Annotated in this window: 106 protein-coding genes, 4 tRNA genes, 2 other RNA genes and 1 pseudogene (2 of these 113 running past the window's edge); 56 read left to right on the top strand and 57 right to left on the bottom strand. The window is 68.1% G+C overall.

What is annotated here, in order from left to right:
- The 7 genes and pseudogenes from ACRAQ3_RS13000 to ACRAQ3_RS12970 form a co-directional block, all read left to right on the top strand.
- Positions 1-416, top strand: partial view of a flavin reductase family protein gene (locus ACRAQ3_RS13000; protein ID WP_085896086.1) — the 3' portion only. 94 nt of this gene lie to the left of the window's left edge; only the last 416 of its 510 coding nucleotides appear in the window; the start codon falls outside the window, past its left edge; the stop codon is at positions 414-416.
- 53 nt (positions 417-469) lie between these two features.
- A complete protein-coding gene (locus tag ACRAQ3_RS12995; RefSeq protein ID WP_432254913.1) occupies positions 470-1,060 on the top strand; it encodes a TRAP transporter small permease in 591 nt (196 codons plus the stop codon).
- Positions 1,060-2,349 carry a TRAP transporter large permease gene (locus ACRAQ3_RS12990; RefSeq protein ID WP_432254912.1) on the top strand — a complete coding sequence of 430 codons (1,290 nt, stop codon included), beginning with the start codon at positions 1,060-1,062 and terminating at the stop codon, positions 2,347-2,349. The genes ACRAQ3_RS12995 and ACRAQ3_RS12990 overlap by 1 nt, the downstream gene beginning before the upstream one ends.
- A 29-nt stretch (positions 2,350-2,378) precedes the next feature.
- Positions 2,379-3,437: a TRAP transporter substrate-binding protein DctP gene (gene dctP / locus ACRAQ3_RS12985; RefSeq protein ID WP_269395795.1), complete on the top strand. Its 1,059-nt coding sequence runs from the start codon at positions 2,379-2,381 to the stop codon at positions 3,435-3,437.
- 166 nt (positions 3,438-3,603) lie between these two features.
- Complete coding sequence (locus ACRAQ3_RS12980; RefSeq protein ID WP_432254911.1) at positions 3,604-4,596, top strand: YeiH family protein; 993 nt, start codon at positions 3,604-3,606, stop codon at positions 4,594-4,596.
- Between the two features lie 91 nt (positions 4,597-4,687).
- A pseudogene (locus tag ACRAQ3_RS12975) lies at positions 4,688-5,938 on the top strand (PQQ-dependent sugar dehydrogenase); the annotation flags it as partial.
- Positions 5,939-6,195: 257 nt separating this feature from the next.
- Complete coding sequence (locus ACRAQ3_RS12970; RefSeq protein WP_432254910.1) at positions 6,196-6,528, top strand: c-type cytochrome; 333 nt, start codon at positions 6,196-6,198, stop codon at positions 6,526-6,528.
- A 3-nt stretch (positions 6,529-6,531) separates the two neighbouring features.
- Here ACRAQ3_RS12970 and ACRAQ3_RS12965 read toward each other — a convergent pair whose 3' ends face one another.
- The 3 genes from ACRAQ3_RS12965 to ACRAQ3_RS12955 are packed head-to-tail and all read right to left on the bottom strand — an operon-like array spanning position 6,532 to position 9,618.
- Positions 6,532-7,599 (bottom strand): ABC transporter substrate-binding protein, encoded by a 1,068-nt coding sequence (locus tag ACRAQ3_RS12965; RefSeq protein ID WP_432254909.1) that lies wholly within the window; start codon positions 7,597-7,599, stop codon positions 6,532-6,534.
- The gene (locus ACRAQ3_RS12960; RefSeq protein ID WP_432254908.1) at positions 7,596-8,954 is read right to left on the bottom strand and encodes a sensor histidine kinase N-terminal domain-containing protein; all 1,359 of its coding nucleotides are present in this window, start codon (positions 8,952-8,954) and stop codon (positions 7,596-7,598) included. The genes ACRAQ3_RS12965 and ACRAQ3_RS12960 overlap by 4 nt, the downstream gene beginning before the upstream one ends.
- Positions 8,947-9,618 (bottom strand): response regulator, encoded by a 672-nt coding sequence (locus ACRAQ3_RS12955; protein WP_432254907.1) that lies wholly within the window; start codon positions 9,616-9,618, stop codon positions 8,947-8,949. Before ACRAQ3_RS12955 ends, ACRAQ3_RS12960 begins: the two co-directional genes overlap by 8 nt.
- Positions 9,619-9,772: 154 nt before the next feature.
- Here ACRAQ3_RS12955 and ACRAQ3_RS12950 point away from each other — a divergent pair, with 154 nt between their 5' ends.
- The 3 genes from ACRAQ3_RS12950 to ACRAQ3_RS12940 all read left to right on the top strand — a co-directional run bounded on the left by ACRAQ3_RS12950 (position 9,773) and on the right by ACRAQ3_RS12940 (position 12,817).
- Entirely contained in the window at positions 9,773-10,762 is a 990-nt protein-coding gene (locus ACRAQ3_RS12950) for a Bug family tripartite tricarboxylate transporter substrate binding protein (RefSeq protein WP_432254906.1), read from the top strand.
- Positions 10,763-10,833: 71 nt separating this feature from the next.
- Complete coding sequence (locus tag ACRAQ3_RS12945; protein ID WP_269395803.1) at positions 10,834-11,265, top strand: tripartite tricarboxylate transporter TctB family protein; 432 nt, start codon at positions 10,834-10,836, stop codon at positions 11,263-11,265.
- A 10-nt stretch (positions 11,266-11,275) separates the two neighbouring features.
- The gene (locus ACRAQ3_RS12940) at positions 11,276-12,817 is read left to right on the top strand and encodes a tripartite tricarboxylate transporter permease (RefSeq protein WP_432254905.1); all 1,542 of its coding nucleotides are present in this window, start codon (positions 11,276-11,278) and stop codon (positions 12,815-12,817) included.
- A gap of 87 nt (positions 12,818-12,904) precedes the next feature.
- On the opposite strand, the gene ACRAQ3_RS12935 is transcribed toward ACRAQ3_RS12940, so the two are convergent.
- Positions 12,905-15,826, bottom strand: coding sequence for a PAS domain-containing protein (locus tag ACRAQ3_RS12935; RefSeq protein ID WP_432254904.1), 2,922 nt, complete (start codon positions 15,824-15,826; stop codon positions 12,905-12,907).
- 226 nt (positions 15,827-16,052) lie between these two features.
- Here ACRAQ3_RS12935 and ACRAQ3_RS12930 point away from each other — a divergent pair, with 226 nt between their 5' ends.
- From ACRAQ3_RS12930 to ACRAQ3_RS12910, 5 genes are all read left to right on the top strand, one after another.
- Positions 16,053-17,189, top strand: a complete 1,137-nt coding sequence (locus tag ACRAQ3_RS12930) for a TRAP transporter substrate-binding protein (protein ID WP_269395806.1) — start codon at positions 16,053-16,055, stop codon at positions 17,187-17,189.
- 62 nt (positions 17,190-17,251) lie between these two features.
- Positions 17,252-17,839 (top strand): TRAP transporter small permease subunit, encoded by a 588-nt coding sequence (locus tag ACRAQ3_RS12925; protein WP_269395807.1) that lies wholly within the window; start codon positions 17,252-17,254, stop codon positions 17,837-17,839.
- Positions 17,840-17,879: 40 nt separating this feature from the next.
- Complete coding sequence (locus tag ACRAQ3_RS12920; RefSeq protein ID WP_269395808.1) at positions 17,880-19,301, top strand: TRAP transporter large permease; 1,422 nt, start codon at positions 17,880-17,882, stop codon at positions 19,299-19,301.
- 16 nt (positions 19,302-19,317) lie between these two features.
- The gene (locus ACRAQ3_RS12915) at positions 19,318-20,673 is read left to right on the top strand and encodes an amidase (RefSeq protein ID WP_432254903.1); all 1,356 of its coding nucleotides are present in this window, start codon (positions 19,318-19,320) and stop codon (positions 20,671-20,673) included.
- A complete protein-coding gene (locus ACRAQ3_RS12910; protein WP_269395810.1) occupies positions 20,667-20,825 on the top strand; it encodes a hypothetical protein in 159 nt (52 codons plus the stop codon). The genes ACRAQ3_RS12915 and ACRAQ3_RS12910 overlap by 7 nt, the downstream gene beginning before the upstream one ends.
- Before the next feature lie 81 nt (positions 20,826-20,906).
- Here ACRAQ3_RS12910 and gndA read toward each other — a convergent pair whose 3' ends face one another.
- The 7 genes from gndA to ACRAQ3_RS12875 all read right to left on the bottom strand — a co-directional run bounded on the left by gndA (position 20,907) and on the right by ACRAQ3_RS12875 (position 27,585).
- Positions 20,907-22,325 carry an NADP-dependent phosphogluconate dehydrogenase gene (gndA, locus tag ACRAQ3_RS12905; protein WP_432254902.1) on the bottom strand — a complete coding sequence of 473 codons (1,419 nt, stop codon included), beginning with the start codon at positions 22,323-22,325 and terminating at the stop codon, positions 20,907-20,909.
- Positions 22,326-22,459: 134 nt separating this feature from the next.
- Positions 22,460-22,534, bottom strand: a tRNA-Glu gene (locus ACRAQ3_RS12900).
- Between the two features lie 51 nt (positions 22,535-22,585).
- Positions 22,586-22,660: transfer RNA gene (locus ACRAQ3_RS12895), tRNA-Glu, on the bottom strand.
- Between the two features lie 99 nt (positions 22,661-22,759).
- Positions 22,760-24,505 carry a single-stranded-DNA-specific exonuclease RecJ gene (gene recJ / locus ACRAQ3_RS12890; protein WP_432254901.1) on the bottom strand — a complete coding sequence of 582 codons (1,746 nt, stop codon included), beginning with the start codon at positions 24,503-24,505 and terminating at the stop codon, positions 22,760-22,762.
- A 198-nt stretch (positions 24,506-24,703) separates the two neighbouring features.
- On the bottom strand, positions 24,704-25,687 hold the full coding sequence (gene glpX, locus ACRAQ3_RS12885; protein WP_432254900.1) for a class II fructose-bisphosphatase: 984 nt from the start codon (positions 25,685-25,687) through the stop codon (positions 24,704-24,706).
- 176 nt (positions 25,688-25,863) lie between these two features.
- Positions 25,864-27,150, bottom strand: coding sequence for a homoserine dehydrogenase (locus ACRAQ3_RS12880; RefSeq protein ID WP_085896070.1), 1,287 nt, complete (start codon positions 27,148-27,150; stop codon positions 25,864-25,866).
- 51 nt (positions 27,151-27,201) lie between these two features.
- The gene (locus ACRAQ3_RS12875; protein ID WP_432254899.1) at positions 27,202-27,585 is read right to left on the bottom strand and encodes a hypothetical protein; all 384 of its coding nucleotides are present in this window, start codon (positions 27,583-27,585) and stop codon (positions 27,202-27,204) included.
- A 138-nt stretch (positions 27,586-27,723) separates the two neighbouring features.
- On the opposite strand from ACRAQ3_RS12875, the gene ACRAQ3_RS12870 reads away from it, so the two are divergent.
- Positions 27,724-28,194: a hypothetical protein gene (locus tag ACRAQ3_RS12870; protein ID WP_269398349.1), complete on the top strand. Its 471-nt coding sequence runs from the start codon at positions 27,724-27,726 to the stop codon at positions 28,192-28,194.
- Here the strand turns inward: ACRAQ3_RS12870 and ACRAQ3_RS12865 are convergent.
- From ACRAQ3_RS12865 to ACRAQ3_RS12855, 3 genes are read right to left on the bottom strand one after another with little or no spacing between them, the layout of a single operon-like run.
- A complete protein-coding gene (locus tag ACRAQ3_RS12865; RefSeq protein WP_432254898.1) occupies positions 28,191-28,778 on the bottom strand; it encodes a TadE/TadG family type IV pilus assembly protein in 588 nt (195 codons plus the stop codon). The two genes, ACRAQ3_RS12870 and ACRAQ3_RS12865, sit on opposite strands and share 4 nt — an antisense overlap.
- A complete protein-coding gene (locus tag ACRAQ3_RS12860; protein WP_432254897.1) occupies positions 28,775-29,305 on the bottom strand; it encodes a TadE/TadG family type IV pilus assembly protein in 531 nt (176 codons plus the stop codon). The genes ACRAQ3_RS12865 and ACRAQ3_RS12860 overlap by 4 nt, the downstream gene beginning before the upstream one ends.
- Positions 29,302-30,834 carry a pilus assembly protein TadG-related protein gene (locus ACRAQ3_RS12855; protein WP_432254896.1) on the bottom strand — a complete coding sequence of 511 codons (1,533 nt, stop codon included), beginning with the start codon at positions 30,832-30,834 and terminating at the stop codon, positions 29,302-29,304. Before ACRAQ3_RS12855 ends, ACRAQ3_RS12860 begins: the two co-directional genes overlap by 4 nt.
- Before the next feature lie 221 nt (positions 30,835-31,055).
- On the opposite strand from ACRAQ3_RS12855, the gene ACRAQ3_RS12850 reads away from it, so the two are divergent.
- From ACRAQ3_RS12850 to rpmG, 8 genes are all read left to right on the top strand, one after another.
- A complete protein-coding gene (locus tag ACRAQ3_RS12850) occupies positions 31,056-32,498 on the top strand; it encodes a Glu/Leu/Phe/Val family dehydrogenase (protein WP_373568047.1) in 1,443 nt (480 codons plus the stop codon).
- Positions 32,499-32,518: 20 nt separating this feature from the next.
- Complete coding sequence (locus ACRAQ3_RS12845) at positions 32,519-33,175, top strand: ceramidase domain-containing protein (RefSeq protein WP_432254895.1); 657 nt, start codon at positions 32,519-32,521, stop codon at positions 33,173-33,175.
- 29 nt (positions 33,176-33,204) lie between these two features.
- The gene (gene gatC / locus ACRAQ3_RS12840; RefSeq protein WP_085896062.1) at positions 33,205-33,492 is read left to right on the top strand and encodes an Asp-tRNA(Asn)/Glu-tRNA(Gln) amidotransferase subunit GatC; all 288 of its coding nucleotides are present in this window, start codon (positions 33,205-33,207) and stop codon (positions 33,490-33,492) included.
- An 11-nt stretch (positions 33,493-33,503) separates the two neighbouring features.
- Entirely contained in the window at positions 33,504-34,988 is a 1,485-nt protein-coding gene (gene gatA / locus ACRAQ3_RS12835) for an Asp-tRNA(Asn)/Glu-tRNA(Gln) amidotransferase subunit GatA (RefSeq protein WP_432254894.1), read from the top strand.
- 88 nt (positions 34,989-35,076) lie between these two features.
- Positions 35,077-35,691: a hypothetical protein gene (locus ACRAQ3_RS12830; RefSeq protein ID WP_306467353.1), complete on the top strand. Its 615-nt coding sequence runs from the start codon at positions 35,077-35,079 to the stop codon at positions 35,689-35,691.
- 7 nt (positions 35,692-35,698) lie between these two features.
- On the top strand, positions 35,699-36,388 hold the full coding sequence (locus tag ACRAQ3_RS12825; protein ID WP_432254893.1) for an N-acetylmuramoyl-L-alanine amidase: 690 nt from the start codon (positions 35,699-35,701) through the stop codon (positions 36,386-36,388).
- An 11-nt stretch (positions 36,389-36,399) separates the two neighbouring features.
- Positions 36,400-36,821, top strand: an RNA gene (gene rnpB / locus ACRAQ3_RS12820) — RNase P RNA component class A.
- 115 nt (positions 36,822-36,936) lie between these two features.
- A complete protein-coding gene (gene rpmG / locus ACRAQ3_RS12815) occupies positions 36,937-37,104 on the top strand; it encodes a 50S ribosomal protein L33 (protein ID WP_017928995.1) in 168 nt (55 codons plus the stop codon).
- Between the two features lie 131 nt (positions 37,105-37,235).
- On the opposite strand, the gene ACRAQ3_RS12810 is transcribed toward rpmG, so the two are convergent.
- The 9 genes from ACRAQ3_RS12810 to ACRAQ3_RS12770 all read right to left on the bottom strand — a co-directional run bounded on the left by ACRAQ3_RS12810 (position 37,236) and on the right by ACRAQ3_RS12770 (position 45,336).
- The gene (locus ACRAQ3_RS12810; RefSeq protein WP_432254892.1) at positions 37,236-38,540 is read right to left on the bottom strand and encodes an NAD(P)/FAD-dependent oxidoreductase; all 1,305 of its coding nucleotides are present in this window, start codon (positions 38,538-38,540) and stop codon (positions 37,236-37,238) included.
- A complete protein-coding gene (locus tag ACRAQ3_RS12805; protein WP_269398339.1) occupies positions 38,537-39,889 on the bottom strand; it encodes a glutamine synthetase family protein in 1,353 nt (450 codons plus the stop codon). Before ACRAQ3_RS12805 ends, ACRAQ3_RS12810 begins: the two co-directional genes overlap by 4 nt.
- On the bottom strand, positions 39,886-40,563 hold the full coding sequence (locus ACRAQ3_RS12800; RefSeq protein ID WP_269398338.1) for a type 1 glutamine amidotransferase: 678 nt from the start codon (positions 40,561-40,563) through the stop codon (positions 39,886-39,888). The genes ACRAQ3_RS12805 and ACRAQ3_RS12800 overlap by 4 nt, the downstream gene beginning before the upstream one ends.
- Before the next feature lie 68 nt (positions 40,564-40,631).
- Positions 40,632-41,438, bottom strand: coding sequence for an ABC transporter permease (locus ACRAQ3_RS12795; RefSeq protein ID WP_432254891.1), 807 nt, complete (start codon positions 41,436-41,438; stop codon positions 40,632-40,634).
- Complete coding sequence (locus ACRAQ3_RS12790; RefSeq protein WP_269398336.1) at positions 41,435-42,340, bottom strand: ABC transporter permease; 906 nt, start codon at positions 42,338-42,340, stop codon at positions 41,435-41,437. Before ACRAQ3_RS12790 ends, ACRAQ3_RS12795 begins: the two co-directional genes overlap by 4 nt.
- A 45-nt stretch (positions 42,341-42,385) precedes the next feature.
- Entirely contained in the window at positions 42,386-43,123 is a 738-nt protein-coding gene (locus ACRAQ3_RS12785; RefSeq protein WP_432254890.1) for a transporter substrate-binding domain-containing protein, read from the bottom strand.
- A gap of 41 nt (positions 43,124-43,164) precedes the next feature.
- On the bottom strand, positions 43,165-43,953 hold the full coding sequence (locus ACRAQ3_RS12780; RefSeq protein ID WP_269398334.1) for an ABC transporter ATP-binding protein: 789 nt from the start codon (positions 43,951-43,953) through the stop codon (positions 43,165-43,167).
- 111 nt (positions 43,954-44,064) lie between these two features.
- Complete coding sequence (locus tag ACRAQ3_RS12775; RefSeq protein WP_432254889.1) at positions 44,065-44,511, bottom strand: TerB family tellurite resistance protein; 447 nt, start codon at positions 44,509-44,511, stop codon at positions 44,065-44,067.
- 39 nt (positions 44,512-44,550) lie between these two features.
- On the bottom strand, positions 44,551-45,336 hold the full coding sequence (locus ACRAQ3_RS12770) for a 23S rRNA (adenine(2030)-N(6))-methyltransferase RlmJ (RefSeq protein ID WP_432254888.1): 786 nt from the start codon (positions 45,334-45,336) through the stop codon (positions 44,551-44,553).
- A gap of 181 nt (positions 45,337-45,517) precedes the next feature.
- Here ACRAQ3_RS12770 and ACRAQ3_RS12765 point away from each other — a divergent pair, with 181 nt between their 5' ends.
- Both ACRAQ3_RS12765 and ACRAQ3_RS12760 read left to right on the top strand, forming a co-directional pair.
- Positions 45,518-46,300 (top strand): MipA/OmpV family protein, encoded by a 783-nt coding sequence (locus ACRAQ3_RS12765; protein ID WP_432254887.1) that lies wholly within the window; start codon positions 45,518-45,520, stop codon positions 46,298-46,300.
- A gap of 70 nt (positions 46,301-46,370) precedes the next feature.
- Positions 46,371-46,850: an N-acetyltransferase family protein gene (locus tag ACRAQ3_RS12760; protein WP_432254886.1), complete on the top strand. Its 480-nt coding sequence runs from the start codon at positions 46,371-46,373 to the stop codon at positions 46,848-46,850.
- A 62-nt stretch (positions 46,851-46,912) separates the two neighbouring features.
- Here the strand turns inward: ACRAQ3_RS12760 and ACRAQ3_RS12755 are convergent, their stop codons facing one another.
- Together ACRAQ3_RS12755 and secG are read right to left on the bottom strand one after the other, a co-directional pair.
- The gene (locus tag ACRAQ3_RS12755) at positions 46,913-48,556 is read right to left on the bottom strand and encodes a CTP synthase (RefSeq protein WP_085896047.1); all 1,644 of its coding nucleotides are present in this window, start codon (positions 48,554-48,556) and stop codon (positions 46,913-46,915) included.
- Between the two features lie 173 nt (positions 48,557-48,729).
- Positions 48,730-49,086 (bottom strand): preprotein translocase subunit SecG, encoded by a 357-nt coding sequence (gene secG, locus ACRAQ3_RS12750; RefSeq protein ID WP_269398330.1) that lies wholly within the window; start codon positions 49,084-49,086, stop codon positions 48,730-48,732.
- Positions 49,087-49,260: 174 nt separating this feature from the next.
- Here secG and ACRAQ3_RS12745 point away from each other — a divergent pair, with 174 nt between their 5' ends.
- Together ACRAQ3_RS12745 and ACRAQ3_RS12740 are read left to right on the top strand one after the other, a co-directional pair.
- On the top strand, positions 49,261-50,553 hold the full coding sequence (locus ACRAQ3_RS12745) for an adenylosuccinate synthase (RefSeq protein ID WP_432254885.1): 1,293 nt from the start codon (positions 49,261-49,263) through the stop codon (positions 50,551-50,553).
- Positions 50,554-50,560: 7 nt separating this feature from the next.
- Positions 50,561-50,794, top strand: coding sequence for a DUF2842 domain-containing protein (locus ACRAQ3_RS12740; RefSeq protein ID WP_085896044.1), 234 nt, complete (start codon positions 50,561-50,563; stop codon positions 50,792-50,794).
- 77 nt (positions 50,795-50,871) lie between these two features.
- Here ACRAQ3_RS12740 and ACRAQ3_RS12735 read toward each other — a convergent pair whose 3' ends face one another.
- Positions 50,872-53,079, bottom strand: coding sequence for a hypothetical protein (locus ACRAQ3_RS12735; protein WP_432254884.1), 2,208 nt, complete (start codon positions 53,077-53,079; stop codon positions 50,872-50,874).
- Positions 53,080-53,222: 143 nt separating this feature from the next.
- Between ACRAQ3_RS12735 and ACRAQ3_RS12730 the strand changes: the two genes are divergently transcribed.
- From ACRAQ3_RS12730 to nusB, 4 genes are all read left to right on the top strand, one after another.
- Complete coding sequence (locus tag ACRAQ3_RS12730) at positions 53,223-53,894, top strand: thiamine diphosphokinase (protein WP_432254883.1); 672 nt, start codon at positions 53,223-53,225, stop codon at positions 53,892-53,894.
- Between the two features lie 122 nt (positions 53,895-54,016).
- Positions 54,017-55,147 (top strand): 3,4-dihydroxy-2-butanone-4-phosphate synthase, encoded by a 1,131-nt coding sequence (gene ribB / locus ACRAQ3_RS12725; RefSeq protein WP_269398325.1) that lies wholly within the window; start codon positions 54,017-54,019, stop codon positions 55,145-55,147.
- A complete protein-coding gene (locus ACRAQ3_RS12720) occupies positions 55,147-55,662 on the top strand; it encodes a 6,7-dimethyl-8-ribityllumazine synthase (RefSeq protein ID WP_432254882.1) in 516 nt (171 codons plus the stop codon). Before ribB ends, ACRAQ3_RS12720 begins: the two co-directional genes overlap by 1 nt.
- Positions 55,662-56,129, top strand: a complete 468-nt coding sequence (gene nusB / locus ACRAQ3_RS12715; protein WP_085896039.1) for a transcription antitermination factor NusB — start codon at positions 55,662-55,664, stop codon at positions 56,127-56,129. Before ACRAQ3_RS12720 ends, nusB begins: the two co-directional genes overlap by 1 nt.
- Positions 56,130-56,236: 107 nt before the next feature.
- Here the strand turns inward: nusB and ACRAQ3_RS12710 are convergent, their stop codons facing one another.
- Together ACRAQ3_RS12710 and ssrS are read right to left on the bottom strand one after the other, a co-directional pair.
- Positions 56,237-56,668, bottom strand: a complete 432-nt coding sequence (locus ACRAQ3_RS12710) for a DUF488 family protein (protein WP_432254881.1) — start codon at positions 56,666-56,668, stop codon at positions 56,237-56,239.
- Positions 56,669-56,790: 122 nt separating this feature from the next.
- A non-coding RNA gene (gene ssrS, locus ACRAQ3_RS12705) (6S RNA) lies at positions 56,791-56,948 on the bottom strand.
- Between the two features lie 99 nt (positions 56,949-57,047).
- Here ssrS and ACRAQ3_RS12700 point away from each other — a divergent pair.
- Positions 57,048-57,581, top strand: coding sequence for an MmcB family DNA repair protein (locus ACRAQ3_RS12700; RefSeq protein ID WP_269398322.1), 534 nt, complete (start codon positions 57,048-57,050; stop codon positions 57,579-57,581).
- Here the strand turns inward: ACRAQ3_RS12700 and ACRAQ3_RS12695 are convergent.
- Positions 57,565-57,759, bottom strand: a complete 195-nt coding sequence (locus tag ACRAQ3_RS12695; protein WP_085896037.1) for a DUF6324 family protein — start codon at positions 57,757-57,759, stop codon at positions 57,565-57,567. The genes ACRAQ3_RS12700 and ACRAQ3_RS12695 overlap by 17 nt on opposite strands.
- A 125-nt stretch (positions 57,760-57,884) precedes the next feature.
- On the opposite strand from ACRAQ3_RS12695, the gene ACRAQ3_RS12690 reads away from it, so the two are divergent.
- The 4 genes from ACRAQ3_RS12690 to ACRAQ3_RS12675 all read left to right on the top strand — a co-directional run bounded on the left by ACRAQ3_RS12690 (position 57,885) and on the right by ACRAQ3_RS12675 (position 60,022).
- Positions 57,885-57,961 (top strand) — tRNA-His (locus tag ACRAQ3_RS12690).
- A 211-nt stretch (positions 57,962-58,172) separates the two neighbouring features.
- Complete coding sequence (locus ACRAQ3_RS12685; protein WP_269398321.1) at positions 58,173-58,517, top strand: SPW repeat protein; 345 nt, start codon at positions 58,173-58,175, stop codon at positions 58,515-58,517.
- A 153-nt stretch (positions 58,518-58,670) separates the two neighbouring features.
- On the top strand, positions 58,671-59,312 hold the full coding sequence (locus ACRAQ3_RS12680) for a hypothetical protein (RefSeq protein ID WP_432254880.1): 642 nt from the start codon (positions 58,671-58,673) through the stop codon (positions 59,310-59,312).
- A gap of 17 nt (positions 59,313-59,329) precedes the next feature.
- Positions 59,330-60,022, top strand: a complete 693-nt coding sequence (locus ACRAQ3_RS12675) for a hypothetical protein (protein WP_432254879.1) — start codon at positions 59,330-59,332, stop codon at positions 60,020-60,022.
- Positions 60,023-60,065: 43 nt separating this feature from the next.
- Here ACRAQ3_RS12675 and ACRAQ3_RS12670 read toward each other — a convergent pair whose 3' ends face one another.
- Complete coding sequence (locus ACRAQ3_RS12670; protein ID WP_269398318.1) at positions 60,066-60,371, bottom strand: DUF6476 family protein; 306 nt, start codon at positions 60,369-60,371, stop codon at positions 60,066-60,068.
- Between ACRAQ3_RS12670 and ACRAQ3_RS12665 the strand changes: the two genes are divergently transcribed.
- The 4 genes from ACRAQ3_RS12665 to ACRAQ3_RS12650 all read left to right on the top strand — a co-directional run bounded on the left by ACRAQ3_RS12665 (position 60,370) and on the right by ACRAQ3_RS12650 (position 64,275).
- Positions 60,370-61,401, top strand: a complete 1,032-nt coding sequence (locus tag ACRAQ3_RS12665) for an RluA family pseudouridine synthase (protein WP_432254878.1) — start codon at positions 60,370-60,372, stop codon at positions 61,399-61,401. The two genes, ACRAQ3_RS12670 and ACRAQ3_RS12665, sit on opposite strands and share 2 nt — an antisense overlap.
- Positions 61,402-61,566: 165 nt before the next feature.
- Positions 61,567-62,466: an RNA polymerase sigma factor RpoH gene (rpoH, locus tag ACRAQ3_RS12660; RefSeq protein ID WP_269398316.1), complete on the top strand. Its 900-nt coding sequence runs from the start codon at positions 61,567-61,569 to the stop codon at positions 62,464-62,466.
- Positions 62,467-62,553: 87 nt separating this feature from the next.
- A complete protein-coding gene (locus ACRAQ3_RS12655; RefSeq protein ID WP_432254877.1) occupies positions 62,554-63,528 on the top strand; it encodes a Gfo/Idh/MocA family protein in 975 nt (324 codons plus the stop codon).
- A 45-nt stretch (positions 63,529-63,573) separates the two neighbouring features.
- Positions 63,574-64,275: an NAD(P)-dependent oxidoreductase gene (locus ACRAQ3_RS12650; protein ID WP_432254876.1), complete on the top strand. Its 702-nt coding sequence runs from the start codon at positions 63,574-63,576 to the stop codon at positions 64,273-64,275.
- Here the strand turns inward: ACRAQ3_RS12650 and ACRAQ3_RS12645 are convergent.
- From ACRAQ3_RS12645 to metF, 6 genes are all read right to left on the bottom strand, one after another.
- Positions 64,272-64,769 carry a GNAT family N-acetyltransferase gene (locus ACRAQ3_RS12645; protein WP_432254875.1) on the bottom strand — a complete coding sequence of 166 codons (498 nt, stop codon included), beginning with the start codon at positions 64,767-64,769 and terminating at the stop codon, positions 64,272-64,274. The genes ACRAQ3_RS12650 and ACRAQ3_RS12645 overlap by 4 nt on opposite strands.
- Positions 64,766-66,583, bottom strand: a complete 1,818-nt coding sequence (locus tag ACRAQ3_RS12640; RefSeq protein WP_269398312.1) for a M3 family oligoendopeptidase — start codon at positions 66,581-66,583, stop codon at positions 64,766-64,768. The genes ACRAQ3_RS12645 and ACRAQ3_RS12640 overlap by 4 nt, the downstream gene beginning before the upstream one ends.
- Before the next feature lie 69 nt (positions 66,584-66,652).
- Positions 66,653-67,732: an endonuclease/exonuclease/phosphatase family protein gene (locus ACRAQ3_RS12635; RefSeq protein WP_432254874.1), complete on the bottom strand. Its 1,080-nt coding sequence runs from the start codon at positions 67,730-67,732 to the stop codon at positions 66,653-66,655.
- A complete protein-coding gene (locus tag ACRAQ3_RS12630; RefSeq protein ID WP_432254873.1) occupies positions 67,729-69,333 on the bottom strand; it encodes an ATP-dependent DNA ligase in 1,605 nt (534 codons plus the stop codon). Before ACRAQ3_RS12630 ends, ACRAQ3_RS12635 begins: the two co-directional genes overlap by 4 nt.
- Positions 69,330-70,358: a ligase-associated DNA damage response exonuclease gene (locus ACRAQ3_RS12625; RefSeq protein ID WP_432254872.1), complete on the bottom strand. Its 1,029-nt coding sequence runs from the start codon at positions 70,356-70,358 to the stop codon at positions 69,330-69,332. Before ACRAQ3_RS12625 ends, ACRAQ3_RS12630 begins: the two co-directional genes overlap by 4 nt.
- A 124-nt stretch (positions 70,359-70,482) precedes the next feature.
- Positions 70,483-71,349 (bottom strand): methylenetetrahydrofolate reductase [NAD(P)H], encoded by an 867-nt coding sequence (metF, locus tag ACRAQ3_RS12620; protein ID WP_432254871.1) that lies wholly within the window; start codon positions 71,347-71,349, stop codon positions 70,483-70,485.
- 87 nt (positions 71,350-71,436) lie between these two features.
- Between metF and ACRAQ3_RS12615 the strand changes: the two genes are divergently transcribed.
- Together ACRAQ3_RS12615 and ACRAQ3_RS12610 are read left to right on the top strand one after the other, a co-directional pair.
- On the top strand, positions 71,437-72,342 hold the full coding sequence (locus tag ACRAQ3_RS12615; protein ID WP_085896023.1) for a LysR family transcriptional regulator: 906 nt from the start codon (positions 71,437-71,439) through the stop codon (positions 72,340-72,342).
- A 107-nt stretch (positions 72,343-72,449) separates the two neighbouring features.
- Positions 72,450-73,244, top strand: coding sequence for an inositol monophosphatase family protein (locus tag ACRAQ3_RS12610; RefSeq protein WP_269398308.1), 795 nt, complete (start codon positions 72,450-72,452; stop codon positions 73,242-73,244).
- A 4-nt stretch (positions 73,245-73,248) separates the two neighbouring features.
- On the opposite strand, the gene ACRAQ3_RS12605 is transcribed toward ACRAQ3_RS12610, so the two are convergent.
- Complete coding sequence (locus ACRAQ3_RS12605; RefSeq protein ID WP_432254870.1) at positions 73,249-73,626, bottom strand: GFA family protein; 378 nt, start codon at positions 73,624-73,626, stop codon at positions 73,249-73,251.
- A complete protein-coding gene (locus tag ACRAQ3_RS12600) occupies positions 73,623-74,366 on the bottom strand; it encodes a rhomboid family intramembrane serine protease (RefSeq protein ID WP_432256294.1) in 744 nt (247 codons plus the stop codon). The genes ACRAQ3_RS12605 and ACRAQ3_RS12600 overlap by 4 nt, the downstream gene beginning before the upstream one ends.
- 83 nt (positions 74,367-74,449) lie before the next feature.
- On the opposite strand from ACRAQ3_RS12600, the gene ACRAQ3_RS12595 reads away from it, so the two are divergent.
- The 4 genes from ACRAQ3_RS12595 to ACRAQ3_RS12580 all read left to right on the top strand — a co-directional run bounded on the left by ACRAQ3_RS12595 (position 74,450) and on the right by ACRAQ3_RS12580 (position 77,281).
- The gene (locus ACRAQ3_RS12595; RefSeq protein WP_432254869.1) at positions 74,450-74,992 is read left to right on the top strand and encodes a tetratricopeptide repeat protein; all 543 of its coding nucleotides are present in this window, start codon (positions 74,450-74,452) and stop codon (positions 74,990-74,992) included.
- 65 nt (positions 74,993-75,057) lie between these two features.
- Positions 75,058-75,143: transfer RNA gene (locus ACRAQ3_RS12590), tRNA-Leu, on the top strand.
- A 361-nt stretch (positions 75,144-75,504) separates the two neighbouring features.
- Complete coding sequence (locus ACRAQ3_RS12585) at positions 75,505-76,026, top strand: hypothetical protein (RefSeq protein ID WP_432254868.1); 522 nt, start codon at positions 75,505-75,507, stop codon at positions 76,024-76,026.
- 277 nt (positions 76,027-76,303) lie between these two features.
- On the top strand, positions 76,304-77,281 hold the full coding sequence (locus ACRAQ3_RS12580) for an asparaginase (protein ID WP_432254867.1): 978 nt from the start codon (positions 76,304-76,306) through the stop codon (positions 77,279-77,281).
- Here ACRAQ3_RS12580 and ACRAQ3_RS12575 read toward each other — a convergent pair.
- The 3 genes from ACRAQ3_RS12575 to ACRAQ3_RS12565 all read right to left on the bottom strand — a co-directional run bounded on the left by ACRAQ3_RS12575 (position 77,278) and on the right by ACRAQ3_RS12565 (position 80,140).
- The gene (locus tag ACRAQ3_RS12575; RefSeq protein WP_432254866.1) at positions 77,278-78,609 is read right to left on the bottom strand and encodes a sensor histidine kinase; all 1,332 of its coding nucleotides are present in this window, start codon (positions 78,607-78,609) and stop codon (positions 77,278-77,280) included. The genes ACRAQ3_RS12580 and ACRAQ3_RS12575 overlap by 4 nt on opposite strands.
- Positions 78,609-79,415, bottom strand: coding sequence for an alpha/beta fold hydrolase (locus ACRAQ3_RS12570; RefSeq protein WP_432254865.1), 807 nt, complete (start codon positions 79,413-79,415; stop codon positions 78,609-78,611). Before ACRAQ3_RS12570 ends, ACRAQ3_RS12575 begins: the two co-directional genes overlap by 1 nt.
- A gap of 119 nt (positions 79,416-79,534) precedes the next feature.
- Positions 79,535-80,140 carry a response regulator transcription factor gene (locus ACRAQ3_RS12565; RefSeq protein WP_085896017.1) on the bottom strand — a complete coding sequence of 202 codons (606 nt, stop codon included), beginning with the start codon at positions 80,138-80,140 and terminating at the stop codon, positions 79,535-79,537.
- 283 nt (positions 80,141-80,423) lie between these two features.
- On the opposite strand from ACRAQ3_RS12565, the gene ACRAQ3_RS12560 reads away from it, so the two are divergent.
- From ACRAQ3_RS12560 to ACRAQ3_RS12550, 3 genes are all read left to right on the top strand, one after another.
- Entirely contained in the window at positions 80,424-80,906 is a 483-nt protein-coding gene (locus tag ACRAQ3_RS12560) for a molybdopterin-dependent oxidoreductase (protein ID WP_269398300.1), read from the top strand.
- Between the two features lie 715 nt (positions 80,907-81,621).
- Entirely contained in the window at positions 81,622-82,590 is a 969-nt protein-coding gene (locus ACRAQ3_RS12555) for a TAXI family TRAP transporter solute-binding subunit (RefSeq protein WP_269398299.1), read from the top strand.
- A 107-nt stretch (positions 82,591-82,697) separates the two neighbouring features.
- Complete coding sequence (locus ACRAQ3_RS12550; RefSeq protein WP_432254864.1) at positions 82,698-85,340, top strand: TRAP transporter permease; 2,643 nt, start codon at positions 82,698-82,700, stop codon at positions 85,338-85,340.
- Positions 85,341-85,418: 78 nt separating this feature from the next.
- Here the strand turns inward: ACRAQ3_RS12550 and ACRAQ3_RS12545 are convergent, their stop codons facing one another.
- The 16 genes from ACRAQ3_RS12545 to cofG all read right to left on the bottom strand — a co-directional run bounded on the left by ACRAQ3_RS12545 (position 85,419) and on the right by cofG (position 100,950).
- Positions 85,419-86,762: a VTT domain-containing protein gene (locus ACRAQ3_RS12545; RefSeq protein WP_432254863.1), complete on the bottom strand. Its 1,344-nt coding sequence runs from the start codon at positions 86,760-86,762 to the stop codon at positions 85,419-85,421.
- Between the two features lie 131 nt (positions 86,763-86,893).
- Positions 86,894-87,304 (bottom strand): c-type cytochrome, encoded by a 411-nt coding sequence (locus ACRAQ3_RS12540; RefSeq protein WP_432256293.1) that lies wholly within the window; start codon positions 87,302-87,304, stop codon positions 86,894-86,896.
- 25 nt (positions 87,305-87,329) lie between these two features.
- A complete protein-coding gene (locus tag ACRAQ3_RS12535; protein ID WP_432254862.1) occupies positions 87,330-87,458 on the bottom strand; it encodes a hypothetical protein in 129 nt (42 codons plus the stop codon).
- Positions 87,459-87,524: 66 nt separating this feature from the next.
- Positions 87,525-87,959, bottom strand: coding sequence for a DUF411 domain-containing protein (locus ACRAQ3_RS12530; RefSeq protein ID WP_432254861.1), 435 nt, complete (start codon positions 87,957-87,959; stop codon positions 87,525-87,527).
- Between the two features lie 181 nt (positions 87,960-88,140).
- A complete protein-coding gene (locus tag ACRAQ3_RS12525) occupies positions 88,141-88,470 on the bottom strand; it encodes a hypothetical protein (protein WP_432254860.1) in 330 nt (109 codons plus the stop codon).
- Positions 88,471-88,679: 209 nt separating this feature from the next.
- Positions 88,680-90,227, bottom strand: coding sequence for an alanine/glycine:cation symporter family protein (locus tag ACRAQ3_RS12520; protein WP_269398293.1), 1,548 nt, complete (start codon positions 90,225-90,227; stop codon positions 88,680-88,682).
- Positions 90,228-90,238: 11 nt separating this feature from the next.
- Positions 90,239-90,676, bottom strand: coding sequence for a universal stress protein (locus ACRAQ3_RS12515; RefSeq protein ID WP_269398292.1), 438 nt, complete (start codon positions 90,674-90,676; stop codon positions 90,239-90,241).
- Between the two features lie 465 nt (positions 90,677-91,141).
- Positions 91,142-93,484, bottom strand: coding sequence for a Tex family protein (locus ACRAQ3_RS12510; RefSeq protein WP_432254859.1), 2,343 nt, complete (start codon positions 93,482-93,484; stop codon positions 91,142-91,144).
- Positions 93,485-93,661: 177 nt separating this feature from the next.
- Positions 93,662-94,285, bottom strand: coding sequence for a TetR family transcriptional regulator C-terminal domain-containing protein (locus ACRAQ3_RS12505; protein ID WP_269398290.1), 624 nt, complete (start codon positions 94,283-94,285; stop codon positions 93,662-93,664).
- 134 nt (positions 94,286-94,419) lie between these two features.
- On the bottom strand, positions 94,420-95,460 hold the full coding sequence (locus ACRAQ3_RS12500) for a TIGR03842 family LLM class F420-dependent oxidoreductase (protein WP_432254858.1): 1,041 nt from the start codon (positions 95,458-95,460) through the stop codon (positions 94,420-94,422).
- A gap of 41 nt (positions 95,461-95,501) precedes the next feature.
- On the bottom strand, positions 95,502-96,170 hold the full coding sequence (gene npdG, locus ACRAQ3_RS12495) for an NADPH-dependent F420 reductase (RefSeq protein WP_432254857.1): 669 nt from the start codon (positions 96,168-96,170) through the stop codon (positions 95,502-95,504).
- Positions 96,167-96,940 (bottom strand): coenzyme F420-0:L-glutamate ligase, encoded by a 774-nt coding sequence (gene cofE, locus ACRAQ3_RS12490; RefSeq protein ID WP_432254856.1) that lies wholly within the window; start codon positions 96,938-96,940, stop codon positions 96,167-96,169. The genes npdG and cofE overlap by 4 nt, the downstream gene beginning before the upstream one ends.
- A complete protein-coding gene (cofC, locus tag ACRAQ3_RS12485) occupies positions 96,937-97,584 on the bottom strand; it encodes a 2-phospho-L-lactate guanylyltransferase (protein ID WP_432254855.1) in 648 nt (215 codons plus the stop codon). Before cofC ends, cofE begins: the two co-directional genes overlap by 4 nt.
- Positions 97,581-98,537: a 2-phospho-L-lactate transferase gene (gene cofD, locus ACRAQ3_RS12480; RefSeq protein ID WP_432254854.1), complete on the bottom strand. Its 957-nt coding sequence runs from the start codon at positions 98,535-98,537 to the stop codon at positions 97,581-97,583. The genes cofC and cofD overlap by 4 nt, the downstream gene beginning before the upstream one ends.
- A complete protein-coding gene (gene cofH, locus ACRAQ3_RS12475) occupies positions 98,534-99,811 on the bottom strand; it encodes a 5-amino-6-(D-ribitylamino)uracil--L-tyrosine 4-hydroxyphenyl transferase CofH (RefSeq protein ID WP_432254853.1) in 1,278 nt (425 codons plus the stop codon). The genes cofD and cofH overlap by 4 nt, the downstream gene beginning before the upstream one ends.
- Positions 99,808-100,950 (bottom strand): 7,8-didemethyl-8-hydroxy-5-deazariboflavin synthase CofG, encoded by a 1,143-nt coding sequence (gene cofG / locus ACRAQ3_RS12470; protein WP_432254852.1) that lies wholly within the window; start codon positions 100,948-100,950, stop codon positions 99,808-99,810. The genes cofH and cofG overlap by 4 nt, the downstream gene beginning before the upstream one ends.
- 238 nt (positions 100,951-101,188) lie before the next feature.
- On the opposite strand from cofG, the gene ACRAQ3_RS12465 reads away from it, so the two are divergent.
- The 6 genes from ACRAQ3_RS12465 to ACRAQ3_RS12440 form a co-directional block, all read left to right on the top strand.
- Complete coding sequence (locus tag ACRAQ3_RS12465; RefSeq protein WP_432254851.1) at positions 101,189-102,760, top strand: Re/Si-specific NAD(P)(+) transhydrogenase subunit alpha; 1,572 nt, start codon at positions 101,189-101,191, stop codon at positions 102,758-102,760.
- Between the two features lie 12 nt (positions 102,761-102,772).
- Complete coding sequence (locus ACRAQ3_RS12460) at positions 102,773-104,275, top strand: NAD(P)(+) transhydrogenase (Re/Si-specific) subunit beta (protein WP_432254850.1); 1,503 nt, start codon at positions 102,773-102,775, stop codon at positions 104,273-104,275.
- 25 nt (positions 104,276-104,300) lie between these two features.
- Complete coding sequence (locus ACRAQ3_RS12455) at positions 104,301-105,620, top strand: aspartate aminotransferase family protein (protein ID WP_432254849.1); 1,320 nt, start codon at positions 104,301-104,303, stop codon at positions 105,618-105,620.
- Between the two features lie 64 nt (positions 105,621-105,684).
- On the top strand, positions 105,685-106,935 hold the full coding sequence (locus tag ACRAQ3_RS12450; RefSeq protein WP_432254848.1) for a Zn-dependent hydrolase: 1,251 nt from the start codon (positions 105,685-105,687) through the stop codon (positions 106,933-106,935).
- A 10-nt stretch (positions 106,936-106,945) separates the two neighbouring features.
- Positions 106,946-108,400 (top strand): dihydropyrimidinase, encoded by a 1,455-nt coding sequence (gene hydA / locus ACRAQ3_RS12445; protein ID WP_432256292.1) that lies wholly within the window; start codon positions 106,946-106,948, stop codon positions 108,398-108,400.
- Between the two features lie 97 nt (positions 108,401-108,497).
- A protein-coding gene (locus ACRAQ3_RS12440) for an NCS1 family nucleobase:cation symporter-1 (protein ID WP_432254847.1) crosses the window boundary here: on the top strand, positions 108,498-109,573 show its 5' portion. It continues 415 nt past the right edge of the window; the window shows 1,076 of its 1,491 coding nt (coding positions 1-1,076); its start codon is at positions 108,498-108,500; its stop codon lies off the right edge, out of view.

Here is a 109,573-nt window from a genome sequence, read left to right as displayed (position 1 = left end):
CCATCGTCACGGTGGCCGGCGAGGACGGCCCCGTGGCGATCACCGCCAACAGCTTTTCGAGCCTGTCGCTCGACCCGCCGCTGGTGCTGTGGTCGCCGGATCGCAAGTCGCGCCGCTTCGGGCATTTCGCCCATGCCACGAATTACGTGATCCACGTGCTGGCCGCCGAGCAGGCCGATCTGTGTTTCGGCGTCTCCAAGGACGCCTGGAAGCTGGGCGAGCACGATCTCGAGGTGAACGCCGACGGCGTGCCGGTGATCCCCGGCGCGCTCGCCCGCTTCGACTGCACGCGCGAGGCCACGCATGATGGCGGCGACCACGTGATCGTCGTGGGCCGGGTCGATCGTTGCGAACTGCGCGACGGCACCCCGCTCGTCTTCTACGCGGGCAAGACCGCGCGGATCGCGCAGGACTGAGACACCGCCGCATCCTGGGGAGGAGCGGCCACCCGAGAGGGAAGGGGAGAGGAATGGGAGGAGTTCTGGCCGTACTGGGGCCGCTGGGGCGGCTCAATGCGGCGCTCTGCACCGCGGGCCGCGCGATCGGCGTCGTGGCCATCGCCGTGATGGTGGCGGTGACGCTGTTGCAGGTCGTCATGCGCTACGTGTTCAACAACGCGCTGCCCTGGCCCGACGAGGCGGCGCGCTTCTGCATGCTGTGGATGACCGGGCTGATGGCCCCCACCGCGCTGCGCCATGGCGGCTTCGTCGCCATCGACAGCCTGCTGATGGCGCTGCCGGTGCGGCTGTCATCTCTGCTGTCGCTGATCCTGCTCTCGATCGCCATGCTGGTGCTGGTGATGGGGCTCTCCATCGGCTGGGCCGAGGTGAACGGCTTGGGCGGACGGTTCGACACCGCCTCGCTCTACCTGCCGACATCCTGGAGCTTCGACAGCTGGTTCCGCATTCCGCGCAGCTGGATGATGCTGTCGCTCGTGGTGGGCTTCGCGATGCTGATCCTCGTCAATCTCGAGCTGATGCTGCGTGCCCTGATGGGGCTCTTCGGGGCCGCCGACCGGCTGCCCATGGTCCGTAATCCCGTTCTGGGGAGCGCCGAATAATGCTGGTCCTGTTCCTTCCGGTCTTCCTGTTCTTCCTCATGGTCGGCCTGCCGGTCTTCTTCGGCCTCCTGTTCGCGCCGGGCATCCTGCTCTGGCTCAACGGCCAGGAGCGCGATCTCACGCTGCTGTACCGCAACCTCTACAACGGCATGGACAGCTTTCCGCTGATGGCGATCCCGTTCTTCATGCTGGCGGGCGAGCTGATGAACCGTGGCGGCATCACCCTGCGCCTCGTCGAGTTCTCCCAGGCGATGATGGGCCATTTCCGCGGCGGGCTCGCGCATGTGAACATCCTGTCCTCGATGCTCTTCGCGGGCCTGTCGGGCTCGGCGGTGGCCGACACCTCGGCGCTGGGCTCGATGCTGATCCCGGCGATGGAGAAGCAGGGCTACACCCGCCGCTTCGCCGCTGCGATCACCGCCGCGTCCTCGGTCATCGGCCCGATCATCCCGCCCTCGGGCATCATGATCATCTACGCCTATGTCATGGGCGAGAGCGTGGCGGCGCTATTCCTCGCGGGCATCGTGCCGGGCGTCCTCGTGGGCGTGGGCCTGATGCTGATCGTCAAGCTGATGGCCGATCGCTACGACTTTCCCATCGCCTCGCGGCGTCACACGTGGGGCGAGCGCGGTCAGGCGAGCCTCAAGGCCTTCTTCCCGCTGCTGACGCCGGTCATCATCCTCGGCGGCATCCTGTCGGGGGTGTTCACGCCGACCGAGGCCGCGGCCGTGGCCGTGGCCTACGCGCTGATCATCGGCCTCTTCGTCCTACGCACGCTCAAATTCTCGGAGCTGTCGGACGTGCTGTCGAAGGCGGGCATCACCTCGGCCGTGGTGCTGCTGCTGGTCGGCGCGGCGATGTCGTTCAAGACGGTGGTGTCGCTCTCCCATGCGCCCGAGCTTCTGGCCGAGTTCATCCTGACCCTGACCGAGAACCCGCTGCTGCTCCTGTTCCTGATCAACCTGCTGCTGTTCGCGGTGGGTATGTTCCTCGACGCGGGCCCGGCGATCATCATCCTGGGTCCGATCCTCGGGCCGGTCTTCACCTCTCTGGGCGTCGACTCGGTGCATTTCGCGATCATCATGTGCGTGAACCTGACGGTCGGGCTCGCGACGCCACCGATGGGGCTCGTGCTCTTCGTCGCGGCCTCGGTCTCGGGCGAAAAGGTCGAGACCATCTCCAAGGCGATCCTGCCCTTCCTCGCGGTCGAGATCCTGGTGATCATGCTGATCACCTTCGTGCCCGAGATCTCCATGACGATCCCGCGCCTGACGGGCTTTGCAGACTGAACAACAAGACGAGCAACAGGGAGGACACCATGCTCACGAACACCTTCAAGGCCGCCGGTCTCGCGGCGCTGCTGGCCGGCACCGCGCTGCCCGCCACGGCCCAGGAATACACGCTCCGCGCCACCGCCAACTCGAACGAGGCCGACGAGGATTACGACGGGCTGCAAGCCTTCAAGAGCCATGTCGAAGCCGCCTCGAACGGCGCCATCGCGGTCGAGATCTTCATGGGCACGCAGCTGTGCTCGAACGGCGCGGAATGCCTGCAGGGCGTGGCCGACGGCTCGATCGACATCTACATCTCGACCTCCGGCGGCGCCTCGGGGCTGTTCCCCTACGTGCAGGTGCTCGACCTGCCTTACGTGATGGCCGATGACCGTATCGCCGAGGCCGTGCTGTCCGGCGATTTCACCCGCACCATGCGCGACATGGCGCTCGAGGATTCGGGCGACAGCATCCGGCTGATGACGATCGGCAACACCGGTGGCTGGCGCAACTTCGCCAACACCCAGCGTCGGATCGCCGCGCCCGCCGACATCGAGGGGCTGAAGATCCGCACCGTGGTCGCCGACCTGCCGCAGGAGCTGGTACGGGCGCTGGGTGCCTCGCCGACGCCGATCCCGTGGCCCGAGCTGTTCACCTCGCTGCAGACCGGCGTGGTCGAGGGCACCAAGAACGGCATCACCGACATCATGTCGATGAAGTTCCCCGACGCGGGCCTGCAATACGTCACGCTGGATGGCCACGCCTATATGGGCGCGCTGTGGTGGATGTCGAACCAGACCTTCCAGGAGCTGCCCGACGACATGAAACGCGTCGTGGTCGACGGTTTCTACCAGCTGCAGCAGGCGACCTTCGCCAGCCCGAAGCGCAAGTCGATCCAGGCCTATGAGGATTTCGTCGCCGGTGGTGGCGACCTCTACGTGCCGACCCCCGAGGAGAAGGCCGCCTTCGCCGAGGCGGCGCAGCCGGTCTACGAGTGGTTCACCGCCAATGTCGAAGGCGGGCAGGAGATCTATGACGCGCTGACCGCCGCCGTGGCCGAGGCCGAGACCGAACTCGAGGCGGTCCGCGCCGCCGACATGGAGTAAGGCCCTCCGGACCGTGCCCGGGGGCGGTTGCCGCCCCCGGGCCTTTCTCGGTGCCTCCGGAGCCGTTCGGGGGCATCGATCCTTCCCGAAATCCGTCCTCTCCGTGCCCGGGCAGAGCCCGGCATTACCCCCGCCTTGCCCGCCCGCCATGCCCAAAGGAGCCGCCATGACCCGCCTCGCCGATACCGCCCGGAGCCTGTTCCCGGGCGTGGCCCTCGCGGCTCTGGTGGCGATGGCGGCGCAGTTCCTGTCGGAGCATTACGGCGCGCCCGCGATGCTGATGGCGATCCTTCTGGGCATCGCGCTGGCCTTCCTCTCGGAAGAGCCGCGCAGCGCGCCCGGCATCGCCTTTTCCTCGCGCGTGCTGCTCAGGATCGGCGTTGCGCTCTTGGGCGTACGAATTTCCACCGGCATGGTGCAGGAGCTGGGGCTGGGGCTTCTGGCTCTGATCATCGGCGGCGTGCTCGCCACCATCGGCGCCTCGATCCTCGCGGCCTGGGTGCTCGGTCGCGACCGGCTCTTTGCCTTTCTTTCGGGCGGCGCGGTGGCGATCTGCGGCGCCTCGGCCGCGATGGCCATTTCCTCGGTGTTGCCACGGCGCGAGGAGGGCGAGCGCGACCTGATCTTCACCGTGGTCTCTGTGACCATGCTCTCGACGCTGGCCATGATCGCCTATCCGATTCTCGCCGACCGGCTCGGCTTCGACATGCGCCAGACCGGGGTGTTCCTCGGCGGCACGATCCACGACGTGGCGCAGGTGGTGGGGGCGGGTTACTCGGTCTCCGAGGAGACCGGCGATCTCGCGACGCTGGTCAAGCTGATCCGCGTCACCATGTTGGCGCCTATCGTGCTCGGCGCTGCGCTGGTCATGCGACGCCGCGCGCCCGAGGGGGCCAAGCGTCCGCCGCTGGTGCCGGGCTTCGTTCTGGGGTTTCTGGCGCTGGCGGCGCTGAATTCCGCCGGGCTGCTGCCGGTCTGGTTTTCCGAAGCGGCGAGCGCGGTATCGCGCTGGGCGCTGCTGACCGCGATCGCGGCGGTGGGGATGAAGACCTCGCTGAAGAAACTCCTCGATGTCGGCGGCCCGGCGATCGCCCTCGTCGCGGCCCAGACCGCCTTCATCGCGGTGCTGCTGGGCGTGGGAATCGCGGTGATCGCCTGAACGGTTTCGCACGACCGGAAGCGCGGTAATATTTGTTGACCAAATTTTGGGCGGCGTTAGTTTTACCTTGCGTAAAGTGAGGGAGGACACGATGCGTATTTCCCAGATGACGGCCGCGCTTCTGATGAGCGCGGCATTGCCGGTATCGGCGCTCGCGCAGGGCGGCGACGACAGCTTGCAGAAGATGCGGGAGTTCCGGACCACCGGCACCTCGCTCGACATCCCGCAGGTCGAGCAGACCGGCGAGAAGGCCGAGCGCCTGAAGGGCATCCTCGAGAACATCGAGATGCCCGAGGGCTTCGAGATCGATCTCTTCGCCATCGTTCCCGACGCACGACACATGGCGCTGGGCAACTCGGTGCCGGTGGTCTTCGTCGGCACCCGCAAGGACAAGTTCTGGGCGGTGACCGACCGCGACGGCGACCGCGTCGCCGACGAGGTCAAGGAATTCGCCCCGGCGCTCGACCTCGCGGTGCCCAATGGCCCCTGCATGACTCCGGACGGCTTTCTCATGCTGGCCGAGCACAACCGCGTGCTGATGTTCCCGGCGGCCGAGTTCTTCTATGAATCGCCCGATGTGGCGGTGGCCGAGCTGGTGCCGCAGGGCGAGCTGATCCCGGTCGAGGAGGAGAGCTTCAACCATGGCGCCCGGGTCTGCGACATCGGCCCCGACGGCATGCTCTACATCGCGCTGGGCCAGCCCTACAACGTGCCGCCCAAGGAGAAGATGGATCTCTATAACGAGCAGGGGATCGGCGGCATCATCCGCATGAACACCGACGGTTCGGGGCGCGAGGTCTATGCACGCGGCATCCGCAACTCGGTCGGCATGGACTTCAACCCGGCCAATGGCGAGCTGTGGTTCACCGACAATCAGGTCGACGGCATGGGTGACGACATCCCGCCGGGCGAGATCAACCGCATCACCGCTGCGGGCCAGAACTTCGGCTTCCCGTGGTATGGCGGCGGCACGACCCGTACCAACGAGTACATGGACGAGGAAATTCCCTCCGACGTGGTGAATCCCGAGGCCGAGTACACCGCCCATGCCGCCGATCTCGGCATGGCCTTCTACGCCGCCGACAGCTTCCCCGCGAAGTATCACGGCGGCATCTTCTCGGCCCAGCACGGCTCCTGGAACCGGACCGAGCCGGTCGGTGCGCGGGTGATGTTCACGCCGGTGAACGAGGATGGCTCGGCCGGCGAGCCGGAGGTCTTCGCCGAGGGCTGGCTGACCGAGAACGGCGAGTATCTCGGCCGCCCCGTCGATGTGGCGGTGATGAAGGACGGCTCGCTTCTCGTCTCCGATGACTTCGCCGGGGCGATCTACCGGATCTCCTACAGCGGCAGCGAGGGCGGCTCGGCCGGCATGTCCGGCGGCTCCATAGGCAACGCGGCCATGGAAGGCGAGATGCACGAGAACATGGAGGGCATGCAGGAAGGCATGGAAGGGATGGAGGACATGCAGGAGCACATGGAGGAGATGCAGGAAGGCATGGAAGGCATGGAAGGCATGGAGCACGACGCCGGAAGCGGCACGGGCAACTGAAACCTCTCGCCCCGCGGCCCGAAACTGCGGGGCTTCTATCGGAGAGCATGATGACGAGATACCTGATCGGCCCGGTCTTGGCCGGGCTGATACCGATCGCCGCCATGTCGCAAGGCGACCCGCAGGCGGGAAAATCCGCGGCCGGCGCCTGCGCCGCCTGCCATGGTCGCGACGGCATTTCGATGGCACCCGATGCGCCCAACCTCGCCGGGCAACCGGCGGATTACCTCGCCGCACAGCTGCGCGCCTACCGCGAGGGCGAACGGGCGCATGAGCAGATGACGCTGATCGCCCAAGGCCTCGAAGATGGGGAGATCGAGGATCTCGCCGCCTATTTCGCGGCCATCGAGATCAGCGCGACGATCCCCGACGCGTTGCAGTGAGCCTCACGGCGCGGCGCCGCCCGTTTCGGGAAAGGCGTCGCGCCAGCGCGCTCGGAACAGCGCCTGCTTGTGCGCATCGAGCGCGATCAGCAATGCCGGGCCCAGCGCAATGGGGCGCTGCAGGGTCTCGGCCGCCCCGCCAAGATCCAGCGCCGTGCTGTCGCCATCCTCGAGCCGCACGATCAAGAGCGCCTGCTCCAGCGCCACGCGCCCCCCGGGCGAGAGCAGGAAATCGACGAGCTGCGTCGCGGCGCGTGGCTGACCGGCGGTGCTCGGGATCATCGCGGCGCGCGACAGCACCAGCGTGTAGTCCAGCGGCGCCACCACACCGAGACGCGGGTCACGGCGCGCGCGGACCAGCGCATAGGACCCCAGAACGTTGTAGGCCACGAGGTAGCGCCCCTCGGTCACGCCGTCGATGATCTCGGCCGAGCAGCAGGTTGCGACGGCGCCCGAGCGGCCGAAGCTCTCCATCAGGCCGCCGAAGGTGGTGGCCTCCATCGAGTCCGCGAAGGCAAAGAGGTAGCCCAGCCCCGAACGCTCGATGTCGTAGGTGGCGACGCGGCCGCGGAATGGGCTTTCGGTCGGCCGCAGCAGGTCCAGCAGGTCGAAGCGCGAGCGCGGCACCTGCGCGGGCGGCACGAGATCGCGGTTGTAGACCATCACCGCCGGTTCGCGGGTGACGCCCCACAGCTCGTCGCGCCAGACCAGCGGGTCGGGCAGGGTGGCGGTGATGGCCGAGCGATGCGGCCGGGCGCAGCCCTCGTTCACCAGATCCACCATCTGGTGCACCGCCGAGGAGATCACCAGATCGGCACCGGCGCGCCCGGCGGCGCAATCCGACGCCTGTAGCCCATACAGCGCGTTGGAGCCCCATTGCTCGTAGGCGACGCGCAAACCCGGCCGGGTTTCGAGAAAGCGCTCGATCACCGGGCCCAGCACCGCGATGTCGGTGGTGGAACGTAGCCGCAGGGTCTCGGTCGCGCTCTCCGGTCCGAAATCCCGGAGCAGCTCCTGCGCGGCCACGGGCGCGGTCATCAGCGCCCAGGCGAGGAGAGCGGCGCGGATCACGCGACCGCCCTCGGCAGCGACAGCGCCGCCTCGAAGCCATCCTCGCGCGGGCCGAGCCGCAGCGCGCCGCCATGGCTCTGCGCCACCTCGCGCGCGATGGCGAGGCCAAGCCCCGCACCGCCCGGTGCGTGCGAGGCAAAGCGCGCCCCCAGACCCTCGAGGATCGCGGGCGCGGGGCCGGGGCCGCAATCGCGGACGAACAGCAGGGGGGTGCCGTCCTCGCGCGCCACGCCGAGCCGGATCGGCGCATGGCCATGGGCCAGCGCGTTGGCGGCGAGGTTCTTGCCGGCCTCGACCAGCGACAGCGCATCGCCGCGCACCACGACCGGGCCCGGTGGCAGGTCGAGCCGGATCGCGGCGCCGCCGGGCGCGTCCTCCAGCGCCTCGTAGATCTCGAGCGCCACGTCGCGCAGGTCGATGGCGCTGCGCGGCGCGGTGTCGCTGCGATGGATGATCATGGCCCGGTCGAGCATCCGGTCGAGTAGCCGCGACAGCCCGACGCTGCGCTCGTGAATCCGCGCCAGGAGCCGGTCACGCCGCGCCGGGTCGGTCTCCTCCTGCGCGTCCTGCGCCTGCGCGCGGATCGCCGCGACCGGGGTGCGCAGCTGGTGCGCGGCGTCGCCGATCAGGTTGCGACTGGCGGCGGCCTGCCGGTCGAGACGGCCCATGAACCCGTTCAGCGCGCCCAGCATCGGCGCGATCTCCTTCGGCATCGGCAGGGTGATCGGTGTCAGATCGACCGGATCGCGCCGGGCCAGCGCCTGACCCAGCCGCTGCAGCGGGCGCAGCGCCGAGAGCGTGGCGAGCCAGGCAAAGAGCCCGATGGCGAGCCCCGCCGTCGCCAGAACCGCCAGCGCGCCGCCGGCGATGTCGCGCGCCAGCGCCTGCCGCGCCCGCAGCGTCTGGCCGATGATCACCCGCACCGGTCCCGAAAAGCTGCGCTCCGCAAAGCGCCGAGTGACTGCGACGTAGCGCCCGGGCTCGGCGCCCAAGGCGCCGTCGTAGAACACCGGCCCGGTGCCTTCCTGACGCGGCGGGGCGGGGGCATCCTCGGCCCCGGTGAGCGTGGTGCCGTCGGGGCCGGTGACGCGGTAGCGAATCCGGTCCTCCGGCGCGAGCGCCAGCATCTGGAACGCCGAGGCCGGCATGTCCACCAGCGCCGCGCCATCGCGGATGCTGATCGAGGCGGCGATGTCGCTGGCCGCGCCCAGAAGCAACCGGTCATAGGCCTCTCGCGCCGCCTGCCGCCCATAGGCCAGCGCCACCGACAGCACCACGATCCCGCCCAGCCCCAAGACTGCGCCCACCGCCAGCGCCACTCGCGCCTTGAGCGACCAGCTCCGCGTCTCAGCCATCGAGGTCGAGCCGGTAGCCGAGGCCGCGATGGGTCTCGATCGAGACCCCGGATCCGGCGAGCTTCTTGCGCAGCCGCGCCACGTAGAGTTCGATCGTGTTGGTGCCGACATCGGCGTTCTCGAAGCCGAACAGCCCGTCGAACAGCCGGTCCTTGGGCATGATCCGGCCCCGATTGGCGAGCAGCAGGTTCAACAGCGCCAGTTCGCGCCGCGTCGCCGTCACCGCCGCCCCGTTTACCCGCAGGCTTTGCGCGCCCGCGTCGAAATCGAGCCCGGCCAGCGCGATCCGGTTCTCGGCACGCCCGGCCTCGCGACGGGTCAGCGCCCGCAGCCGGGCCTCCAGTTCGCGCAGGTCGAAGGGCTTCACGAGATAGTCGTCCGCGCCCTCGTCGAGCGCGCCGACCCGGTCCTCGACCGAGAACTGCGCGGTGAGCACCAAAACCGGGGTGAGATCGCCCGCGCGGCGGCGCTCGCGCAGGAAATCGCGGCCCGAGCCGTCCGGCAGGTTCAGGTCGAGCACCATCGCGGCATAGCCGGTGATGTCGATGCAGGCACGCGCATCCGCCAGCGTCGGGGCGATGTCGCAGGCAAAGCCCGCCCGCCCGAGGCTCGCGCTCGCGGCCTCGGCGACATCCGGCGTGTCTTCGACGATCAGTATCCGCATGCGCTCCTCCGGCTGCCCAGCATAGGGGCGTCGCGGCGCGGAAAGAAGCCCGAAGCCGGGGCATGACAGCTTGATGACAGCTTGGCCCGGCACAAGGGCGGACGAGGCTGCCGGAGAGCGCTCCGGGCGGCCAGAGACCACAGGGAGGACAGACATGACCATCACGTTCCGCCGCGGCCTGATCGCGGCCGCGTTCCTGGGCACCGCGCCCGCCGCGCTCATGGCGCAGGACTTCACGCCCCAGAACCCCGAATGCATCGCACCCGCCAACCCGGGCGGCGGCTGGGACTTCACCTGCCGCCAGGTCGGCAAGACCCTGCAGGATCTCGGCCTGATCCCCTCGACCATGCAGGTCGTCAACCTCGCCGGCGGTGGCGGCGGCGTGGCCTTCGCCGAGGTGGTGAACAAGCGCAAGGATGACAACGATCTGATCGTCGCCGCCTCCTCGGCCACCGCGACCCGTCTGGCGCAGAACGCCTATCCCGGCAACACCATGGACCAGGTCCGCTGGCTCGGCTCCGTCGGTGCCGATTACGGCGTGATCGCCGTCGCCGCCGACAGCGAGGTGCAGGACCTGCCGCATCTGATGGAGATGATCAAGGCCGACCCCACCTCGATCTCGATCGGCGGCGGCTCGGCCGTGGGCGGCTGGGACCACCTCAAGGTGCTGATCGCCGCACAGGAGGCCGGAATCGAGGAGGTGCGCGGCGTCAAGTACATCGCCTTCGACGGCGGCGGCGAGGCGGTCACGCAGCTGCTGGGCGGCTCGCTCCAGGCCTTCACCGGCGATCTGTCCGAATCCACCGGTTTCATCGAATCCGGCGACATCCGCGTGCTGGCGGTGCTGGCGCCGGAGCGGCTCGAGGGCGAGTATTCGGACATCCCCACCGCCAAGGAGCAGGGCATCGACGCGGTCGGCGCCAACTGGCGCGGCTTCTACGGCCCGGGCGACATGTCCGAGGAGGCCTATGACTACTGGGCGAATTCGATCGACCAGCTCTACGCCTCCGACGAATGGCAGGCGATCATGGAGGCCAACGGCCTCGCGCCGCTCGACCTGCAGGGCGAGGAGTTCCAGGCCTTCGTGCAGGACTCGGTGAACGAGATCACCGAGCTGTCGAAGGAAATCGGCATCATCCAGTAACCGGCCCCTCGAGGGCCCGGACGGGGCGCCGCCGCGAGGCGCGCCCCGTCCCCCAATTCCGGGAGGATCGCATGAGCGATCGAATCTTCGGCGGCATCGGCCTGATGCTCGCGCTGCTCTATATCTGGCGCGCCACCATCATCCCCGACAGCTTCATGTCGGATGCGGTGGGCCCGCGCGCCTTTCCCTATGGTATCGCCGCGGTCATGGCGCTGAGTTCGATCTGGTTCCTGTTCAAGCCGGACCCGGAACCCGAATGGCCCCGCGCGGGACGGCTGGCCGAGATCGGTCTCGCCGCCCTGGTGATGATCGCCTACGCGCAGCTGCTGCCCGAGCTGGGCTTCGTCATCGCCACCGCCTTCGCGGCCGCCTACCTGACCTGGCGGCTCGGCTCGTCGCCGCTGCAAAGCGTGCTGATCGGCGTCGGCACGAGCCTGGGCATCTACGCCATCTTCCATCTCGTCCTCGGGCTCAGCCTCGCCCGCGGGCCTCTGGGCTTCTGAAGGAGCGATCATGGAACTGCTCGCATCACTCGGCGACGGCTTCGCCGTCGCCCTCACCTGGCAGAATCTGGCGCTGGCGCTGATGGGCTGCTTTCTGGGCACCATCATGGGGGCGCTGCCGGGCCTCGGCCCCTCGAACGGCGTGGCGATCCTGATCCCGCTGGCCTTCACGCTGGGCCTCGGCGCGACGCCGTCGCTGATCCTGCTCACCTCGGTCTATTACGGCGCGATGTATGGCGGGCGGATATCGTCGATCCTGCTCAACATCCCCGGCGACGAACCGGCGATGATGACCTGCCTCGACGGTTACCCGATGGCCCGAAACGGCCGGGCCGGCGAGGCGCTGGCGCTGTCGGGCGTCGCCTCCTTCGTCGGGGCCTTCTTCGCGACCTGGGGCCTCGTCATGCTGGCGCCGCAGCTCGTCAAGGTGGCGCTGCTGTTCGGACCGGCCGAGTATTTCGCGCTCTTCGCCCTGGCGTTCATGACGCTGGGCGGCGTGTCCTCGACCAACCAGGCGAAATCGGCCTTCGCCGCGGCGCTGGGCCTCGGTCTCGCCATGGTCGGCGTCGACACCCAGACCGGCGTGCCGCGCTTCACCTTCGGCGAGGTGCATCTCTATGACGGCATCGATTTTCTCGTCGCCATCGTCGGGCTGTTCGCGCTGTCGGAAGTGTTCATCTTCCTCGAGCATCGCGGCACCGACAAGGATGCCAGCACGGCGCCGAAGCTGAACATCGGCCGGATCACCCCGTCCTGGAAGGTGCTGAAATCCTGCACGCCGACGATGCTGCGCACCACGGTTCTGGGCTTCATCGCGGGCGTGCTGCCCGGTGCCGGGGCCTCGCTGGGCTCGTTCATCTCCTACTCAATGGAAAAGAAGCTGGTGGACCGCGAGGGCACCTTTGGCACCGGCGATCCGCGCGGCGTCGCGGCGCCCGAGGCGGGCAACAACGCCGCCGCGGGCGGCGCGCTGGTGCCGATGCTGGCGCTGGGCGTGCCCGGCTCGGGCACCACGGCGGTGCTGCTGGCGGTGCTGCTGTCGCTCAACATCACCCCCGGACCGCTGCTGTTCACCCAGAACCCGGACGTGGTCTGGGGCCTGATCGCGGCGCTGTTCATCGGCAACGTCATGCTGCTGGCGATGAACATCCCGATGGTGGGGCTGTTCGTGCGGGTGCTGATGGTGCCGCCGCGCATCCTGATGCCGATCGTCGCCATGGTCTCCTTCGTCGGAATCTACGGCATCTCCGGTTCCAGCTTCGACCTGATGGTGATGATCGCCTTCGGCGTCGCGGGCTGGGTGCTCAGGAAGCTCGACGTGCCGCTGGTGCCGGTGATCCTCGGCACCCTTCTGGGCAATGCCATGGAAGTGAACATGCGCCGCGCCGTGACCATCGCCGATGGCGACTACTCGGTGCTGTTCGGCTCTTGGCTGACGCTGGCGCTCTGGGCCGTGGCGATCATCGGCTTCGTGCTGCCGATCTTCGTGGGCGGCGTGGTCAAGGCACGGATGCGCGGCGCGGCCCAGCGCGAGGCCGCGATCACCGACTAAGGCAAACGGGCGGGACGGGGGCGAAAGACCCCCGCCCGGAGCTGGGGAGAGGCACGGGCCGCGCGGGAATGCGCGGCCCGTGCGCGTTCAGGCGAGACCCACCGCCCGCAACAGCGCCTCCTGTCCGAAGGGCTTGGTCAGCACCCGCGCCTGCGGCAGGTTCTCTGCGCCGGGCACCGTGTCGCGGCCGGTGGCGAAGATCACCGACAGATCCGGCTGGCGTGCCACCGCGTCGCGCGCAACCTCGAGGCCGGAGCGGTCCGGCAGGCCCACATCGATCAGGAGCCGGTCCGCCGGTGCCGCCTCCAGGAGCGCCAGCGCCTGCGCGCCCGTCGCGGCCTCGCGTACCTCGGCGCCCGCGGCCATCAGCATCTCCACCAGATCCAGCCGGATGAAGGTGTCATCCTCGCAGACCACGACCCGCAGGCCGCCGATGCCTTCGGACGGCGCAGGCAGGGTCGGGGTCGGCGCCAGGGCCGGCGCGCCGGCCGGGGCAGGCGCGGGCGTCTGCGGCGCCTTGCTCGGGACCGCGGCGCGCTCCGATCCGGCCGGTCGGTCGAGCAGTTCGCGCAGCCGCCGTGCCAGGGTTTCGCGGCGATAGGGTTTGGGCAGCAGCTGGATGCCGTCGTCGAGACGGCCGTCATGCACGATCGCATCGCGCGAATAGCCCGAGGCGAACAGCACCGGCAGCCCCGGCCGCAGCGCCTGCGCCCGCTCGGCCATCTCGCGGCTGGTGAGCCGCCCCGGCATCACCACGTCGGTGAGCAGCAGGTCGAAGTCGCGATCGGATTCGATCACGCCGAGACCTGCATCGGCATCCTCGGCCGTGATCACCGCGTAGCCCAGATCCTCCAGCATCTCGGCCGCAACCTGCCGCACGTCGAAATCATCCTCGACCAGCAGCACCGTCTCGCGACCACCGAGCACCGGCCCGGCGCTGCGCTGCGGCGCCGGGGCCGCGGCCCTGAGCGAACGGGGCAGGTAGACCCGTACCGTGGTGCCGCGGCCCGGCGCGCTGTCGATCGTCACATGGCCGCCGGACTGCTTCACGAAGCCATAGACCATCGCCATGCCGAGCCCGGTGCCCTTGCCCTCGGGCTTTGTGGTGAAGAAGGGCTCGAAGATCTTCTCGATCACTTCGGGCTCCATGCCGCTGCCGTCATCCTTGACCGAGAGCCGCACGTATTCGCCCGGCACCACGTCGGTCATCGCCCGTGCGGTCCCGGCATCGATCTCGGTGTTGCCCAGCTCGATCGTGAGCCGGCCCTGGCCCTGCATCGCGTCGCGCGCGTTCACGACGAGGTTCAGGAGCGCGTTCTCGAGATTGGCGGCGTCGACCAGCGTGTTCCACAGCCCCGGCGCCAACCGGGTTTCGATCCGCACGCCCTCGCCCACGGCCGAGCGCAGGATCGGGGTCAGCTCGTCCAGCATCCGCCCCAGATCGACGGCGCGCGGCTCGAGCGGCTGGCGCCGGCCGAAGGCCAGCAGCTGGGTCGCGAGCGTGGCGCCGCGCTCGACCGCGCCCATCGCCTGGCCGATCCGCCGCGCCGCCGGCGCATCGGGGCCGAGCTCGCGCTGGGCCAGCTGCAGGCTGCCGGTGATCGCCTGCAGCAGGTTGTTGAAATCATGCGCGACGCCGCCCGCGAGGTTGCCGATCGCCTCCATCTTCTGGCTCTGGCGCAGCGTCGCGTTGACCTCTTCGAGCGCCCGGTTGCGGTTCTCGACCCGTTCCTCGAGCGTTGCGTTCAGCTCGGCCAGTGTCGCCTCGGTCGCCTTGCGGTCCTCGATGTCGGTGTTGGTGCCGATCCATTGCGCGATCCGCCCTTCGGGGTCGCGCACCGGCACCGCGCGCACCAGGAACCAGCGCCAGCTGCCATCCGCCCGCCGCAGGCGGAATTCGGTCTCGTAAGTCTCGCCCCGCGCGATCGAGCTCTCCCAGATCGGAACCACCTGCGCGAGGTCGTCGGGATGCACGATCCGGCCCCAATCCTCGCCCAGCAGCTGGCCGTCGCTGGTGCCGGCATAGGCATGGATCGGGTCGCTGACCCAGTCGAGCATCCCGTCCGGCCGGGCGGTCCAGACATGGGCCGGCATGTTCTGCGCCAAGGTGCGGAATCGCTCCTCGGCATTGCGCAGCTCGGTCACCGCGCGATGCTGGGCGGTGACGTCGTGGCCCTGTATGAGGATACCTATGGTGCGGCCGTTGGGGCCGAAGAGCGGCTGGTAGACGAAGTCGACGAAGACTTCCTTGCGCCGGCCCTCATCGTCCTCGAGATAGGCCTGCACGTCACGCATGGTGAGCGGCTCGCCGCTGTGCCAGACCTGATCGAGCAGCTCCATGAAGCCTTGCTCCACCACCTCCGGCAGCGCCTCCCGGACAGGCCGTCCGATCAGATGCCGGTCGACGCCGACGATCTGCATGTAGGCGCGGTTGGCCAGCCGGAAGATATGATCGGGCTCGCTGACGATGGCGATGAAGCTCGGCGCCTGGTCGAACACCGTCTCGAAGAACCGCGCCGCCATGCCGAGTTCGAGGTTCTGCTGCGCCACGCTCTCGGCCCGGAGCAGCATTTCGCCCTCCTTGCCGCGCTCCGCGAGTTGCTCCTGGTCGGGCTCTCCGCGATGCGCCCGCATGTACAGGTCGGTCACGTCATGGGTGTTTTGCAGCAGATACTGCACCCGGCCGTCACCGCCCGGGATCGGCGTATGGGTGGCGCTCCAGTAACGGTGCTCGACCTCGCCGTCGGCATCGGCGATCGGGTAGGGGATCAGCGGCAGGTGATCGGTCCGGCCATTGCGGAATACCCGTTCGAAGGAGGCGTGCAGCATCGCCTCGGCTTCGCCTTGGGCGGGAAACACTTCGGGTACGCTGCGGCCCAGCAGCTGTTCGGGGCTGCGCCCGGTGACCTCGCAATAGGCTCGGTTCACCCAGACATAGCGCAGGTCGCGATCGATCAGCATGTAGGCCGTCGCGGCCGATTCGAAGACCGTGCTGATGTCGAGCGTCATCGGGAAATTCCTGCGATTGCCAGCCCGCCAGATATATCGGCATCGCGCCCGCGAACAAGGTGGAGGGCGGGCCGCAATGCAAATCGGAGCACGAGGACGGGCTGAACTAGACGCGGCGCCGATCTGGTCAAGAATAATTACCAGTTGCGTTTACGTGGCCGAACCTCAATGATCGGGGTGGCCGCGCGGGGGAGCGCCGGCCCAATTGGATATCTGGGAGGAGTTCATGACAGTTACCCCGAAGAAGACCGCGCAGGTGTCGCGGCGTTCGTTCCTGCGCAAGGGCGCGCTCGGCGCGGGCGTCACCGCGGCCGGCGGTCTCGCCGCACCGGCCGTGCTCGCCCAGAGCCCGATCGTCGTGAAGCTGCAGACCTCCTGGCCGGCCTCGGACATCTGGCAGGAAATGGCGCAGGCCTATGCCGACCGCGTCGAGGCGATGTCCGGCGGCAGGCTCAAGGTCGACGTGCTGCCCGCAGGCGCCGTGGTCGCGGCGTTCCAAGTGATGGACGCGGTGAGCGACGGTCTGATCGACATGGCCCACTCGGTGCCGGTCTACTGGTACGGCAAGAACAAGGCCGCCTCGCTGTTCGGCACCGGCCCCGTCTTCGGCGGTTCGGCCGATACCATGCTGGGCTGGTTCTACGCCGGCGGCGGCAAGGAGTTCTACGCCGAGCTGATGGATACGATGGGCCTCGACGTCGAGGGCATGCTCGGCTTCCCGATGCCGGCGCAGCCCTTCGGCTGGTTCAAGAACGAGGTCGCCAGCGTCGACGACATCAAGGGCCTGAAGTACCGCACCGTGGGCCTCGCGGCCGACCTGATGCAGTCGATGGGCATGTCGGTTGCGCAGCTGCCGGGCGGCGAGATCGTGCCCGCCATGGAGCGCGGCGTGATCGACGCCTTCGAGTTCAACAACCCGACCTCCGACAGCCGCTTCGGCGCGCAGGACGTGGCCAAGAACTACTATCTCTCGTCCTACCACCAGGCCTCCGAGAGCTTCGAGTTCCTGTTCTCCAAGAGCTTCATGGAAGGGCTCGACCCCGACCTGCAGGCGATCATGCGCCACGCGGTCGAAGCCGCCTCGACCGCGAACTCGGCGACCGCGCTGGACCAGTACTCGCGCGACCTGCAAAAGCTCTCCGAGAGCGGCGTCACCGTGCACCGCACGCCGCAGGCGATCCTCTCGGCCCAGCTCGACGCCTGGGACGCGCTGATCCCCGAGCTCGAGCAGGACGAGTTCATGAAGCGCGTGCTCGACAGCCAGCGCGAATGGGTCGAACGCGTGACCTACTACACGCTGATGAACTCGCCGGACTACACGCTCGCCTACGAGCACTACTACCCCGGCAAGCTGGCGCTCTGAGCCAAGCCTGACCGCCCGGCGGCGCGACCGCGTCGCCGGGCCCGCAACCATACGGGACGCGAATGCTCGGATACATCAAATTCGCCGACGCCCTCTCCGCCGCCTTCGGCAAGGTCTTCGGCTGGCTCATCGTGCTGATGACCTTCGGGGTCAGCTACGAGGTCTTCGTGCGCTACGTGCTGGGTGCGCCCACGCCCTGGGCGCTCGACCTCTCCTTCATCATGTACGGCACGTTGTTCATGATCGGCGGCGCCTACACGCTGTCGCGCGGTGGTCATGTGCGCGGCGACTTCCTCTACCGGCTCTGGCCGGTCAGGGTGCAGGCCGCGGTCGATGGCCTGCTCTACATCATATTCTTCTTTCCCGGCGTCTTCGCGCTGATCTTCGCGGGCTGGAAATACGCCTCGCGCTCCTGGCAATACGGCGAGGTTTCGGTCAACAGCCCGGCAGGCGTGCCGATCTACCAGTTCAAGACGGTGATCGTCGCCGCCGGCATCCTGCTCGCGATCCAGGGGGTCGCACAGGTCTTCCGCTGCATCCTCGCGATGCGCGACGGCGTCTGGCTCGCCGCGGCGGAGGATGTCGAGGAGACCGAGCAGCTTCTGATGAAGCAGATGACCGCCCCCAGCGATCACCCGGACATGAAATGACGCGCGGCTTCCGCGTTAACCCGATACGGAGCGCACGCACGTGACCGAACCGCAAATCGCCCTGATGATGCTGGGCGTCTTCATCTGCCTCGTCTTCCTGGGCTTTCCCATCGCCTTCACGCTGATGGCGCTCGGCATCGGCTTCGGCTACTACGCCTATTTCGATGCCGGCCGCATGTGGCGCAACTTCGACCGGCTCGATCCCGAGATCGCCAGCTGGTGGGAAAGCACGTCGACCTGGATCGAGGGATTCCTGAACAACCGCGTCTTCGACCTGTTCATCAACCAGACCTACACGGTGATGTCGAACGAGGTGCTGACCGCGGTGCCCTTGTTCCTGTTCATGGGCTACATCGTCGAGCGCGCGAACATCGTCGACCGGCTGTTCACCACGCTCAACATCGCCTCCAAGAACGTGCCCGGCTCGATGGGCGTCGCGGCGCTGATCACCTGCGCGCTCTTCGCCACCGCCACCGGCATCGTCGGCGCCGTGGTGACGCTGATGGGCCTCTTGGCGCTGCCCGCTATGCTCAAGGCGCGCTACGAGCCCTCCTTCGCCGCGGGCATCATCTGCGCCGGCGGCACGCTGGGCATCCTGATCCCGCCCTCGATCATGCTGATCGTCTATGCGGCGGCCTCGGGCGTCTCGATCGTCCGGCTCTATGCGGGCGCGCTGCTGCCGGGTCTCGTGCTCGTCGGCCTCTACCTCACCTATGTGGTCGGCCGCTCGATCCTCCAGCCCTCGGTCGCGCCGCGCCCGACCAAGGACGAAGTGCCCGACGTGCCGCTGGGCAAGCTGCTGTGGATGCTCTTCACCTCCTTCTTTCCGCTGGCGGTGCTGATCCTGTCGGTGCTGGGTTCGATCCTGTTCGGCCTCGCCACCCCCACGGAGGCCGCCGCGATCGGCGCGCTGGGCGGCATGGTGCTGGCGGTGATCTACCGCGCCATGACCTTCCAGCGGCTGCGCGAGAGCGTCTATCTCACGGTGCGGACCACGGCGATGGTGTGCTGGCTCTTCGTCGGCTCTTACATCTTCTCCTCGGTCTTCTCCTATCTGGGCGGCGAGCATCTGATCTCGGAGTTCGTCTCAGGCCTCGACCTGACCCCGGTGCAGTTCCTGATCCTGGCGCAGCTGATCATCTTCCTTCTGGGATGGCCGCTGGAATGGTCGGAGATCATCATCATCTTCGTGCCGATCTTCCTGCCGCTTCTGGAGATCTTCGGGGTCGATCCGCTGTTCTTCGGCATCCTCGTGGCGCTGAACCTGCAGACCTCGTTCCTGACACCGCCGATGGCGATGTCGGCCTACTACCTCAAGGGCATCGCGCCCCCGGAGGTGCGGCTGACGCAGATCTTCAAGGGGATCATGCCGTTCCTCGCCATGGTCGTGGTCTCGATGGTGCTGGTCTACATCTTCCCGAACCTGGTCTTCGGACTGCCGGAGCTGTTCTATGGGCGCTGAGATGAAAGCGAAGCCGATGCCAAAGGGTCACGTCGCGATGCTCGACCTGTCGGCGCGCGAACTGCGCGACCGGATGGCGAGCGGGGCGATGAACGCCACGGATCTGGTGCAGGCCTGCCTCGACCGCATCGCGGCGCTGGAGCCGGAGGTCCAGGCCTGGGCCTGGCTCGACGGCGGCTACGCGATGCAACAGGCGCAGGCGCTCGACACGGCGCGCCGGGCGGGGCGGCCCACCGGCCCGCTGCACGGGCTGCCGGTGGCGCTCAAGGACGTGATCGACACCGCGAAGGTGCCGACGCAGAACGGCACCCCGCTCGACGAGGGCAGGGTGCCCCAGCGCGACGCGGCGCTGGTCGAACGGCTGCGCGCCGCCGGCGCCGTCATCCTCGGCAAGACGGTGACGGCGGAGTTGGCGTTCCTGCATCCGGGCAAGACCCGCAACCCGCACGACGCCGCCCGCACCCCGGGCGGCTCCTCCTCCGGCTCGGCCGCCGCGGTGGCCGCCGGCATGGTGCCGCTCGCGGTCGGCACGCAGACGGGGGGCTCGGTGATCCGGCCCGCCTCGTTCTGCGGCACGGTGGGTTTCAAGCCGAGCTTCGGCGCGATCCCCCGCACAGGCGTGCTGAGCCAGTCGCCATCGCTCGACACGATCGGCGTCTTCGCACGCAACGTCGAGGACGCGGCGCTTCTGGCCGAGGCGCTTTACGGTCATGACGCGGGCGACCGGGCCACCAGCCTCGCGCCGCCGCCCCGGCTGCATTCCACCGCCATGACGGAACCGCCGGTGCGCCCGACCCTGGCCTTCCTGCGACCGCCGGGCTGGGACCGGGCCGATGCCGACACGATCGCGGGATTCGGCGAACTGGTCGAGGCGCTGGGCGAGCAATGCTTCGAGACCGCGCTGCCGGGCGCGTTCGAGGAGGCCGCGACGATCCGCGAGCGGATCAACCTCGCCGAAATGGCCAAATCCTATTACGGCTATGAAAAGCGCGGCCGGGAACGGCTCTCGGAGGAAATGCGGGAGGCGCTGGACCGGGGCAAGTCGATCCCCGCGCGCGACTACATCGCCGCGCTCGACTGGTCCGACGTGCTCTATGCCGGGCTCGAGGAGATCTTCGAGCGCTGCGACGCGATCCTGTGCCCCGCGGCCCTCGGCCCAGCGCCCGAGGGACATGCCAGCACCGGCGATTCCATCTTCAACGGGCTTTGGACGCTGTGCGGCACCCCCGCCGTCACGGTGCCGATCCTGCAATCAGAAACCGGCCTGCCGATGGGCGCACAGCTCGTCGGGCGGCGCGGCGACGACGCGCGGCTGCTGCGTACCGCGCGCTGGCTCGAAGGGCTGCTGGCCGAGGAGACCGACCCATGCTGAACCGCATCATGACCATCGTGGCGCTGGTCTTCTTTCTCGGGTTCCTGTGGATCCTGATCTCGCACATTCCGCGCCTCGATCTCGGCGGCGTGCTCGTCGTGACGGTGGCGCTGGTGCTATGGGACGTCTACACGAGCTCCCGCGAAAGCTGAGACCGGCCTAGGTGCTTGGAACGAACAAGGCCCCCGCGCGCTGCGCGGGGGCCTCTTTTGCATTACAGGACCGGCAAGGGCTCAGACGCCGTGGCCGTGCCAGGGCCCGTGCTCGTCCTCGATGCCGTCGATGCGCTCGAAGCCATGCTCGCCGAAATAGTCGCGCTGCGCCTGGATCATGTTGGCGGTGCCGCGCGCGGTGCGCATCGTGTCGAAATAGCTCAGGCCGGAGGACAGCGCCGGCATCGGGTGGCCATAGCGCGCACCCAGCGCCACCAGCTCGCGCAGCGCCACGTGGCCCTCGCGCAGGTAGCGCGCGAAGACCGGCGCCAGCATCAGGTTGCGATCCTCGTCCTCGGCCAGCGCCGCGGCCATGTCGTCGAGCATCGCCGAGCGGATGATGCAGCCCTCGCGCCAGACCTTGGCGATCTCGGGCAGGGGCAGGGCCCAGCCGAACTGCTCGGAGGCGGCGGCGATCATGTCGAAGCCCTGCGCGTAGCAAAGCACCTTGCCGGCGATCAGCGCCCGCTCGAGCATCTCGTCGGAGACCGTGCCCTCGGGGATCTGCATCGGCGCGGCGCCGAACAGCTCCTCGCCCTCGCGGCGCGCGGCGACGCGGCTCGACAGGTTGCGCGCCACCACGGCGGCCTCGATCGCCGGGATCGGCGCGGCGAGATGCTGCGCCTCGATCGCGGTCCAGCGGCCCGTGCCCTTCTGGCCGGCCTTGTCGAGGATCAGGTCGATCATCGGTTCGCCGGTATGCTTGTCGGCGGCCTTGGTGACGATCGAGGAAATCTCGATCAGGTAGGATTGCAGCGCGCCCTCGTTGAAGCGGGCGAAGGCGTCGCCGATGGCATCCGCCTTCATGCCGAGACCGTCGCGCATCACGCCATAGACCTCGGCGATCATCTGCATGTCGGCGTATTCGATGCCGTTATGCACGGCCTTCACGAAGTGGCCCGCGCCTTCGCGGCCCATCCATGCGGCGCAGGGCTCGCCCTTGAACTTGGCCGAGATCGCCTCGAGGATCGGCGAAACGCGGTCCCACAGTTCCTTTTCGCCGCCGCCCATGATCGCGGGCCCGTGCCGCGCCCCGGCCTCGCCACCCGAAACGCCGATGCCGAGGAAGGACACGTCGTCGAGCTCGCGGACGCGGCGGTTGGTGTCGTGGAAGTTGGCGTTGCCCGCATCGATGATCATGTCGTCGGCATCGAGCAGCGGCCTGAGCGCCGCGATCTGCTCATCGACCGGCGCGCCGGCGGGCACCATCAGGATGATTGCGCGCGGCTTCTCGATCGCGGCGACGAGTTCCTCATAGCTCTCGGTCGGGATCACCCGCTCCGCGAGGTCGCCCGCCTCGGCGTGAAAGGCGCGGGTGACGTCGCTGCGACGGTTCCACACCGCGATGGGAAAGCCCTTCTCGGCGATGTTGAGCGCCAGCGCGCTGCCCATGGTGCCAAGGCCGATCAGGCCGATCTTCGCTTTGTCCTGCTGTGCCATGAGCGGCGCCTCCCTAGTGGTATACCGGGGGGAGACTTAGCGGCGCAGGCGGTCGGGAACAACCGAACTTGCGGCACGCATTCGCGAATTGGCGCGAGGGCAGGAGGCAGAAATGTCGGGGAAACAAGGCGTCGTGGCAGCCCGTAGGGGAATCGAACCCCTCTTTCCAGGTTGAAAACCTGGCGTCCTAACCGATAGACGAACGGGCCACTCTGACGACGGAACCGGTTTCCCGAACGGGACCTTGATCCGTGAACCGATGGCAGCCCGTAGGGGAATCGAACCCCTCTTTCCAGGTTGAAAACCTGGCGTCCTAACCGATAGACGAACGGGCCGCTCGTCGGTGAGGCGGTGTTTAGGGAAACAGCCTCGGGGTCGCAAGGGGAAAATCGCGCTGGCGCGAAATTGCCGTGGGGGCAGATTCGTCCCGTTTCTCAGCCCGCAGGCGCGGCGTCGTCGAGCCTGAGCTGCACCGAGCGGCGGCCCTTCCAGATGTTGAGATCGAGCTTGCCCGCGAGGTGGAACCGGGCGCCGCCATGGCGCGCGAAGGCGGCGCCCATCGGCCCGTCCATCGCGCCGAAGGCGATGCCGTCGAGCCGCCCGCCGATGCCGTCGCCGAAGGAGATCTTCAGGTGGCCCTGACCGACCTCGCGCACGTGGTGCAGCATCACGTCCGGAAAGGCGAAGCGCGGCGCCGGGGCGGCGGCGCCGAACGGGCCCGCCGCCTCGATCCGTTCGACCAGTTCCAGCGAGGCCGCGCCGGGCATCAGCACCGAATCGAGCCGCAGGTCGCGTGGTCCCCCGGCACCGGCACCCTGCTTTTCCAGGAGTTCGGAGAGCCGCGCCATCGCCGCGTCGATCATCCCCTCCTCGACGGTGAGGCCGGCCGCCATCTTGTGGCCACCGCCACGGATCAGAAGCCCCTCGGCCGCGACGCGGTGGATCGCGGCACCCAGATCGATGCCCGGCACCGAGCGGGCCGAGCCCTTGCCGATGCCGTCCTCGATGCCGATCACCACCGCGGGGCGGTTCGTCGCCTCCTTCATCCGCGCCGCCGCGATGCCGACCACGCCCGGGTGCCATCCCGCCCCGGCGGCCCAGGCGAGGGGGCCGTCGACGCCGCGCGCCTCGGCCTGCTCCAGCGCGGCGTCGCGCACCCGTGCCTCGATCTCGCGGCGCTCGCGGTTGAGATGGTCGAGCTTCTCGGCCAGCGCCGCCGCCTCGTGCGGATCGTCGGTCGCCAGAAGCCGTGCGCCGAGATCGGACTTGCCGATGCGCCCGCCCGCGTTGACGCGCGGCCCGAGCAGGTAACCCAGATGATAGGCGGTGGGCGGCACGTCGAGACCCGCCACATCGGCCAGCGCCACCAGCCCGGCGCGTTGCCTGCGCGCCATGACCTGCAGCCCGGTGCGCACGAGAGCCCGGTTGACGCCGATCAAGGGTGCCACGTCGGCCACGGTGGCAAGCGCCACCAGATCGAGCATCGCCATCAGGTCCGGCCCGGGCTTGCCCGCCTCGCGCAGCCGCCGGTTCAGTTCGACCAGCAGCAGGAACACCACCGCGGCGGCGCAGAGATGCGCCAGATCGCCGCTCTCGTCCTGCCGGTTGGGGTTCACCACCGCGACAGCGTCGGGAAGCGTCTCTCCGCCCAAATGGTGGTCGAGCACGACCACGTCGGCGCCTTTGGCGGCGGCGATGGGTTCATGGGACAGCGTGCCGCAATCGACGCAGATGATCAGGTCGTGGTCGCGCGCCAGCTTCGCCATCGCCGGCGCGTTGGGGCCATAGCCCTCCTCGATCCGGTCGGGCACGTAGAGCGTCGCCTGCAGCCCCATCCGGCGCAGCCAGACCAGCAGCAGCGCCGCCGATGAGCCGCCATCCACGTCGTAATCGGCGAAGATCGCGATGCGCTCGCGGCGCTGCACCGCCTGCATCACCCGCTCCGCCGCCGCGCCCATGTCGCGCAGGCTCAGCGGGTCGGGCAGGAGATCGCGTAGCGTGGGGGCGAGAAAGCCCGCCATGGTCTCGGCCGAGACGCCGCGCCCCACCAGCGCATGGCACAGCGGCAACGGCAGATCGCAGCCTTGGGCCATGGCTTGGGCGAGGCGGTCGGCCTCGGCGGCGGGCCCCACCCAGCGGCGGCCGGTGAGCGAGGCGGAGACGTTGAGAAAATCTGGCATGGGGCCGGTGTCGCGCGAAAGCGGCGCCGATGGCAAGCCCGGACGCGACGCCGCGCGGTCACCACGCCGCGACCGTTCGGCGGCAATGCGGGAGCGTAGAGGGGGGCGCGCGACCGCCGCTGCGCCCCCCTCGTTCATCTTTCCCGAAATATGCCGGGGGAGCCCCGAGGGGGCAGCGCCCCCGTCCGCGGGCGGGCCTCAGCGGCCGGGTTGGCTGCGCTCGATCGGGTTGCGGTAATACATGCGCCGCACCGAGCCGGTCTTGGAGCGCATCAGGATCGTCTCGGCGGTGAGGTAGCCGCCATCGCGGCGGATGCCCGGCACGAGGTTGCCGTCGGTGACCCCGGTGGCGGCGAAGATCACGTCGCCGGTGACCAGCTCGTCGCGGGAATAAATCCGGTCGAGATCCTCGATTCCGGCCTTGCGGGCGCGGCCCACCTCGTCCTCGTTGCGGAACAGCAGCCGGCCGAAGATCTGCCCGCCCATGCATTTCAGCGCCGCCGCGGCAAGAACGCCCTCGGGCGCCCCGCCGGAGCCCATATACATGTCGATCCCGGTCTTGGCGGGCTCGGCGCAATGCATCACGCCCGCGACGTCGCCATCGGTGATCAGCCGGATCGCGGCGCCGGTCGCGCGCAGCTCGGCGATCATCTCCTCGTGGCGCGGCCGTTCCAGCACGCAGACGGTGATGTCGCCCGCATCGGTGCCCTTGGCCTTCGCCAGCGCCGCGACCCGCTCGGCCGGGCTCATGTCCAGCGTGACCACGCCCGGCGCAAAGCCCGGGCCGATGGCGAGCTTGTCCATGTAGACGTCGGGCGCGTGCAGCATCGAGCCGCGCGGGCCCATGGCGATCACGGTGAGCGCGTTGGGCATGTCCTTGGCGGTGAGCGTGGTGCCCTCGAGCGGGTCGAGCGCGATGTCCACGGCCGGGCCCTCGCCGGTACCGACCTCCTCGCCGATATAGAGCATCGGCGCCTCGTCGCGCTCGCCTTCGCCGATCACCACGCAGCCCGCGATGTCGAGCATGTTGAGCTGGGTCCGCATGGCGTTGACGGCGGCCTGATCGGCGGCCTTCTCGTCGCCGCGACCGATCAGCGGCGCGCAGGCGATGGCCGCGGCCTCCGACACCCGGGCGAGGCCGAGCGACAGCATGCGGTCGTGGAATTCGGGAGCTTGGGGCATCGGGGAGATCCTCGGGCAATCGTGAAGCGTTGCCTCGACCTAACCGGGCCGCCGATGCGGTGACAAGCGCGTGAGGATATGTTTGCGCAAACGGTTCGCGCAGAGGCGCCGCGCAACCGACCGCCGCCCCGGAAATCCACGGATTTGGACGTGTTCGAGGGGCGTGTCCCCTCGCCTCAGACCTGCTCGATGCGGATCGCGACGGGGGTGCCCTGCACCACGCCGGTGGCTTCGAAGCCCGACAGCGCCTCTTCGAGGGCCGAGCGCGTGGTCTTGTGGGTCACGATCAGCACCGGGGCAGAGACGTCCTCGTGGTCGTATTGGCGCATCCGGTCGATCGAGATGCCGGCCTCGCCCAGCACGCGCGCGACCTTGGCGAGCGCGCCCGGTTTGTCCAGCAGGCGCATGCGCAGATAGTAGGGCGCCGGCACGGCGGCCTGCGCGGCACGGGCGGCGCGCAGCCCCGAGGCGGGCTGGCCGAACACCGGCAGCCGCAGGCCACGGGCGAGATCCATCACGTCGCCCATCACCGCGCTCGCGGTCGGGCCCGCGCCGGCGCCGGGGCCGCGCAGCACCACCTGGCCGATCGCGTCGCCTTCGAGCACGACCATGTTGGTGCCGCCCTCGAGCTGGCCCAGCGGCGAGGAGGCGGGCACGAGGCAGGGCGACATGCGCTGCTCCAGACCGCGCCCGGTCATCTGCGCCACGCCCAAGAGCTTGATGCGAAAGCCCATGTCGGCGGCGTGATTGATGTCCTCGATGGTGATCGCGCCGATGCCTTCGAGCTCGACGCCCGAGAAGTCGACCTTGGTGCCGAAAGCGATCGCGGCGAGCAGCGCCAGCTTGTGGCCGGCATCGATGCCACCGACATCGAGCTGCGGGTCGGCCTCGAGATAGCCCAGGTCGGCGGCTTCCTGGAACACCTCGTCATAGGGCAGACCGGCGCTCTGCATCCGGGTCAGGATGTAGTTGCAGGTGCCGTTCATCACACCCATCACACGGGTCATCTCGTTGCCCGCAAGCGATTCGGTGAGCGCCTTGATCACCGGGATGCCACCGGCGACGGCGGCCTCGAAGCGGATCACCCGGCCTTGCGCCTCGGCGCGTTCGGCCAGGGCCTGGCCGTGATGGGCGAGCAGCGCCTTGTTGGCGGTGACCACGTCCTTTCCGTGATCGAGCGCGATCTCGACCACGCTCTTGGCGATGCCGTCATGCCCGCCCATCAGTTCCAGCACCACGTCGACATCGTCGCGCGCGGCCAGCTTGGCGGCATCCTCCTCCCAGGCATAGGCCGAGAGATCGACGCCCCGGTCACGGGTCCGGTCGCGCGCCGAGACGGCGGTGATCTCCACCGCGCGCCCGGCCCGGGCGGCAAGCAGCTCGGGATGGGTCTGGACGATGCGGACGACCCCCGCGCCGACGGTTCCGAGACCGGCGATTCCGAGGCGAAGGGGAGAGGTCATGGGAGGCTCCGGTCTGTCTGGCTGCGCCGGACTGTTAGCCCGTGAAGGGGATCACTGCAACGCGGCAGGGGGCGTCACGCCCGCATCGAGCCGGTCGCGGGTCGCGGGGTCGATCACCGGCGCGGCGCGCAACGCCTCGGCCCGCGCTGCCAGGGCCCGCAACCGGGCGTCCTGTGCCGGGCCCGTCGCAGGCGCGTTCGGCACCGGACGCGTCGCGAGGGCGGCGGCCCGCGCCGCCAGATCCTCGGCGCTCTGCGGCGTGACCCGCCGCGATTGCCGCGCCGCATCGGCCTGCGCCAGCAGCGGCACCACGTCGACCAAGGCGGGCGGGGGGCCCGTGCGCTCGGCCTCGGGCACGCGGGCGTCGATCTCGGGGAATTGGGTGCAGCCCACGACGATGAGGACGAGCGGCGCGAGGGGGGAAAGGCGGGGCATCTGGGTCCGGGGCTTGGGCGGTCGGAGCTTAGGCCGGGCCGCGGGTGGCGGCAAGCCGGGGCAGGGGGACTGCAGCGGTGGGGGTGACGGGGCCGCGGGGCCGGGCTATGCCGAGGCCGCAACAGCGGGGACGTGGCGATGAAGATCGAATTGCGGGCGGCGCCCGCACGGCGGGCGATGGCGGTGGGCGTGCTCTACGGCTTTGGCGGCGTTGCCATTTACACCGCGCTGTCCGAGGCTTCGGGCCTCGTCTGGGCGCTGGCGCTCTTGTGCCTCGGGGCGGCCGGACTGGGCGCCGGCGAGGCGCTGCGCCGCGCCACGCGGCTGGGGCTGCAACTCGACGAGGCCGGGCTTTCCGACAGCGCCGGCACGCTACTGGCACCCTGGCAGGACATCGTCGCGATCGAGCGCGGCAGCTTCTCGCTGCGACCGTCCAACGGTTTTACCCTTCGGCTGGCGAAGCCCGGCGCGCGGGCTTGGCGGCCGGGATTGTGGTGGCGGCTTGGCCACCGGCTTGGCGTCGGCGGCGTGACATCGGCCAACGAGACCAAGGCCATGGCGCAGGCGATCGAGATCCGCCTCGCCGACCGGGTCGCGCCGCTCCCCTAGCAGAGCCTGTCGTCGAGGCTTGCCGTGGCGCTGAAGCAGAGCTGGTTCGCGAAGCGCAGCTGCGTCACGGCCCGGTCCTCGAAGGTGAAGGGCGCGAGCCCCACGTCGAACAGCGGCATGTAATCGACCCAGGTCTCGATCAGCGTGGCGACCCTGCGATCGGGCATGTCGGGCAGTTCGTCGCGTATCTCGGCGAGCATCGTGTCGGTCAGCTCCGGGATGCCCGTGCCGCGCGCCTTGGACCAGCGGACCGTGTAGAGGTCCTGCGCGGCATCATAGGCGAAGACGCTTATCCGGATCCGCGGGACCCGCCCGTCCACCACCAGGAATTGCTGCAAGCTGTGCAGGCTGTTCAGGTAGGTCGAGGTGATGTAGTCGGATTCCCGGCTCAGCGCGTCGCCGATCGTGTAGGCGGCGCGCGCATTGGTGGCCTTGGCGCGGAAGGCGTCGAAAAAGACCCAGGATCCGGCGAAGGCCCAGATCAGCAGCGGCAGCATCAGCACCGCCTCGACCACCATCGCCCCCTCGTCGCGACGGCGCAGGCGGCGGCCGAGCCGCGCGGCGATGGACAACGGCCCCCTCATGGTTCGATCACGAAGGCAGAGGCGGAGGCCAGCGCATAGGCGCCGCCCGACTGGCGCGGCAGCGTCGCGCCCAGCCCGCTGGTGGGGAAATACGGGTCGAAGAGCGAGCAGGCGCGCAACAGCATCAACTGGTTCTCCACGCCGGCGACGAAGCGGCGCACCGGGATCGAGGTATCGGCACGGTCGACGCAATCTGCAGCGGCAGGCGGCATCAGCCAGGCTAGCGGGTCGAGCGGCGTCATCTCGAGCCGCAGGTTGAGCGCGCAGTCGGGCAGCAGCAGCGCGTGTTCGCAGATCGAGGCGCTCACGGTCTGATGCGTGACCGGGGTGAGCGTTCCGAGCCGGATGTCGCGCACGGTGATTTCCAGCCCCCGGTCGAGCATCACCTGCCTGAGCGTCACCATGCCCAGCTCGAAGGTCGACATGACCGCCAGCATCAGAAACGGGAAGATCATCACGAACTCCACCGTGGCGGCGCCGTCGCGGGCGCGTATCAGGCGGCGCAGCAGGGGGGGCAATCGGTTCATTGGATCAGCCTCAGCGCGTTGATCTGGGTGGCGATCGACGTGAAGGCCGAGGCGATCTCGAGCCCTTCGACGCGGTAGAAATGCGAGGGCGAGGAGGCACAGTCGGCCATCACCCCGGCGGCATGGGCGTCGACCTCGAAGCCGATGGTGAAGACGACGATGCCGTTGGCGCGGGCGGCGGCGCAGATGGCCTTGGTCCGCAGATCCTTCTGGGCCGACCAGGTCGTGTCGTAGATGCTGTTCCAGTAATCCTTCACCAAGGAGTTATAATTCTGCCGATAGCGCAGATGATGCGCGTGTTCGCCTATGGACATGCGGTTGAAGAGTTCGGCCCAACTCAGCCGCGTGCCGCGCGGCGCCGTGACCCATGTACGATCCTTGGCCCGGAAGTATTGGAGCGGCGCGACATAGACGTAGTAGTCATCCGTGCCGTCGAGCCAGACGTCCGAAGGGGCGATCGTGTTGTAGGGTGGGCGGAGCGTATAGTCGCGGGTGTTCTCGCCATCGGTCATCACGACCAGAACCTTCATCCCCTCGGGGTGGTTGAAGTCGCGCGGCCAGCCTGACAGGTCTCCCGAGACCCGACCTAGCCCGAGCATGCCGTTGAGCACGCCGCGGGCGGTGGGGTCGAGCAGCGCCGCGCCCCAGTTCACCCCCATCTCGATCGAGGTCCAGCCACTGGCGCTCAGATTCGCGATTTTGCTCTGCAGCGCGTTCCGGTCGTTCGACCAGGCCATCACCTCGAAAGGGGAATCGGTGCGGCAGACCGGGTTGTTGTTGCGCATGCTGCCATAGCTGCCGGAATTGGTGTTGGCCTCGAAATGGCCCGCCTGGATCAGGCCGACCGGCAGCTGCGCGGTGGTCAGATAGGCGGTGGGCGGCAGGTCCACGCAGTAGCTGTAGTCATGGCCGCCGAGCAGGCCGTACTGCTGGCCCAGCTCGCGGCCGAGATTGACCTGGGTGGAATAGGGCACGATCGAGATCGACAGGTTCTCGGGCAGGACGTTCGCGAACATGGTGTCGATGAACTCGGCGCCGGCGCTCTTGAGACGGGTCAGGCGGTTGTTGCTGCCCATCGATCCCGAAACGTCGAGCACGAGCCCGATCTCGATGTCGCTTACCGATTCGGTGGCCGAGCCTGCGGCGGGGGCCGGCATGGTCTCGATCCCGGCCATGCGCAGGAAGGTGGCGGGGACCGGCATCTGCGCGCTGGCGCGAACGGTGCGCGAGTTCAGCGTGTTGATCACCTCGACCCCTTGAAGGGCGTCGGACAAGCCGGCCTTGGCGAAGTGATCGCGCACCACCGTTTCGGGATCGAGGCTCTGCTGCAGGTCGGCGGCGGCCAGCACCGCCCGGTCGAGCGTGGATTGCAGGTGGTTGCGCTTGGCCTCGACGCGCATCGTGTCGACGCCGAGCCCGCCGACCACCAACATGATCATCATCACGAAAAGCGAGAAGATGATGATCGAGCCGCTCTCGTCGCGCGGCAGCCGGCCAAGGCCCTGCCGGGTCCTCGAGACCCGGATCATGCCCCTCCTCCGTCGATCATGCGTGTTTCCCATCGAAGTACCCTCTCGTCGACAGGAGCATCCAACACCGTGGCCATGACGAAACTGGGGCGCTGATTGGTCCGGATCGGTGCATTCCGCCACGCCATCGCCGCAAGGGGTGGTCGATTCTCGCGTTTGACGGTCTAGGATCGGACAGGGACCGCCGGGACAGGCCGGCAAGATTGGGAGAAACATTCGCCATGACAGAGCACCAGCCTCAGATGGCAGAGCCGGGCTTTCGCGACTCCGTCGACATGATGTTCAACCGCGCCGTGGCGCTGATGGACCTGTCGCCGGGGCTCGAGGAGAAGATCCGCGTCTGCAACGCCACCTACACCGTGCGCTTCGGGGTGCGGCTGCGCGGCCAGATCCATACCTTCACCGGTTACCGCTCGGTGCATTCCGAGCACATGGAGCCCGTGAAGGGCGGCATCCGCTACGCCTCGACCGTGCACCAGGAAGAGGTCGAGGCGCTGGCGGCGCTGATGACCTACAAATGCGCGCTGGTCGAAGTGCCCTATGGCGGCTCCAAGGGCGGCCTCAGGATCGATCCGCGCGATTGGGACGAGCACGAGCTGGAACAGATCACCCGGCGATTCGCCTATGAGCTGGCCAAGCGCGACCTGATCCATCCCAGCCAGAACGTGCCCGCCCCGGACATGGGCACCGGCGAACGCGAGATGGCATGGATCGCCGACCAGTACGCGCGGATGAACACCACCGACATCAACTCCCGCGCCTGCGTCACCGGCAAGCCGCTCAACTCCGGCGGTATCCATGGCCGGGTCGAGGCGACCGGGCGGGGCGTGCAATACGCGCTGCGCGAGTTCTTCCGTCACCCCGAGGACGTGGCCAAGGCCAATCTCTCGGGCAAGCTCGAGGGCAAGCGGGTCATCGTGCAGGGCCTCGGCAATGTGGGCTACCACGCCGCCAAGTTCCTTTCCGAGGAGGATGGCGCCAAGATCACCGCGATCATCGAGCGCGACGGTGCGATCACCGATGAGAACGGCCTCGATGTCGAGGCGGTGCATCAGTGGATCGGCAAGCATGGCGGGGTGAAGGACTATCCCGGTGGCACGCATCACGCGGATGGGGCGCGGCTGCTCGAGGCGGAGTGCGACATCCTGATCCCGGCGGCTCTGGAGAGCACGATCAACCTGTCCAACGCGGACCGGATCAAGGCGCCGCTGATCATCGAGGCCGCGAACGGCCCGGTCACCGCCGGGGCCGACGACATCCTGCGCGAGAAGGGCGTCGTGATCATCCCCGACATGTATGCCAATGCCGGCGGCGTCACCGTCTCCTATTTCGAATGGGTCAAGAACCTCAGCCATATCCGCTTCGGCCGGATGGAGCGCCGCGCCGACGAGGCCCGTGCGCAGCTCATCGTCGACGAGCTGGAGCGGCTCTCGAACGATGAGGGGCTGGGCTGGAACCTGTCGAAGAACTTCAAGGAGCGCTACCTGAAGGGCGATGACGAGCTCGAGCTGGTGCGCTCGGGTCTCGATGACACGATGCGCACGGCCTATCAGGCGATGCGGGAGATCTGGCACAACCGCGACGACGTGCCCGACCTGCGCACCGCCGCCTATCTCGTGGCGATCGGCCGGGTGGCGCTGAGCTACCGCTCCAAGGGTCTCTGAGACCCGGCGGCGGAGGCGGCATGGACTGGAGCGCGCCGCTCGACGGCTATTGCGAAAGGCTCGGCCCCGGTTTGTGGGCCGAGCCGCTGAACCTCGTCTCCAACGCCGCCTTCGTCATCGCCGCGATCTGGTGCTGGCGCCGCTCCGAGGGGCTGGGCCTGCCACGGCTGCTGTCGGCGCTGCTCTTCATCATCGGCATCGGCAGCGCGCTGTTCCACTCCTTCGCCACCGTCTGGGCGATGCTGGCGGACGTGCTGCCGATCGCGGTCTTCATCCTCGCCTATGTCTATGTCGCGAACCGGGTGTTCTGGCGCTGGCCCGTCTGGCTCTCGGGGCTGGGTGCCGCCGGTTTCGTGCCATGGGCGCTGCTGCTCACCCCGCTTTTCGCGACGCTGCCCTTCTTCGAGGTCTCGGCCTTCTACTGGCCGGTGCCGCTGCTGATCGCGCTTTACGCGGTGCTGCTGTGGCGGCGCTGGCCGATGGTCGGGCGGGGGATGGCGCTGGGCGCGGGGCTGTTATGCCTGTCGCTGGCCTTCCGCTCGATCGATGAGACCTTGTGCGAGGCAATGCCCGCGGGCACGCATTTCGCCTGGCACGGGCTGAACGGCGTCATGCTGGGCTGGATGATCGAGCTGATCCGCCGGGCGCTGCTTGCGGGACCGCCCGCCGCCCGCTAAAGCCGGGACCGACCAGACAGGAGAGCCCCATGTCGATCGACACCGACACCGCCCGGCGGGTGGCCAAGCTGGCCCGGATCCGGGTCGAGGAGGAGGCGCTGCCCGCGCTCGCTTCCGAGTTCAACACCATCCTCGGCTTCATCGAGCAGCTGCAGGAGGTCGATGTCGACGGCGTCGAGCCGATGACCGGCGTCACGCCGATGCATCTCAAGCGCCGCGACGACGTGGTTACCGATGGCAGCCAGCAGGAGAAGGTTCTCGCCAACGCGCCCGACGCGCGCGAGGGCTTCTTCGCGGTGCCGAAGGTCGTGGAATAAGGGGCGCAGCGATGACCGAACTGACCAAGCTGACCATTGCCTCGGCGCGCGACGCGCTCCGCAAGGGCGAGATTTCCTCGGTCGAGCTGACCGGCGCGCTGAACGCGGCGGTCGACGGCTCCGACAAGCTCAACGCCTATGCGCACAAGACGCCCGAGATCGCCGAGGCGCAGGCCCGCGTCGCCGATGAGCGGATCCAGGCGGGCGATGCGCCCGATTTGTGCGGCATCCCCTTGGGTATCAAGGACCTGTTCTGCACCGAGAACACCCCGAGCCAGGCCGCGAGCCGCATCCTCGACGGCTTCCGCCCGCCCTATGAGTCCACCGTCACCACGCAGCTGTTCCGCGACGGCGCGGTGATGCTGGGCAAGCTCAACATGGACGAGTTCGCGATGGGCTCGTCGAACGAGACCTCGGCCTATGGCGCGGCGGTGAACCCCTGGCAGGCCGATGACGGCGTCGCGCTGACGCCGGGCGGTTCGTCGGGCGGTTCGGCCGCCGCCGTGGCCGCCGATCTGTGTCTCGGCGCCACCGGCACCGACACCGGCGGCTCGATCCGCCAGCCGGCGGCCTTCACCGGCATCACCGGTATCAAGCCGACCTATGGGCGCTGCTCGCGTTTCGGCATCATCGCCTTCGCCTCCTCGCTCGACCAGGCCGGGCCGATGACCCGCGACGTTCGCGACGCGGCGATCATGCTGCGCGCCATGTCCGGCCACGACCCGAAGGATTCGACCTCCGCCGACATCGCCGTCCCGGATTTCGAGGCGATGCTGACCGGCGACATTCGCGGCAAGGTGATCGGCATCCCGCGCGAATACCATGTCGACGGCATGCCGACCGAGATCGAGACCCTCTGGACCCGTGGCACCGAGATGCTGCGTGACGCCGGTGCGCTGATCCGCGACATCTCGCTGCCGCACACGAAATACGCGCTGCCCGCCTATTACGTGATCGCGCCGGCCGAGGCGTCCTCGAACCTCGCCCGTTATGACGGCGTGCGCTTTGGCCACCGCGCCAAGCTGGCGCAGGGCGACGGCATCACCGAGATGTACGAAAAGACCCGGGCCGAGGGCTTCGGAGCCGAGGTGCAGCGCCGCATCATGGTCGGCACCTACGTGCTTTCGGCCGGCTTCTACGACGCCTATTACAACCGCGCCCGCAAGGTCCGCACGCTGATCAAGCGCGACTTCGACCAGGTCTTCGCCGAAGGGGTCGACGCGATCCTGACGCCGGCGACCCCGTCCTCGGCCTTCGGCCTTGGCGCGATGAAGGACGCCGACCCGGTGCAGATGTATCTCAACGACGTCTTCACCGTGACGGTGAACCTTGCCGGTCTGCCGGGAATTTCGGTACCCGCCGGGCTCGATCACAAGGGCCTGCCGCTCGGTCTGCAACTGATCGGGCGTCCGTGGGAGGAGGGCGATCTGCTCAACACCGCCTATGCGCTGGAGCAGGCCGCAGGTTTCGTTTCCAAGCCCGCGAAATGGTGGTAACGGGCGCAGTCGATCAGATCAGGGCCGGAGTGACGCCGTGAAACCGCTTGCCTCTCGTATCAACCTCGCAGCCCTTGCGGGCGCCGCCATGGTCCTTTCGGCCTGCGCGGCGCAACTACCCGACAGCGGCGCCCGCGCCCAGCGCGAAGCGCAGCTGACGGGGCAGTCCCAGAGCCAGACCGCGACCTTCGGCGCGCCCGCGGGCGGCGCCATTGCCAGCTCCGAGCTGTCGGCGGCGGGCATCGACGTGGAGCGGCGAGGCGGCGTGCAGGCGAGCCCGACCAATGCCGCGCCCGGCGCTGGCGGCGCGGCGATCTCCGACGAGCAGAGCTTCGAGGCGGTGGCGGGGCGCGAGACGATCCAGTCCGACGCCGAACGTCGGGCCCAGCAGGCCGCGGCCTACCAGGTGATCCAGCCCACCGCGCTGCCGCAGCGCGCCGGCGACACCGGGCCGAACATCGTCGAATACGCGCTCAACGCGCCGAACAAGCGCGGTCAGGAATGGTATTCGCGCTTCATCCTCGGGACCATGGGCAACCGGTTCGAGCGCAATTGCGCCTCCTACCGTTCGCCCGACGAGGCGCAGCGCGATTTCCTCGCGCGCGGCGGCCCCGAGCGCGACCCGAAGGGCATCGATCCTGACGGCGACGGTTTCGCCTGCGGGTGGGACCCGGCGCCGTTCCTCGCGGCGGTCGGCCGCTGAGGGCTCGATGCCCGAGCCGCTGTCCCCGAATCACGGGCCGCGACGCCTTGGCGCGCGGCCCGATCTCGTCGTGATCCACTACACGGCGATGACCAGCCATGACGAGGCGCTGGCGCGACTCTGCGACCCGGCGGCCGAGGTCTCGGCGCATTGGCTGATTTCCGGGGCCGGCAAGGTGACGGAGCTGGTGCCCGAGGCACGGCGGGCCTGGCACGCGGGCGCGGGGCGCTGGGGCGCGGTGGAGGACGTGAACTCCCGCTCCATCGGCATCGAACTCTACAACAGGGGCGACCATCCCTTTGCAGGGCCGCAGATGGCGGCGCTCGAAACTCTGCTCGCGGGCATCCTCGTGCGTTGGTCGATCCCGCCCGAGCGGGTGATCGGCCATTCCGACATGGCGCCGGGGCGCAAGGACGATCCCGGCCCGCGATTCGACTGGCGCAGGCTGGCGCGGCACGGGCTGTCGGTCTGGCCGCAGCCGAGAGAGGCACGGGGGCCGCAGCCCAGCCCCGCAGGCTTCGACGCGGCCGCGCGCGGTTTCGGCTACACCGCCGAGGTAACCCATGCGCAGCGGCTCGCGGCGTTCCGGCTCCGGTTCCGCCCGCGCGCCACTGGCCCGGTGGATGCGACCGACATGGCGCTGATCGCCGATCTCGCGGCGCGCTTTCCCGTTGACCGGGGCGCGCCCGCACCATAGGTCAGCCGGGCGCGGATGGCTGGATGGCCGCGGGCCTTTTCGGGTTCGAGGAAAGTCCGGACTCCACAAGACACGGTGCCGGGTAACGCCCGGCCGGGGCAACCCGAGGGAAAGCGCCACAGAGAACAGACCGCCTTGGTCAATTCATCGGGGGTTCGCCCCCGGCGAAACCGGGGCAAGGGTGAAACGGTGGGGTAAGAGCCCACCGCGGGACGGGCAACCGGACCGGCACGGCAAGCCCCACCGGGAGCAATGCCAAATAGGGACCTCGCGCGGGTGCTGATCCGGTCCGCCGGATATCGCCGCAGGGACGTCTGACCCCGAGAGGTCCGGGTTGGCAGCTTCAGGCGCGTTGGCAACAGCGCGTCGAGATGAATGGTCATCGCCGGGGGCGACCCCGGAACAGAATCCGGCTTACAGGCCATCCGCGCAAATCATCGGGCCCGTTTCGCGGTTGACAGCGCGAAGCGCACGGTTAAAAGCCGGGGCTCAGACGTATTCACGCGGGCGCCGTCAACGCGCACGCCCCGCGAGCAGGAGAGACGACCATGGCGAAGCCGACGACGATCAAGATCCGCCTGAACTCGACCGCGGGGACCGGCCACTTCTACGTGACCAAGAAGAACGCCCGCACCATGACCGAGAAGATGGTCGTGCGTAAGTACGACCCCGTCAAGCGCGAGCATGTCGAGTACAAGGAAGGCAAGATCAAGTGATCTGAGCCTCCTCGGCAGAGTTCAGGGCCGCGTTCCGAAAGGAGCGCGGCCTTTCTCCATTTCGCGACTTTGTTCCTGAAATACGCTGGGGGAGCCCCGCAGGGGCGGGGGCGGAGCCCCCTCTCGCCCTCTCAGATGCCCAGCCGGTCGCGCAGCGAGAACCAGGTCATCGCCAGCGTCAGCAGCGGCGCACGGTATCGCGCACCGCCCGGAAATTCCGGCACCGGCAAACGCGAGAAGGTATCGAAGCGCCCGGCCTGTCCGGCCACCGCCTCGGCCATCACCCGACCCGCCATGCCCGACAGGGCCACACCGTGCCCCGAGAAACCGGCTCCCGACAGGATGTTCGGTCCGATCCGCTGCAACGAGGGCAGGCGCGACATGGTGATGCCCAGCGTGCCGCCCCAGACATTGTCGATACGCACGCCCGACAGTTGCGGGAACAGGCTCTCCATCCGCGTGCGCAGCTTGGTCGTGATATCGGTAGGAAAGCCGATGCCGTAGCTTTCGCGACCGCCGAAGAGAAAGCGGCGATCCTCGCTCATCCGGTAATAGTTCACCACGAATCGCGAATCGGCAACGGCGATGTCGCGGGCCAAGACCTCACGCCAGCGCTCGCCCAGAGGCTCGGTCGCGGCGATGAAGCTGTTGATCGGCATCACCCTAGCCGCCACCTCGGGCATGATGCCGGGCAGGTAGCCGTTGCCCGCGAGGATCACGTGATCCGCCGTCACCCGCCCCTTCGGGGTGTGCAGCACGGCAGGAGTGCCGCGCTCCACCCGTGTGACCTCGGACAGCTCGTGGATCATGGCGCCGGCGATTTCGGCCTCGCGCGCCAGCGCCCGGGCATAGCGCAACGGGTGCAGATGGCCGGCGCCTTCGTCGATCAGCCCACCGTGATAGGCGTCGGTTTTCACGAGGTCGCGGATCTCGTCGCGGCCGAGCGGCCGAATGGCGTCGTAGCCATAGGCCGTCGACAGGTGCTCGGCCTCGGCGCGGTCATCGGCCGCCTCGCGCGCCGAATAGGCGCCATGCACCACCCCCGGCAGATAGCGCGCTTCCGGCACATGGGCCGCGCAGAAGTCGCGCAGCTGCCGCTTGGCCTCCTCGGCGAGCTCCCACAGCTGCCGGGCCGGGCTTTCGCCGAGGCGCTGCTCCAGCCAGCGCTGCCCCTTGTTGAAGCCGGACCCGACCTGACCGCCATTGCGCCCCGAGGCCCCGAAACCGGCGCGATGCGCGTCGAGCACGACGACGTCGAGACCCGCCCGTGCAGCGGTCAGTGCCGCCCAGAGGCCGGTGAAGCCCGCCCCTACGATCGCAAGGTCGCAGCGGCGGTCGCCACTCAGTGGCGCGCGGTCGGCCGCGGGCTCGGCCGAGGCCACGTACCAGCTGCGGGGCATCTGGCCGGGGCGGTCGTTGCGGTAGAGCGGGTTCATACGTTCAGGAGCAGGTGCTGACGCTCCCACGGGCTGATCACCTGCAGGAACTCGTTGTATTCGGCCCGCTTGACGATCGAGTAGACCCGCACGAATTCCGGTCCGAGCACCTCGTGCAACTCCTTCGCCCCGTCGAACAGGTCGAGCGCGGCGTAGAGCCCTTGCGGGATCTCGTCGGCGGCCTCGTAGGCATCGCCCCGGAACCGCTTGTCGGGCCAGATCTCGTTCTTCATGCCCAAGTATCCGCAGGCTAGGGAGGCGGCGATGCAGAGATACGGGTTGCAGTCCATCCCGGCGAGCCGGTTCTCGACGCGGCGCGCCTGCGGTGGCGAGATCGGCACCCGGATGCCAGTGGTGCGGTTGTCGCGGCCCCATTCGAGGTTGATCGGCGCCGCGTGGTCGCGCACGTAGCGGCGGAACGAGTTCACATAGGGCGCGATCATCGCGATCACGCTCGGCATGTGCTCCTGCAGACCGCCGATGAAGTTGAAGAAGGCGTCGGTCTCGCCGCCTTGCGGGCCGGTGAACAGGTTGCGCCCCTTGGCGTCGATGATCGAGTGGTGGACATGCATGGCCGAACCGGGCTCGCCCTCGATCGGCTTGGCCATGAAGGTGGCGAAGCAGTCATGCTTCAGCGCCGCCTCGCGGATCAACCGCTTGAAGAAGAACACCTCGTCGGCGAGCTTCACCGGGTCGCCATGGCGCAGGTTGATCTCAAGCTGGCCGGCGCCGCCCTCCTGCGTGATGCCGTCGATCTCGAAGCCCTGGATCTCGGCATATTCGTAGATGTCGTCGATCACGGGGCCGTATTCGTCCACCGCGGTCATCGAGTAGGCCTGCCGCGCGGCAGCGGGGCGGCCGGTGCGGCCCAGCATCGGCTCGATCGCCTTGGCGGGGTCGACGTTCTTGCCGACGAGGTAGAACTCCATCTCGGGTGCCACCACCGGGGTCCAGCCCTCGGCCTTGTAGAGATCGACGACGCGCTTCAGGACGTTGCGCGGCGCGCAGCCGACCGGTCGGCCCTTCTGGTCATAGGCGTCGTGGATCACCTGCAGCGTGCCGTCGGCAGCCCAGGGCGCGGCGGTGGTGGTGGCGAGGTCGGGCTTGAGGATCATGTCAGGCTCGACGAAGCCCTCCGGGCCCGCCGCCTCGCCCCAGTCCCCGGTGATGGTCTGGAAGAAGATCGAGTTCGGCAGGTGGAAGAACTGCTGCTTCTCCCACTTGGCCGCGGGGACCGCCTTGCCCCGGGCGATGCCCGGCAGGTCGGCGATCACGCACTCCACCTCGTCGAGGCGGTGCTGGTCGAGATAGAGGCGGGCGGCTTCGGGGATCTCGTCGATCCAGTTCATGCGGCCCCCTTCAGCACGCGGGCCATGCGCGCGGCCAGCACGTCGGCATCGACCGGCTTGTCGAGATTGGCGAGCGCCTCGTCGATCTGCTCCTGCGGCACCACGCCGATGGCGCGGGTCGTGGCGAGCCCTTCGATGAAGCGGGCGCCGAATTCGGGATGCGGTTGGACGGTGAAGACATGGTCGTCCCAGGCCAGAGCCGCATGGGCGCAGAAATCGTTCGAGGCAACGACACGCGCGCCCTCGGGGCGCTCGACCACCTGGTCCTGATGCCAGGCGTTGAGCGCGATCTCACGGCCTTCGAAGTCATAGGTCTTGCGGCCCACCGACCAGCCCCGGTCGAACTTCTCGACCCGGCCGCCGAGCGCCTGCGCGATGATCTGGTGGCCGAAGCAGACGCCCACGAGCGGCATCCGTTTCCCGTGAATCTCCCGGATCAACGCCTCCAGCGGCGCGATGAAGGGATGGTCCTCGTAGGCGCCGTGCTTGGAGCCGGTGATGAGCCAGCCGGCGCAGTCCTCCGGGCCGTCCGGAAACTCCATCGCCTCCACATCGTAGCGACGGAAGGCGAAGCCATGCCCGTCGAGCAGCCGCTCGAACAGGTCCGAATAGTCGCCGAGTTCCGGGCGCAGCGCGTCTGGCGCATGGCCGGTTTCGAGTATGCCGATCTGCATGAAGCACCGTGTCTGTGAATACCACGGAAGCTAGACCGGGCAGGGGGCCGGGGCAAGCGGTGCGCGTCTCAGCGCATCAACAACCCGCGGCCCCGCGCCCGGCGCGGCGCCGCGCTTGGCAGGTGGCGGTTCAGGCGCCGCCCGATCATCCCCATCACGCCGATCACCACCAGCGTCAGCAGCACGAAATACCCCGCGAGGATCGGGTAGGGCACGAAGGGGTTGAAGGTCTTGTCCGCGAAATAGGAGGCGTAGTAGAGCGCGTCGCCCTGCTGCCGCGATGCGGGAAAGCCCGAGAAGAACACCAGCGTCGTGGCATGGAACAGGAAGATCGCCTCGTTGGTGTAGGCGGGCCATGCCAGCCGCAGCGTGGTGGGCCAGATCACCCGGCGGAACTTGCTCCAGCCCGACAGCCCGTAGGCGTCCGCCGCCTCGACCTCGCCGCGGGGCACCGAGCGCAGCGCGCCGTAGAAGATCTCGCCCGAATATGCGGCGGTGTTGAAGAACAGCACCACGGCGGCGCCGAGCCATGCGGAGGTCAGCGCGTCGAAGGCCGGGACCTGCCCCTTGAGCGACAGGAACAGGAAATAGGCGAAGAAGAACTGGATGAAGAGCGGCGAGCCGCGAAACAGGAAGATCACCCACTCGGCGGGCTTGCGGAACCATGGCGAGGCCGAGGCCTTGCCCACCGCGAGCGCGGTGGCGAGCGCGAAGCCCGACAGGAGCGCCACGATGCCGAAATAGACGTTCCAGATCATGCCCGAGCCGATCAGCACGAATTGCTGGCATAGCGTGAAATCCGAGCGCGGCAGCAGCCGCTCGCCATAGCCGAGCGAGCGCAGCCCGTAATCCATGAGGGTGTCGTAGCAGCTCATGGCGGGCCCGCCTTGTTCATGCCGATGGGTCCGGTGCGCTTGTGGTTGGCGAGCGTCTCCTGCCCGTGGCTGAGCCGCAGCATGATGCGGTCGAGCACGATCTCGGAGATCCGGGTGAAGCCGAGATAGAAGACCAGCAGGAACAGGAAGTACCACATCCGCCAGTCGCCATGCGGGTAGTCGGTGAATTGCGGCGTCTTGGTCGAGCCGAGCTCGCGGGCCCAGTAGACGATGTCCTCGACGCCCAGGAGGAACAGCAGCGGCGAGGCCTTGATCAGCACCATCCACAGATTCGAGAGACCGGGCAGGGCATAGACCCACATCTGCGGCACGAGGATACGGCGGAAAACCTGCGCGCGGGTCATGCCATAGGCCTCGGCGGTCTCGATCTGGGGGCGGGGCACGGCGCGCATCGCGCCGAACAGCACGTTGGCCGCGAAGGCGCCGAAGACGAGGGCGAAGGTGAAGACGGCGAGCCAGAAGCCGTAGACCTCGTGTACCCATTGGGCCGAGGTCGAGAGCGGCATCTTGGCCTCGGCGCAGACGATGAAATCGTTGCCCTGCCGGATCGGCTGGTCCCAATCGGGGCATTTCGCCTTGTGGCGCAGCCATTCGATGCCCTGGTCGAGCGCGATCACGAAGAACAGGAAGAAGGCGATGTCGGGCACGCCGCGCACCACGGCGATGTAGCCGCGGCCCAGCCACGACAGCGGCGCGAAGCGCGAGCGCGCTGCCACCGCGCCGCCGAAGCCGAACAGCAGCGCCACCGGGGCGGTGATCGCCAGCAGCAGCAGCACGGTGCCGAAGGCGCCATAGAAGGCGAGGTGCTTGCCCGTGGTCAGGTAGCACATCAGCCAGCTCAGGCCGGACAGCGTTTCGGGATCGGCGCAGGATGCGAACATGGGGGCTCTCTAGCGGGGCGGCGTGGGGCCGCCCCGCAGGTCAGGTCACTCGAAGGTCTTGGCGTCTTCGCCGAACCACTTGAGGATCAGCTCGTTGAGCGAGCCGTCATCCTTCATCGACTGGATCGCCGCGTCGAACTTGTCGCGCAGCTCGGCGTCGCTCTCGCGCAGGCCGACGCCGATGCCGTCGCCCAGCGGCACGTCCTCGCCTACGAAGATCAGCTCGCCGCCCGAGGATTCGACGATCGGCGCGAGGAAGTCCTTGTCGGCGAAGACCGCGTCGGCCTCGCCGTTGCGCACCGCGGCCACGGCCTCGTCGGGGGTCGCGAATTCCAGAAGCGCGGCGCCGCTATCGGCGACATGGCCGGCCTGGATCGTGGTCGCCTGAGCCGAGATCACGCCGCCCTCAAGATCTACGTCCTCGGAGGGCGCGGCATAGGCGGAGGCGGCGGGGGGGAAGTAGTTCTGCGTGAAGTCGATGACCTCGTCGCGCTCGTCGGTGATGCTCATGCCCGCGATGATCGTGTCGTAGTTGCCCGACACGAGGTTCGGAATGATCGAGTCCCAATCATTGGTGACCCATTCGCAGGAAAGCTCGGCGCGGGCGCAGATCTCGTCGCCGACCTCGCGCTCGAACCCGTCGACCTCGCCGGCATCGTTGAGGAAGTTGTACGGAGGGTAGGCGCCCTCGGTGCCCATGCGCACGGTCTGCATGTGGCTTTCGGCCAGCGCGGCACCGGCGCTCAGGGCGAGCGCAGCGGTGGTGAGGATCAGCGTCTTCATCTTGGGGTGGTCTCCTGTTGGGGAAAGAACCGCGCCCGCTCTCAGGCGGGCTGCGGATGCGGGGCGGAATGCGACAGGAATTGCCGCAGCCGCTCTGACTTTGGGTTGCCGAACAGCTCGGCGGGCGGGCCCTGCTCCTCGATCAGGCCCTGGTGCAGGAACACCACGTGGTCGGCCACGTCATGCGCCATGCGCATGTCATGGGTGACGATGATCATGGTGCGGCCCTCTTCGGCGAGGTCCTTGATCACGCGCACCACCTCCTGCTCCAGTTCGGGGTCGAGCGCCGAGGTCGGCTCGTCGAACAGCAGAGCGCGCGGCTCCATGCACAGCGCCCGGGCGATCGCGGCGCGCTGCTGCTGGCCGCCCGAAAGCTGCGCGGGCCAAGCGTCCGCCTTGTCGCCGATGCCGACCTTGTCAAGATATTCGCGCGCCTTGGCCTCGACCTCGGCCCGGTCGCGGCCAAGCACCGTCACCGGCGCCTCCATGACGTTCTGCAGGATCGTCATATGGGCCCAGAGGTTGAACTGCTGGAACACCATGGCGAGGTTGGTGCGGATGCGCGTCACCTGCTTGGGGTCGGCGGGGCGGCGATGCAGTCCCTGACCCTTCCAACGCACCGGCTCGCCCTCGAAGATCACCTCGCCCTGCTGGCTGTCCTCCAAGAGGTTGCAGCAGCGCAGCAGCGTCGACTTGCCCGATCCCGAGGAGCCGATCATTGACACGACGTGCCCGGCGGGCGCGCTGATGTCCACGCCCTTGAGAACCTCGAGGGACCCGTAGGATTTATGCAGATCGCGGATCTCGATGACCGGTTTGGTGTCGCTCACGTGCTCTCATGTCCCCTGTTTGGCGAGAGAGTAGGGGACAGTTTCACAAGAAATGCAACGGGGCCTAGCCCTTTGCCCCGGCGTCAGGCACGCCACGGAAAATCGGTTTTCTCAACTTTGCATTCGTCCGGCGGCGCGCTGGCGGGCGCGGGCGCTGTCGGGATCCGAGACGCCGAGCATCGGCGCGACCATCCGCATCAGCGCGTCCTCCTCCTCGTCGCGCTGGCCATCGGCCAGAACCACCTCCCACAGCGCCTCGATCACCGCCTCGCGTTCCTCGTAGGAGACCGCGTCCTTGATCGCGCGGGTAAAGCGCACCGTGTCGGGGGCCTCCGCCTCCATCACCTCGCAATCGGCCCGCAGCGCCGCGGCCGCGCCGTCGCTCAGGGCGTAGCGCGTCCCGAGGATCCGGTCGATGCGCCGCGCCTCCTCGGCGCTGTACTGCCCGTCGGCGCGGGCAATCCGCACCAAAAGTGCACCCAGCGCGAGACGCGCATCGGCATCGGGAAGGCGCTGGGGCGCGGGATCGGTGAGGCGGCGGATGAGATCTGCAAACATGGGAGCGAATATAGCCGCCCCCGGCCCGGGGAAAAGGGCTCAGCGCTGCGGCATCAGCGTCGCGAAGCGCGCGCTCAGCCATTGCGCCTGCGCGTGGAAGCCGTAGGGCGGGTTGACCACGAAGAGGCCCGAGCCGGTCATGCCATGCCCGGCGCGGGCCGGGGGAAAGGCGACCTCGTGGCGCACGCCGTCGGGAATGTCGCGCTCTAGCGTCCGCAGCATCGGCGCGTGCGGCGCGTCGCGCAAAAGGGGGTACCACAGCACGAGGGTGCCGACCGGCCATTTCTTCGAAATCCGCCGCATCGCCTGCGGGATGGCGCGGTAATCCTCCTTGATCTCCCAACTCGGGTCGATCAGCAGCACGCCGCGCCTCGGCTCCGGCGGGGTCAGCGCCACCGCCATCTCTATGCCGTCGCGGCGGTGCACCTGGGCGCGGCCCGCCATGGCGGCCTGCAGTGCCGCGTGTTCCTGCGGATGCAGCTCGGCGAGGTGCAGCCGGTCGTCGGCGCGCAGCAGCCGCGCCGCGATCTCGGGTGAACCCGGATAGGCATGGGCGCCGTGCTCGGCACGGGTCGCCTCCAGAACCCGGGCATAGGAGTGGTCGGGGGCGAACCAGCCCGCCACCCGGGCGATGCCCTGCGCCGCCTCGCCGGTCTTGGCGGCCTCGGCCGCGTCGAGCCTGTAGAGCGCGCGCCCCGCATGGCTCTCGATATAGCTCAGCGGTTTCGGCTTGCGCGTCAGATAGGCGAGCATCCATGCCAGCAGCGCGTGCTTGTGCACATCGGCGAGGTTCCCGGCGTGATAGGCGTGCTGGTAGGACAGCATGGGCGTCTCCTTCGGGCCCCGCACTAGCGGCGGGGCGGGCGCGGGGCAAGCCGTGGCCCGCACGTCGAGCGCGCTAGGGAGTTGCCCGCGCGCCACGCGTGCGGGGGATATGCCTGCGCGGTTTGCCTCGCCGCCCGCGCGGCGTATCTTTCGGGCCAAGCCTCATCGAAAAGGACCCGTCATGCGCCGCCTCCCGCTTCTCGCCATCGCCCTCGCACCTCTGCCTGCCATGGCGGGGGCGCTGGACCAGCCGGTCGCCGATCCGGTCATCGTGCCCGCCCCGCCCGCACCGGCGGCCCCCGGCCGGGTGCTCGCCTTCACGCTGCGCGGCGGCGTCGCGGTCTCGCCGGAGTATTTCGGCTCGGATGATTACGAGACCGGTCCGGATCTCGGTTTCGCGCTCGACCGGCTGCGCTTCGGCCCCCTCGACATCGGCAATGACGACCCGGATTTCGTCTCGACCGGCTTCGGGCTGCGCGGCTCGTTCCGCTATATCGGCGAGCGCGACGCCGATGATGTCGACGGCATGGCCGGGCTCGACGACGTCGATGCGGCACTGGAGCTGGGGCTGGGCGCGGGATACGACACCCGCAATTTCGGCGTTTTCGCGGATGTCCGGCGCGGTTTCGGCGGGCATGAAAGCTTCGTGGCCGAGCTGGGCGCCGACGTCTATGCCTACCCGACCGAGCGGCTGACCCTGCGCGCCGGGCCGCGCGCGCTCTTCGCCGAGGACGACTACGCCCAGACCTATTTTGGAACGCCCGGCTTCGATGCCGATGGCGGGCTGATCTCGGCCGGAATCGAGGTCGGCGGCATCTACGCGTTCAGCGAGAACTGGGGTCTCGACGGCGCCGTCACCTATGAGCGGCTGCTGAACGACGCCGCCGACAGCCCCATCACCGAGGATGAGGAACAACTCGGCGCGCGGCTGGGGATCACCCGGCGGATCGATTTCCGGTTCTGAATCAGGCGGCTTTGTCCCTCGGCTGCACGGCATGGCCTTGGGGGCGGGACGCAACGTGCGGAGTGATGTGATGACGCTGACGATCCGGCAGGTACCGGCCGAGGAGGCAGCGAGCCTCCTGCCGCTGCTGCGGCAGGGACAGGATTTCCATGCCGCGAGGCAGCCGCGGATTTTCCGGACCGATCACGACGATGCCTCCTACACGGCGTTCCTGGAGGAATGGCTAGCCGGTGAGGGGGTGGTGGCGCTCGCCGCAATGTCAGCAAAAGGCGAAATGGTCGGCTGTGCCGTGTTCGAGATCGAGGAGGTCCCTGCCAAGCCGCTGCTGAAGCCGCGGCGCAACGGTCTGCTCAAGCATATCGTGGTCGATGCAAACTGCCGCGGCGCCGGCATCGGGTCGCACCTCGTCGCCGAGGTGAAGGCGCGGCTGCGCGCCGCCGGGATCGATAGGCTCCGGGCGCATCATTACGCTTTCAACGAGGCTTCTGCGGCGATGCTGGGCAAGGCGGGCCTCGCGCCGCATCTCGTTACGGTCGAAGGGGACACCTGAGGCGGATATGAAATGGGCCGGTCCTCTCGGATCGGCCCTTTCGAATTCCGAAGACGCCGTACTCAGACCAGCCGCGAGGTTTCCACGGCGGCGCGCACGAAATCGGCGAAGAGCGGATGCGGCGCGAAGGGCTTGGATTTCAGCTCAGGGTGGAACTGCACGCCGATGAACCACGGATGGTCCTTCCACTCGACGATCTCGGGCAGGCGGCCATCGGGCGACATGCCCGAGAAGCACAGCCCCTTGGCCTCGAGCGCTTCGCGATACTTGGTGTCGACCTCGTAGCGGTGACGGTGGCGCTCTTCGATGCGGCTCGCACCGTAGACCTCGGCGACGCGGCTGCCCTCGGCCAGCGCGGCGGTGTAGGCGCCGAGCCGCATCGTGCCGCCCTTGTCGTCAGTCACTGCCCGCTCGACCACGTGGTTGCCCTGGATCCACTCCTTGAGGTGGTAGACGACCGGCTCGAAGCGGCGCTTGCCGGCCTCGTGGTCGAACTCCTCCGATCCGGCGGTCTTGAAGCCCGCCACGTTGCGCGCCGCCTCGATCACCGCGAGCTGCATGCCGAGGCAGATGCCCAGATAGGGAATGCCGCGCTCACGCGCGAACTGGGCTGTCTTGATCTTGCCCTCGGTGCCGCGCTCGCCAAAGCCGCCGGGCACGAGAATCGCGTGGTAGCCCTCGAGATGCGGGGCCGGGTCCTCCTGGTCGAAGCGCTCGCTGTCGACCCATTCGACCGTCACGCGCACCCGGTTGGCCATGCCGCCATGGGTCAGCGCCTCCTTGATCGACTTGTAGGCGTCCTCGAGCTGCACGTATTTGCCGACGATCGCGACCTTCACCTCACCCTCGGCATGGGTCAGCCGGTCGTTCACGTCGTGCCAACGCGCGAGGTTCGGCTTGGGCGCGGGGGCGATGCCGAAGGCGTCGAGCACGGCTTGGTCGAGCCCCTCGCGGTGATAGGCCAGCGGCGCCTCGTAGATCGATTTGAGGTCGTAGGCCGCGATCACGCTCTCCTTGCGCACGTTGCAGAAGAGGCCGATCTTCTCGCGCTCCTTCTCGGGGATCGGGTGTTCGGAGCGGCAGACCAGCACGTCGGGCGCGATGCCGATCGAGCGCAGTTCCTTGACCGAGTGCTGCGTCGGCTTGGTCTTCAGCTCGCCGGAGGCGGCGACATAGGGCAGCAGCGTCAGATGCATGAAGATGCACTGGCCGCGCGGCCGCTCCTGCGCGAACTGGCGGATCGCCTCGAAGAAGGGCAGACCCTCGATGTCGCCGACCGTGCCGCCGATCTCGCAGAGCTGGAAATCGACCTCGTCGGCGCCGATCGAGAGGAAGTCCTTGATTTCGTTGGTGACGTGCGGGATCACCTGGATCGTCTTGCCGAGGTAGTCGCCGCGGCGTTCCTTCTCCAGCACGTTCGAATAGATCCGGCCCGACGACACGCTGTCGGTGCGCCGCGCCGCGACGCCGGTGAAGCGCTCGTAATGGCCGAGATCGAGATCGGTCTCGGCGCCGTCATCGGTGACGAAGACCTCGCCATGCTCGAACGGGCTCATCGTACCGGGATCGACGTTGAGATAGGGGTCGAGCTTGCGCAGCCGGACCGTGTAGCCGCGCGCCTGCAAGAGCGCACCCAGCGCCGCCGAGGCCAGTCCCTTGCCGAGCGAGGAGACAACGCCGCCGGTGATGAAGATGTAACGCGCCATGGTCGGAAGTACCCCGTGATCGTCGAATGAGCATCGAATGGAAGACTGCCGCGAAACGAAGGCTTCGCGGCATCACGGGATTTGAGGATATCCGGATTCGGCCCGTGACCGCAACCGGGGGCGCAAGATCATGTGGCCGAAATCGGCCAACGCCCAGTGGTTGTGGGTGGCCTTTACTCGGCCAGCGGCACGACGGGGCCGTCGGTCGGCGCGGGCGGCAGCAGGCTGTCACCCAGATCGGTGGCGGGCGCATCCTCTTCCGCCGGGGTCCCGGCGGTCAGCCGGTCGAGCACCGAACCGCCGGCCGAGTTCTCGGCGGCGATGATCGTCAGCGCGATCGAGGTGACGATGAAGGCCGCGGCGAGGCCCCAGGTGACCTTGCCCAGCGCGGTCGCGGCCGCGCGGCCCGACATCACGCCGCCGCCGCCACCGCCCATGCCGAGGCCGCCGCCTTCGGAACGCTGCAGCAGAACCACGCCGATCAGCGACAAGGCGAGGATCAGGTGGACGATCAGGACGACGTTTTCCATGCGGACCTCTGCGTGCGGCGGGGTGGGGCGGAACGCGCCGTATCTAGAAGAGGGCGGCCTCTGTCGCAACCCCGAAGTGGGCGGGGCCGGAGGTCGCGGGCCAGTTTGCGGTTTCGCGGAGCCGCGCCCGGCGCTATAGGGACGCCGGATTGAAAGACCGGAGAGGGTACGTCCATGGCGAATGTGGTGGTCGTCGGCACCCAGTGGGGCGACGAGGGCAAGGGCAAGATCGTGGACTGGCTGTCCGAGCGCGCCGACGTGATCGCGCGGTTCCAGGGCGGTCATAACGCGGGCCACACGCTGGTCGTCGGTGGCGAGGTCTACAAGCTGCACGCGCTGCCCTCCGGCGTCGTGCGCGGCGGCAAGCTCTCGGTGATCGGCAATGGTGTCGTGCTCGACCCCTGGCATCTTCTGAAGGAGATCGAGGGCATTCGCGGCCAAGGCGTCGAGATCACGCCCGAAACGCTGATGATCGCCGAGAACACGCCGCTCATCCTGCCCTTCCACGGTGAGCTCGACCGGGCACGTGAGGGGCTCAACACCGTCGCCAAGATCGGTACCACCGGGCGCGGCATCGGGCCCGCCTATGAGGACAAGGTCGGCCGCAGGGCGATCCGCGTCGCCGACCTCGCCGACGACGCGACGCTCGAACTGCGCGTCGACCGGGCGCTGGTGCATCACAACGCGCTGCGCGCCGGTCTCGGGCTCGAACCGATCGACCGCGACGCTGTGCTGGCGCAGCTGCGCGAGATCGCGCCGGCGATCCTCGAATACGCGGCCCCCGTCTGGAAGGTGCTGACCGAGCGCCGCCGCGCCGGGGAGCGGATCCTGTTCGAAGGCGCGCAAGGCGCGCTGCTCGACATCGATTTCGGCACCTATCCCTTCGTCACCTCCTCGAACGTGATCTCGGGGCAGGCCGCTACCGGCACCGGCATCGGCCCGGGCGCGATCGACTTCGTGCTTGGCATCGTCAAGGCCTATACCACCCGCGTCGGCGAGGGCCCGTTCCCGACCGAGCTCGACGATGATGATGGCCAGCGGTTGGGCGAGCGCGGTCACGAGTTCGGCACCACCACCGGGCGCAAGCGTCGCTGCGGCTGGTTCGACGCCTGCCTGGTGCGCCAGACCTGCGCCACCTCCGGCGTGTCGGGCATCGCGCTGACCAAGCTCGACGTGCTCGACGGCTTCGAGACGCTGAAGATCTGCACCGGCTACGAGCTGGATGGCGAGCGCTACGACTACCTGCCCACCGCCGCCGATCGTCAGGCGCGCTGCACCCCGATCTACGAGGAGATGCCGGGCTGGCAGGAAAGCACCGCGGGCGCGCGCAGCTGGGCCGATCTGCCGGCGCAGGCGATCAAGTACATCCGCCGCATCGAGGAACTGATCCAGTGCCCGGTGGCGATGGTCTCGACCAGCCCCGAGCGTGACGACACGATCCTCGTCACCGATCCTTTCTCGGACTGAGGCGGGCATGGCGCGAAAGCTCAGCCACAAGGCGCGGCGACGTCTGTCGCTCCTGATTCTGCTGGTCGGCCTGCCGGGTTACATCGTGGTGGCGATCACGCTGGTCGGGCTGATCGAGCGGCCCTCGATCCTGGTCGAGCTGGCGATTTATGTCGGCCTCGGCCTGGTATGGGCACTGCCGTTCCGACGGATCTTTCTCGGCGTCGGCAAGGCGGATCCGGAAGAGCGGGACGACGGCTGAGACCGGCGTCGAGCCGAGACGCGAAAAAGGGCGGCACCGTGCGGTGCCGCCCTTTTTCGCATGTCATGTGGCCAAGCTCAGCCGGCGCGGCGCTGCGGGTTGAAGCGGCTCGACGGCGCCACGGCGAAGCGGCCGCTGCGCACCCGCGTCAGCGCACCCTGCCGCAGCAGCGTGCCGAAGCTGCGCAGCCCGTCCTCGCGGCTGACCGGTTCCGGGCTTGCCTCGCGCACCCGCTCCATCAGTTGCGGGCGCGAGACATCCTCGGCCCCCTCGATGAAGGCGGCATAGGCGGCGGCGGCTTCCAGAAGTTCGCCCAGCTCCTGCGCGCCCATTCGCGCCGCGAAGGCCGAGAAGCTCTCGGAAGGGGTCGGGGCCGAGGTCGGCTCCGCACTGGTCGCGGGGCGGGCGGGCTGCGGCGCCGGTTCGCTGGTATCGGCGACGGAGACCCGGCGCGGCCGCACCGGTGCGGCGCGCTCCTGCGAGGGCGTGTCGCTCAGATCGACGCGCTGGGCGGCAACCAGCTTGAGCGGCGCGGGGCGCGGCCGCTCGGGCCGGGCCTCTGCGGCCTCGTCGTGACCGCGCGGCGGCAGCGCCGGTCGGCGCGGCCGGACCGCCTGGCGCAGATCGTCGCGGAACGCTTCCTCCACCTTGGCGGGGCGTTCCACATCTCCCAGACGGCGGGCGGCCTCGGTGGCGGCGACGGCGGCCTTGAGCTGCGAGATCGATTCGCGGCGGCGGCCAGTTTCGGGGTCCGCCATGCGGGCATCCGTGGCGGACATGATGCGCGACAGGTCGGCCTCGTCGGTGGCCAGCGCATGATGCGCCGCCGACCGGGCCGCGCCCGCGACATCGTCCTGCGGTGCCTCGACCTTGACCTCGGCTTCGACGGCTTCGTCTTCATCGGGTTTGGCCTCGGCCGAAGTCTCGGTCGGTGCCGCCGCGTCGTCCTGATCCTCATCCTCGTCCGACAGCGCCGCCACCGCGGCTTCGAGATCGGCATCCGCATCCCGGGTTTCGATTTCGGCGCTCTCGGCCTCGCTCTCCGCGACGGATGATTCGTCTGCCGCGATCTCCTGGGAGGCGGGGCCATCCTGGCCGACGCCCATCTCGCGCTCCAGCGCCGCCAGCTCTTCCAGCAACGCCCGCTCGGCCTCGGACGACAGGTCCGCGTCCTCGCTGGTCGAAGGCGTCATGTCCTCCTGCGAGGTCTCGGCGGCGGCTGCCGTCTCATCCGTTTCGCGTACGGCCTCCTCGGCGTCCTGCCGTGCGAGGGCCGCCATGATGTCGGCGTCGGCATCCGCGTCGTCGGAAACCGCGTCCGAGGCTTCGGCTTGGGATGGCGCGGCTTCGGTCGCCTCGCTCACGGCCCGATGCGCTTCACCGCGCGCGACGGCGCGTTCGAAATCGGCCTTGCGCATCCGCACCACGCGGGCGCGTGCCGGGCGCGCCGCGTCGGTCTGTTCCGCCGCCGGCTCGCTCGACTGGGCCGAAGAGGATTCGGCCTCCGCGGGCTCCTGCTTCTGCTCCTTCTCCGCTGCGGGCTCGGTCGCGGCCGGTTGCGGAGCGGCAGGCCTGGGGGTCCGGACGGGGGCCGTGTCGAACAGCCCGGCGGCGGGGCGCTGGCGGGAGGCGGGCGCGATGTCCTCCTCCTCCTCATCGCTGGCAAAGGAAGGCTGGCGGCCGACCACGGCGCGGATGCGCTGTAGCTTGGCCGCGACGCTGTCGCCATCCATGGCCGGGCGCTGCGGGGCAGGGCGCGGCTGCGCCGGGGCGGGCGCCTGCTCGGCGGTTTCGGGACGCGGCGCCCCCTGCGGCGCGGCGGGGCGTTCCGCCTGGGCGGGTTGCTGGGTCGGCTGCGGCTCGGCCTCGCGCGGCGCCTCGGCGACGGGCTGCGGCGCGGGTTCCGCCTGCGGCTCGCCCTGCTCCTGCGTTTCGGGCGCGGGGGCCGGCTGGGGCTGCTGGGCCTGCGGAGCGGGCTGCGCGGAAGGCTGGGGCGCCGGGCTGGCCGTCGGGGCCATCGGCGGCAGGGCCTGACCCGCGCGCAGCACGATGCCGCTCGATTCGGTGCGGGCCTCGACCCGGCGTGCGACTTCGCGCTCGGCGATGCGCGCCAGCATCTCGGCATCCGGGGTCGGGGGTTCGGCCCCGAAGTAACGGTCATCGGCGGCCAGATCGCGGAAATACTCGGCGATGGCCTTCATCGTGTCGAACGAGTCGTCGAACCCCTCCAGCGTGCAGGAAAAGGTCCCGTAGGACACCGTGAGTATCTTGCTTGATCCAACCATCTGAGTGCTCGCTTTCTACCCTGTCCGTCCCGATGTAGCAGTGAATAGGTTTGAAACGGGATCACGACATGGGTGGCCGTGGGATGATTTCATGGCAAAACCGCGGCCGACCGTTTGGTTCGCGGGGATGATGGGGGAAGGCCGTGACGATTGTCCAGTGCGCCAATGAGGTTACTCTATTGGGGGGCGGGGCCCTCGGCGAGGGGGACCTCGCGCTGGCTCTGGCGCGCGCGCCGGTGCTCGTCGCGGCCGATGGCGGCGCGCGCCACGCCGCCGCCGCCGGGCTGGAGCCCCGCGCCGTGATCGGCGACATGGACAGCCTCGGCGATGCCGCCGCCCGTTTCGCCGACCGGCTGCACGAGATCGCCGAGCAGGACAGCACCGATTTCGACAAGGCGCTCAGGAACATCAAGGCGGGGTTGGTGCTGGCGGTGGGCTTTACGGGCGGTCGTCTCGATCACGAGTTGGCGGCGTTTCACGTGCTTGCCGCGCGGCCCGACCGGCGCTGCCTGCTGATCGGTACCGAGAGCCTGGTGTTTCTCTGCCCGCCCGAGATCGCGCTCGACCTCGTGCCGGGACAGCCCTTCTCGCTGTTCCCGATGGGCGAGGTCGGCTGCGTCTCCGAGGGGCTGCGCTGGCCCACGGCGGGCATCGCCTTCTCACCGGCGCAACGCATCGGCACCTCGAACGAGGTGACCGGGCCCGTGCGGCTGCGGGTCGACGCGCCTTTGATGTTGGCCATCGCGCCGCGCGCCGCGCTCGACGCGGTGCTGGCGGGACTCAAGAGTGCGCCGGAGGGCTGGCCGCCGCGCTGAGCGCACCTGCTCCCCGCGCGAGGTCAACCCGGCGCGCAGCCTTGCGGGCTTTGCAAAACCGGCCCCAGCCGTTATCTGCACCAGCATCCCCGCCTCGGCCCCAATATCGTCAGGAATCGCCAGTGACCGAAAGCTTCGAGACCCCAGGCCCCGTGGAGCGCGACTGGTCCGACGCGATCAGCCCGATCGAGGAGATCATCAACGACGCGCGCAACGGGCGCATGTTCATTCTCGTCGATCACGAGGACCGCGAGAACGAAGGCGACCTGGTGATCCCGGCGCAGATGGCGACGCCCGACGCGATCAACTTCATGGCCACCCATGGCCGCGGCCTGATCTGCCTGTCGATGCCGGGCTCGCGCATCGATGCGCTGGGGCTGCCCTTGATGTCCACCAACAACTCCTCGCGCCACGAGACCGCCTTCACGGTCTCGATCGAGGCGCGCGACGGCGTCTCGACCGGCATCTCGGCGCATGACCGGGCGCTCACCGTGGCGGTGGCGATCGATGCCTCGAAGACCGCCGCCGACATCGCCACGCCGGGCCACGTGTTCCCGCTGCGCGCCCGCGAGGGCGGGGTACTGGTGCGCGCCGGTCATACCGAGGCCGCCGTCGACATCTCGCGTCTCGCGGGGCTGAACCCCTCCGGCGTGATCTGCGAGATCATGAAGGAGGACGGGACCATGGCCCGTCTGCCCGACCTCGTCGCCTTCGCACAGAAGCACGCGCTCAAGATCGGCACGATCAGCGACCTGATCGCCTATCGCCGGCGCCACGACAACCTCGTGCGGCTGCGCGACGAGCAGCAGATCCAGAGCGAGTTCGGCGGCGACTGGACCCTGCGTGTCTATACCGACACCACCCAGGGCGCCGAGCACATCGCGCTGATCAAGGGTGACATCTCGGGCGATGCGCCGGTGCTGACGCGGATGCACACGCTCGATCCGATGCTCGACGTGGTGGGCACCGGCCCCAAGGGCCGGGCCCGCGAATTCGGCGACGCGATGCAGGTCATCGCCGAAGAAGGGCGCGGCGTGCTGGTGCTCCTGCGCGACCTGCACATGAAGCTCGCCACCACCGAGGAGCATTCGCCGCATGTGCTTCGGCAATACGGTCTCGGCGCGCAGATCCTCTCGGCCCTCGGCCTGTCGCGGATCGTGTTGCTGACCAACTCCCCCAAACCCCGCGTGGTCGGGCTCGACGCCTACGGGCTCGAGATCATCGACACCCGCAAGATCTCGGAGATCGGATGATGGCCGGCCCCACCCACCACGCGCTCGCGCGTCCCGAATTCGACGAGGGTCCCAAGATCCTCATCGTCGTCGCCCCCTATTACAAGGACATCGCCGACAATCTCGTCGCCGGTGCCATGGCCGAGATCGAGGCCGCTGGCGGCACCTACGAGGTCGTCGAGATGCCGGGCGCGCTGGAACTGCCCTCGGCCATCGGCATCGCCGCCCGGATGGGCGAATATGACGGCTTCGTCGCGCTGGGCTGCGTGATCCGCGGCGAGACCACGCATTACGACACCGTGTGCAATGACAGCTCGCGCGGTCTGACGCTGCTGGGCCTGCAGGGGATCTGCATCGGCAACGGCATCCTGACCGTCGAGAACTACGAGCAAGCGGCGGTGCGCGCCGATCCGCAGGGTCAGAACAAGGGCGGCGGCGCGGCGGCGGCTGCGCTGCATCTCGTCGCGCTGTCGCGCAAGCTCGCGCGCAAGGACAAGGGCCTCGGCTTCACCGCCGATCGGCTGGGAGAGGGCTGATGGCCGAATCGAACACCCAGAAGCGGCGCATGCGCTCGGCCTCGCGGATGTATGCGGTGCAGGCGCTGTTCCAGATGGAGGCCGCGGGCCAGACCGTCGACCGGGTGATGCGCGAGTTCGAAACGCATCGCTTCGGCGCCACCTATGATGAGGTGGAGTGGGAGGAGGGCGATCTCGCCACCTTCCGCAACCTGATGGAGGGCGCGGTCGAAGAGCAGGCCAAGATCGACCAGATGACCCATCGCGCGCTCGTCGCCAAATGGCCAATCGCGCGGATCGACCCGACGCTCAGGGCGCTGTTCCGTGCGGCCGGGGCCGAGCTGCTCGGCAAGGTGACGCCGCCCAAGGTGGTGATCGTGGAGTTCGTGGAGATCGCCAAGGCGTTCTACCCCGATGGCAAGGAATCGAAATTCGTCAACGCCGTGCTCGATCACATGGCGCGGGAGGCGCGGCCGGAGGCGTTCTGACCGGCCCAAGAGCATCGCATTTCGAGGGGCGCGGCCGCTGGCTGCGCCCTTTTGCATGTCGGCAGCCGGAGGGGATTGCGGATAATGCGCAGCAGAGCGGTTCGGAACTAAAGATTCTCGATCTCGCACCCCGTGGCCTCACGGATCCTCTCTGCCACGATCCGGCGATGGCAGCCCTTGGCGCAGGCCTCGAAGCACAGCAGCGCCGCGTGCCGCTCCCGGGCGATGGCTATTGCCAGGGCAAGGCCGTCCTGCGCCTCGGGTGACTGCATATGCGCGTCGAAGATCGCTTCCATCTCGGTGAGGCGGCCCCGACGGGCCGCTTCCCGCCCCGGCTTGGGCGTGCCGAGCCCCCGCAGATGCTCGTAGGCGATGCCCTCGGCCTCCAGCGACGCGCGCAGCATGGTCTTGGAGAACCCGGCCCGCCGCGAGGCAGCCACGGCCCGGACATCGATGACCACCTCCACGTCCGCGGTGCGCAGCTTCGCGATCACCTCCGGCAGCGTCGCGGATTCGTATCCGATGGTCGAGAGAATCATGTCCCAGCCTCCAAGGCGGCAGCCTCAGGCATATCATGACATTCAGGGTGCTCCGAAGCCGCACGGCATTTGCCACGCCACCGGACCTCGGGGCTATTTCATGGGCTCGCTGGGAAAATGTGGCGGGAACCGCAGCGACCGTAGGGGTGAGAATTCCCGGGGACCTGTGTATACAGGTGGGCGCCAGGTAATCGAACCAGGGTCCGAACAGAGCCAGCTCCCGTGGAATTGCTTAAGGCCTCTGGAATTTGACCCCTTGGCACGAGAAGAGCAGAACCCGCCGCGACCACATCTAGGATCGTGCCGGGGACGTGACAAGGGGCGGCATGCGGGCTTTCGCCGCTTGAAGCGTGTTGCCAGATTGTTCATGATGGCGACCATGCCTGATGATTGGGATGACTGGGAAGAGGGGGAGCGCCGCGTCGCCGCGCTGCCCGATGACGCGCTTTCGGCCGAGGCGCTGTCGCGGCCGCGTGCCGTTCCACAACCGGGGCAGATCCTGGCCCGGGGTGTCTGTCGCCACCTGCTGGGTCACGGCTTCGTCACGATTGAGGAGTTCGTGCCGGCCCCGGGGCTTCGGGTCGACGTGATGGCGCTCGGCCCCAAGGGCGAGCTGTGGGTGATCGAATGCAAGTCGAGCCGCGCCGACTTCACCTCGGATCGCAAGTGGCAGGGCTATCTCGACTATTGCGACCGCTATTTCTGGGCGGTGGACGACGCGTTTCCGCTCGAGCTGCTGCCCGAGGAGACCGGCGTGATCATCGCCGACGGCTACGACGCGGAGATCGTGACCATGGCGCCGGAGGCAAAGCTCTCGGGCGCCCGGCGCAAGGTGATGTTGCAGAAATTCGCGCGCCATGCGGCGCTGCGCTGGCACAAGGCGCGCGATCCGGCGATCAGCCTTTCTTCTTGAGGGACCGCGCGGCGCGCGCCGCGGCCATGATCTCCTCGGCGATGTCCTCGGCCTCCTCGGGGTCGAAATCCATCGGGATCTCGGTCGCGCCCGCCTCGATGAACAGCCGCACCATGCCCTGATCGGTGGGGCCGATCTGCAGATTCGCCTCGATGTCGCGTTCGGTGTCGATGCCCATGTCGGTTCCTTTCCAAGCTGGGACGTGCCTAGCGCCGGCGCGCGCGGCGGGCAAGGCGGCGGTCGTCGCGGAAGCCGCGGCAAGGGGTTGCAATCCCCCGCCCGCGGCGCTAATTCCGCGCCAGTGCCGCCTTAGCTCAGTTGGTTAGAGCGCTGGATTGTGGATCCAGAGGTCCCCTGTTCAAGCCAGGGAGGCGGTACCATCTCCCCGAAGCGATGATCCCGAAAAATTGATCCGCGCCGTGGCTTTTGTGGTGCCGCGGCGATCGCCATTTTTTCCTTGGGGCCGGATTTCGGCACCCGTGGCCTCAGGGCCGTTTCCCGACAGGACGGGCGGCTCGGAGAGGCCGCGAAGATGCGGGCCGGGCAGGGCCCTCGCGGGCAAGGCTTCCGGCCCCGGGAGGGAGACTGCAGATGAAACATCGACATCACTGGCAGGACTGGGTGTTCGGCGTGATCGGTCTCTGGCTGATCGTTTCGCCCTGGATCCTCGGCATGACCGGCGCCGCGACATGGAGCATGATGGCGCTGGGTGCTCTGGTCGTGATCCTGGGGGCGATCGGCCTGTTGCAGACCGAGGCGCAGGACTGGACCGATTACGCGGTGGCGGTGGTCGCGCTGCTGATCATCGCGGCACCTTGGATGGTGGGCTTCACCGCCGTGGCGGTCGCCTCATGGAACGCGGTGGTATGCGGCATAGTGCTCGCCGTGGCGGCGCTGTGGTCGCATCTGATTCCGCATGAAGGTGGACATGCCTGACTGACGCGCGGCGTTCCCGGGCGGCATGCCGCCGACCGCCGCGCGCCTTGCGCGAAACCGGGCCGAACATGCATCGCCAGGTGGAACCGCTCCCCGGCGCAACGGGTTTTCGGCGCAGGTTTCCAGCAAGGAAAATGAAACATGTTCAAGCCCTTGATCGTCGCGAGCGCGCTCGCGGCGGCGCCTGTCGGCATGGCCTCGGCGCAAATCTCCCTGATCTCCGTCAACCTGTCGAACGTGAACATCGAGATCGCGAAGAATCTAAATCTCGACCTCGACAAGGTCCCGATCAACGTGCTGCTGCCGATCAGCGTCGCGGCGAATGTCTGCGGCATAGACGTGGCGGCGCTGGGCGGCGCGACGCTGGGCGGCGACAAGCCCGAATGCGATGCCAACAACGTCACCATGGCGACGCAGCTCGTCTCGAACCTGATCGGCAGTGGCAGTGGCAGCGGCAGCGCTGCGCAGGCGCCGGAGAACTCCGCCGGCACCGTGCCCGGGCCCGCCGACACGACCGAGAGTGGTGCCACCGCTGAAACTCCGACCGACGAGACCACCGAACCCACCGCTGCCGATACCGGGCAGGAGGCGATTGAGGCGCCGGTCGATGCGACGGCAGGCGAAACCACGCCGTCCTCAACGAGCGATGGCGATGCCGCCGCGACATCCCAAGCCGAACCCGGGACGAACCCCGAATCCATGACGGAAACCAGCGATCCCGCGTCGGACCCCGCAGCCGATGCCTCGGCCGATTCCAGCACCGAAGCGTCGCAGACCGACGCCGCCGCCCAGTGATGACCCCGGAGATGAACATGACCTTCAAGACCACCGCCATCGCCCTTGCCCTCGGTTGCGCCGCCGCGCCGGCCCTTGCGCAGACGTCCGGCCAGACCCTGCCCGGAATGCCCGATCTTTCGACGCTGCCGACCTCCGGCGGGGGGCAGCAACTGCCCGGCCTCGTTTCGGTCAATCTCGAGAACATCCGCGCCGAGATCGCCAAGGATCTCGACATCGATCTGCAGAACGTGCCGATCACCATCCAGCTGCCCGTGGCCGTGGCGGCGAATGTCTGCGGCGTCGATGTGGGCGCTCTGGGTGGGGGGCGACTCGGTTCCGACACGCCGGAATGCAGCGCCACCAACACCACCATCGCCACCCAATACGTGACCAACAGCCAGACCGCGGCGGGCGATACCGCTTCGGCGCCGACCGAGCAGCCGCTGGGCAACGCGACCGATGCGGATCGCTCCGATACCACGACCGAGGACCCGATCACGCCGCAGCCCACCGGATCGGATGCGGGAGGCGAGACACCGGACGCCGGGGCACCGGTGACCGAGGTGGCGCCAAGCGATCAGACCGAGGCAAGCCCGGCGCCCGAAAGCGCCGCGACGGGCACCGATGCCTCGACCGAGACTGCAGGCTCGACCGAGGCCGACGCTTCGGGCGAAACCACTGCCGGCAGCGAGGCCGATGCCCAGGCCGACGCGACGACCCCGAACTGATTTCGCGGCAACGTCTGAAAGCAGCCCCCTCGGGGGCGGCTTCTCACTGCGGCTCGATCTCCACGCTCTGCCGCAACGCGCCGTCGCGGCCGAAGATCAGCACTTGATCATCCGTCGTAACCACGGCGATCCAGTCACGTCCTTGGGTGAAGGCCATCGCCTCGGCGCCCTCGGGCAGGGCGATCCGCTCGGGCAACGGCAGCGGTTCGGCATCGAGGCGGATGACAATCGCCGCGATCAGCACTAGGAAGCCTGCGATCATCACGCCTGCTAGCGCGATCACCAGCCATTTGAGCCATCGCAGCTCTGGCGGGATCCGGGCCGGGCCGTCTGTCTCGGGAGCCTGCATGGCCGATACCTCCAACGATCTGTCCACCGTCCGCTTCATCATCGCCGACGATCCGCCGGCGCGTCTTGATAAGGCGCTGGCCCGCGATGTGCCAGAGCAGGCGGCGCTGTCGCGCTCGCGCATCGCCAAGCTTCTGGCCGAGGGTGCGGTGCGGGTCGACGGCGTGGTCGCCACGGATGCGAAGGCCGCCATCGCCGCGGGGGCCGAGGTCGAGATCTCGGTGCCCGAGGCCGCCGAGAGCCATATCGGCGCGCAGGAGATCCCGCTCCACGTCGTCTGGGAGGATCACGACTTGATCGTGATCGACAAACCAGCCGGCATGGTGGTGCACCCGGCGCCGGGCTCGCCCGACGGCACGCTGGTCAACGCGCTGATCCATCATTGCGGCGAGGACCTCTCGGGGGTCGGCGGCGCCAAGCGCCCCGGCATCGTGCACCGGATCGACAAGGACACGTCGGGGCTCCTCGTCGTGGCCAAGACCGACCGCGCGCATCAGGGGCTGGCGATCCAGTTCGAGAAGCACAGCGCCGAGCGGCATTACCTCGCCCTGTGCCACGGCGTGCCCGATCCCAACGATCCGCGGCTGCGCGGCGTGAAGGGCGCGAGCTTCGAGACCGGTTCGGTGCTGAAGATCCAGACCCTGCTCGGCCGTCACCGCACCGACCGGCAGCGGCAGGCGGTGAGCTTCGAGCAGGGCCGCCACGCGGTGACGCGGGTGAAGGTGATCGAGGCCTTCGCCGGCGCGGCGCTGGTCGAATGCCGTCTCGAGACCGGGCGCACGCACCAGATCCGGGTGCACATGTCGCATGCCGGGCACGCGCTGATCGGCGACCCGGTCTATGGCGGCCGGCGCAAGCTGTCGGAAAAGGCGCATGGCACGGCCGCCGTGGCGCTGGCGGGGCGTTTCGGGCGGCAGGCGCTGCACGCGGCGAGCCTCGGCTTTGCCCACCCCGTGACCGGCGAAAAGCTGCGCTTCGAGAGCCCGCTGCCGGCCGATATGGCGGAACTCCTCTCCGCACTGAGGGGTTGAAAGGCCGTAACAGAATTCACATATGATCGAGCCTTTCGCACGCCCCCTCGCCGGGTTGGGGGCGAAGGGTTCATCATTGCACAAGGCTGATGCGATGGCGGCGCTTGCCGGGCAGGGGCAAGGGACGTATCGCTCGGGTGACACAAGGACCGAAAGGAGGGGCCCATGGCAGAGACCTATACCAATCTCCCCGCCCCGTCGCCGGAACAGGGGCTGAATCGCTACCTGCAGGAAATCCGCAAGTTTCCGATGCTGGAGCCGGAAGAGGAATACATGCTGGCGAAGCGCTGGGTGGACCACGAGGATGCCTCGGCCGCGCACCGGCTCGTCACCTCGCACCTGCGCCTCGCGGCGAAGATCGCCATGGGCTACCGCGGCTACGGCCTGCCTCAGGCCGAAGTCATCTCAGAGGCCAATGTCGGCCTGATGCAGGCGGTGAAGAAGTTCGACCCCGAAAAGGGCTTCCGCCTCGCCACCTATGCGATGTGGTGGATCCGCGCCTCGATCCAGGAATACGTGCTGCGGTCGTGGTCCATGGTCAAGCTCGGCACCACCTCGGGCCAGAAGAAGCTGTTCTTCAACCTGCGCAAGGCCAAGGCGCGGCTCGGCGCCTTGGAGGAAGGCGATCTGCGGCCCGAGAACGTCAAGAAGATCGCCACCGATCTCGGCGTGACCGAGGAAGAGGTCGTGTCGATGAACCGGCGCATGTCGGGCGGCGACGCCTCGCTCAATGCCATGGTCGGCACCGAGGGCGACAGCGCCACGCAATGGCAGGACTGGCTTGAGGATGACAGCGCCGATCAGGCCACCGATTACGAGGAGCGCGACGAGCTCGACGCCCGGCGCGAGCTGATGGCCGAGGCGATGGGCGTCCTGAACGAGCGCGAGCGCGACATCCTCGTGCAGCGGCGGCTTCAGGATGAGGCGGTGACGCTCGAGGAGCTGTCGGGGCAGTACGAGGTGAGCCGCGAGCGGATCCGCCAGATCGAGGTGCGCGCCTTCGAGAAGCTGCAGAAGCGGATGCAGGAGCTGGCCCGCGAGCGGGGCATGCTCGAGAACGCCTGACGCGTTGCACTCCGCGCCACGTGAATTACCCTTCGCCGGGAGACCGGGGAGGGGTTTTTCCTTTCCGGCAGGCAGGGAAAGACCGCGATGAGTGAACCGATCCGCTGGGGCGTGCTGGGCGCCTCGAAATTCGCGCTGGGCGCCATGGCCCGCGCCATCCATTCCGCCGAGGGTTCCGAGTTTGCGGCGCTGGCCACCTCCTCGGAGGAAAAGGCCGCCCCGTTCCGCGCCTTCCAGCCCCGGCTGCGCGTTCATCTCGATTATCAAGCGCTGCTCGACGACCCGGAGATCGATGCGATCTACATCCCATTGCCCAACGCCATGCATGTCGAGTGGACGCTCAAGGCGCTCGAGGCGGGCAAGCACGTGCTGTGCGAAAAGCCGCTGGCGATGAAGGCCGATGAGTTCGACGCGGTGATCGCCAAGCGCGACGCGACCGGGCTGATGGCGGCCGAGGCCTACATGATCGTGCACCACCCGCAATGGATCCGCGCGCGCGAACTGGTCCGGGGCGGCGCGATCGGCCGGCTGCGCCATGTCGAGGCGGCGTTCAGCTTCAACAACGCGTCCCAGACCGACAACATCCGCAACAAGCCCGAGACCGGCGGCGGCGGGCTGCCCGATATCGGCGTCTATGCCTTCGGCTCGGTGCGCTTCGTCACCGGCGAGGAGCCGCAGGAGATCCGCCACGCCAATATCCGCTACGAGAACGGCGTCGACGTCTATGCGCAGGTCGCGGCGCGCTTCGCGAGCTTCGACTATTCCGGCATGGTGTCGATGCGGCTGCATCCGCGCCAGGAGGTCACCTTCCATGGCGAGGATGGCGTGCTGAAGATGTTGTGCCCGTTCAACGCCAACACCTTCGGCCAGGCCGAGATGACGCTCGAGACCGAGGGCATGCGGGTGATGCACGAGCGCTGGCCCGGCATCGATCACTACAAGCTGCAGGTCGAGGCCTTCACCGCCGCGATCGATGGCGCGGATTATGCCTGCCCGTTGGAATTCAGCCGGGGCACGCAGGCGATGATCGACATGGTCTATGCCAAGGGCGGGAACGGCTGAGCCGGATCGCGGTTGTTCCGGCGAAGATCACCGGAGGCAACCGCGATGGCTGACCAGATGAAGATCCTCGTGCTCGGTGCGCATGGCGTGACCGGGCAGGAGGTGGTGAAACAGGCGGTGGCGAAGGGCCACCATGTCCGCGCCGCCGAGATGAAATGGCCCGAGGACGCGCCCCCCGCCGGGCACAATGTCGAGCGGGTGACCGCCAACGTGATCGAGGATGACCTCGGTACGATCGTCGAGGGCGTCGACGCGGTGATATCCGCGCTGGGCGTCCCGGGCGATCCCAAGACGCTGCTGGACCCGCCGCCGCTCTACACCGAAGGCACCCGCAACCTGATCGACGCGATGGCGGCGCGCGGCGTGAAGCGGCTGGTGACGATCTCGGCGAGCTTCGTGGTCACGCATGACCGCGGGCCGCTGCTGTTCCGCACCACGGCGATCCCGGCGCTGACCCGGGTGCTGCACCAGATGGGCGAGATGGAGGAGATGCTGCGCGCCAGCGATCTCGACTGGACCGCGGTGCGGCCCGGCTGGCTGCTGCCTGAGCCGTTGACGGCCGATTACGTCGTCGTGCCCGACGTGATCCCCGAGGATCTGATCCGCACCCGCCATGCCGATCTGGCGCATTTCATGCTGCATTGCGTGGAAAACGGCGAATGGATCCGGCGGACCCCGGCGATCGCGCGGCCCGAAGCCGAGGAGTTGAGCTCGTCCTTCGAGGTGGTGAAGGAGATGCTGGCCTAGGAAAGCTCGAGCCGCATGACATGCTGCGGCCCGGCCGATCCACCGTGGTAGAGCACGCCGTCATCGATCCAGCCGCCGCGCAGATAGATGCGCCGCGCGACCGGGTTGCGGCAATTCACGGTGAGCCAGATCCGCCGCAGCCCCGGGTGGCTCCGCCGCAGGTAGGGCGGCAGCGCCGCGAAGGCGGCGCGGCCGATGCCGCGCCCCTGCGCCCGCGCGTCGATCATCACGCCGCGCAGCCCCCAGGCGCCGGCCTCCGCGAAATGCCGCCCGTCCTCGTAGTCGCTGTCGGTCTTGAACAGGCCGACCGGTACGCCGCCCGAAAGTATCACGTGAAACGCGACGCTTTCGCGCGGATCGGCAAGGATCGCGGCGGCACTGCCCGAGAATTGCTCCTGCGCCGGATGCGGCGCGAGGCCGCGCAGCACCGGCAAATGCGCGGGATCGAGCGGCGCCAGCGTCACCGGCGCCGCCCCCGTCAGATCGAGGCTCACGCCTCCATCTTCTCCAACTCGTCGATCATGCCCTCGATCATCGACAGGCCCTTGTCCCAGAAGGCCGGGTCGGAGGCGTCGAGGCCGAAGGGCGCCAGAAGCTCCTTGTGGTGCTTCGAGCCGCCCGCCTTGAGCATCTCGAAATACTTCTCCTGAAAATCCTCGCCACCCTCCTCGTAGACCGCGTAGAGCGCGTTCACGAGGCCATCGCCGAAGGCATAGGCGTAGACGTAGAAGGGCGAATGCACGAAGTGCGGAATATAGGCCCAGAAGCTCTCGTAGCCCGGCGCGAAGTCGAAGATCGGCCCGAGGCTCTCGGCCTGCACGCTCATCCACAGCGCATCGATATCGTCGGGGGTCAGCTCGCCCTGCGCGCGGGCCGCGTGCAGCTTGCATTCGAAATCGTAGAAGGCGATCTGGCGCACGACCGTGTTGATCATGTCCTCGACCTTGCCGGCGAGCAGCACCTTGCGCTCGTTGGTGTCCTTCGCCTTGGCGAGCAGCTTGCGGAAGGTCAGCATTTCGCCGAACACGCTCGCCGTTTCGGCCAGGGTCAGGGGCGTCGAGGACAGCAGTTCGCCCTGACCGGCGGCGAGGCGCTGATGCACGCCATGCCCCAGCTCATGCGCCAGCGTCATCACGTCGCGCGGTTTGCCGAGGTAGTTCAGCATCACGTAGGGATGCACGGTCGAGACGGTGGGATGCGCGAAGGCGCCCGGCGCCTTGCCCGGCTTCACCGCCGCGTCAGTCCAGCCTTCGTCGAAGAACGGCTTGGCCAGCTCGGCCATGCGCGGATCGAAATCGCCGTAAGCCTCCTCGACCATGGCGCGCGCCTCGTCCCAGCCGACGATCCGGTCGGTCTCCATCGGCAGGGGCGCGTTGCGGTCCCAGACCTGCATGCGGTCGAGGCCGAGCCACTTGGCCTTGAGCGCGTAGTAGCGATGCGACAGGCGCGGATAGGCGGCGACGACGGCATCGCGCAGCGCCTCGACCACCTCGGGCTCGACATGGTTGGCGAGGTGGCGCCCGGTCTGCGGCGTCGGCATGCCGCGCCAGCGATCCTCGATCTCCTTTTCCTTGGCGAGCGTGTTGTGGATCCGCGAGAAGAGCCGGATCTGGGTCTTGAACACCCGCGCCAGTTCCAGCGTCGCGGCCTCGCGCTTGGCACGGTCCTGCTCGGTCAGCAGGTTCAGCGTGCCCTCGATGCCGAGCTCCTCGCCATCGACGGTGAAGGTCAAGCCGGCGATGGTCTCGTCGAACACCTTGTTCCATGCGGCGGCGCCGACGCTGGACTGGTCGTGGAGGAATTTCTCCAGCTCGTCGGAAAGCTGGTAGGGCTTCATCGCGCGCATCCGCTCGAAGACCGGCCGGTAGCGGTTCAGTTCCTGGCTCTGGCCGAGCAGCGTCTCGAGGTGATCCTCGTCGAGGCGGTTGAACTCCAGCCCGTAGAAGACCAGCGGCGTGGTATAGGCGGTGATCCGGTCCTGGCAGTCCGACATGAACTTGGCCCGTTCGCTGTCGGTGGTCTGCTGGTAGTAGCGCAGCCCGGCATAGGACATGATCCGTCCCGCCACGATGTCGATGCGCTCGTAGCGCTGCACCGCCTCGAGCAGGCCATGCGCGTCGAGCGTGGCGAGCTTGCCCTCGTAATCGCCGGCGAACTCGGCGCAGGCTTTTTCTAGCCAGTCGATGTCGTTCTTGATCTCGGCCGAATCCGGAGCCGGGTAGAGGTCGGTCAGGTCCCATTCCGGCAGGTTGCCCAAGGGGCGGCCCCCGGTCTCGGTCGCGGCGTCGAAGCGGGGGGTCTGGGTCATGCTCTGGCCTTCTCGTCTTTTGTCATGGAGGCGAAAGATAGGATCGCGGCGGAGGCGGCTCAACCCGTCTCAGCCGTCCATCGCCGCGTCCGACAGCGCGCGGGCCTTGTCGAAGGTGGTGCGCGCCTCTTCGAGATCGCGGTCGTTCGCGGTGAGGATGCGCTGGTCCGCGTTCACGGTGAAGCACAGCTCGGCCAGCACCGGGTAGTGGTCGGAGCCGATGCCCGGCAGCACCTCGAAGCGGGACATGGCCAGCCCCTGCTGCCACAGGATCTGGTCCAGCGGCCATTTCATCCACCAGGAATTGGCGTCGAAGCTGACCATCGGTCCGCGCCCGGCGCGCGGATCGATCAGCCGCCCCAGCCGCAAGCTGCGGCGCGAGGTGCGCTCCCAGGGGGTGGCATTGAAATCGCCGGCGAGCAGGGCCGGGTGTATGTCGTCCCGCGCCCCCATCGCCGCCTCCAGCATCGTCGCGTCGCGCAACGTCGAGGGCTGACCCATCTGCGGCGGGCGCGGATGCACGCCGAAGACCCGCAGCTTGCCCGCTGGATGCGCCAGCACGCCGTCGAACAGCGGCGTATCGGCGCCGTAGGGAAAGCGCATTTCGGCGCTGTCGAAGGGATGGCGGGAGAAGACGTGCATGCCGTAATAGGTCGCCTCCCTGGGGATGTCCTGGACGTGATGCGCATAATCGGCGTCGAGCGGCGCCAGCGCCTCGTCCCACCAACCGTCGGTCTCGAGCACGAAGAACAGGTCGGGATCCTGTTCGCGGGCCAGGGCGATGACCTCTTCGGATTGGTGGTTCTTGCGCTGCACATTGGCGACGAGGACGCTCAACCGCTCTTCCGGCGCGCAGGTGGCGAGGCCGGGGTCCATCTTCGTGGCGAGTGGCTGATAGGGCCAGAGCCGCCAGCCGTGATAGGCGAGCGCGGCGATGGCCAGCACCGTGAGCCAGCGCGCGGCGCCATGACCGATGCCGCCAAGCGCCACCATCGCGATCCAGAAAATCACCAGCAGCACGGCGATCTGCAGGCGCGGGAAATCGAGATAGCGCACCCACCACGCATCCGTTTCGGCCAGCGGCAGCAGCGAAGCCGCGCAAAGAAGAGCGAGCAAGACGCCCGCGGCGATGGCGAGGGCTCTCCTCATGCGGCGCTCTCCCCGCCATAGGCCGCGAGCATCTGCCTGAGATCCTCGAGCGTGTTGATCTCGTCGAGAGGCTTGTCGTGGCGCCAGCGCAGCATGCGGGGAAAGCGTAAAGACACGCCGGACTTGTGGCGCGGGCTGGGCTGGATGCCCTCGAAGCCGATCTCGAAGACGTGCTCGGGTTTCACGTGACGCACCGGGCCATAGCGCTCCAGCGTGTTCTTGCGCACCCATGCGGTGATCTTGCGAAACTCGGCATCGGTCAGGCCGCTATAGGCCTTGGTGAAGGGGACCAGCCCATTGCCATCCCTCACCGCGAAGGTGAAGTCGGTGAACATGTTGGCGCGCCGCCCCGAGCCTGCCTGCGCATAGACCATCACCGCGTCGATGGTCAGCGGATCGACCTTCCATTTCCACCAGTCGCCCTTCTTGCGCCCCGAAAGATAGGGGCTGTCGGCGCGCTTGAGCATCAGCCCCTCGGCCATCAGCTCGCGCGACTTGGAACGTTCCTCGGCCAGCTGGTCGAGGCTTTTAACCGGCACCAGCGGCGACAGCCGGAACGGCGCCTCGGGCGGCAGGTCGCGCCCCAGCGCGTCGAGCCGGGCGCGTCGCTCGGCGAAGGGCAGGGCGCGGATGTCCTCGCCGTCCTGCTCCAGGAGGTCATAGCCCATGAGGATCACCGGCGCCTCGGCCAGGAGCTTCTTCGGAACGGTCTTGCGGCCGATCCGCTTCTGCAACGCGTTGAAGGAGAGCGGCACCTCGTCGCCCCAGCCCAGCACCTCGCCGTCGATCACCGTGCCCATCGGCAGGAAATCCTTCATGCGTGCGAGTTCTGGAAAGCGGTCGGTCATCAGCTCCTCGCCGCGCGACCAGAGGTGGTGATCATTGCCGCGCAGGATCAACTGGCCGCGGATGCCGTCCCATTTGCGCTCGGCCATCCATTGGGCAGGGTCGCCCAGCGCCTCCGGATCGTCGAGCTGGTAGGCGAGGTAGAAGGGGTAGGGGCGCGACAGGCTCGCCGTCGGGTCCGGCGCATGGACGAGGCTGTGCCAGGTGATGTCGTCGGGCGTCCATGACCCCATCAGCCGGTGCGTCAACTCGGCCTCGTCGATCTCGGTGGCCTGCGCCAGCGCGCGCGTCATCAGTTTCTGGCTGACCCCGACGCGGAAGCTGCCCGTCAGCAGCTTGGTGAACAGGAGCCGCTCAGTCGGGCCGAGCCGGTCCCACGCCGCGAGGATGCCGGCCTTGCGCGCGGCATCGTCCTGCTTCGACAGGCGGCGGATCGCATCGATCCAGTGGCTGAGCGGGCGATCCTCCTCGGCCTCGGCGGGCGGCAGGACCAGCGATATGGTTTCGGCCAGATCGCCGACGATCGGATAGGCCTCCTCGAACAGCCACAGCGGAATGCCCGCCCGTTCCGCGGCCCATTCGCGCAGCACGGTCGCGGTGATGGTCCGGCGCGGCCGGCGCCCCGAGAAAAGTGCCACGGTCCACAGCTTGTCGGCATCGGGCGCCTCGCGGAAATAGGCAGCCATCGCCGCGACCTTCTTGGTGGTGCGGGTGGTCTGGTCGACGGCGCGGAACAGTTCGGCAAAGCGCTTCACGTGGCCTCTCCCTCGTCGTCGGCATCGACGTTCTCGCCCGCATATTCGGTCGAGACGACATGGGCCTCGAAGCCCTCGCTCTCCAGCCAGCGTCGAAAGATCGAGGTATAGCCGTGGGTGACGAAGACCTTCCGCGCCCCGGTTTCGCGGATCGCGGCGTTGAGGCCGGGCCAGTCGGCGTGATCGGACATGATGAAGCCGCGATCGGCGGCGCGCCTGCGGCGCACGCCCCGAAGCGCCATCCAGCCGGAGGCAAAGGCAGTGGAGGGGGGGTTGCCCGCGACGTTGAAACGCCGCGCCCAGGGCCCGCCGAGGCCCGACGGCGTCGCCACGACCAACGCACCCGCATGCGCCTTGAGGTCGAGATCGGGCGTCACGCGGATCGTGTCGGGGAGCGCGATGCCCTGCGCGCGCAGCACCTCGTTGGTGTTCTCGACCGCGCCATGGGTGAGGATCGGGCCGATCGAGGTATCGGCGAGCGTCAGGATCCGCTGCGCCTTGCCGAGCGCATAGGCCCCGATCAGCGAGAACCGTCCCTCCGCGGCATTGGCGGCCCACCACGCGTTGAGATCATACGCCAGTTCCGCCTGCGGGGTCCATTTGAATACCGGCAGGCCGAAGGTCGATTCGGTGATAAAGGCATCGCAACGCACCGGCTCGAACGGCGTCGAGAGCCCGTCATCGATGGTCTTGTAATCGCCCGAGGCGACCCAGACCTCGCCCTTTCGCTCGACCCGGATCTGCGCGGAGCCGGGCACGTGCCCGGCCGGGTGGAAGGACACAGTGACGTCGCCGATGCGTCGCGTTTCGCCATAGCGGATCGTGTCTAGGGAGATCTCGCCGAGCCGGTGGCGCATCACCGGCGCGGCGATGTCGGTCGCGAGGTAGCGGGCCATGCCCTCATGCGCGTGGTCTGCATGCCCGTGGGTGACGAGCGCGCGGTCCACGGGGCGCCACGGGTCGATGTAGAAATCGCCCGCTTCGCAGTAGATGCCCCGGTCGGTGAAGGTCAGAAGATCGGCCATGCCCCCGAGGGTAGCGCCGGGGCCGGGGCCGGGTAGTGCGTATTGATGGAAAGATGAACGAGGACGGCGCGCTTCCCTTATTCATCTTTCTTCAAATACGCCGGGAGCAGGGCCCCCTCGCGGCTCAGGCCACCTCGCTTAGCGTGGCCTTGGGCGCGATGCCCAGCGCATGGCAGACGTCGCGGGTGAGGTCCGGCTTGTTGAGCGTATAGAAATGCAGGTGCTCGACGCCGCCCGCGATCAACTTGTCACACAGCTCCGTGGCGAGCGCGGTGGCCAGCAGGTCGGCCTCGACCTGATCCTTGGCATGCTCGAAGCCGTCGGCCACGACCTGCGGGATCGAGGTGCCGCACATCGCCGCGAATTTCCGCGCGCCGTTCCAGTTCTCGATCGGCAGGATGCCGGGGATGATCGGCCCCTCGATCCCGGCCTTCGCGCAGGCATCGCGAAACCGGAAGAAGGTGTCCGCTTCGAAGAAGAACTGGGTGATCGCGCTGTGCGCGCCGGCATCGAACTTGCGCTTCAGGTGCTCGACATCGGCCAGCTCATGCGCGGCGTCGGGATGCGGCTCGGGATAGGCGCCGACGCGGATCCGGAAATTGCCGCGCGCGGCCAGCGCCTCGATCAGCTCGACCGAGCCCGAGAAGCCCTCGGCATGGGGGCGGAAACCGCCGGTGCCCTTGGGCGGATCGCCCCTGAGCGCCACGATCTCCTCGACCCCCGCCTTGGCGTAGCCGTCGACGATCTCCATCGTCTCGGCGCGGGTGGCGTCGACGCAGGTCAGGTGCGCCGCGACACGCAGATCGGTCTTCTTGTGGATCGCGTCCACCGCCTCGTGGGTCAGCTTGCGGGTCGTGCCGCCGGCGCCATAGGTCACGGAGACGAACTCCGGTCCCATCGGCGCCAATGCCTGCACCGTGTCCCAAAGACGGAACGAGCCTTCGATGTTCTTCGGCGGAAAGAATTCGAAACTGACGGCGGGGCGGGTCATGGACGGTCTCCTGTGGGATGGGGAGCTTGTCGCAGATGGGGGGCTGTGAGACAAATTCATAACCCTCACGACGATGATGAGTTTCACTTGCATATCGAGTTCCGGCATCTGCGCACGATCAAGGCGATCCACGACACCGGCGGTCTGGCCCGGGCGGCCGATCTGCTGAACATAACACAATCGGCGCTGTCGCATCAGATCAAGGGAATCGAGGACCAGGCCGGGGTCGAGCTCTTCGTGCGCCGCTCCAAGCCGCTGAAGCTCTCGGCCGCCGGGATGAAGCTCCTGGCCGCCGCCGAGGACATCCTGCCGCGCGTCGCCGATCTGGAGGCCGAGTTCGCCGGTCTGGTCGCGGGCAAGTCGGGACGGCTGCACATCGCTATCGAATGTCATGCCTGCTTCGAATGGCTGCTTCCGGTGCTGGAGCAGTTCCGCAAGGCCTGGCCCGAGGTCGACGTCGACATCCGCCCCGGCCTCGCCTTCGACGCGCTGCCGGCGCTCCGGCGCGAGATGGTCGATCTGGTGATCTCCTCGGACCCCGAGGATCTGCCCGAGACCGATTTCACGCCGCTCTTCGACTACGAGCCGGTCTTCGTCGCCTCGTCCGCCAACCCGCTGGCCGAGAAGCCCTTCGTCGAGGCCGGGGATTTCGCGGACCAGACTCTCATCACCTACCCAGTGGAACGGACCCGGCTCGACGTGTTCACCGAGCTTCTGATCCCTGCGAAAGTGGAGCCGGCAGCGATCCGCCAGGTCGAACTGACGGCGGTGATCCTGCTTCTGGTGGCCTCGAACCGCGGCGTTTCGGTGCTGCCCGACTGGGTGGTGCGGCAGCTGCGCAGCAACTCCGACTACGTGACGCGGCCGCTCACCGCGCAGGGCAAGACTCGCAGGCTCTATGCCGCGACCCGTTCCGACGACACCTCGCGCCCCTATATCGCGCATTTCACGCGGCTGGCGCGGCAGGAGGCGGTGAAGCTGCAAAGGGGCTAGGCCCCCTTGGGCCTCTTGCCCGGCGGAGCGCGAGCGGCTATGGCCCCGTGATCCGTACATCTCAGGGCCCCGAAGGGCCTGACAGCCCATAGCCCGAGGAGGCCCCGATGGCCCGTTCCGCCAATCTCAACGTGATGATGAAGACCGCCCGCCGCGCCGGTCGGGCGCTGCTTAAGGACTTTGCCGAGGTCGAGCAGCTACAGGTCTCGACCAAGGGGCCGGGCGACTTCGTTACCCGCGCCGACCGGCAGGCCGAGCAGACCATCCGCGAGGCGCTGATGGAGGCGCGGCCCTCCTATGGTTTCCTGGGCGAAGAGGGCGGCCCCTTGGAGGGCGAGGACCCGACCCGGCGCTGGATCGTCGATCCGCTCGACGGCACCACCAACTACCTGCACGGCATGCCGCACTGGGCGATCTCGATCGCGCTCGAGCACAAGGGCAAGATCGTCGCGGGGGTGATCTACGACCCCGTGAAGGACGAGATGTTCCACGCCGAGAAGGGCGAGGGCGCCTGGCTCAACGAGAGCCGGCTGCGGGTGTCGGCGCGCCACCGTCTGGTCGAATCGATCTTCGCGACCGGCGTGCCCTGCGCTGGCCGTCGCACCCTGCCGGCGATGATCCAGGATCTCGCGCGGATCGCCCCCGAGGTGTCCGGCGTGCGACAGTACGGCTCGGCCGCGCTCAACATGGCCTATGTGGCGGCGGGCCGCACCGAGGGCTACTGGGAGCGCGAGCTGAAGATCTGGGACATCGCGGCGGGCATGATCATCGTCACCGAGGCCGGCGGCTTCGTCGGTGCGATCCGCGACGGCCACGATCCGCTCGAGCATGGCGACGTGGTCGCCGCCAATGCCGACATCTTCGAGAAGTTCGCCAAGCTGGTCCGCGCCCGCGAGGCCTAAGGTTCTAGCGGTCGGCGGCGTGGTTGACGCCGTCCGACCACGGGATCTCGCCGAGGTCGCGGGGGTTCAGCCCCGCGATCGCGCCCATGTTGACGCTGTATTCGTTCGGGTTCGAGCGGCGCTGGTGATGCGTGTGGATGCCGCAGATCCGGCAGAACCAGTGCTTCGCGGTCATCGTGTTCCACTGGTAGAGCGTCAGCATCTCCGCACCCCGCAGCAGCTCCAGCTGGTCGAGATCGACCGGCCCTGCGACGTAGCCGCGGCGGCGGCAATAGGAACAGTCGCAGCGATGCGCGCCGGACAGCCCGTGCTTGAGATGCACCCGTAGTTCGACCGCGCCGCAATGGCAGCTCACATGGTGGATAGGATCCTTCAGGCTCATCTGCGTTTCCTCACGACGGGAATGTTGCTGCGGCCCAGCGGCGGCGCGGGGTCGTGCGGCGGCAGGCCGTGGGTGCGGCTCCAGAAGGCCGGGCCGCCGCGCCGGATCCAGAGCGGCACCGCGAAGGCGAGACCCGCGGCGAAGCCCCCGGCATGGGCCCAGTAGGCGATGCCGCCGGTCTCCGGGTCGGTGCCGATCCCGCCCAGCAGCTGCATCCCGAACCAGACCGCCAGCACCAGCCAGGCCGGCACCGGTATCAGCCGGATGAACACGATCAGGAAGATCAGTATGTCGATCCGGGCGCGGGGGAACAGCAGCAGGTAGCCGCCCATCACCCCCGCGATCGCGCCCGAGGCACCGATGGTCGGCACGATCGAGAACGGCTCCGAGCCGAGCTGCACGAGGTTGGCCGCGACACCGGAGGCGAGGTAGAATCCGGCGAAGCCGCCATGGCCCAGCTGCTCCTCCATGTTGTCGCCGAAGATGAACAGGAACAGCATGTTGCCCGCGAGGTGGAACAGCCCGCCATGCAGGAACAGCGAGCTGACCAGCGAGACCGGGTTCTCGAACGCGGTGATCCGCGCCGGGATCATCGCCCAGCCGTAATAGAGCCGCGCCAGCTCCTCGCCGGTGTCGAGCGCCACCACCATCCACAGGTAGATCGCCACGTTGAGCGCGATCAGGCTCCAGGTGACATAGGGCGTGCCGGTCGAGGGGTTGTGGTCGCGGATCGGGAACATGCGGGGTCCGGTCTGGAAAACGTGAAGCGCGGTGCCGCGCGTGGGCAGTTGACGCGCGGGGTGGCGCTTGGGCAGCATGTAGCATGATCCGCGCCGTCGCCATGGTCCTGTGCCTTGCCGCCGCCCCTGCCGCGGCGCGCGACTGCCCATCGCCACCCGATCACGCCAGCGTCATGGCGGGGCTGCTCGACCGGCTCGCCCGCGCCCCCGATCCGCACACGGCGCAGCGGCTTATGGACCGGCTCTGGACGCTCTGGCTCATTGCGCCCGATGCCGAGGCGCAGCTGCTGCTGGACCGGGCGATGGCGCTGCGCGAGGCGGGGCAGGGCGAAGGGGCAATGGAGGCGCTCGACCAGCTGGTGGCCGAATGCCCTGATTATGCCGAGGGCTGGAACCAGCGCGCCTATCTGCATTTCCTACAGGGCGACCATATGACCGCGCTCGCGGATCTCGACGTGGCGCTGAGGCTTTTGCCCGACCATGTCGGCGCGCTGTCGGGTCGGGCCTTGGCGCTGTTTCATCTGGGGCGCGAAGCCGAGGCGCGTCGCGCCCTTGACGACGCGCTGGCGCGCAACCCCTGGCTGCCGGAGCGTAGCCTGTTCGAGGCGCCGGGCACCGATATCTGAAGCAGGCGACGACGCTTTCGCTGACGCTTTACCACCGCGCCTTGGCATCGTAAGCCTGCGCCCGGGCCCGCGTGGTGAAATGGTAGACACACGAGACTTAAAATCTCTTGCTCTTCGGGGCGTGCCGGTTCGAGTCCGGCCGCGGGCACCAGGACTTTTCCTCAAGGCGCTGACGACTATCGGCTTTCAGTCAGATCAGGCCAAGGCGTAGCACACGCCGGGGCCCATTTCCGTCCCTCCTTGCTTCTGGAAGGACGGCATCGTCTATTTCCAGCGTCGGGTGCCGCTTGGGTTGAGACGCCGATACGCCATCAAGAATTTCGTATACTCTGATGACGGGGTCAGCGCGGGTGGCAGCTGCACGGGCCGTACAGGCAGCGAGCCAACTCGACGGCTACTGGTATGACCTACGATGCCAGGACGAGGACCTTTCGAGCGCGCCCATGCCGCGTCTGGGTGTAGGTGGTCCCGGCCAGCAAGCCTCCGATGGCGGCGGGGTCGACATCGACTGTATGAGCCTCTTCGACGCTGTGGTGGTGTACCTGCGGCTCAGAGGCGGTGGGAAGGGGATCACCCATCAGGCAGCCGAGCGGGCCTGCGGTTACTCGACCGACACTTGCGGCAAGCTGCTTACCGGCTACACGGTGCTGGATGCTCATGCCTTTCGTGATGCTCTGAGTGCCAGAGACATGACTGGCAGCAATATCACCTCGGTCTTCGTCAAGTGGGGTCGGCTAACGAACCCCTTCGGCGAGGTCTACTCCCACCGATCGCAGATATGTCGGATCGCCAGCCCGTCCCAGTCGAAGCTATCCGTGCCGCACCGGCCGAGTGTTATCGCCTGGACAACGAGGTCCCTTGGGTGGTGCCCATGGTCGCGGATACGGGAATGCGCCCCTCGGAAGCAACTTGGCCGCTTTGCCGGACCGCGTGCCGTGGAATGCCCGGCAGATATCGTCGGTCAGATGGGCGGCTGGAAGACCGAGACTGTGGGTCATGGCTATGGAAACGGCTACGCGCTGTCCGTACTTTAGAATTAGACAGAATTAGCAATCACCATCGGCCATGACCCGCTGCAATAGTAACATCGTACTAGTTAACATGAGCTAAGCTAGTACCCGCCCAGTCCTTGACCAGTGGTAAGGCAAGGCGAAATTTGCGGAAGGGAGCTTTCCCCTTCCGCATGTGCGGCGGGCTCGATAAGATTGCGCAAAAGCAGGGCTTCACAAAGCTTTAGCTGATGTCTTGGTGGGCGCAGTCAGCCGCAGGCCGGACGTGGGCATCAATCCCGACACAAACGAGGAACGGATCATGACCGGGGTCACTCTGATTTCGACGGGCGGTACCATCGCCTCGCGCCATTCCGAGAAGGCGAGGGCGGTAGTCGCCGGGCTTGGCGGAAGCGCTTTGCTGGCGGCGCTGCACGACCCGCTCGACGGGATCGAGGTCCGGGTCGAGGAATTCCGCGAACTCAACAGCTTCGCGCTGACGCTTCAGGATGCGCATGGCCTCGTGGCCGCGATCCGCACCGCGCTGGCGCGGCCCGATTGCGACGGCGTGGTCGTGACTCATGGCACCGACACGATGGAGGAAAGCGCCTATCTCGCCGACATCCTCGTGGCAGGCGACAAGCCGGTGGTCTTCACCGGGGCGCAGCGCCATGCGGGCGACCCGGACACCGATGGGCCGCGCAACATCGCCGACGCGATCCGCGTGGCGGCCGACCCGGCCACGCGCGGCATTGGCGCGGCGATCGTGTTCGAGGGCGAGATCCATGCCGCGCGCGACGTGACCAAGGCGCATGCCTCGCGCACCGACACCTTCCGCTCGCCCGGCATGGGCAAGATCGGCGAGGTCGATCTGCGCGAGGTTCATCTCTATCGCCATCCCGGTCCGCGCCGGGTGGTAGAGGATGCGGGTCTCGTCGAAGGGGTCGAACTGGCGAAGCTGGCGCTCGGCACGACACCGGCATTCCTGGAATTCTGCGCCGAGAGCGGCGCGCCCGGCATCGTCATCGAGGGCTTCGGCCGGGGCAACGCGCCGCGCGGCTTTGCGAGCGTGGTGGCGCGGCTGGCGGCCGCAGGCGTACCGGTGCTGGTGGCCTCGCGCTGCTACGAGGGGCGGACGCGCGCGGTCTATGGCGGCGACAGCGGCGCCACGACGCTGGTCGAGGCGGGGGCGCTGCTTTGCGGCACGCTGAGCGGTCTCAAGGCGCGGCTTCTGCTTTCGGCGCTGCTCGCGAAAGGGGCCTCGCGCGAGGAAATCGCGGCGGCGCTGGCGCGGGCCTAGCCCGGCACGAAGATCACCTGAAAGCAGAAGCCCGCAGGGTCGAAATCGAAGCTGACCTCGGCCCCCAGCTCGGCCTTCAGCACCAGTCCGATCATCTTGGTGCCGAAGCCGCGCCGGGTCGGCGGCACCACCGGCGGGCCGCCATGCTCGCGCCAGAGCAGCCGCAGCCGGCCATCATCCTCAATGTCGAGATCGACCTGCACATGGCCCTCGGCGCGAGACAGCGCGCCGTATTTCAGGGCGTTGGTGACCAGCTCGTGCAGAGCCATCGAGAGCGAGGTGGCCTGCCGCGCGCCGAGCCGCACCGGCGGGCCGTTGATGTGCAGCCGCGCTTCACCGCCTGCCTCGCGACGGGCGAAATCGAGAAGGTCGTGCAGCTCGGCGCCGGTGCCATCGGTGGCGGTGAGCGCGTCATGCGCCTGCGACAGTGCCTGCAGCCGCGACACGAATTGCGCGGCCTCGTCCCGTCCGAGGCTCTGCCGCGCGATGCCCGATACCACGCCGAGCGTGTTCTTCACCCGGTGCTTCATCTCGTCGACCATCACCCGCAAATGCTGCTCGGCGGCGTGGCGGCGGCTGACGTCGCGCAGGATGACCGACCAGTCCTCCTCGCCCGGCAGGCCGCGCTCGCCGATCGGGGCGAGCGTCACCTCGAAGGTGCGACCGCATCCATGAACGGCCTCGAACAGGATCTCGGGCCCGTCGCAGCCCGGCGCGACGCTCGCCGTGAACCAGTCCGGCCGATCCTCGAACGGGATGACCTCGTCCACCTGCCGTCCCAGCGCCGCCTCGGCATCGAGCCCGAAAAGCCGCGTCGCCCCGGCGTTCCAGCGACGCACCCGGCCCGCGGCATCGACCCGCAGGATCGCGTTGGGAGAGCTGCGCACGATCGCGGCGAGCTCGTCCGCCTCGCGCTGGGCGTGGCGCAGCTCCTCCTCGTAGACGCGGCGTTCTCGGGCGTCGAAAATGGTGTAGTCGAAGCGCGTGAAGCTGCCGCCCGCGTCGCGCCGCGCGACGCCGCTGAGCATCACCGGCAAGGGCGGGCCGCCCTCCACCTCGAGCGCGCAGGAAATCTCGCGCACATAGCCCTGCAGCCGCATCATCGGGGCCATGTGGGTCTCGTAATACATCCGCCCGGGCAGGGTGAGCAGTTCGGACAGCCGGCGCCGTGGCCGCTCTGGCCGGGCGTTGAGGGCCAGCCAGTTCGACAGGGTGGCGTTGATGTATTGCAGGCGACCGTCGGGGTCGGTCACGGCGATGCCACAGGGCGCGTCCTCGATCAATTCGGCGGCGACGTCGAGATGCCGGGGCTGAGCGAGGTCGGCCATCAGCCCGATCCGAGATAATCGCGGGTTTCGGCCGAGACGACGTCCGGCACGGTCATGTGGGGGCAGTGCCCGGTGGCGGAAATCACCCGCAGCGTCGCGCCCGGGACCTTCTCGCGCATCCAATCCGCCACCGGCATCGGCACCAGCGCGTCATCGTCGCAATGCAGGATCAGCGACGGCCTGGCGGCGCTTTCGAAATCGGTACGGCGGTCGGCGAAGAAGGTGACATGTCCGAAATGCCGCGCGATGGCCGGGTCGGTGCGGCAGAAGCTCTGGGTCAGCTCCTCGGTCGCCTCGGAGCCGGCGGGCTGACCCGCGATGGTGGGCGCCATCTGGGCCGACCAGCCGAGGTGATTCTCGTCGAGAAACCCCACCAGGCCTTCGAGATCCGCGCGCGAGAAGCCGCCCGCATAGCCTTGTTCGGCATCCTCGAGGAATGACGGGGTGGGCGAGACCATCACGAGCCGCGATACCAGATGCGGGGCGCGGTTGGCGGCCAGCAGGGCGATCGTCGCGCCGATCGAATGCCCGATCAGCACCGCCTCAGCGAGCTGCAGCTCATCGAGGATCTCGAGCAGGTCCTCGGCATGGGCGCCGAGATCGGCGTAGCGGTTGGGCACATAGGCGGCGAGGTCGGATTTGCCCATGCCGGTAAGGTCGTAGAGGATCAGCCTGTGGCGGTCGGCAAAGGCCGGCAGCACCTGACGCCACATCGTCTGGTCGCAGCCGAAACCATGCACGAAGACCAGCGGCGTGCCATCGGGCGCACCCGCCACGGTCACGTTGTTGCGTTCCGTCGCCCTCATCGTTCCCGTCCCATTCCCACAGCCCGAAGCCCGTGTCTCATGCTAGGACAGATATTCGATGCATTCCATGGCAATGGCGGGTCGCGAGAGCGTCCTTTGCCCCGTTCGCCCCGAGGGGGTCAGATCAGGCTCTGGTCGCGTGCCATCATGGCGGCCTGGGTACGGTTTCGGGCACCCAGCTTGCGGCACAGCGTCTTGACGTGCAGCTTGACCGTCACCTCCTGGATGTCGCGGTCGAGCGCGATTTCCTTGTTCGACTTGCCCTGAGTCAGCCCTTCGAGCACCTGCCGCTCGCGGGGGGTGAGGAAGCCGGCGGCGGGCGCTTCCTCGGCGCCGTTCATGAAATCGACCGGGGCGTAGGTTTCGCCCATCACCATGAACTTCACGGCGTTCACCAGCGAGCGCGCCGCCATGGTCTTGGGCAGGAAGCCGGCGGCACCGGCCGCCAGCGCGGCCTCGGCGACCCGGCGGTCGGCGCTGCCCGAGATCAGCGCGACCGGGTTGCCGCCATTGGCGGCGAGCGCGCTGCGCAGCCCTTCGAGTCCCTGCATCCCCGGCATCATGTAGTCGAGCATCACCAGTTCGAACGGCCCCTTGCGCCGCATCTCGGCCATCGCCTCGCCATGGCTGGCGGCCTGAACGACCCGCATCCCGCCATCGCGCTCGAGAAACGCCGCCAGCATTTCCCGCACGAGGTCGTGGTCATCGGCGATCAGGATATGCATGAGGTCCTCCGGTTGCAGCTGCGGTCGCGCCTGCTCAATTTATGCAGCAAGAACCTTGCCAAATCCCGGCCATTTCGTGGCGATTGGCCCTTTCGTGCCATGTGACGGTGCGTTCAAGGCGGTTCAAATCGTGAACTCCTTTTGGCCCGGTATCGATGTTTCGAATTCGAGGCATTTCGGGAAACTTCCTATCCGTTCGAATAGGGAAATGACCGGATGCCTCGTAGCGCCTGGCTGGACTTTCCCGCAATGTCGCGGTGTCGCAACCGGAGGGTGATTCGACATGCTCAAGGCTCTGACAACTGCCCTGACCATTTCCTGTCTGACCGGCCTGCCAGCTGCCGCGCAGCCCGGCTCCATGGCGCTGAGCGTGACGGGACCCGACCGATCGGTGACGATGCTCGATCTCGCGGCGCTCGACGCCATGCCACAGGAATCCTTTGTCACCGGCACGATCTGGACCGATGGCGATGCGCGGTTCTCGGGCGTGCCGCTGGCGGCGCTGCTCGACCGGTTGGGTGTCGCGGCCGAGGCCGGAACGATCGAGCTGGTGGCGCTCAACGATTACCGGGTCGAGATCCCGATCGAAGAGATCGACGACAGCGCACCGATCGTCGCCACCCGGATCGACGGGGAGACCGTTCCGGTCCGCGAAATGGGGCCCTATTGGGTGGTCTATCCCTACGATCTGGATCCCCGCTACCGCACCGAGGCGACCTTCGCGCGCAGCATATGGCAGCTGGCGCAGGTGAACCTCGTTCCCTGATCGGCCTAGTTTGCCTCCTTCTGCAAGGTTGCGCCAAGGGCAACACGACGGCATCCTCCTGCGTATCCGGCTGTGGAGGTTCCTCGTGGCATGTCCTTTGCCCGCTTTGCCCAATGTCAGCTCCGGCGCGGCCGGCGCGGCACAGGGAAGGAGCCGGTCCAACCCCCGGGGACATTCGCAAAACGAAGATCACGGCAGGACCACCGCCTGTGATCATCTTCGGCGAGGTCGCACGAATGAAACCGGAGCGGTGATCCTGTACATCGCTCACCGGTGCGGCGCCTGTGGCGAATGGGGCTCCCATCTCAGCCGATCCTTCAAGCTGGGGCCCGCCGTTGCAGCCACCACCTCGCTCGAGAGTCAGCTCGAGACCATTGCGTCGATGAGCGGGGCCGCCGCATGTGAGGGGGGCATACTTCCCGACTGCACGCGCCCCAGCCTTGACCAACGGGCCGGGATCGAGGCCTTGCCGGTCCGTGAGACCATGCCCGACCCGGTCGTCCCGAACGGCGCCAGCACTACTCTCGCTTGCACCCCCAAGCTGCAAGCGATCGCTGGGGTGAAAGCCAAGTTACAGGCGGAACCGGATCAAGCGCCCGTGCCGTAACCCGTTGACACCGGCGGAGTGTTGACTTTCACGGGGGGGACATCACGCTTAGGCGAGCCAATCGCCAAGGCGACCAACGACAAGCAAGAACTCTAAGGGAGAGACATCATGAAGACCTATCTCGTCGGAGCCGCGACCGCGCTGACCCTCGCCGCTGGCGGCGCCGCCGCGCAGGACGGCCAGCAATTCATCTCGATCGGCACCGGTGGCGTCACCGGCGTCTACTACCCGACCGGCGGCGCGATCTGCCGCCTGGTGAACCGCGGCCGCGCCGATCACGGCATCCGCTGCGGCGTCGAATCGACCGGTGGTTCGGTCTACAACATCAACGCCGTCCGCTCGGGCGAGCTCGAGTTCGGCGTGGCCCAGTCCGACTGGCAGTTCCACGCGATCGAGGGCACCTCGCAGTTCGAGGAGCAGGGCCCGTTCGAGGATCTGCGCGCGGTGTTCTCGGTCCACCCCGAGCCCTTCACCGTCGTGGCCCGCGCCGATGCCGGGATCGAGACCTTCGAGGATCTCAAGGGCAAGCGCGTCAATGTCGGCAACCCCGGCTCCGGCCAGCGCGGCACCATGGAGGTGCTTATGGAAGCCATGGGCTGGACCATGGACGACTTCCAGCTCACCTCCGAACTGCAGGCCGCCGAGCAGTCCCAGGCGCTGTGCGACAACAACATCGACGCGATGGTCTACACCGTGGGTCACCCCTCGGGCTCGATCCAGGAGGCGACCACCGCCTGCGACGCGGTGCTGGTCGACGTCTCGGGCGAGGCGGTGGACAAGCTCGTCGAGGAAAACCCCTATTACCGCACCGCCACCATTCCGGGCGGCATGTATCGCGGCAATGACGAGCCGACCGAGACCTTCGGCGTCGGCGCGACCTTCGTGACCTCGGCCACCGTGCCCGAAGAGGTGGTCTACGAGACCGTGAAGGCCGTGTTCGAGAACTTCGACCAGTTCAAGGGCCTGCACCCGGCCTTTGCCGAGCTGACCAAGGAAGAGATGGTCGCCGACGGCCTCTCCGCGCCGCTGCATGCGGGCGCCGAGAAGTACTACCGCGAAGCCGGGCTGATCGAGTGATCGCCCAGCCGCGCTGAACGACCGGCCGGGGCGCGCGTGATGCGCCCCGGCCATTCCTGTCCCGAGGGATGGGCCTGACACCGACACAGCATGAGGGAGCGCGTCCGATGGCCGAGCAGCGCGAGGACCGGGACGACCGGCAATATTCGGACGACGACCTGCAGGATCTCGTCACCAGTTCGGATTCCGGCGCCCGCGCGCCCGTGAACCGCGCCACCGCGATGCTGATCGCGGGCACCGCCATGGCCTGGTCTCTGTTCCAGCTCTGGATCGCGCAGCCGCAGCTGTGGTTCGGCGCCTACCTGCCGGTGCTGAACTCCTCGCAGACCCGACCCATTCACCTCACCTTCGCGATCTTCCTCGCTTTCCTCGCCTATCCGGCCTTCAAGTCGAGCCCGCGCCACAAGGTGCCGCTGGCGGATTGGGCCCTGGCGCTGATCGGGGCCTTCTGCGCCTTCTACGTGTTCTGGTTCTCCGACACGCTGGCGATGACGGCGCGCTCCGGCCTGCCGACGCAGACGCAGGTGATCATCGGCTCGGTCGGCATACTGGTGCTGCTCGAGGCGTCGCGCCGGGCGCTGGGCCCCGCGCTCACCATCGTCGGCGGGCTGTTCCTGGCCTATGCCTATTTCGGCACCGGCTGGCTGATCCCCGATCTGGTCGAGCATGAGGGTCTCTCCTTCACCTCGTTGATCAACGCGCAGTGGCTCGACACGGCGGGCGTCTTCGGCATCCCGCTCGGCGTCTCCACCGCGTTCGTGTTCCTGTTCGTGCTGTTCGGCTCGCTTCTCGACAAGGCGGGCGCCGGCAACTACTTCATCCAGCTCGCCTTCGCGGGGCTGGGGCATCTGCGCGGCGGTCCCGCGAAGGCGGCGGTCGTCGGCTCCGCGATGACCGGCCTGATTTCGGGCTCGTCGATCGCCAACGTGGTGACCACCGGCACCTTCACGATCCCGCTGATGAAGCGCGTGGGCTTCTCGCGGGAACAGGCGGGCGCGGTCGAGGTGGCCTCCTCGGTCAATGGCCAGATCATGCCCCCGGTGATGGGCGCCGCCGCCTTCCTGATGGTCGAGTTCATCGGCATCTCCTATCTCGAGGTGATCAAGCACGCCTTCATCCCGGCGGTGATCTCCTACATCGCGCTGGTCTACATCGTGCATCTCGAAGCGCTGAAGCGCGGTATGCCGGCGCTGGGCGAGAGCAAGAGCTTCGCCGGCATGATCGTGAAGTTCGCGATCGGCTTCGTGGTCGCGGGCATCGGCTTCACGGCGCTGATCTACGGTGTCGACGCGCTGGAATCCGCGCTGCCCTCGCTCACCGCGCCGATCATGATGCTGGTGCTGGCGGCGGTCTATCTCGGCCTCGTCTGGGTCGCGGCCAAGCGGCCCGACCTGCATATCGACGATCCCTCCGACGAGGAGATCAAGCTGCCCACCGTGGCCGAGGTCTATGCCACCGGCCTGCATTACGTGCTGCCGATCCTGGTGCTGGTGTGGTTCCTGATGGTCGAGCGGCAGAGCCCGGCGAAATCGGCCTTCTACGCCACCTGCCTGATGCTGCTGATCATCGTCACCCAGCGCCCGCTCAAGGCGCTGTTCCGGGGCAGGGGCGGCGAGATCGCCCATGAATTCGGCGCCGGGTTCCACGACCTGCGCGACGGCTTGGTCGCGGGCGCGCGCAACATGATCGGCATCGGCGTCGCCACGGCGGCCGCCGGCATCATCGTCGCCACCGTCACCAAGACCCCGATCGGCACCGAACTCGCCGGTCTCGTCGAGCAGCTCTCGGGCGGCATCCTGATCCTGATGCTGATCTTCGTGGGTCTGTTCTCGCTGATCCTCGGTATGGGGCTGCCGACCACGGCGAACTACATCGTGGTGTCGTCGCTGATGGCCTCGGTGGTGGTGAATCTGGGCGCGCAGGAGGGGCTGATCGTGCCGCTGATCGCGGCGCATCTCTTCGTCTTCTACTTCGGCATCATGGCCGATGTGACGCCGCCCGTGGGTCTCGCGAGCTTCGCGGCCGCCGCCGTTTCGGGGGGCGATCCGATCAAGACCGGCTTCACGGCGTTCTTCTACAGCCTGCGCACCGTCGCGCTGCCGTTCCTGTTCATCTACAACCCGGCGCTGATCCTCTACGGCATCGACCTCGGCACGTGGTTCGGGATCGGTCAGGCGGCGTTCATCTTCGTGGTCGCGACCATCGCGATGCTGCTCTTCGCCGCCGCCACCCAGGGGTACTTCCTGGCACCGTCGAAGATCCACGAATCCGCGGCGCTGCTGGTCGTGGCCTTCACCCTCTTCGTGCCGGGCTTCTGGCTGAACCAGATGCAGAGCCCGTTCCAGACCTTCGCCCCGGCCGAGTTCGAAACCGCCGTGGCCGAGGCCAACCCGGGCGACCGGCTGCGGCTCAGAATCGAGGGGCCCGATTTCAACTCGGGCGCGCTGACCTCGACCACGCTGGTGATGGATATCGAGGGCGAGGGCGGTGCCGCCGAGCGGATCGACGCGTCCGGGCTGCTGCTGTTCCCGGAGGGCGAGGTCGTGCGGCTCGACGAGCCGATGTTCGGCACCCCGGCCGCCGAGAAGCTCGCCGATTTCGACTTCTATTCGGACAGGCCGGTGCAGATCGCACAGGTGCAGGCGCCGCGCGAACGGATCACCAAATACGTGTTCTACATCCCGGCGCTGTTGCTGCTGGCGGGCGTGGTGCTGCTGCAGCGCCGCCGCCAGACCGTTCCCGCCTTCTGATCCGTTCGGGCCCCGCGCGCCGGGGCCCGACTATCACCTACGCCACACCGTGCAGGGACGGGGCAGCCGGCGCGGCCCTCACCCCTCGGTCGGAAGGGCCATGCCCAAAGGACTGGGGGCGGTTTCCGCACAGATCTGCGTCAGAGTGGGCGCGCCCGGCGTGCGCAGCACCGCGATGCGGCCATCGGTCTCGAACTGGCTCTCTTCCTCGGGCCGGGTCGACGGGCCGAGCAGCTGCCAGCTTGCCCCCGGGACGGCGCGGGTGATCGCCTCGGCCTGGCTGTTGCGGGCGCTGTCGGTGAAGGGAAACAGGTCGTAGGCCAGCACCGGCAGCGGAATTCGGCCGGCGAGGCGCAGCGTCACCGCGTCGATCCGCCCCACCGACCCGAGATAGAGCGGCGGCACCCCGGAGGGCACGGCCACCGGCCAGAGCCGCAGCTGGGTGCGGGGCACCGCGCCGCGTCGTTCCTGCCAGGCGAGGTCGGTGGCGACGCCCTCGATCAGCAGCGACGAGGCCGGGGGCAGCCCCCGATAGGTGAGGCGCAGGATCTCGGCCGGATCGAGATCATCACCCGCATAGGTGCGGTTGCGCAGCCAGCCCAGCCCGCCAAGCAAGGCATCGGGGGCATAGTAACCGACGAGGGCGAGGTTGACCGGCTGCGCCGCGTGCAGCGGCGTCTCGCCGGTCCGGGCGATCAGCGTCTCGTCGAGCGCGCGGCAGGCCAGTTCCAGCGGCAGAGGCGCGATGCGGCCCGCCGCCTCGGCCCGGCCGGTCAGGGTGCCGAGGTTGATCGCCACGAACATGGCCAGCGCCAGAAGCGCAGCATGGGCGATGCGCAGCGGCAGCGCGTGGCGCGCCCGGCGCAGGATCAGTGCCCAGCCCACCAGCAGCATCAGCGCCAGCCCGATCAGTAGCCAGTAGGGCCCGAGCAGCACCAGAAGCGGCTCCTTGGGCTGCAATCCCAGCGCCGCAAGGCCGGTGGCCGAGGCATAGCCGATCGCCGCGTATTGCAGCACCGCCAGCACCGCGCCCAGCGCCGAAACCACGAGATAGGTGCGCGGTCGCATGCCCCAGGCCCCCGCCAGCACCTGGCAGAGCGTGGCGATCGGCCAGATCAGCTGCGCCAGCACCACGAAGGGCGGGCCTCGGCGCTCGAACAGGGCGCGGGCGCGGGCCATGGCGGCGGGGGCGGCGTTCATTCGCGCCAGCACCCGCGCCCCGGCCGTGCGCCCGAGCCAGAACGAGCCCTGCGCGCCGATCCACGCCCCCAGCATGCAGGCCAGTAGCGAGGTCCAGCCGCCCTGCGGAAGCTGGGTGCCGAGATAGACATAGACCGGTTCGGTCGGCACGAAGACGCTGATCACCGGCAGCTGGTTCACGATCGTCGCCAGCAGCAGCGCCGGCACGCCCCATGACAACATGCAAGGGCCCCTCTGGTGTCCCGCGGCGCCCAGGCGCCACGGAACGCATCCCTACAGCTTCGGCGGGCCGGGCGCACCCCCGATCGCGGTCCGGGCGCGTCGCGCGGCCGGACCCGTGGCGCGTGCGCGTCTCAGCCGCCCTCCGCCTCGGTGACGCGGGATTGAAAGCTGCGCTCGCGGTCGGGCCATGTGGACTTGATGTAGTCGAGGATCGCGTCGATCTCGGCATCGGTCAGAATGCCTTCGAAGCCCGGCATGTCGCTTTCGTAGCCTTGTCCCACCACGGCGGCGGAGCCGCGCCGCACGATCTCGCGCAGCACCCGGTCCGGGTGATGCCAGGTATGACCGCTCGCGTCATGCGGCGGCGCGGGCAGGCGCCCCGAGGGGCCGGGGCGGCGCCAATCGGGCTGCCCCTCGAGTGCCGCGCCGTGACAGGACGCGCAATTGTCGAGATAAAGCGCTCGGCCATCGACCTCCGGGACCGATGGCCAAAGCAACAGGCCCCCCGCCGCCAATGCCACGGCTCCGGCCCCGGCGGCCATGGCGATGCGCGCCTTGCCCTTCACCCTAGTTTTCCGGGCTGCGGAGGTACTTGACCAAGGCGGCCGCCGCGAGCAGCAGCACCGCGACTGCCAGCAGGCAGACCGCGCCCATGGCGAGCATCATGCCGCCGCCCATGCCGTTCATCATCATCATGTCGGTATCCATCCCATCGATTCGATCTGCGGTCGGGACCGGCGCGCCGGTCCCGCCAAGGCTGGCTCACTCGGCCGGGTAGGGGTGCGACACGCCCTCGGCGTCGATCAGCATCACGTCGAGCTGCGCCTCCGGATCGCCGCCCATGCCCGGCGCGCCCATCGGCATGCCGGGGAGGGTGATGCCGATGGCGCCTTCGGGCTTTTCCTCGAGGAAGCGCTTGATCAGGTCGGCGGGGACATGGCCGCTGATCGCGTAGCCGTCGACCATCGCCGTATGGCAGCCCTGCTGTCCGAGCGGCACGCCGGCTTCCTTGTTGACGGTGGCGAGATCGTAGGTCTCGCGGATCTCCACCTCGAAGCCGTTCTCGCGCAGATACTCGGCATGCGCCGTGCAGCAGCCGCAATTCGGATCCTTGTGAAGCGTCATGGACTGGGCGAGCACCGGCAGCGCGGCAAAGCCGAACACGGTGGCGGTCGCGAGGGTTCTGATGGTTTTCATGGTGATATCCTGTCGGTCGTGAATGCCGCCATCGGCGGCCTGAAAGGGCTCCCGGTCCCGGCCATCATCCGGCCCCGTGCTTTGCGCGTGAAGGGGCAGAAGGGGCGAAGATGGCCGTTCCGGTTTGGCGAGAACCACGCTGTGCGTGGCATGGCTTCGCGTCGCGAAACCGTGCGATCTATCAGGCCGGATGTTTCGGAGGAGCGGGAATCGGGACAGGATGGCCGCCGGTTGGCGTCTCCACCGCAAAGCAGCGTGGCAACTCGCTGCAGGCCGAACCGGGGCCGGACGGGTCGATGGCCGGGGCCAGCACGCCCGGGGCCGTGGCGCAAAGCCCGGTGACCGCGCAATCCATGACGGCGCGGCTGTCGCCGGGAGCGCAGTCGGGGCAGTGCGGGAAGGTTTCGGCCATCGCCATCTCGTGACCGCTCACGGGACCCGCGGGCGCAGCCGTCGACAGCTGGACCAGGGAACCGATCAAAAGCAGGCAGAGGGCGACGAGGCGGATCATGGGACGATATGTGCGATCTTCGTCCGGCTTCGCAAGGGGAACGCGGTCACGTGGCGGTGGGGCGCGCGCCGAAACGGAGGTGACGATAGGGTATTGCGCGAGAAAATGCCGAGTTTTCGCGCCTTTCGTGTTCGTCGCACCGCCTTCGCGACGATCCCCGCCGACCGTCCGGGCCGGTCGGCGGGGTGGTTTCCGAGCATCCTCGCGCTTCAGGTCCTGTAGGCGACGATCTCACCCGAGCGCAGCCGCCTGCCATAAGAACGTAGCTCTTGGCGAACCACCTTCATCAGGAAGTAGAGGCCGAGGATGTTGACCACGGCCATGGCGAAGATCGCGGCATCGGAGAAGTCGATCACCGGCCCGAGATTGGCCGCCGCGCCGATCACCACGAAGGCGCAGAAGATCAGCTTGAAGATCAACTCCTTGGTCTTGCCCTCGCCGAACAGGTAGGTCCAGGCCTTCAGCCCGTAATAGGACCAGCTGATCATCGTCGAGAAGGCGAAGAGCACCACCGCCACGGCCAGCACGTATGGGAACCAGCTGATCCCGGTCGCGAAGGCGGCCGAGGTCAGCGCCACGCCGGTGTTGCCGTCGATCGTGGCGATCGCGGCACCGGCCTCGTCGAGCACGAAGCGGCCGGTCTGCGGGTCGGTGATGAGCTGCCCCGAGATGGTGATCACGAGCGCGGTCATCGTGCAGATCACCACCGTGTCGATCAGCGGCTCCAGAAGCGAGACGAAGCCCTCGGTGATCGGCTCCTTGGTGCGCACCGCCGAGTGGGCGATCGCGGCGGAGCCCACGCCTGCCTCGTTCGAGAAGGCTGCCCGCTTGAAGCCTTGGATCAGCGCCCCGACCAGACCGCCCGCCACGCCGAGCCCGCTGAAGGCGCCTTCGAAGATCTGGCCGAAGGCCCAGCCGATCTTGTCGTATTCGACGATCAGGATGATCAGGGCCGCGCCGACATAGAGGATGCCCATGAAGGGCACGATCTTCTCGGTGACCCGCGCGATCGACTTGATGCCGCCGACGATCACCAGAAACACCACGAAGGCGAAGACCAGACCGGTGATCCAGCCGGGGTAGTCGCCGAGAATGCCCGAGATCTGGGCATGCGCCTGGTTGGCCTGGAACATGTTGCCGCCGCCCAGCGAGCCGAGGATGCAGAACACCGAGAACAGCACCGCCAGCACACCGCCGCCCGGCAGGCCCAGCTCGCGAAAGCCCTTCGACAGGTAGTACATCGGGCCGCCGGAAACGGTGCCGTCCTCGTACTCGTTGCGGTATTTCACGCCCAAGGTGCATTCGGTGAACTTGGACGCCATCCCGAGGAGCCCCGCGAGGATCATCCAGAAGGTCGCGCCCGGCCCGCCGATGCCGACCGCCACCGCGACGCCCGCGATGTTGCCAAGCCCCACCGTGCCCGAAAGCGCCGTGGCCAGCGCCTGGAAGTGGCTGACCTCGCCCGCATCGTCAGGGTCGGAGTAGTCGCCCTTCACCAGCCGGATCGAATGGCCGAAATAGCGGAACTGCACGAAGCCGAAATAGAGGGTGAACACGGTGGCCGCGATCACCAGCCACATCACGATCCAGGGGAAATCGGTGCCGTAGAGCGGCGCGAAGATGAAGCTGACGAAGGGTCCTGTGATCTCGGCGAAGATCTGGTTGACGCGCTCGTCGAGCGTCATGGCCTCCTGCGCCCGCGCGGCGCCTGCGGTCAGAAGTGTCGCGGCGAACGCCGCCATCGCGGTTGCGGTCATCCGCGGCCCCCTCATTGCACCACCGTGACCGGCAGATCGGCCCCCTTCACGAGGTTGAAGGTCGAGGAGCCGAAGATGCGGCTGGAAAAGCCGCCCTCGGAGGAGCGCGCCACGATGATCTGCGCCGCCTTCTGCTGCTTGGCGATGGCGTTGAGCGTGTCGGCCACGTCGCCATGGCGCACGACACCGGTGGCCTTGATCCCCAGCTTTTCGAGTTTATTCACCGCCGGGTCGATCACCCGGCTCATCACCGTGCTGATCTCCTCCTCGCGGCGCCTGTGGCGCTGCGCGTTCTCCTCGGCGGAGTGGAACGAGAATGGCGACCATTCGATCACATAGGCGACCACGAGATCGCAATCGCCGATGAGCCGGGCCTGGGTGACGGCAAAGTCGAGGGCGCGTTCCCCCGAGGCATGGCCGTCCAGACCGACTACGAGCCGTGTCGTCATTGGGGCATCTCCTGTCTTGGCGGCGGTCGGCGCCCTGGCGCCTTTCGCTTTGCATCGATCACACGGGGGAAACGCCCGCGTGATCAGCATAGTATCGCGGGGATCGAGTGTCGCCCACTCGTTTGCGCGTGCCCCGAGGCAGCGCCGCCGATCCCTCCGGTTCGGATGCAGAGGCATGGGTGGCGGCGTGGCCGCATGATCTCCGCCTCTAATCCTTTGATCGAAGTCACCCGGTCGACAGCAGTCGGTCCGGTAAAGCGGCATGCCCTTCATGCGGGCCGGGAAGTCGCCGCAAGACGGCTCGTCGGAGCTCCCCCCCGGTGTGTTTCTCACCCCGTTGCCGCAGATGACTCCTATGCACGTGCCTGCCGTCGACACCATCGGACTGCGGCGGTCATTCGGACCCGAGGGGATGGCGACGGCCCCTGTGCCGCCGCCCCTTGCCACCTCGGGCGGGGCTCGTTCTCAGCGCTTCTTCATCGCCTCGAGCAGGGCCGAGCCGAAGGCGCCGGGTTGATCCCCACTCTTGGAAGCGCCGCGCCCGTGACCACCTTTATGAGACGGCTTTCCGGCGTTTCGCGGGGCATCCCGGCGCGGCGCCTGCCGGTCGCCCCGGGCGTTGCGCTCCTCCTTGGCCGAGGCGCCGCCATCCTTGCGCATCGTCAGGCCGATGCGCTTGCGCGCCACGTCCACCTCGGTCACGCGCACCTGCACGACGTCGCCCGCCTTCACCACCTCATGCGGGTCCTTCACGAAGCGGTCCGCGAGTTGGCTCACATGGACCAAGCCGTCCTGATGCACGCCGATATCCACGAAGGCGCCGAAGGCCGCGACATTGGTCACCGTGCCCTCGAGGCGCATGCCCTCGCGCAGGTCGGTGATCTGCTCCACGCCCTCGGCGAATGTCGCCGTCTCGAAGCTGGGGCGCGGGTCGCGGCCGGGCTTTTCCAGCTCGGCGAGGATGTCGCGCACGGTCGGAAGACCGAAATGCTCGTCGACATATGCCTCCGCCCGCAGGTTCTTCAGCGCCTCGGGGTTGGATTGGAGCGCGCGCAGGTCGCGGCCGCAATCCGCCAGGATCCGGCGCGCCACGCCATAGGCCTCGGGGTGAACCGCCGAGGCATCGAGCGGCTCGCGGCCGTCGCGGATGCGCAGGAAACCGGCGCATTGCTCGAAGGCACGGGGGCCGAGGCGGCTGACCTTCAGAAGGTCCTTGCGGGTGGTGAAGGCCCCGGCCTCGTCGCGATGGGCGACGATCGATTCCGCCAGCCCCGGTGTCAGGCCCGAGACATGCGCGAGCAGCGGTGCCGAGGCGGTGTTGAGATCGACGCCGACCGCGTTCACCGCGTCCTCGACCACTGCTTCGAGCGATTTCGACAGGCGGCGCTGGTCAACGTCGTGCTGGTACTGGCCGACGCCGATGCTCTTGGGCTCGATCTTCACCAGCTCGGCGAGCGGATCCTGAAGCCGCCGGGCGATCGAGACCGCCCCGCGCAGCGACACGTCGAGGCCGGGGAACTCCTTCGATGCCAGCTCGGAGGCGGAATAGACCGAGGCGCCCGCCTCGCTGACGATCACCTTCGTCGGCTTCTTCACGTCCCCGGGCAGCAGGGCGAGCGTGTCCGCGACAAGCTTTTCGGTCTCGCGCGAGGCGGTGCCGTTGCCGATGGCGATGAGCTCGATCCCATGCGCCTTGATCAGGCCGATGATGCGGGCCTGGGCGCCCTGCACGTCCCTCTTGGGCTGGAAGGGGTAAAGGGTGTCGGTGGCCAGCAGCTTGCCGGTGGCGTCGATCACGGCGGCCTTCACGCCGGTGCGGATGCCCGGGTCGAGCCCGAGCGTCGGCCGCGCGCCCGCCGGGGCCGCCAGCAGCAGGTCCTTGAGGTTGCGCGCGAAGACGGAGATGGCCTCTTCATGCGCCCGGGCGCGCAGCTCGGCCACCAATTCGGTCATCATGGTCGTCGAAAGTTTCACCCGCCAGGCCCAACTCGCGACATCGCGCAGCCAGCGGTCGCCGGGACCGTTGCCCGAAGGGTTCAGGCGCGCGGCGATCATGGCCTCGCAGCGCGGCTCGCCGATCTCCTTGTCGGGGCCGATGTCGAAGCGGATGACGCCTTCTTTCATGGCGCGCAGCAGCGCCAGTGCACGGTGCGAGGGTATGGTCGACCATTTCTCGGAGTGGTTGAAGTAATCCGAAAACTTGGCTCCGGCCTCTTCCTGGCCGGAGACCACCTTGGCGGTCACGATGGCTTCTTTCCGGAGATAATTCCGAAGGTCGCCCAGCAACTCGGCGGTCTCCGACAGCTCCTCGGTGAGGATGTCGCGGGCGCCGTTCAGCGCCTCCTTCACATCCGGCACCGCCTCGCTCAGATAGGCTTTCGCGAGCGTTTCCGGATCGCGGGTCCGGTCCGACATGATCGCGTCGCGCAGGGGTTCGAGCCCGTTTTCGCGCGCGATCATCGCCTTGGTGCGGCGCTTGGGCTTGAAGGGCAGGTAGATGTCCTCGAGCTGGGTCTTGGTCTCGGCGGCGCCAATCGCGCGGGCCAGCGCATCGGTGAGCTTGTCCTGCTCGCGGATCGACTTGAGGATCGCGTCGCGCCGGTCGTCGAGTTCGCGCAGATAGCCGAGCCGCTCGGCCAGCAGGCGCAGCTGCGCGTCGTCGAGCCCGCCCGTGGCCTCCTTGCGGTAGCGCGCGATGAAGGGGACGGTCGCCCCCTCGTCGAGCAGCTTGATCGCGGCCGCGACCTGGGTCGCATTCGCCCCGATGTCCTGGCCGATGGTCCGGTTGATACGGGTGGCGCGATCCATGTCAGTCCTTTCTTCCCCTGCGAGGTCCCTCATACGCCCGCGGGCCGAGCGGCAAAAGGGTGACTGCGGCGACCGGCCCGACGAAGTCGGAGCTTGGGCGACGACGCGCCGGAAACGCCGAAGCCGGCCGGCGTCCTGTTCGATTTCCCGGCCGAGGGACGGGACCGATCGGCCGGATTAAACGGTGAGCAGCTTCCGGTACATCTCGATCAGGAACGCCTCGGCATCCGCGAAGCGGTCCTTGGCCTTTTCTGGTGCGATCTCCTCGATCTGGACGTCGAAATCGGCGTAGTGCTGGGTCGTGGCCCAGATCGAGTAGAGCAGGTGATGCGGATCGACGGGCGCGATGCGGCCCGCCTGGATCCAGTCTTCCAGCACCGCGATCTTGGCGTTGTAGAGCTCCTTCAGCGGACCGAAGATCTCGCTCTTGGACTGCGGCAGCCCGCTCAGGATTTCGTTGGCGAAGAACTTGCTTTCCTTGGGAAAGTTCTTGGAGATGTCGAGCTTGCGCCGGATGTACTGGCAGATCTCCTCGACCGGCTCGCCATGCGGGCTGAGCATGTTCAGGGGCGCCATCCACAGCTGCAGGGTGCGGGCCAGAAGCTCGCGACGGATCGCGTCCTTGCTTTCGAAGTAGTAGAGCAGGTTCGGCGTGGTCAGCCCGGCGGTCTTGGCGATCAGGTTGATCGAGGCGCCCGAGGAGCCGTGCTGCGCGAAGACCTCGAGCGCGGCGCCGAGGATCTGTTCGGTGTTCTTGCGCTGGATCCGGGTCTTGGGCTTCGTGCCTGCCATGCGTGCCATGAGCCGTCCAGCCCCTCGTATAGGTCGATCCGCCCGCCCTATCGCACAACTGGAATGGCGAGGCCAGCGGGGGCGGACCGTACCGGCGGGCAGGGTGGGCTGCCCGCCGGTGGGCGTCTCCGCGCGGGGGCGCCTTAGGAGACGGCCTTCAACTTGGTGACGTTGCCCGCCTTCTCGCGGAAGGCCGGGATCACCGTGTCGCCGTAATCGGCGATGATCTTCTCCTCGTCGCCGCTGTCGAGATAGATGTTGAACTGCGTGGTGCCCGCTTCCTCGAGCTCGCGGATCTTGGCGATGTGCTCCTCCGGGGTGCCGAGCACGCAGAAGCTCTTGATGATATCCTCGGTGATGAAGTCGAGATACGGGTTATCGCTCTGACCGTGCTTGGAGTAGTCGTAGCCCTTGCGGTTCTCGATGTAGGAGGTGAGCGAGGAGGGCACCTGGTCGCTGTCAGCGCCATATTTCTCGACGATGTCGGCGACGTGGTTGCCGACCATGGCGGGGAACCACTTCACCTTCTCGATCGCCTCGTCGATCGGCCCGGTATGGGCCGGCGCGGCGGCCATCACCTTGTAGTTCGACATGTCGAGCCCGGCTTCGGTGCCGGCATTCTTCGCCTGGTCCGCGAGCCACTTGACGATCTTCGGCTCGGCGATCTGCAGCACCACGCCGTCGCCGACGCGGCCGGCCGAAGCCAGCGCCTTGGGACCATAGGCGCCGATCCAGACAGGAAGTTCGTAGCCGTCGGCCCAGGGGAACTTTACCGGCTCGGGACATTCGCCGTACTGCACCTCTTCGCCGCGAATGAGCGCCTTCACCACATGGGTGAACTCCTCGAGGCGCTTGAGGGTCGAGGGCTTCTTGCCCATGACGCGCACCGCGCTGTCGCCACGCCCGAGGCCGATGTCGAAGCGGCCGCCGGACTGCTTGGCCAGCGAGCCGAACAGCGACGCCGCGACCGACCACTCGCGCGAGTTCGGGTTGGTCACGAGCGGGCCGAAGCGCATCTTGGTGGTGTGCTCCATGCACATCGCCATGGCGACGAAGCTCTCGCGCCACAGGATGTGGCTGTCGTAGAACCAGCAATAGTCGAAGCCTGCGTTCTCGGCCTGGCGGACCAGGGCGCGGGCGCGTTCGGGCTCGACGAAGCCCTTGAAGCAGATGCCGAATTCCATGTGATTTTTCCTCCCTAGAAAATCGATGGTCTTGTTGCAGGTCAGTGATCGGGCGGGCAGATGCGGATGCCCGCATGGCTGAAGGGCACCGCCTTGGAGATGTTCAGCCGGATCAGGATCGGCGTGATCGCCTCGATGCAGCGCGCCGATTGCGCGTCGCCCGCGTTGTAGGCCTCGACGCCGAGCTTGCGGACCAGCTCGATCACCTTCTTGCGGGCGTCGAGGCTATTGCCGCAGACGAGGATGTCGCAGTTGATCGACTGGTCGAGCGCCTTGAGCGTCACCGCCGAGACATTGTGCAGCGCGCCGATCACCGGGATGTCGGGGCCCAAGAGCGCCTGCGCCGCCTCGGTGGCCGAGCCCTCGGGCGGCATGTCGACCTTCTTGGGGTCGCCCTCGGCCAGCGGCACGACGATGTCGACGAGGATCTTGCCGGCCAGCGCGGACTTGAGCGCTTCGAGCGTGGCGTTGTGGGCCGAGAAGGGGACCGCGAGGATCACCATCTCCTCGGCGGCCCGGGTCGCGCCCTCGTTGTCGAGACCGCGGATCTTCGCAGCGCCGCCGGGGAGTTGCGCCTGAAGCTCCTCGGCGATGGCAGCCGCGCGCACGCCGTCGCGGCCGCCCAGCACCACCTCGACGCCGGCGCGCGCGAAGCGCAGGGCGAGGCCCTGGCCCTGCGGCCCGGTGCCGCCAATGATCGCGATTGTCATCTGAACATGTCCTCTTGTTTCTTGCGGAGTATGTCGGCGCCGCGGCTCTCGGCGGGCGTCCAGTCGAGCCCGCGCAGCAGCACCGCGGGCGTCTTGCCGTCCTTGCGCACCACCAGCCCCGAGGCGGCGGCGATCTCGTCGGCGAGCGCGGGTTCGGTCACCTGCAATGGGCGGCCCCAAGCGTCGGTGTTGCCCTGCTCGCGGATCGTCGCGGGCACTTTCGAGAGACCAATCGCGACGTTGACCTGACCCAGCCGCCATGGCCGGCCGAAGGTGTCGGTCATCACCACGCCGATCTGCGCGCCGAAACGTTCGGTCAGCGACTCGCGCAGCGCGGCGCAGCTGGCATCCGGGTCGGGCGGCAGCACCATCACGGCGCTCTCCTCGCCGAAGTTCGATTCATCGACCGCAGCGTTGGCCGAGATGAAGCCGAGCCGATGCTCGCAGATCATCGTGCCCTCGTTCTGGTCGGGGCGCCGGAACGAGCGGACCACGCGGGCACTCTCGCGCAGCACCACCTCGACCTTGCGGGCGTCCTTGTTGAGTTCATCGGCGTAGCGCAGTGCCTCGTCCGAGGGCGTCACCGTGTCGAGCGGGATGATGCAGCCCTTGGCCTTGGAGAACACCTTCTGCGCGACGCAGAGGATGTCGCCGTGGCGCAGGCCGAGACCCGCCGCGTCGAGCTGGTCGCCGATGATCGCGGCGAGATCGTCGCCCTCGCGGATGTCGGGAATTCCGGGAATGGCGGTCAGAGAGACGGAAAGGCTCATTTCGCGGTCTCCTGGCGCGGGCGGCGCAGATGGCCGGAGGGCAGGTGATGGAGATCCTCGACCGTGTCGATATCGACCCGCAGGCTGCCCAGCGGCATCATCACCGGGGTCAGCCCGGCGGCCTCGGCGGCGCGGCGGTGGCGGATCGTCGATTTCGCCCCATAGGCGAAGGCGAAGGGGCGGGGCAGCGGCACCATCAGCGCGTTGGTGCCCAGATCCTTGGCCGGGCAGATCACCGCCGTGCCGCCTTCGAGCGAATGATCCAGCAGCCATGCGAGATCGACCGGGTCGGGGTCGGCGAGATCGCCGGGCAGGATGCAGAGCGCGCCGTAGCCATGCTCCGAGGCCCAGTTTGCCGCCTCCTCAACCGCCAGCGACAGCGACGGCGCGCCGCCATCGTCGATGACGGTCAGCCCGAGCGTCTCGGCGACGTCGCGGATGATTGGGCTGGCGCTGACCGCGGCGAGATCGACCTGGCATTCCAGCCCCTCCACCGCCTCGCGCAGCCGGGTCACCGTCGCCCGGAACAGGCTCAGCGCCAGCTTGCCGCGCTGATCGGGCGTGAGCGCGAGGCCGAGCCGGGTCTTGGCATCGCGCGGATCCTTCATCGGGATCGCGACGAGCCGCTTTGCGGTGCCGCTCATGCCACCGCCTCCGCAGGCGCGAAGGCGAGATCGAGGATCTCGCGCGCCAGCCGCGCCTTGTCCGCCTGGGTCTTCATCAGGATGTCGCTGCAGTGCGGGGCAGGGCCCGCGGCCGCGATCTCGGCCCCCAGCGCGGCATCGACATGATCGATGACCAGCCTGTCGGCCAGCCCGCTGTAGCGCCGCGCGACGCCGAGCGCGTCGGCGCGCAGCCCCAGCGCCGCCATCATGCGGTCGGCCGGGCCCTTGATCACTCGGCCGTCAATGAAGGGGCTGACCGCGATCTTGGGCGCGGCGGCGGCGCGCAGCGCCTGGGTGATGCCGGGCACGCCGAAGATCGGCGCGATGCTCACCAGGGGGTTCGAGGGCGCGACGACGATCAGGTCGGCCCCGGCGATGGCGGCTAGCGCCTCGGGCGTGGGGCGCGCCATGTCCATGCCGGAAAAAGCGATCTCGCGGATCTCCGGTGCGCAGCGCTCGCGCACGAAATATTCCTGAAAGCTCAGCCAGCGCCCGTCGGTGGTGCGCAGCCGGGTCTGCACCACGTCGTCGGTGGGCAGCAGGATATCCGGTGTCACGCCAAAGGCGCGGGCCACGTCGCGGGCGATGTCCGAGGGCCGGTCGCCCTTCGCGCGCCGCATCGTGCGGTAGATGTGCAGGCCGAAATCTCGGTCGCCGAGCGACATCCACGTCTCGGCGCCCAGGAGATTCAGCGTCTCCAGCGCCCGGTGCCCCTCATCGGCGACGCCCCAGCCCTGCGCGCGGTCGATCCGCCCGGCGAGGCTGTAGGTCAGCGTGTCGATGTCGGGCGAGACCCAGAGCCCGTGGAAGCTCTCGTCATCGGCGACGTTGCCGATCACCGACAGCGCCACGTCCTCCTGGGCGGCAAGCCCCTCGGCCATCTTGGCGCCGCCGACGCCACCGGCGAGCAGGCAGACCTTGCGCGGGCTCATCGCGCGGCCTCGACCGAGGCAGCGGGGCGCTCGGGGAACATCTCGAGGAAGGCCAGCGGGTCGCGGCCCTTGCGGTCTACGAGCGGCGCCAGCTCCTCGGGGTCGTGGTTCTCGAACACCTCGCGCGTCTCGTAGACGGTGTTGCGGCGTACCGGCACGCGGCCCGCCGCGCGGATCATCCGCACCAGCTCGCGGGCAGTGATCTCCTGCCCGTGGTCGGAGCCTGCGGCGCGCGAGATGCTTTCGTTCATCAGCGTGCCGCCGAGATCGTTGACGCCGCGCGACAGCATCTGCTGCGCCCGCGCCGCACCGAGCTTGGTCCAGCTCACCTGGATGTTGTCGATCCAGCCATGCAGCATGATCCGCGCCACCGCGTGCATCAGGTCGACTTCACGCGCCGTCGGACCGGGGCGCACCTTGTCGGGGTTCTGGGCGTAGAGCGGCGAATCGGTGTGCACGAAGGAGAGCGGCACCAGCTCGGTGAAGCCGCCGGTATCCTTCTGGATGTCGCGCAGAAGCGCGATATGCGCGGCCCAGTGCTCGGGCGCGTCGACATGGCCGTACATGATCGTCGCGGTGGTCGGGATGCCGACCTCGTGCGCGGTGCGGATGATCTCGACCCAGCGCTCGGCCGAGAGCTTGTTGGTGGTGAGCTGCATCCGCACCTCGGTGTCGAGGATCTCGGCCGCGGTGCCGGGCATCGAATCGAGCCCCGCTTCCTTCAGGTCGGTGAGGAAGTCGCGGTAGGACATCTTGGTCTTGGACGCGCCGTACCAGATCTCGAAGGGCGAGAAGGCGTGGATGTGCATCCCCGGCAGCGCCGTCTTGATGGCGCGGATGATCTCCCGGTAGTAGGTGCCTTCCATCTTCGGGTGCAGCCCGCCCTGGATGCAGACCTCGGTCGCGCCCCGATCCCAGGCCTGCTGCGCGCGCTCCACGATCTGCGCGGGCTCGAGCCACTCGGCGGATTTGTCCTCGACCCGCTTGGCAAAGCCGCAGAACTTGCAGCCCATGTAGCAGATGTTGGTGAAGTTGATGTTGCGGTTCACCACGAAGCTGACCCGGTCGCCATTGGCGCGACGGCGCAGCGTGTCGGCGGTGCGGTAGACGGCGTCGATATCCGCCCCCTTGGCGCGGAACAGCGCCACACCTTCCTCGGTGCTTACCTCGCCACCCGAAAGCGCCTTTTCGAGGATCGCGCGGATCGGGTCGGATGCGCCGCCCACGGCGGCGGGATTGCAGGCGAACTGCCGGGTCGTCGACTGGTAGGTCATGCTGTCTCTCCGATATGCCGCTGCTCGCGCGCCAGCCCTTCGCCCCCGGCCATGCCGAGCGCGCGGTTCCGAACGGAGGCGTTGATGAACCCCGAATCCTCGGTGAGGTATCTCGGGTAGACGGTGAGCCTTTCGCGCAGCTCGAACCCGGCTTCGTCGCAGGACCGCGCGAGGCTGCGGATCTCGGGCCAGTCGTGCTGCGGGTTGATGAAATCGATGGTGACAGGCGAGATACCGCCCCAGTCGTTGATGCCCGCGTCGAGATAGGCGATGTGCCGCGCGCTCAGGTTCGGCGGCGCCTGCAAGCTGATCTCGGGCGCGAGGATGATCCGCGCCGCGGCGATGGTGCGCAGCATGTCCTCGAGCCCGGGCTCGGGGTGATCGGCCATCTCGATGTCGGGCTTGCGCTGGAAGTTCTGGATGATGACCTCCTGCACGTGACCGTGGCGGGCATGGGCGGCGTTGATCGCCTCCAGCGCCTCGATCCGCTCCTCCCATGTTTCGCCGATGCCGATCAGCAGCCCGGTGGTGAAAGGCACGCGCTTTTCACCGGCGCGCTCCAGCGTGCGCAGCCGCTGCACCGGCGTCTTGTCGGGGCAGGCGAAATGCGGCTGGCCCTTGCGGGTCAGGCGCCGGCTGACGGTTTCGAGCATCATGCCCATGGAGGCCGAGACCGGCTTGAGCACGTCGATCTCGTCGTCGGTCAGCGTGCCGGCATTGACATGCGGCAGCAGGCTGGTCTCGCGCAGCACCAGCGCGCACATGTCGCGAAGGTAGTCGGTCAGCTTCGAATAACCCAGCCGTTCCAGCCCCTTGCGCGCCGCCTCGTAGCGCAGCTCGGGCTTCTCGCCGAGGCTGAACAGCAACTCCTTGCAGCCCTCGCGCTCGCCGCGCAGCGCTTCGGCCAGCACCTGTTCGGGCGTCATGATCCGCGCCTCGGGCGAGGAGGGGTGCTTGACGAAGGTGCAGTAGCCGCAGGTGTCGCGGCACATGTTGGTCAGCGGCACGAAGGCCTTGCGCGAATAGGTGATCCTGCGGCCCCAGGTCGCGTCGCGGATCTGGCGGGCGCTGGCCATCAGGGCATCGAGATCCCCGGTTTCGGCAAGCGGCGCGCCGGTGCTGGGCAAGTGGCTGGTCATGATCTCCTCCTGCCCTCAAGGCTGAGCGATCTCGACGCGACTTGTCAAAACTATTTTTAGTATCAGGTCAAAAAACAGCCTATGATCAATTTATATAGTTTTATATCAACACACTGACATATGATACCATTTCTTCACGATCAAAATAATTGACTACTAGATAAAACTACGCGGATAGTCGGGGAAAGCTTCGCTCGGCGCTTGGGAGGGCGCCGTGGGGCAATGGGAGGACAGTATCGTGAGGATTGGAGCGCCACGCGAAGTGGCCGCCGGCGAGGCGCGGGTATCGATGACGCCTGCGTCGGCGCGGGACTTGGCGAAGCTGGGGCATGCGTGCCTGATCGAGGCGGGGGCGGGTCTGGCGGCGGGGTTCACCGACGCGGCCTACGAGGCGGCGGGGGTGCGGGTGGTGCCGGACGCCGCGACGCTCTGGGCCGAGGCGGAGATCGTCACCAAGGTGCGGCCGCCGCTGGACGAGGAGCTCGGGCGGCTGCGCGCGGGCCAGACGCTGATCTCGTTCTTCTACCCGGGCCAGAACGCCGAAGCGCTGGGCCGCGCCAGGGACGCCGGCGCCACGGTGATCGCGATGGACATGGTGCCGCGGATCTCCCGGGCGCAGAAGATGGACGCGCTCAGTTCGATGGCCAACATCGCGGGCTACCGCGCGGTGATCGAGGCGGGCAGCCATTTCGGTCGCTTCTTCACCGGCCAGGTGACGGCGGCCGGCAAGGTGCCGCCGGCGCGGGTGCTGGTGATCGGCGCCGGTGTCGCCGGCCTCGCCGCGATCGGCACCGCGACCTCGCTCGGCGCGGTGACGCTGGCCTTCGACGTGCGCCCCGAGGTGGCCGAGCAGATCGAGAGCATGGGCGCCGAGTTCGTCTATCTCGATTTCGAGGACGCCCAGGACAGTTCGGCGACGGGGGGCTACGCCGCCCCCTCCAGCCCGGAGTTCCGCGAGAAGCAGCTCGCCAAGTTCCGCGAGCTGGCGCCCGAGATCGACATCGTCATCTCCACCGCGCTGATCCCGGGCCGCGACGCGCCGGTGCTGTGGACCGCCGACATGGTCGAGGCGATGAAGCCCGGCTCGGTGATCGTCGATCTCGCCGCCGAGCGCGGCGGCAATTGCGAGCTGACCGTGCCGGAGGAGAAGTTCGTCACCGAGAACGGCGTGACGATCATCGGCTACACCGACTTCCCCTCGCGCATGGCGCAGCAGGCCTCGACGCTCTACGCCACCAATATCCGCCACATGATGGCCGACCTGACGCCGAACAAGGACGGCGTCGTCGAGCACGACATGGAGGACGACGTGATCCGCGGCGCCACCGCGACGCATCGCGGCGAGATCACCTACCCGCCACCGAAGCCGAAGACGGCGGCCATCGCCGCGGCGCCGAAGAAGGAGAAGCCGCGCGAGCTGACGGTCGAGGAAAGGCGCGGCCAGGAGATCGCGGCCTTCCGCAAGCAGACCAAGGACCAGATCGGCCTCCTGGCCGCGGGGGCGCTGGTGATGCTGCTCATCGGCGCGGTCGCGCCCGAGAGCTTCATGAGCCACTTCATCGTCTTCGCGCTGGCCTGCTTCGTCGGCTTCCAGGTGATCTGGGGCGTCAGCCACTCGCTGCACACGCCCCTGATGGCGGTGACCAACGCGATCTCGGGCATCGTGATCCTCGGCGCGCTGCTGCAGATCGGCTCGGGCAACTGGCTGGTGGTGTTTCTCTCGTTCATCTCGGTGCTGATCGCCTCGATCAACATCGTCGGCGGTTTCCTGGTCACGCGCCGGATGCTCGCCATGTTCCGCAAGTCGTAAGGGGGCCGGATCATGAGCATCGGCATCGTCTCGGCCGCCTATATCGTCGCGGCCATCCTGTTCATCCTGTCGCTCGGGGGGCTGTCGAACCAGGAGAGCGCCAAGCGCGCGGTCTGGTACGGCATCGCGGGCATGGCGGTGGCGGTCTTCGTCACCGTGTTCGGCCCCGGCGTGCACAACCTCGTTCTCATCCTGATCGCGATCGCGGCGGGCGGCTTCGCCGGCTGGATCGTCGCCGGCCGGGTGCAGATGACCGAGATGCCGCAGCTGGTCGCGGCGCTGCACAGCTTCGTCGGTCTGGCGGCGGTGTTCATCGGGCTCAACGCCGACATCATGCTGTCGGACATCAACGCGCTGCTGGCGACCCACGGGCTCGACCGCGCGGCGCTGGCGCTGCTGGATCCGGACGAGCTCGCGGCGGCGGGCGGCGGCTTCTTCGGCGAGCTCACCGGCTTCGGCAAGAAGCTGGCGCTGAAGGACGCGACCGAGATCGGCATCCTGAAGACCGAGGTGTTCCTCGGCATCTTCATCGGCGCGGTGACCTTCACCGGCTCGGTGGTGGCCTTCGGCAAGCTCGCGGGCAAGGTCGACGGCAAGCCGAAGAAGCTGCCCGGCGGCCACATGCTCAACGCCGCCGCCCTGGCGCTGTGCCTGGCGCTGGGGCTCTTGTACCTGACCGGCGCCGGCATCTGGACCATGGTGCTGGTGACCCTCATCGCCGGCTTCATCGGCTGGCACCTGATCATGGGCATCGGCGGCGCCGACATGCCGGTGGTGGTGTCGATGCTGAACTCCTATTCGGGCTGGGCCGCGGCGGCGATCGGCTTCACGCTGGGCAACGACCTGCTGATCGTCACCGGCGCGCTGGTGGGCTCCTCGGGCGCGATCCTGAGCTACATCATGTGCAAGGCGATGAACCGCAAGTTCGTCTCGGTCATCCTCGGCGGCTTCGGCGGCAGCGCGGGCCCGGCGATGGAGGTCGAGGGCGAGCAGATCGCGATCGACGCCGAGGGCGTGGCGCAGGCGCTGGAGGAGGCCGACAGCGTGGTGATCGTGCCGGGCTACGGCATGGCAGTGGCGCAGGCGCAGCAGTCGGTCTCCGAGCTGACCCGCCGGCTCCGGGCGCAGGGCAAGACCGTGCGCTTCGCGATCCACCCGGTGGCGGGGCGGCTGCCCGGGCACATGAACGTGCTGCTGGCCGAGGCCCGCGTGCCCTACGACATCGTCATGGAGATGGACGAGATCAACGACGACTTCCCCGAGACGGACGTCGCCATCGTCATCGGCTCGAACGACATCGTGAACCCCGCCGCCCAGGACGACCCGAACTCGCCGATCGCCGGCATGCCGGTGCTCGAGGTCTGGAAGGCGAAACAGGTCTTCGTCTCCAAGCGCGGCCAGGGCACCGGCTATTCCGGCATCGAGAACCCGCTCTTCTTCAAGGACAACACACGCATGTTCTACGGCGACGCCAAGAAATCGCTCGATGAACTGCTGGCCCGCTCGGCCGCCTGAGGCCACCCGTTCAAGGAATGACGAGATGAACGCAGAGACCAAGATCCGCAACGACCTCGGCGCCTACTGGATGCCCTTCACCGCCAACCGGCAGTTCAAGGACAACCCGCGCATGATCGCCAGCGCCGAGGGGATGTACTACACCACCACAGACGGCAGGAAGGTCATGGACGGCACCGCCGGTCTGTGGTGCGTCAACGCGGGCCATCGCGCGCCGCGCATCACCGAAGCCGTGCAGCGGCAGGTCGAGGAACTCGACTACGCGCCCGCCTTCCAGATGGGCCACCCCAAGGCCTTCGAACTGGCTTCGCGCCTCGCCGAGCTGGCGCCGGGCAATCTCAACCACGTCTTCTTCACCAATTCCGGCTCTGAATCGGTGGAGACCGCGCTGAAGATCGCGCTGGCCTATCACAAGGCCAAGGGCGAGCCGGGGCGCACCCGGCTGATCGGCCGCGAGAAGGGCTATCACGGCGTCAATTTCGGCGGCATTTCCGTCGGCGGGCTGGTCAACAATCGCCGCGCCTTCGGCACGCTGCTGGGCGGCGTCGACCACCTGCCGCATACCCATGACATCGCCCGCAACGGCTTTACCCGCGGCCAGCCCGAGCACGGCGCCGAGCTCGCCGACGAGCTGGAGCGCATGGTCGCGCTGCATGGCGCCGAGACCATCGCCGCGGTGATCGTCGAGCCGATGGCGGGCTCGGCGGGGGTGATACTGCCGCCCAAGGGCTATTTGCAGCGGCTGCGCGAGATCACCCGCAAGCACGGCATCCTCTTGATCTTCGACGAGGTGATTACCGCCTATGGCCGCTTGGGCCGGGCCTTCGGTGCCGATTATTACGGCGTCGAGCCGGACCTGATCACCACCGCCAAGGGGCTGACCAACGGCGTCATCCCGATGGGCGCGGTGCTGGCCAGCGAGGAGATCCACGACGCCTTCATGACCGGCCCCGATCACATGATCGAGCTGTTCCACGGCTATACCTACTCGGGCAACCCGGTGGCCTGCGCCGCGGCGCTCGCGGCGCTCGACACCTACCGCGAGGAGGAGCTGTTCGAGCGCGCCGCGAGCTTGGAGGAGTACTGGGCCGAGGCGCTGTTCAGCCTGAGGGACAAGCCCGGCGTGATCGACATCCGCGCCGTCGGCCTCGTCGGCGCGGTCGAGCTGGAGCCCTTTGCAGACGCGCCCACCAAGCGGGCCTTCGACACCTATCTGCGCGCCTGGGACAAGGGCGTGCACCTGCGCACCACCGGCGACACCATCGCCATGTCGCCGCCGCTGATCATCGAGAAATCCGAGATCGACCAGCTGGTCGGCACGCTCGGCGAGGCGCTCGACGCCTGAGGAGGGCGGGCGGCGCTGCGGCCGGGGAGGGCCGCAGCGCCGCCTGCCAGCAATGGGAGGACCTATGAAAGACATCCAGACCAACACCCGGATCGACGGGGCCCGGCTGTGGGACTCGCTGATGGAGATGGCGAAGATCGGCCCCGGCCTGCGCGGCGGCAACAACCGCCAGACCCTGACCGATGCCGACCGCGAGGGGCGCGACCTGTTCAAGCGCTGGTGCGAAGAGGCCGGCATGAGCGTCGGCGTCGACAGCATGGGCAACATGTTCGCCCGGCTCGAAGGCGCAGAGCCCGATCTCGACCCGGTGATGATGGGCAGCCATCTCGACACCCAGCCCACGGGTGGCAAGTATGACGGCGTGCTGGGCGTGCTCGCAGGCCTCGAGGTCGTGCGCTCGATCCGCGACCAGGGGATCACCCCGCGTCGCCCGATCGTTGTGGTCAACTGGACCAACGAGGAGGGCACCCGCTTCGCCCCCGCCATGCTGTCGAGCGGCGTCTTCGCCGGCGTGCACACGCAGGACTGGGCCTATGCGCGCGAGGATGCGGAAGGAAAGCGCTTCGGCGACGAGCTGGCCCGCATCGGCTATGTCGGCGACGAGCCGGTGGGCCGCCGCCGGATGCACGCGATGTTCGAGCTGCATATCGAGCAGGGCCCTATCCTCGAGGCCGAGGGCAAGGATATCGGCGTCGTCACGCACGGGCAGGGGCTGAGCTGGACTCAGGTGACCGTGACCGGCAAGGAGAGCCACACCGGATCGACCCCGATGCCGATGCGCCGCAACGCCGGTCTCGGCATGGCGCGCATCCTCGACAAGGTCGACGAGATCGCGTGGTCCCACAAGCCGCACGCGGTGGGCGCGGCCGGTCACATCGAGGTTTTCCCGAACTCGCGCAACGTAATCCCCGGCAAGGCCGTCTTCACCGTCGATTTCCGCTCGCCCGAATTGTCGGTGATCGAGGACATGGAGGCCCGGCTGCGCAGCGAAGGCGCGAGGATCGCGGACGAAATGGAGCTGGAGATCGCCTTCGAGAAGGTCGGCGGCTTCGATCCGGTGCCCTTCGACGAGGGATGCGTCGATGCGGTGCGCCGCGCCGCCGAGAAGCTGGGCTATTCGCATCGCGAGATCATCTCGGGCGCGGGCCACGACGCCTGCTGGATCGCCCGCGTGGCGCCCACCGCGATGATCATGTGCCCCTGCGTCGATGGTCTGAGCCACAACGAGGACGAGGAAATCAGCCGCGAATGGGCCGCCGCCGGCTGCGACGTGCTGCTGCACGCCGTTCTGGAAACTGCCGAAATCGTGGAGTGAGGAGATGAGCATGAGAACCGTGATCAAGGGCGGCACCATCGTTGCCGCCGACCGCAGCTACGCCGCCGACATCGCCATCGAGGGCGAGACCATCGTGCAGATCGGCGCTGACCTGTCTGGCGACAAGGTGCTCGACGCCACCGGCTGCTACGTGATGCCGGGTGGGATCGACCCGCATGTGCATCTGAAGATGCCCTTCATGGGCACCCATTCGGCCGATGACTTCGAGAGCGGCACCCGCGCGGGCCTTGCGGGTGGCACCACCATGGTGGTCGATTTCTGCCTGCCCAGCCCCGGCCAGTCGCTCCTCGAAGCGCTCGAGGGCTGGCACGCCAAATCGCAGCGCGCCTGCGGCGACTACTCCTTCCACATGGCGGTGACCTGGTGGGGTGAGCAGGTGTTCGAGGAAATGCAGCAGGTCGTCGATCTGGGCATCAACTCCTTCAAACACTTCATGGCCTACAAGGGCGCGCTGATGGTGGATGATGACGAGCTGTTCGACAGCTTCCGCCGCTGCGCCGCGATCGGCGCGCTGCCGATGGTGCATGCCGAGAACGGCGACGTGGTCGCGACCATGCAGCAGAAGCTGCTGGCCGATGGCATCCGCGGTCCCGAGGGTCACGCCATGTCGCGTCCGCCAGAGGTCGAGGGCGAGGCCACCAACCGCGCGATCATGATTGCCGACATGGCGGGCGTACCGCTCTACGTCGTCCACACCTCCTGCGAGCAGGCGCACGAGGCGATCCGCCGCGCCCGTCAGAAGGGCATGCGGGTCTATGGCGAGCCGCTGATCCAGCACCTCGTGCTCGACGACAGCGAGTATCGCAACCCCGACTGGGACCACGCCGCCCAGCGCGTCATGTCGCCGCCCTTCCGCGACAAGTCGAACCAGGACAGCCTCTGGGCAGGCCTGCAGGCGGGCTCGCTGCAGGTGGTGGCGACCGATCACTGCGCCTTCACCATCGACCAGAAGCGCACCGGTATCGACGATTTCACCAAGATCCCGAACGGCACCGGCGGGCTGGAGGACCGGATGCCGGTGCTCTGGACCGAAGGGGTGAACACCGGACGTCTGACCAAGAACGAGTTCGTCGCCGTCACCTCGACCAACATCGCCAAGATCCTCAATATCTACCCGCAGAAGGGCGCGATCCTCGAAGGCTCGGACGCCGACATCGTGGTGTGGGACCCTAAGAAGTCGAAGGTAATCTCGCCCGAGACCCAGCAGTCGGTGGTCGAGTACAACGTCTTCGCGGGCCGCGAGGTCACCGGCCTGCCGCGCCACGTGCTGAGCCGCGGCACGTTCGCGGTCGATGACGGGAAGGTCTGCGCCACGCCCGGCCATGGCCGCTTCGTCAAGCGCCCCGCCTTCCCGGAGGTGAACAAGGCGCTGTCGAAGTGGAAGGAGGTGACGGCGCCGCGCAAGGTCGAGCGCAAGCCCGAAAACATGCCGGCCTGCGTCTGAGATGAAATGCCCCCGGGACTTTCGGGGGCATTTTCTTTAGCGCCCGGGGAAGAGAATAAGAGGGCGCCCAAGACCAATAACAGGGAGAGGACAAGACATGACGGACATGACTGCGGGAATCCCCGCGGCGGAAGGCGGGGCGCGCGCGCCCCTCGACGCCGCCGGGATGGATCCGAGGCTCTACAACGAGGACCAGCTGCCGACGACGGCGGCCGAGCGCACATGGGACTGGCTCGCCATTGCCGCGCTTTGGGTCGGCATGGTGGTCTGCATCCCGACCTACCTGCTGGCCTCCTACCTGATCAATTCCGGCATGAGCTGGGACCAGGCGGTGCTGACCATCCTCGCGGCCAATGCGATCGTGCTGATCCCGATGGTGCTTCTGGGCCATGCCGGCACGAAATACGGTATCCCGTTCCCGGTGCTCCTGCGCTCCTCCTTCGGCCCCTCGGGTGCCAAGATCCCGGCCGTGGCGCGCGGCATCGTCGCCTGCGGCTGGTTTGGCATCCAGACCTGGGTCGGCGGCTCGGCGATCTTCGTGATCCTAAACACGCTGACGGGTGGCGCGCTGGCGGGTGAGGCGATGCCGATCCTCGGGATCAGCCTCGCCGAGTTCGTCTGCTTCCTCGCCTTCTGGGCGCTGCATCTCTACTTCATCACCCATGGCACGGAATCGATCCGCTGGCTCGAGACCTATGCCGCGCCGTTCCTGCTGCTGATGGGCTTCGCGCTGCTGGGCTGGGCCTGGTTCGCCGCCGGCGGCTTCGGCCCGATGCTCTCGACCCCGAGCGAATTCGATCCCGGCCAGCCGCAGGAAGGGCAGTTCTGGGTGGTGTTCTGGCCGAGCCTGACCGGCATGATCGGTTTCTGGGCGACGCTGGCGCTCAACATCCCGGACTTCACCCGCCACGCCAAGAGCCAGAAGGACCAGTTCCTCGGCCAGCTCGTCGGTCTGCCGATCCCGATGGCGCTGTTCGCCTTCATCGCCTCGGCGGTGACCTCGGCGACGATCGTGATCTATGGCGAGGCGATCTGGGATCCGATCCAGCTCGCGGAGCGGATGGGCGGCTTCTCGATCATCGTCGCGCTCTTCGCGCTGATCGTGGCGACGCTGACCACCAACCTCGCGGCCAACGTGGTGGCCCCGGCGCACGGCTTCTCGAACCTCGCGCC

The organism is Limimaricola sp. AA108-03 (genome assembly GCF_050847355.1).
Taxonomy (GTDB): domain Bacteria; phylum Pseudomonadota; class Alphaproteobacteria; order Rhodobacterales; family Rhodobacteraceae; genus Limimaricola.
This window is presented reverse-complemented; position numbering and strand designations above follow the sequence as displayed.

What these genes read in the sequence shown, in the direction of transcription:
- ACRAQ3_RS12520 (WP_269398293.1), bottom strand. Translation starts at nt 90,227, where the DNA reads ATGACCGCAACCGCGATGGCGGCGTTCGCCGCGACACTTCTGACCGCA.
- glpX (WP_432254900.1), bottom strand. Translation starts at nt 25,687, where the DNA reads ATGCCCCAAGCTCCCGAATTCCACGACCGCATGCTGTCGCTCGGCCTC.
- ACRAQ3_RS12710 (WP_432254881.1), bottom strand. Translation starts at nt 56,668, where the DNA reads ATGATTCTCTCGACCATCGGATACGAATCCGCGACGCTGCCGGAGGTG.
- ACRAQ3_RS12765 (WP_432254887.1), top strand. Translation starts at nt 45,518, where the DNA reads ATGCGCCGCCTCCCGCTTCTCGCCATCGCCCTCGCACCTCTGCCTGCC.
- ACRAQ3_RS12525 (WP_432254860.1), bottom strand. Translation starts at nt 88,470, where the DNA reads ATGATCCGCCTCGTCGCCCTCTGCCTGCTTTTGATCGGTTCCCTGGTC.
- ACRAQ3_RS12770 (WP_432254888.1), bottom strand. Translation starts at nt 45,336, where the DNA reads ATGCTGTCCTACCAGCACGCCTATCACGCCGGGAACCTCGCCGATGTG.
- recJ (WP_432254901.1), bottom strand. Translation starts at nt 24,505, where the DNA reads ATGCCAGATTTTCTCAACGTCTCCGCCTCGCTCACCGGCCGCCGCTGG.
- ACRAQ3_RS12500 (WP_432254858.1), bottom strand. Translation starts at nt 95,460, where the DNA reads ATGGAATTCGGCATCTGCTTCAAGGGCTTCGTCGAGCCCGAACGCGCC.
- ACRAQ3_RS12870 (WP_269398349.1), top strand. Translation starts at nt 27,724, where the DNA reads ATGAAGATCGAATTGCGGGCGGCGCCCGCACGGCGGGCGATGGCGGTG.
- ACRAQ3_RS12555 (WP_269398299.1), top strand. Translation starts at nt 81,622, where the DNA reads ATGAAGACCTATCTCGTCGGAGCCGCGACCGCGCTGACCCTCGCCGCT.
- gndA (WP_432254902.1), bottom strand. Translation starts at nt 22,325, where the DNA reads ATGGCACAGCAGGACAAAGCGAAGATCGGCCTGATCGGCCTTGGCACC.
- ACRAQ3_RS12930 (WP_269395806.1), top strand. Translation starts at nt 16,053, where the DNA reads ATGACAGTTACCCCGAAGAAGACCGCGCAGGTGTCGCGGCGTTCGTTC.
- ACRAQ3_RS12675 (WP_432254879.1), top strand. Translation starts at nt 59,330, where the DNA reads ATGACCTTCAAGACCACCGCCATCGCCCTTGCCCTCGGTTGCGCCGCC.
- ACRAQ3_RS12880 (WP_085896070.1), bottom strand. Translation starts at nt 27,150, where the DNA reads ATGACCTCTCCCCTTCGCCTCGGAATCGCCGGTCTCGGAACCGTCGGC.
- ACRAQ3_RS12940 (WP_432254905.1), top strand. Translation starts at nt 11,276, where the DNA reads ATGGAACTGCTCGCATCACTCGGCGACGGCTTCGCCGTCGCCCTCACC.
- rpmG (WP_017928995.1), top strand. Translation starts at nt 36,937, where the DNA reads ATGGCGAAGCCGACGACGATCAAGATCCGCCTGAACTCGACCGCGGGG.
- ACRAQ3_RS12980 (WP_432254911.1), top strand. Translation starts at nt 3,604, where the DNA reads ATGACCCGCCTCGCCGATACCGCCCGGAGCCTGTTCCCGGGCGTGGCC.
- cofD (WP_432254854.1), bottom strand. Translation starts at nt 98,537, where the DNA reads ATGAGCCCGCGCAAGGTCTGCCTGCTCGCCGGTGGCGTCGGCGGCGCC.
- ACRAQ3_RS12530 (WP_432254861.1), bottom strand. Translation starts at nt 87,959, where the DNA reads ATGAAAACCATCAGAACCCTCGCGACCGCCACCGTGTTCGGCTTTGCC.
- ACRAQ3_RS12825 (WP_432254893.1), top strand. Translation starts at nt 35,699, where the DNA reads ATGCCCGAGCCGCTGTCCCCGAATCACGGGCCGCGACGCCTTGGCGCG.
- ACRAQ3_RS12700 (WP_269398322.1), top strand. Translation starts at nt 57,048, where the DNA reads ATGCCTGATGATTGGGATGACTGGGAAGAGGGGGAGCGCCGCGTCGCC.
- ACRAQ3_RS12970 (WP_432254910.1), top strand. Translation starts at nt 6,196, where the DNA reads ATGACGAGATACCTGATCGGCCCGGTCTTGGCCGGGCTGATACCGATC.
- ACRAQ3_RS12935 (WP_432254904.1), bottom strand. Translation starts at nt 15,826, where the DNA reads ATGACGCTCGACATCAGCACGGTCTTCGAATCGGCCGCGACGGCCTAC.
- ACRAQ3_RS12865 (WP_432254898.1), bottom strand. Translation starts at nt 28,778, where the DNA reads ATGAGGGGGCCGTTGTCCATCGCCGCGCGGCTCGGCCGCCGCCTGCGC.
- ACRAQ3_RS12990 (WP_432254912.1), top strand. Translation starts at nt 1,060, where the DNA reads ATGCTGGTCCTGTTCCTTCCGGTCTTCCTGTTCTTCCTCATGGTCGGC.
- ACRAQ3_RS12805 (WP_269398339.1), bottom strand. Translation starts at nt 39,889, where the DNA reads ATGAACTGGATCGACGAGATCCCCGAAGCCGCCCGCCTCTATCTCGAC.
- ACRAQ3_RS12995 (WP_432254913.1), top strand. Translation starts at nt 470, where the DNA reads ATGGGAGGAGTTCTGGCCGTACTGGGGCCGCTGGGGCGGCTCAATGCG.
- ACRAQ3_RS12800 (WP_269398338.1), bottom strand. Translation starts at nt 40,563, where the DNA reads ATGCAGATCGGCATACTCGAAACCGGCCATGCGCCAGACGCGCTGCGC.
- nusB (WP_085896039.1), top strand. Translation starts at nt 55,662, where the DNA reads ATGGCCGAATCGAACACCCAGAAGCGGCGCATGCGCTCGGCCTCGCGG.
- ACRAQ3_RS12755 (WP_085896047.1), bottom strand. Translation starts at nt 48,556, where the DNA reads ATGGCGCGTTACATCTTCATCACCGGCGGCGTTGTCTCCTCGCTCGGC.
- ACRAQ3_RS12740 (WP_085896044.1), top strand. Translation starts at nt 50,561, where the DNA reads ATGGCGCGAAAGCTCAGCCACAAGGCGCGGCGACGTCTGTCGCTCCTG.
- ACRAQ3_RS12455 (WP_432254849.1), top strand. Translation starts at nt 104,301, where the DNA reads ATGAACGCAGAGACCAAGATCCGCAACGACCTCGGCGCCTACTGGATG.
- ACRAQ3_RS12610 (WP_269398308.1), top strand. Translation starts at nt 72,450, where the DNA reads ATGGCCCGTTCCGCCAATCTCAACGTGATGATGAAGACCGCCCGCCGC.
- ACRAQ3_RS12945 (WP_269395803.1), top strand. Translation starts at nt 10,834, where the DNA reads ATGAGCGATCGAATCTTCGGCGGCATCGGCCTGATGCTCGCGCTGCTC.
- ACRAQ3_RS12760 (WP_432254886.1), top strand. Translation starts at nt 46,371, where the DNA reads ATGACGCTGACGATCCGGCAGGTACCGGCCGAGGAGGCAGCGAGCCTC.
- ACRAQ3_RS12925 (WP_269395807.1), top strand. Translation starts at nt 17,252, where the DNA reads ATGCTCGGATACATCAAATTCGCCGACGCCCTCTCCGCCGCCTTCGGC.
- secG (WP_269398330.1), bottom strand. Translation starts at nt 49,086, where the DNA reads ATGGAAAACGTCGTCCTGATCGTCCACCTGATCCTCGCCTTGTCGCTG.
- gatC (WP_085896062.1), top strand. Translation starts at nt 33,205, where the DNA reads ATGTCGATCGACACCGACACCGCCCGGCGGGTGGCCAAGCTGGCCCGG.
- ACRAQ3_RS12600 (WP_432256294.1), bottom strand. Translation starts at nt 74,366, where the DNA reads ATGTTCCCGATCCGCGACCACAACCCCTCGACCGGCACGCCCTATGTC.
- ACRAQ3_RS12625 (WP_432254872.1), bottom strand. Translation starts at nt 70,358, where the DNA reads ATGGCCGATCTTCTGACCTTCACCGACCGGGGCATCTACTGCGAAGCG.
- gatA (WP_432254894.1), top strand. Translation starts at nt 33,504, where the DNA reads ATGACCGAACTGACCAAGCTGACCATTGCCTCGGCGCGCGACGCGCTC.
- ACRAQ3_RS12655 (WP_432254877.1), top strand. Translation starts at nt 62,554, where the DNA reads ATGAGTGAACCGATCCGCTGGGGCGTGCTGGGCGCCTCGAAATTCGCG.
- ACRAQ3_RS12845 (WP_432254895.1), top strand. Translation starts at nt 32,519, where the DNA reads ATGGACTGGAGCGCGCCGCTCGACGGCTATTGCGAAAGGCTCGGCCCC.
- ACRAQ3_RS12460 (WP_432254850.1), top strand. Translation starts at nt 102,773, where the DNA reads ATGAGCATCGGCATCGTCTCGGCCGCCTATATCGTCGCGGCCATCCTG.
- cofE (WP_432254856.1), bottom strand. Translation starts at nt 96,940, where the DNA reads ATGAGCCTTTCCGTCTCTCTGACCGCCATTCCCGGAATTCCCGACATC.
- ACRAQ3_RS12635 (WP_432254874.1), bottom strand. Translation starts at nt 67,732, where the DNA reads ATGAGGAGAGCCCTCGCCATCGCCGCGGGCGTCTTGCTCGCTCTTCTT.
- ACRAQ3_RS12855 (WP_432254896.1), bottom strand. Translation starts at nt 30,834, where the DNA reads ATGATCCGGGTCTCGAGGACCCGGCAGGGCCTTGGCCGGCTGCCGCGC.
- ACRAQ3_RS12505 (WP_269398290.1), bottom strand. Translation starts at nt 94,285, where the DNA reads ATGGCACGCATGGCAGGCACGAAGCCCAAGACCCGGATCCAGCGCAAG.
- ACRAQ3_RS12640 (WP_269398312.1), bottom strand. Translation starts at nt 66,583, where the DNA reads ATGACCCAGACCCCCCGCTTCGACGCCGCGACCGAGACCGGGGGCCGC.
- cofG (WP_432254852.1), bottom strand. Translation starts at nt 100,950, where the DNA reads ATGACCAGCCACTTGCCCAGCACCGGCGCGCCGCTTGCCGAAACCGGG.
- ACRAQ3_RS12850 (WP_373568047.1), top strand. Translation starts at nt 31,056, where the DNA reads ATGACAGAGCACCAGCCTCAGATGGCAGAGCCGGGCTTTCGCGACTCC.
- ACRAQ3_RS12915 (WP_432254903.1), top strand. Translation starts at nt 19,318, where the DNA reads ATGCCAAAGGGTCACGTCGCGATGCTCGACCTGTCGGCGCGCGAACTG.
- ACRAQ3_RS12545 (WP_432254863.1), bottom strand. Translation starts at nt 86,762, where the DNA reads ATGTTGTCATGGGGCGTGCCGGCGCTGCTGCTGGCGACGATCGTGAAC.
- dctP (WP_269395795.1), top strand. Translation starts at nt 2,379, where the DNA reads ATGCTCACGAACACCTTCAAGGCCGCCGGTCTCGCGGCGCTGCTGGCC.
- ACRAQ3_RS12685 (WP_269398321.1), top strand. Translation starts at nt 58,173, where the DNA reads ATGAAACATCGACATCACTGGCAGGACTGGGTGTTCGGCGTGATCGGT.
- ACRAQ3_RS12910 (WP_269395810.1), top strand. Translation starts at nt 20,667, where the DNA reads ATGCTGAACCGCATCATGACCATCGTGGCGCTGGTCTTCTTTCTCGGG.
- ACRAQ3_RS12605 (WP_432254870.1), bottom strand. Translation starts at nt 73,626, where the DNA reads ATGAGCCTGAAGGATCCTATCCACCATGTGAGCTGCCATTGCGGCGCG.
- ACRAQ3_RS12875 (WP_432254899.1), bottom strand. Translation starts at nt 27,585, where the DNA reads ATGCCCCGCCTTTCCCCCCTCGCGCCGCTCGTCCTCATCGTCGTGGGC.
- ACRAQ3_RS12580 (WP_432254867.1), top strand. Translation starts at nt 76,304, where the DNA reads ATGACCGGGGTCACTCTGATTTCGACGGGCGGTACCATCGCCTCGCGC.
- ACRAQ3_RS12795 (WP_432254891.1), bottom strand. Translation starts at nt 41,438, where the DNA reads ATGAGCTGCTACGACACCCTCATGGATTACGGGCTGCGCTCGCTCGGC.
- metF (WP_432254871.1), bottom strand. Translation starts at nt 71,349, where the DNA reads ATGACCCGCCCCGCCGTCAGTTTCGAATTCTTTCCGCCGAAGAACATC.
- ACRAQ3_RS12570 (WP_432254865.1), bottom strand. Translation starts at nt 79,415, where the DNA reads ATGAGGGCGACGGAACGCAACAACGTGACCGTGGCGGGTGCGCCCGAT.
- ACRAQ3_RS12790 (WP_269398336.1), bottom strand. Translation starts at nt 42,340, where the DNA reads ATGTTCGCATCCTGCGCCGATCCCGAAACGCTGTCCGGCCTGAGCTGG.
- ACRAQ3_RS12955 (WP_432254907.1), bottom strand. Translation starts at nt 9,618, where the DNA reads ATGCGGATACTGATCGTCGAAGACACGCCGGATGTCGCCGAGGCCGCG.
- ACRAQ3_RS12735 (WP_432254884.1), bottom strand. Translation starts at nt 53,079, where the DNA reads ATGGTTGGATCAAGCAAGATACTCACGGTGTCCTACGGGACCTTTTCC.
- npdG (WP_432254857.1), bottom strand. Translation starts at nt 96,170, where the DNA reads ATGACAATCGCGATCATTGGCGGCACCGGGCCGCAGGGCCAGGGCCTC.
- ACRAQ3_RS12595 (WP_432254869.1), top strand. Translation starts at nt 74,450, where the DNA reads ATGATCCGCGCCGTCGCCATGGTCCTGTGCCTTGCCGCCGCCCCTGCC.
- ACRAQ3_RS12670 (WP_269398318.1), bottom strand. Translation starts at nt 60,371, where the DNA reads ATGCAGGCTCCCGAGACAGACGGCCCGGCCCGGATCCCGCCAGAGCTG.
- ACRAQ3_RS12695 (WP_085896037.1), bottom strand. Translation starts at nt 57,759, where the DNA reads ATGGGCATCGACACCGAACGCGACATCGAGGCGAATCTGCAGATCGGC.
- ACRAQ3_RS12960 (WP_432254908.1), bottom strand. Translation starts at nt 8,954, where the DNA reads ATGGCTGAGACGCGGAGCTGGTCGCTCAAGGCGCGAGTGGCGCTGGCG.
- ACRAQ3_RS12785 (WP_432254890.1), bottom strand. Translation starts at nt 43,123, where the DNA reads ATGAAGACGCTGATCCTCACCACCGCTGCGCTCGCCCTGAGCGCCGGT.
- ACRAQ3_RS12650 (WP_432254876.1), top strand. Translation starts at nt 63,574, where the DNA reads ATGGCTGACCAGATGAAGATCCTCGTGCTCGGTGCGCATGGCGTGACC.
- ACRAQ3_RS12585 (WP_432254868.1), top strand. Translation starts at nt 75,505, where the DNA reads ATGAGCCTCTTCGACGCTGTGGTGGTGTACCTGCGGCTCAGAGGCGGT.
- ACRAQ3_RS12775 (WP_432254889.1), bottom strand. Translation starts at nt 44,511, where the DNA reads ATGTTTGCAGATCTCATCCGCCGCCTCACCGATCCCGCGCCCCAGCGC.
- ACRAQ3_RS12535 (WP_432254862.1), bottom strand. Translation starts at nt 87,458, where the DNA reads ATGATGATGATGAACGGCATGGGCGGCGGCATGATGCTCGCCATGGGC.
- ACRAQ3_RS12860 (WP_432254897.1), bottom strand. Translation starts at nt 29,305, where the DNA reads ATGAACCGATTGCCCCCCCTGCTGCGCCGCCTGATACGCGCCCGCGAC.
- ACRAQ3_RS12720 (WP_432254882.1), top strand. Translation starts at nt 55,147, where the DNA reads ATGGCCGGCCCCACCCACCACGCGCTCGCGCGTCCCGAATTCGACGAG.
- ACRAQ3_RS12745 (WP_432254885.1), top strand. Translation starts at nt 49,261, where the DNA reads ATGGCGAATGTGGTGGTCGTCGGCACCCAGTGGGGCGACGAGGGCAAG.
- rpoH (WP_269398316.1), top strand. Translation starts at nt 61,567, where the DNA reads ATGGCAGAGACCTATACCAATCTCCCCGCCCCGTCGCCGGAACAGGGG.
- ACRAQ3_RS12830 (WP_306467353.1), top strand. Translation starts at nt 35,077, where the DNA reads ATGGTCCTTTCGGCCTGCGCGGCGCAACTACCCGACAGCGGCGCCCGC.
- ACRAQ3_RS12575 (WP_432254866.1), bottom strand. Translation starts at nt 78,609, where the DNA reads ATGGCCGACCTCGCTCAGCCCCGGCATCTCGACGTCGCCGCCGAATTG.
- cofC (WP_432254855.1), bottom strand. Translation starts at nt 97,584, where the DNA reads ATGAGCGGCACCGCAAAGCGGCTCGTCGCGATCCCGATGAAGGATCCG.
- ACRAQ3_RS12550 (WP_432254864.1), top strand. Translation starts at nt 82,698, where the DNA reads ATGGCCGAGCAGCGCGAGGACCGGGACGACCGGCAATATTCGGACGAC.
- hydA (WP_432256292.1), top strand. Translation starts at nt 106,946, where the DNA reads ATGAGAACCGTGATCAAGGGCGGCACCATCGTTGCCGCCGACCGCAGC.
- ACRAQ3_RS12540 (WP_432256293.1), bottom strand. Translation starts at nt 87,304, where the DNA reads ATGGCCGCCGGGGCCGGAGCCGTGGCATTGGCGGCGGGGGGCCTGTTG.
- ACRAQ3_RS12510 (WP_432254859.1), bottom strand. Translation starts at nt 93,484, where the DNA reads ATGGATCGCGCCACCCGTATCAACCGGACCATCGGCCAGGACATCGGG.
- ACRAQ3_RS12450 (WP_432254848.1), top strand. Translation starts at nt 105,685, where the DNA reads ATGAAAGACATCCAGACCAACACCCGGATCGACGGGGCCCGGCTGTGG.
- ACRAQ3_RS12565 (WP_085896017.1), bottom strand. Translation starts at nt 80,140, where the DNA reads ATGCATATCCTGATCGCCGATGACCACGACCTCGTGCGGGAAATGCTG.
- ACRAQ3_RS12810 (WP_432254892.1), bottom strand. Translation starts at nt 38,540, where the DNA reads ATGAACCCGCTCTACCGCAACGACCGCCCCGGCCAGATGCCCCGCAGC.
- ACRAQ3_RS12515 (WP_269398292.1), bottom strand. Translation starts at nt 90,676, where the DNA reads ATGACGACACGGCTCGTAGTCGGTCTGGACGGCCATGCCTCGGGGGAA.
- ACRAQ3_RS12665 (WP_432254878.1), top strand. Translation starts at nt 60,370, where the DNA reads ATGGCCGATACCTCCAACGATCTGTCCACCGTCCGCTTCATCATCGCC.
- ACRAQ3_RS12950 (WP_432254906.1), top strand. Translation starts at nt 9,773, where the DNA reads ATGACCATCACGTTCCGCCGCGGCCTGATCGCGGCCGCGTTCCTGGGC.
- cofH (WP_432254853.1), bottom strand. Translation starts at nt 99,811, where the DNA reads ATGACCTACCAGTCGACGACCCGGCAGTTCGCCTGCAATCCCGCCGCC.
- ACRAQ3_RS12560 (WP_269398300.1), top strand. Translation starts at nt 80,424, where the DNA reads ATGCTCAAGGCTCTGACAACTGCCCTGACCATTTCCTGTCTGACCGGC.